This window comes from Paenibacillus sp. MMO-58 (genome assembly GCF_037146255.1).
Lineage (GTDB): Bacteria > Bacillota > Bacilli > Paenibacillales > Paenibacillaceae > Pristimantibacillus.
On sequence record NZ_JBBCVY010000001.1, the window covers coordinates 978,246 to 1,093,588 of the forward strand.

The window sequence follows — 115,343 nt, forward strand, 5'->3', positions numbered from 1 at the left end:
CAGCATGAAAATGGCTATTTAAACACGTATTTCACGATAAAAGATCCGGGCAAGCAGTGGACCAATCTGTATGAGGCCCATGAGCTGTATTGCGCGGGCCATATGATGGAAGCGGCGGTAGCCTATTATAACGCTACGGGAAAACGCAAGCTGCTGGACGTCATGAGCAAGTTCACCGATCATATCGATGAGGTCTTTGGCACGGAGGAAGGCAAGCTGAGAGGCTATGACGGCCATCAAGAGATTGAACTTGCGCTGGTAAAGCTGCACCAGGCGACAGGGGAAGAGCGTTATTTGAAGCTGGCCCAGTTCTTTATTGACGAACGCGGGGCGGAGCCGAATTTCCTGGTGGAAGAAGGGAAGCAGCGTGACGGCTATAGTTTATGGGCTGGAGGCAAACGTCCGATTCCAACCGTGCCGCAATTAGCGTACAATCAGGCGCATAAGCCGGTACGCGAGCAGGAAGCGGCGGTTGGTCACTCGGTTCGTGCCGTGTACATGTACACCGCGATGGCGGATTTGGCCAGATTGACCGGGGATAAGCAGCTTCTCGAAGCATGCGAGCGGTTATGGAACAACATGACCGGAAAACAAATGTATATTACCGGCGGCATCGGCTCCACGCATCATGGCGAGGCATTCTCCTTTGACTATGATCTGCCGAACGATACGGTATACGCGGAGACCTGCGCTTCTATCGGCCTGATCTTCTTTGCGCAGCGGATGCTGAAGCTGGAAGCAAAAAGCGAATACGCCGATGTTCTGGAGAGGGCATTGTATAACAACGTGGTAGGCAGCATGTCGCAGGACGGCAAGCATTACTTCTACGTCAATCCGCTTGAAGTATGGCCGCAAGCCTCCGAGAAAAATCCGGGCCGCCATCATGTGAAAGCCGAGCGTCAGAAATGGTTTGGCTGCTCCTGCTGTCCTCCCAATGTGGCGCGTCTGCTAAGCTCCCTGAATGACTATATCTATACGGTGTCTGCCGCAAGCAATTCAATCTATACCCACTTGTTTATCGGCAGCGAAGCGCGCTTTGAACTCGCTGCAGGCTCCGTTGCCTTAAAGCAGCAATCGCAGCTTCCGTGGAAAGGGTATACCCGATTCGAGTTTGCCGAAGTTCCGGGAACACCGTTTACGTTTGCCCTTCGGATTCCATCCTGGAGCAGAGGGAAGGCCGTACTGCATATTAATGGCCAGGCAGCTGAATATGCCGTAGAGAATGGCTACGCACTCGTTAATCGCAATTGGCAGCAAGGAGATGTTGCGGAGTGGGAGCCGGCACTAGAAGCTCAATTGACGGCTGCCCACCCGCAAATTCGCGCAAATGCCGGCAAGGTAGCCATTGAGCGCGGGCCGCTTGTTTATTGCTTGGAAGAAACGGATAACGGAAGCCCGCTTGCGGCGATGTCGCTTGTTACAGCCGGAGAGCTTCATTCCCGCTTTGATGATGAATTGATGGGCGGAGCGGTCGTCATAGAAGCCGAGGGGCAGCTGGATGAACAGGATTCCTGGCAGGAGGATACGCCGTATCGTCCGTATACGCAGCAACAAGCTTCGAAGCAAGTTCGGCTGACGGCCGTCCCGTATTATCTCTGGGGCAACCGCGAGAAAGGCGAGATGACGGTCTGGGTGCGGGCTTTGAAATAGGAAGAGGGAGCATACGATCGTCGTATGCTTTCTTTTTTTGTATGGGAAATAACTGGATGTTAATGTTATGATAGGAGGGAGCTTTATTATCGTTCAGGAGGGATTAGGTTGAAGAGCAACCACGAAATCGATTATTACATTCATGGCGATGATATGCAATTTGTAGAAATTGAGCTGGACCCTTCCGAGACGGTTATCGCCGAAGCGGGAAGCCTTATGATGATGGATGACGGCATACACATGGAAGCGATTTTTGGCGATGGAAGCGCACAGTCCTCCGGCGGTCTTATGGGGAAGCTGATGAGCGCGGGCAAACGGATTTTGACGGGCGAGAGCTTGTTTATGACAGCTTTTACGAATGAAGGCATGGGCAAGAAGAAAGCCAGCTTTGCCGCTCCTTATCCGGGCAAAATCATCCCGATTGACCTGCATGCCGCAGGCGGAAAAATGATTTGCCAGAAGGACGCCTTCCTTGCAGCCGCAAAAGGCGTATCCGTGGGCATCGAGTTCCAGCGCAAAATCGGAACGGGCTTTTTTGGCGGAGAGGGCTTTATTATGCAAAAGCTGGAAGGCGACGGTCTTGCTTTTATGCATGCCGGCGGCACGATTATCCGCAAGGACCTGAATTCTGGAGAGAAGCTTCGTGTCGATACGGGCTGTCTCGTAGCATTTACGCCAAGCGTGCATTACAGCATTGAAATGGTAAAAGGGGTGAAAACCTTCCTGTTTGGCGGAGAGGGTCTATTCTTCGCAACGCTGGAAGGACCGGGCACCGTCTATATTCAATCGCTGCCGTTCAGCAGGCTGGCGAGCCGCGTATTCGCAGCAGCGCCTCGCGGATTCGGCACGGGAGGCAAGGACGAAGGAAGCGCGGCAGGCTCTATCTTCAATATGCTGAAGGGCGACTAGCAGCCTATTCAACTACACTCCGTCCCGGTGGGATGGAGTTTTTTTGGCGGAGGTAATCGATAATGAACGATGATTTTAATCGAGTGTGGTTGACCAGGAAGTTCGAAGAGATACAGAAGCGAATTCTGAAAGCGCTTAATCAACTGGATGACGGGCAGGTCAATTGGAGTCCGGGACCTAACAGCCACTCTATTTCGACGTTAATCAGGCATATGGAAGGCAATATTCTGGAACGGGTTAATAAAGGGATTCTTCACCAGAATATGATCAGAGACAGGGAGGCGGAGTTAAAACCGGCTTTCGTTACAAAGGAAGAGCTGACAAGAAGCATACAGGAACGCCTCCAGTTTGTGATAGATACCATTTCCTCCTTATCGGATGGGCAGCTGGAACAGACGCAAACGGTCCGCGGGAAGGAACGCAGCAATCTGGATATGCTGCACCAATGCGCGGCGCATTTTTCAGAGCATATGGGCCAAATATTTTATATCGCCAAGCAATTACTGAAGGAAGATTATCAATCGACTTCGATTTAAAAAACTCTCTATAGCCGCATAGACAATTCCTTTAAGATTTGCTAAACTTTCAAACGGCGTATGTTTAGGGTAATTAACTTTTAAGGAAGAAGGGGACTGTAGATGAACAAAACAGAGCTTGCAAGAGAAATTATGCAAACGTCAAGACTGACGGGAGAATTCAAGCTTCGCTCAGGTAAAACCTCGAATCATTACTTCGATAAGTACTTGTTCGAATCCAATCCCGTGCTTCTAGCTGCGATCGCAGAACAGCTTGCACCCCTTGTTCCGGAAGGAACGGAAGTTTTAGCCGGACTTGAAATGGGCGGTATTCCGATTGCCACCGCGCTTTCCCTCAAAACGGGCATTCCGGTCGTCTTCGTCCGCAAGAGAGCGAAGGAATACGGAACAAGCAAATTGGCCGAAGGGATCGATATTACGGGCAAGAAGGTCTGCATTATCGAGGATGTCATTACAACGGGCGGACAGGTGCTCTTAAGCGCAGCGGATCTTCTGAACCACGATGCGGAGCTGAAAGAGGTACTTTGCGTCATCGAGAATGAAAAGGCTGGCAGAGCCAACCTGGAAGAAGCGGAATTCGAAGTTCGCTCCTTGTTCAAGATGGAAGAATTACTGGCCGCAGTTGAAGAGAGCGTGTAAGGAAACCCGGCATTTATTATTTCTATAGTGGTAAATAAAAAGCTGGTCAATCTCGCAACAAACGAGTTGACCAGCTTTTTCGCATTATTTGCGGCCGTTCAGCATTTCCCAGCGGTATACGTATTCGAACAGGAACTCAAACGCTTCGATATGGCGCTTCGCTTCAAAGGCGTTCGCACCCCACGCGTAAATGCCGTGCTTGCGGAGAATAATGCCCGGAATCCGCTTGTCGAGTCGTTCCGTTACTTCCGGCACAATGCGCGGAATCTCGGCGAAGTTGGAGACGATCGGAATGTCGATATGCGCTTCCTCTTCCCAGATGTTGAGGCCCTTGATCAACTCAACGCCATCCACAGGCACAGCTCTGCGTTCCCAGAACCATTCGGACATAACGGCGCTGTACACGGAGTGAACGTGGAAAATAGCGCCTGCACCCGTTAAACGGTAGATTTCGTTGTGAATAAGCGTTTCTGCGGAAGGCTTCAGATTAGTCGCTTCGCAAGCCTTGCCGTCCTTGTCGACGAACAGGTAATCCTCCGGCGTATGTACCGTTTTGTCCTTGCCGCTTGCCGTAATGGCGAAGTAGAATTCGTCTGGGTTGAAATCTCCTACGCGAACCGAGAGATTGCCGCTTGTTCCGGCAAACCAGCCGCGGGAGGCGAACAGTTCTTTGACGCTGCGCAGCTCGGCGAGTGCATGCTGCTTGTGTTCCAGCTTAATATCGGTAAAAGCCATATTAAACGATCCTTTCTTTCTTCAGCTCATGCACAATGTCATGGAAGGTAGTAAATTCGGTATGCGGGAGGCCAAGCTCCTTGCATTTATCCGTCAGATGATGGCGGGAAAAGACCGTGTCGGCGAGCTTGGCGCCTTCAAAGTCGGTTACGCTGTCGCCGATAATAATCCGCTCGTATTCGCTTGCCGGGAAACGGCGCATGATCGTTGTTTTGCACATGCCGCAGTCATTGGTGCAATGCTCGTCGCATGGATGCGGCCATGTAATTTCGATCTGCTCGCCGCTGAAGTCGCTGCCGTTGCAGTAGATGTGATCCTCTGGAATACCGAAACGTGCAAGCACCGGATACACGAAAAAGTCGATGCCGCCGCTTGTCACGTAGAACTCGATCTGCTCGTCCTTGCAAAATTGGAGCAGATCGGCAAAGCCGTCACGGATTTGCACGTTGTTGATGCCATACTCCACAACTTCCTTCTGAATGGAAGTCGGGAGGAGGCGGAACATTTGACCAACGCCGTCGCGGATCGAAATTTTTTGGGATAGAACCGCATTAGCAATGTCTTCCCATCCCGGCGGGTTGAAATGCCTGATGATAGCTACAATGTTATCGTTGACGGTGATTGTTCCGTCAAAGTCGCAGAAGATGATGCGCTTCTTGGCTGTTGTCATTCCTTAATCCCCCATGCGTCTATAGCCGCCTGAAGCGGTTCGTTACCCGGCTGCGCCGCTGCTTCGCGAAGCGGTACGCCGTTCATTGCTGCCGTAATCGCGCTGCGGAAAGCTTTGCCGCCGGCCGCCGTGCCCATTGGATGGCCGTGGATACCGCCGCCGGCATTCACGACCACGTCCGTTCCAAAGTCGCGCAAAATAAGCGGAACAAGTCCGGGATGGATACCTGCGGAAGGTACCGGGAAGCTAGTCCGGAGCGTATCCGAAGGCGCTAGAAGCGCATCTTTTACCGCCAGGTTCTCTGCCTTCGGCATAACGACGGAACCGTAAGGGGAAGGGAATAGCACAAGATCCGCGCCTGCCAGACGCATCAGCTTGCCAAGCAGGACGGAAGCGCTGATCCCGTAATGCGGCGAAGGATAAAAGGCACCGGCCATTGCCGGATGCGCCGCGATTGGCACATTAATCTCCGGATCCTTGCTCAGCTCGTGCAGCACGTCGTAGCCGTAAGACAATACGTTAAACAGCAGAGCATTCGCGCCTGCCGCGATAGCTTTGCGCGCCTGGCTTGCCAGCTGCGAGGTTGGACCTGTCAGGTTAACCGCGTACAGCAGCTTTTGACCGGTTTCCTGTTGGGCTTTGCGGGCCGCCTCCATGCACACTTCAACGCGCTTCTCCAGCGGAGTAAGCGGGTTCTCGAACAGGATCTCGTCATCCTTGATAAGGTCGACGCCGCCAAGCGCCTGCTTATAGAATTGTTCCTGCAGGTTCGGAAGATCATGGCCAACAACCGACTTGAAAATACTCATCAGGAGCGGGCGGTCGTGAACGCCTAGAAGCTGACGCACGCCTTCAAGGCCGTATTTAGGACCAGGGAAGGCGGATTGGAATTGCTCCGAGACATCCAGATCAATCAGCTTGATTTTACCGTCCATGGACAGCTTGCCGAAAATCGTCACGAGCAAGGCAGGAATATCGCGGCTGAAGTTGATATCGGGGTATGCGATCCGGATATCGGCATAACGCTCGCTGCCAGCTTCTTCATGTACGTCAACGGACAATACCTTGCCAAGATGCTTCTCCATCTCGGCTTTGCGTGCTTCAGGGAGCTCCGTCCAGCTGCCAACCGTTAAGCCCACAGCGATGGACAGCGCTTTTTTATCGAAATCCGCTTTCTCGTCAAAGCAGCGGTAAGTTGCAATACACATTTGATTCATTAGGACAATGTGCTCCTTTCAATATCGGCTCCGATTTCTCCGGCGCGCTCAGCCGAACGGAGCATGCCGCGAACGACAGCTTCCGTTAAACCGCTGCCTGCCATCGATTCGATTGCAGCTTGAGTAGTACCGTTAGGCGAAGTCACCTTCCGGCGCAGCTCAGCAGGCTCCTCGCCGGTTGTTTTAACCATCTCGGCAGCGCCAAGCACGGTCTGGACGATCAGCTCTTTCGCTTGGTCAGCAGGGAGGCCAAGCTTCTCCGCGGCTTCCATCATCGCTTCCATGAAGAAATAGACATAAGCCGGGCCGCTGCCCGACACGCCAACGATCGAATCCTGCAGCGATTCCTCGACAACCGCATTAATGCCGATCGAAGCGAACATCGTTTCCGCAAGCTTGCGCTGCTCTTCCGTTACGCTGCCCGAATAGCTGATTCCCGTTACTCCAAGACCGATTGTACTCGAAGTATTGGGCATCGTCCGCACGATAGCGGCAGATCTGCCAAGCACGCGTTCAATAGAAGAGATCGACAGACCGGCAATAACCGAGACGATCAGCTGCTTCTCCGAGAGGAGATGCTTAATGGAAGAAATCGCGCTGACGGCGTCCTTGGGCTTCATCGCCAGAAAAACAATATCCGCATCCTGAATAAACTGCTCGTTCGTAGATCCGTTCAATACCGTTTGTACGCCGTATTTCTCGCTCAGCTCATTCAGACGGTCCGCGTTCTGACGGTTCAGCATCGAGATTTGCTCCGGCTTTGTCAGCTTTTGGTTAATAAGTCCGCGTACGATAGCTTCCGCCATCGAGCCTGCGCCGTAGAAGCTGATTTTCAAAGCCTCGATATTGACTCCGGCATTGGTTTGTTCCATTGATAACATATCGTTCACCCTCCAACCTTGTTTTCCTCTATCTTAACCGCGGATTTGGCCGTTGCCGTAAACCCGGAATTTTGTTGATGTAAGAGCCGGCAGACCCATTGGTCCGCGCGCATGCAGCTTTTGCGTGCTGATGCCGATTTCCGCTCCAAAGCCGAATTCGAAACCGTCCGTGAAGCGGGTAGATGCGTTATGATAGACCGCCGCCGCGTCAACTTCGTTCAGGAAACGCTCGGCGTGTCCGGCATTCTCCGTTACGATGCATTCCGAATGCTTCGTACTGTATTTGCGAATGTGCTCAAGCGCCTCATCTAAGTTTGCTACAATACGAATATTTAAAACATAATCGTTATATTCCGTAGCAAAATCCTGCTCCGTGGCAAGCTTAGCTTGCGTTATGCTTTCCGTTGCTTGTTTATCGCCGCGCAGCTCGACATTTGCCGCAAGGAAGCGGTCAGCGATTTGCTGTAGGTGCTTCTGCGCAAATGCTTCGTGAAGAATCAGGGTTTCCATCGAATTGCAGACGGAAGGTCGTTGAACCTTCGCGTTGAAGGCAATTTGTTCCGCCATGTCGTAATCCGCGCTCTCATCCACAAAGGTATGGCAGATGCCGGCTCCTGTCTCGATGACAGGCACGGTCGCGTTTTCGACTACATTGCGGATCAGCGCTGCGCCGCCGCGCGGGATAACAACATCGAGCAGTCCGTTTAATTTAAGCATTTCATTAACGGATGCGCGGTCCGAATCCTCGATCAGCTGAATCGCATCCTGAGGCAAAGCGGTTGACGCCAGAGCTTCCCTCAGCACTTCAACGATCTTGCGGTTCGAGTCCAGGGCAGCGGAGCCGCCGCGAAGCACAACGCAGTTGCCGGTTTTAAGGCAGAGGCCTACAGCGTCAACGGTAACGTTAGGACGCGCTTCGTAAATCATGCCGATAACGCCAAGCGGCACGCGCGTTTTCTCTACGCGAAGACCGTTAGGGCGGTCGAATTGCTCAAGCAGCTCTCCCACGGGATCCGGAAGCTCCACAACTTGACGAAGACCTTCGGCAATGTCCGAAACGCGGCTTTCGTTCAAGGCGAGACGATCCAGAAGGGAAGGGCTTGTGCCGTTTTCCCGGCCTCGTTCCAGATCTTTTTTATTGGCTTCGATAATAGAGGTCTGATTCTCGATAAGGGCATCGGCCATCGCCGTAAGGGCGGTATTTTTCTGCTCGGTCGTCATTTTGTTCATGATGCTGGCAGCGGCCTGAGCAAGCGTTGCTTTTTGTCTAACTTCACTAACCATTTCGATTCCTCCTAAAATGAATTGCGAAGCAATTCATGCTTCGAAAGCATAAACTTAATGAATTGGGCATGAGAGAAAATACATCCTAGCGCAGGGAAACCCACTCGTCGCGGTGAATGACCTCGATTCTGTTCACATCCACCCGGCGCTTCACTTCTTCCGTGCTGAGCCCGGCTACGGCTTGAACCTGCCAAGCTTCGTAGTTTACTACCCCGCGGCCGATCGTCTCTCCCGTCAGGTTTGTTACTTCTACGACATCTCCCGAATGAAAATCGCCTTGAATCTCGCGGATGCCGGCAGGAAGCAGGCTTTTACCGCGCACAAGGAGAGCATGCTCTGCGCCGTCGTCAACGATAATGCGGCCATGGGGGTTGGAGTGGAAGCCCAGCCATTGCTTCTTCATCGGCAGGCTATGTAACTGGGTATCGAAATAAGTGCCCTTGCCGGTTCCGTCAACGGCTAATTGCAGATCGCCAGTCTGTTGAACTTTCCCGATAAAAGCTCTGACGCCGCCGCGCATGGAGATGCGCGCCGCCTCGATCTTGGAACGCATGCCGCCGGTGCCGACCGCAGAGCCTGCTCCGCCAGCCAGCTGCATAATCTCCTCCGAGATTTGATCCACCCGTTCGATCTTGACGGCTTCCGGATTTTTTCGCGGATCCTCCGTATACAAGCCGTCCATATCGGTAATCATGACCAGGCTGCTTGCTTTCGTCATCGCCGCAACCAGTGCCGATAACTTGTCGTTATCGCCAAACTTCAGCTCAAGCTCATCGGTAGCTACCGTGTCGTTTTCATTAATGATAGGCAAGATGCGGAGGCGAAGCAATTCCTCAATTGTCTTGAGCGCATTCTGAATCCGTTGGCGGTTGGAGAAGTCTGCCCGGGTCAGCAGGATTTGGGCAACCCCGATACCGAACTCTCCGAACGCTTCCTGGTAAGCCTGCATGAGCAGTGCCTGGCCAACCGCGGCTGCTGCTTGCTTCTCGTGGACCGCCTTTGGCCGAGCCGCGTAACCGATCTGGCGGAAGCCCGCAGCCACCGCGCCGGAGGTTACCAGAATAAGAGGGCAGCCTTGCCTGTGCAAAGCGGCGAGTTCAGAAGCAAAATAGGTGATACGTTCACGGTTTAAGCCGCCTTCTTCCGAGGTTAAGGAGCTGCTACCGATTTTGACAACAATTCTCTCCGACATTCTTCTCATCCCATTTCCTGACAAAATAAAAAGACCTTCGTCCATAAAGGACGAAAGTCTATAGCTTCCGCGGTACCACCTTTGTTGACCGAATGGCATATACGCGCAATCAGGTCCATCTCAAGCCTCATAACAGGAGGCGCTGTCCGGCTCTCGCCGGCCGCTCGGGGGTTGGATTCAGCAAGGAACCGAGGCAAATCTTGCAGCCTGACGAATTTGCTCTCTGGGCACGGCCATCTCACTTACTAGTCCCGTCATCACGTTACATGTTTAGTTAATGCTAGCATATCATGATCATTCCTTACTGTAAAGCAAGGCAACCGCCATTAAAACAGCCGTCAGACCGGGATTTGCCGGTCTGACGGACAGGTTAAAAGATGCCTAGCTTGCCAATCCTCTCGATGGCTTCAACGAGCCGTTCCTCGCTGGTCAAAAGACCAAGGCGCACATAGCCTTCGCCATGCGTGCCGAAACCGTTGCCCGGCGCAACGACAACGTCAGCTTGCTCAAGGACAAGGTCAGCGAAGGATTCCGACGTATAACCCTCGGGTACCGGAAGCCAGCAGAAGAAAGAACCGCCGGGGCGGTCAGCTTTCCAGCCGATTTTCGCAAGAGCGCCGAATACCGCTTCGCGGCGGCTCTCATAGCGGGCCGTAAGCTCGGCTACGCAATCCTGCGGACCCGTAAGGGCAAGCGCTGCGGCTTCTTGAATACCGCCAAACAGGCTGCAATAGTAATGATCCTGGATCAGATTGATCAGGGAGACAATTTGGGCATTGCCAATAGCAAAGCCAACCCGCCAGCCAGCCATGTTGTACGTTTTGGATAGCGTATAGAACTCTACGCCGACTTCCTTTGCGCCGGGCGTTTGAAGGAAGCTGACCGGTTTTTTGCCGTCAAAGCCGATGGCGCCGTAAGCAAAATCGCTTGCAACAACGACTCCCGTACGGCGGGCAAAGGCAACCGTCTCCTCATAAAAGGCGGAATCCGCAACGGCGCCTGTCGGATTGTTCGGGTAATTGATGAACATCAGCTTGGCGCGCTTCAAAGCTTCCTGATCAATAGCGTCATAGTCAGGCAGGAAGCGGTTATCCGCCGTCAGCGGCATAAAGCTCATCTCCGCGCCGGAAAGCGCAACGCCCGACCAATAGTCAGGGTAACCGGGATCCGGAACAAGACATACGTCGCCGGGATTAAGCAGACACTGGCTGATTTCAACGAGACCTGTTTTGCCTCCGAACAAAATGGCAACCTCGGTAGCAGGATCAACCTCAACGCCATAATCTTCTTTATAGCGCGTTGCTACTGCTTCCTTCAGAAACGAATATCCGCTGAAAGGCGGGTAACGGTGGTACATCGGATTCGCCGATGCTTCCTGCATCTTTGCTACGATATGGGGAGGGGTAGGCTGGTCCGGATTGCCTTGCCCCAGATTGATAACATCCCGGCCTTTGGCGGCTTGGGCATTCGCTTTGCCGACAAGCTTGGCGAAAAACTGCGTTGGCAGCACCGTCATGCGGTCTGCCGGTTTTATTACATGCTCACTCACTCGAGTTTCCATTTGCTCACACTCCACCATAAATGCTCTCTAATCGCTTAACGACATTAGCTTTAATGTAGCATGTAAAAACCGTTTATGTCGAGTAAATTAGTCGGCATGGAGCGGGCATTTTAGCTTTATTATTCTGCAGGAATCCCGATCTTCTTAATAAACGGTTTAATGTCCTCTTTGAAGAGCAGCAGGTAAGGTCTGCGTTGTTCATCAAACACGAGAAGAAGCGGAGGCTTGCCATCGCAATAAAATAAAAACACATCGTCTGCCAGCAGCTTGGTGCCGTTGACGGAAATCGTAACGGGCTTCTCGAGCGGCACGCGGTAAACGTAATTGCAACTGTCGTCATTCGTAAGCTGCGGGGCAAGTCCGGTAATGGATGAGATCCATTTGTTCGCAAATTCCTGGTACTCCTTGTCGTTTGGCGTAGTAAGCACGACTTTACCGGCTTTTACGTCAAATACCTGAACAGGTTTAAAAGGCTGATCCTCCGGCGCTGCCGCAAATGCGGAGGCAGAAGCGAACGTCAGCATGATGCATAAGGCGAGCAGCAGGGCTGCTAATCGTTTTTGGCGCATTTTATATCTCTCCTTGTCCGGGAATGAATAACTCTTCTCCATTAATCTGTCCATCTTGACACAGAACCATGAGGAGGTATCATTAGGGAAAAGTAATTGATGAAGGGAACAAGACCTATGACACAGCCATTGCGTATTGCGCTTTTGCAAATGAATATAGAGGTAGGACAGCCCGAAGCGAATTTCGCCAAGCTGTCCGGCATGCTCGAGGAGGCTGCTTCCCAGCCTAACAAACCGGATGTCATCGTGTTTCCGGAGATGTGGAATACAGGTTATGCCTTAACCGAAATTACGAAGCTCGCGGACCCGGATGGGGAACGCACAAAAGCTTACCTGTCGGAATTCAGCCGCAATCACGGCATTCATATCATTGCCGGATCGATCGCTGAAGGGCGCGAAGACGGCGTATACAATACGATCTACGCTTTTGACCGGGAAGGGAAACAGATTGGGGATTATTCGAAAATTCATTTGTTCCGCCTGATGGACGAGGAGAAATACCTGGCAGCGGGGGATAAGCTTGGCAAGCTTGAGATTGAAGGCGCGGGAGCAGGCATGATGATCTGCTATGACATCCGGTTCCCGGAGCTGGCCAGAAAGCTTGCGCTGGATGGGGCGAAGCTGCTCTTTGTGCCGGCTGAATGGCCGCATCCGAGGCTTCATCACTGGCGCACGCTTCTGACGGCCCGAGCAATCGAAAACCAAATGTTCGTGATCGCCTGCAACCGCGTAGGCATTAGCGGAGATACGCATTTCTTCGGCCATTCGATGATTCTCGATCCTTGGGGCGAGACGATCGCCGAAGCCGGAGAAGAAGAGACTATTGTTTATGCCGAAATCGATTTATCTCTCGTCGATACCGTACGCGGTAAAATTCCTGTATTCGAGGACCGCAGACCTTCCTTATATTAAGGAGCTATTTGTACGGACTGATCGTTTTGTTCATCGTTTCAATAAACGCCACGGCCGCTTTGGACAAATACCGTCCTTTGCGGCTGGCGATAATCAAGGTGCGCGAAGGACGGCCCTTGAGCGATAAATAAACGGGGACGAAATCGCCGCCCGCGGCCCTGGTCAGCATTTTCGGGACAAACGTGATGCCCATGCCGCCCGCAATCAGCGATTGCACCGTCTCAATGTTGCTGCTCTCAAACACGATGTTAGGAGTAAACCCAGCCTGCTGGCATAGATGCACCAAAATCTGACGGAAGCCTTGGCCTTTCTTCAATCCGATAAAATGCTCGTCCCGCAGCTCCTCGATCGAAATCTCGTCGGTGCGTCCGGCAAGGCGATGGCTCGGTGGAACGGCAAGACAGATTTCTTCCTCCATCAGAGGTTCCCATTCCAGCGTCTGATCGACGAGCGGGAGAGTAAGTAGGCTTATATCCGTTCCCCCGTTAGCCGTAAGCTGCTCAAGCTTGACGGTTGTGTCTTCTACTAGTATGACCTCGATCTGCGGATACAGCTCTCCGAACACCGGCAGAACAAGCGGCAGTATATGTGATCCCGTAATTGGCAGCGTCCCTACGACAAGACGACCTCGCTTCATTTGCGCCATATCGTCCATCTCTTGCTTTAATTGCTCGATGGCATCCAGAATCGACTGGGATTTATCTACGAATACCTGGCCGGCCTGCGTCAGCTCAACCGAATTCGTCGTGCGGCGGAACAGCAGGACGCCTAGCTCTTGTTCCAGCTTGGACAGCTGCTGGCTGAGCGAAGGCTGCGCAATGTGCAGCTTCTCGGCAGCGCGTGAAAAATTTTTTTCGATTGCGATCTGAATGACATATTGAAGTTGTCTAAGTTCCATTCCAGCTTTCCCCTTATAGTCCAAATGAGAATAGTTATCGACCTTTTATAGTTATTGCCTATAATCATTATAGATATTATATCTTTGTTGAATCAAGAAGGAGATGCTATGCTAGTAACATCTAATAGAGCAAAGCGATTATTCGCTTGAACGATGGGGTGAACATAATGACGAAAAGAACACTGTTTGAGAAAATCTGGGATAAGCACGTCATTTATCAAGAAGAGGGCAAACCAAGCATCATTTACATCGACCTTCATCTGGTGCACGAGGTAACTTCGCCGCAAGCATTCGAAGGACTCCGTTTGTCGAACCGCAAAGTTCGCCGTCCTGACCTGACTTTCGCGACAATGGACCACAACGTTCCTACCAAGGACCGCTTTAATATTAAAGACCCGATCTCCAAACAACAGATCGATACGCTGACACAAAACTGCGCGGACTTCGGCGTAAAACTGTTCGACCTGAATAACCTCGACCAAGGCGTCGTGCACGTTATGGGTCCTGAGATCGGCCTGACTTACCCGGGCAAAACGATCGTCTGCGGCGACAGCCACACTTCGACGCACGGCGCGTTTGGCGCTCTTGCGTTCGGTATCGGTACTTCCGAGGTTGAACACGTTATGGCGACGCAATGTTTGCAGCAAGCAAAACCTAAAACAATGGAAGTACGCTTCAACGGTTCCCGTAAACCCGGCGTTACCGCGAAGGACTTGATCCTCGGCGTTATCGCGAAATACGGTACTGACTTCGCTACCGGTTACGTTATCGAATACACAGGCGAAGCTATCCGTTCCCTGACTATGGAAGAGCGCATGACAGTCTGCAACATGTCCATCGAAGGCGGCGCGCGCGCCGGTCTGATCGCACCGGACCAAACAACGTTCGACTACCTGAAAGGTCGCGAATACGCTCCTGCCAACTACGACGAAGCCGTAGAGGACTGGAAGCAGCTCACTACTGACGAAGGCGCAGCTTATGACGTTGTTGTTGAATTCGACGTTGATTCGCTGATCCCGCAAGTAACTTGGGGCACTAGCCCGGGCATGGGTACAGACATCACTTCTTCTGTTCCGTTCCCGAAAGACCTGCCAACGGAAAACGAGCGCAAAGCAGCGGAAAAAGCGCTTGAATATATGGACCTGAAACCTGGTACTCCAATGTCCGAAATCGAGATCGACTATGTCTTTATCGGTTCCTGCACAAACGGCCGTATCGAAGACCTTCGCGCTGCTGCCGAAATCGCACGCGGCTACAAAGTAAGCGAGAAAGTAACAGCTATCGTAGTTCCGGGCTCCGGACGCGTTAAGCTGCAAGCCGAAAAAGAAGGTCTCGACAAAGTATTTACGGAAGCCGGTTTTGAATGGCGCGAAGCAGGCTGCTCGATGTGCCTTGCGATGAACCCTGACGTATTGCAGCCTGGACAACGCTGCGCATCGACATCCAACCGTAACTTCGAAGGCCGTCAAGGCCGCGGCGGTCGTACGCATCTCGTATCGCCTGCAATGGCTGTAGCTGCTGCAATCAATGGCCGCTTTACAGACGTGCGCGACTGGAAAATCAAATCCGAAGTGTTGAACTAATTGAACGTGTGAGAGAGGGGTATTACCGACATGGAAGCTTTTAAACAACTTACGGGCATCGTTGCCCCGGTCGACCGCGTGAATGTCGACACGGACGCTATCATTCCTAAACAATTCCTGAAACGCATCGAGCGCAGCGGCTTTGGCCAATTCCTGTTCTTCGAATGGCGCTTCCACGAAAACGGCGAAGTAAACGCTGATTTCGAACCAAACAAACCGCGCTATCAAGGCGCTTCCGTTCTGATCTCCCGCGCGAACTTTGGCTGCGGCTCCTCCCGTGAGCATGCTCCTTGGGCGATTCTGGACTATGGCTTCAAAGTTGTTATCGCACCATCGTATGCGGACATCTTCTACAACAACTGCTTCAAGAACGGCATTCTGCCAATCAAGCTGAGCGAAGAGCAAGTCGAAGACCTGTTCCAACGCACGGCGAAGCATGAGGGCTACAAGCTGTCGGTTGACCTCGAGAACAAAAAGCTGACTGACGAGTACGGTCTTGATCTTTCCTTCGATCTTGACGAGCACCGCCGCCAGTTCCTGCTTCTTGGTCTGGACGATATCGGCCTGACATTGCAGCATGAAGACGAAATTACGGCTTACGAACAAAAGCGTCCTGCCTATTTGGGTTAATAGATAGACTAAGAAAAGGGGGCAGCTCTTCGAATTAAGAAGAGTTGTCCTCTTTTTTCCTCTGCACGCAACTTTTTCTGACAAATTGCGTCTATTTAATCGTCTAGCAAAGTCGAATGATCTCACATTCGATGCAGGCAATTTCAGTCATCGAGGTGGAAAATGAAGAAGAAGTTTGTACCTATTTTGTTGTTTATGGCGGTTCTGTTTACTTTGTTCACTGGAGTGGGACAAGCTGCAACAACGCCAGTCGTCCCGAAGCTTTATCTGAACGACCAATTGCTGAAGCCTTATGACGATCCACAGATCGTCAACGATTTTACCCTCGTCCCGATCAGGGTCGTGTCCGAGAACATGGGCTATGAGGTAATTTGGGCATCAGCTACAAAGACAGTCACCATACATAACGATCAGAACGTAATTGTACTTACCATTGACAACAATATCGCTCTCGTTAACAACAACAAAGTGAAAATGGACATGTCTGCCAAGCTGCAGAAGGGCAGAACAACCATGATTCCAATCCGTTTCGTAAGTGAACAGCTTGGATTAACGGTGAAATGGGATCAAGCGTCGCAGTCCGTCTATTTGTACAAAGCAGCGGACCCTGAAGAACCATCGACTACGCCGGATCCCGGCCAGACAGGTTCGATCACTTCGGTTCAATACGACAGCAGCTTCGGCATTATCATCAACTATGACGGTAAAGTAACGGCAAATAAACCGTTTAAGCTCGATAGTCCCAAGCGCATCGTAATCGATTTCCCGAACACGACTTATTCGGACAATTTGGCGTCGCAATTCATGGGAGCGGAAACACGCATTCCCGTAGCGGACAGCCCGTACATGTCCATGTTCCGTTACTCGGTATTTTCTACGAATCCGGCTACTGCTAGACTAGTGCTCGATTTGAATACGGACAAAGATGCGGATGCAGTGGTTCAAGATAACGGAGCAGGGGTAATAACCATTGGTCTTACGGATCCGGTGTCAACCCCTCCGGTTGATCCGACACCTCCTCCTGTTACTACCGATCCGGGTACGAAAGTGTACAACGTTGTTATTGATGCCGGTCACGGCGGAACCGATCCGGGCGCGCAAAGCATCAACGGCCGCTGGGAGAAGGAAGCCAATCTTATTTTGTCGCTTAAGGTAAAAGCTTTGCTGGACAAAGAAAAAAATATTAAGCCGCTGCTCAGCAGACCAGAGGATAAATTCGTAACGCTTGCAGACCGCGTAACGTTCGCCAAGAACAATAAAGCGGATATTTTTATTTCCTTCCATGCAAACAGTAACCCTAATTCCAGTGTGTCGGGTACGGAAACCTACTACACGCGTGATAACAGCAAGGCTCTTGCCAATGTGATTCACAAGCATCTTGTTAAAGGTACCGGTCTTAAGGACCGTGGCGTAAAATACGGAAACCTGCATGTGACGAGAGAAACAACGATGCCCGCTATTTTGCTCGAGACCGGATTTTTATCCAATAAAGGTGACTCCGACATCCTGTACAGCGATGCAGCGCAAAATAAAATGGCAGCGGAAATCGTAGCTGGAATTAAGGAATACCTGAAACTTTCCTAGATTCTAAGAATTTAATCTTTTGTCAGATAAGGCTTAGAATTCACCGGAATGAAATATGCTTGCCGTCTCAGTACGGCGAATGCAGTTTCACCTTGAGAAAGCGAGGAATTCGATCGTGCGCAAACCGGCATTCATCCTATTATTATTTGTAGTCATTCTTACTGCAGCAGCATGCGGAAATACAAACAAACCACTCGGGCAGTCCGGAAATGAGGTAAGCGGCAACGCACCTTCTCCAAGCCCAACGATAGAAGCGCCTGCAACAACGGAGCCTACGGCGACTCCAGATCCGTCGGTAGAACCGACCGTACAGGCAGAACAAGAAACTCCCGTTAAGATCTATTATTCGGATACGGAACTAGAGAAGATGGTATCCAAGGATATTCAAGTGAAGTCGAGCTCCAATGAAGACCTGATCAAGCAGGCATTGGCGGCTTTGCAGCAGGACGGTCCCGAAGGCACGGTGAATTTGTGGAAGCCTATTCCAATCAAATCCGTGACGCTTAAGGACAATGCGGTAACGATCGACATTGAGCTGCCGGATACCGCGCGTCTTGGCGCACCGGGAGAGCAAATGCTGCTGGATTCCCTGGGACAGACCTTGTTCCAGTTTGATTTTGTGCAATCTTATGATCTATTGGTTGACGGCAAAGCGCTGGAGAGCCTGATGGGTCACTTTGATCTGGATCATCCAACGGTTCGTCATTCCTAGAATCAAACAAATGAAATGAGGAGGATTATTCAACCATGCCAATGCAATCATCCCGTTCCAAACTTATTGCCGGCGCCTTAGCTTTCTCCTTGCTTGCCGGTGGCACCTCTATTGCCGTTCCGGCTCCATCTGCGTTCGCGGCCGTATCGAATAGCATGTTTGTTGACACGATCCCCGCATGGGCGCAGAAGCATGTTTCCAAGTTGGCACTTCAAGGCATTATTAACGGTTATAAAACATCCAGCGGCACGACGGAATTCCGCCCGCTGAAAAGCGTCTCCCAAGAAGAAGCGGTCGTTATGGCTCTTCGTTTCGCCGGACTTGAGGGGGAAATAGATCCTGACGGTATTGTCGCTTATCCGGATTCCTTCAAGGTAAGCAACTATGCCAAGCCTTATATTATCGTAGCTTTCAAGAATGGTCTTCTTGACCAGAATGATGAGTACGCTAACGCGTCTGCTAACCCGAAAGCAGCATGGGGCACCACGCCGGCGACTCGCGAATGGGTAACAAAGCTGCTGGTGAAAGCCATTGACAAGAAACAATTAGCGGATAATCTGAGCAAGACGCCTTCCACGTTCGCCGACGGCAATCAAATTACGGCTAAATATTTGGGCTACGTTAATGCGGCCGTATCGCTTGACCTGGTAAAAGGCGTGTCCGCAACGAAGTTTGATCCGAAAGCTCCGGTTAACCGGGCAAGCCTTGCAACCTTGTTCAGCCGGGCAGAGAATCAATACAAGGTGCCTTATGCCGGACAAGTAAGCGGTATTGTAACCGCGCAAACCGCTACATCGATTACTCTGTACAGCGAAGGGAAAGAAACAACCTACACGCTTGATTCCAATACTTTGTACTATGCGGCAGACAGCGATAACGCCATTGCGGCGGGGGATATCAAGCTGTATACGGACGTTACATTGATTGGCAACTCCGGCAAAGCGCTGTATGTGGAATCGCAAGGCACGGAGCAGCATGTCAAAACGACAATCGCCAAGCTGGACCGGATTAATACAACGGACCGTTACTTCTACGCTTGGGTGAACGATGAGCCTGTGAAGTTCACTTATAGCAGCGCGGTTACCGTAAAAGACAGCACTGGCAAAACTTTGCAAATTTCCGACCTGAAGCGCGATACAAACCTGACTATCGTACAGGATACTTTCCGTACGGCTCCTCAGGTTGTATCGATCACGGCCGAAGTACAGACTGGCGCAAATACCGTAACCGGACAATTCTATTCCGCAGGTAGCGGCCTCATCAATTATCTGGTAGACGGTACTCTGCAATCCAAGTTCCTGGCCGATAACGTGGCCGTCGTGATCAACGGTATCGATGCCCCTACGGTTAGCGACTTGCTCAAAGACGTTGATAATATCAAGCTTACTTTGAATGACGATCAGCAGGTGACTCGAATTGAAGTCGTAAACCGGAACGTCTCGACGATTGATTCTGCCACGGTTGTAAATTACAGCGGCGATAACAAGCTGCTTACGTTATACGATCCTGCCACATCAAACGCGAATGCCTTGTTCCTGACGGATTCCACCAAGATTGATTACAATGGCTCGTCCATTACGGTCAGCCAGGCAAGATCTTACTTGGTTGCGAACCGTAAAGTGAAAATTACGTATTCCGGCAAAAACATTATCTCGCTCAGCTTTATTTACAAACAGACTGGCAGCTTGGTGTCGGTAAATACAACGGATAAATTATTGTCCGTTAAACTCGATTCGGGCGAAAAGGTATCCATCCCTTATGTGTCGCCGCTTCTCCAAATTCCTGGCGTTTCCGTGCCTACAATCGGAAGCCTGCAGGCAGGGGATACCGTAACCGTGTTACTGGATGCAAACCAGGAGAAAGCGGCTACGATTCAGGTCCATAAAACATTGCAGTACACGGTTGTGTCCGCAAACGCGTCGACAAAGCTTGTTACGGTGAAAGCGGCGGATAATTCGCAAAAAGACATTTCTCTGGTCAATGTTCCAATAACGGACGAGAATGGAAATGCCTTGACGGTGGGCGCTTTGACAAGCGGCACAATCATTAATGTCCCTTACATCGGCAGCAACATCCAGTCGGTGAAGACGATTACGATGAAATACGGCACCGTTTCCTCCGTTTCGGCAAGCAGCTTGACCGTTACCGAACCTAACGGCACATCGTCAACGGTAACGTTCTCGAAAGGCATTAAAGTCATCAAAGGCAGTCAGACAACCTATTCTTCTTCCGCGATAGCCTCGGGAGATATCATTCAAGTCTACAAGGATGAGAACGAGCAGACGATTGTTACGGTAGCAGTCGGCGACAAGCGTACTTACTGGAAGTACGATGCTCCTAACGCGACCCTGTGGACCTACAAAAATACGTCGGAGGATAACGGCAACTTTGCCTATATCACTTCGAACACAAAAATCCTGTATAACAATGCGTCCATCCAAGTGAGCGCGTTAAAAGACGGGGATACGATCACGGTTTATGCCTTCAATAATACGGCTCTCAAAATCGTAAAATCGTAGGCTTCTGTTAAATATTAACGGGATTTAAAGTAGATCTCGGCCTAAATTCTTATATTTTGTGAAAATACCGTCCAAAAGGGCGGTTTTTTCTTTATTTACGGCCGAATAAGGTTGCTTCTCGTGACAAATTTCGCTACACTTTGAACGATAGTGTTTGGGATTAGGAGAGAGACGATGAATGCGAAGCAGAAGATGCGACATATATTGGATACGTTGGCGGAGATGTTCCCGGATGCACATTGTGAATTGCATCACAGCAACCCGTTCGAACTGACCATAGCCGTCCTGCTGTCGGCGCAATGTACGGATGAGACGGTGAACAAAGTCACTGTCAATCTGTTTCAGAAATACAAACGGCCGGAGGATTATTTGGCTGTGCCGCTGGAAGAGCTGGAGCAGGATATTCGCCGTATCGGACTATTCCGCAGTAAGGCATCTAATATTCAAAAGCTATGCCGCATCCTAATCGATAAATACGAAGGGGAAGTTCCCGAGAGGCATGAGCAGCTGACAGAGCTGCCCGGCGTTGGGCGAAAGACAGCCAACGTTGTTGTCTCGAACGCGTTTGGCGTTCCTGCAATCGCCGTAGATACGCATGTGGAGCGGGTATCGAAACGGCTTGGCGTGGCTAAGCTGGATGATACCGTGCTGGAAGTCGAAAAGAAGCTGATGAAGCTTGTGCCCCGCGAGGAATGGACGCTCACCCATCACCGGCTAATTTTTTTCGGCCGCTATCATTGCAAAGCACAAAATCCGCAATGTCCGATATGCCCGCTGCTGGATATGTGCAAGGAAGGCAAACAGCGTATGAAGCCGGGTGGACAAACGAAAACTAAAATTAAGGCAACTAAACCGAAAAAAGCCAGTGAAGGATGATGACAATGAAATGCATTTCCGTGTATACAAACAATTTTGAGCTGTTCTCCGATATTTATGAGCAGGTTCTGGAAGCACCTCCGCAAGAAAACGAGGATATTCTGGTAGAAGGCGTTACCGTAAGCGGCTCCGGCGATGTTCCGGATCAATACATCGAGCGTATGCGCCAAAAGCCTGAAGTCGTTGTTATGAAGGAAAAAGAGCGCAACATTATGATTTTGCAGCACGGCAACGTATTTGAAATCTGCCTGCCTGCGGAAGAGGAAGCTGTATAGAACATGATGGAAACGACAGTACGAAGCATGACAGAGGCACTGTCCCATGCCGCTGCGGAAATGCAGTCGGCCGGCGACAGTCTACACGCAAAGCAAGTACTGGAGTTGAACAGTAAGCTGGCCGAAGGCCGGCTTACTGTTGCATTTTGCGGACATTTTTCAGCCGGCAAATCAACTCTGGTCAACCGATTATGCGGAGCACAGCTGCTTCCGTCCAGCCCGATCCCTACAAGCGCAAACGTTGTAGCCATTCGCGGCGGCGAGACGGCAAAGGCAAGCGTCGTTAGCGTGAAGAACGGAGAGCGCGTCAGCGTGGATATTCCGCTCGAGCAGCTGGACGCGTATTGCAAAGACGGAGAGAACATTGAATCCGTATCGATCTATTATCCTACCGATCGCCTTGGCGATCATACGGTTCTTCTTGATACTCCCGGTATTGATTCCACGGATGACGCTCACAGAATGTCGACCGAATCCGCTCTTCATTTGGCGGATGTCGTCTTTTATGTAATGGATTATAACCATGTCCAATCCGAGATTAACTTTGCGTTTGCGAAGCAATTGAAGGACTGGGGCAAGCCCTTATACTTTATCGTAAATCAGATTGATAAGCACCGTGACCGTGAATTGTCGTTCGAGCAGTACCGGAAAAGTGTGGAAGAAGCGTTTCAAGCTTGGCATCTGGAGCCGGCGGGAATCGTTTATTTGTCGTTGCGGCAGCCGGATCACCCTCATCAGGAATGGGAGCAGCTCGAGCTTTTGCTGTCCCAGCTGGCAGCGGAGAGAGTACCTCTTGCGTCATACAGCGTAGATGCGTCGCTGCATCATCTGGTGGCCGAACACAAGAAATGGTGGGATCTGCGGGATGAGACGGAGCGCGAACGCCTAATTGCGGAAGCGGGCGGCGAGGAAGCGGCAGCCATGGTGAAGGCGGAGATGGCTCAGCTTGAGGCGGAGAAGAGCAGGCTTGCGGAAGAACCGGAGCGCCTGCGCGTTGAGCTCCGCCGCAGCGTTCAGTCGCTTCTGGATAACGCGATTATTACCCCGGCGCCATTGCGTGACAAAGCGCATGTCTTCCTGGAAAGCCGGAAGCCAGGCTTCAAGACGGGCCTTCTGTTTGCCGGGGCGAAAACGGCAGCCGAGCAGGAACGCAGACTGGAGACGTTCCGGACGGAATTTGCTTCCCAGGTGAATGCGGCCATTGATTGGCATGTGAAGGACTTGCTTCGCCGTGCGGCGGAGAAGGCCGGTTATCCGGCTGAGCGGATGGAGCAGGAGCTGATCTCCGGCTTGTATTGGCAGCCGGAGCCGAACTGGCTTATCGAGAAAGTAAATACCGGAGCTACCTTCGGCAATGAATATACGATGGTCTACAGCCGCGAGCTGGCCGCGGAAGTGAAGCTCATCTACCGCAAGCACGCATTCGATATTATCGACGTGCTTGCGCAGCATGTTGCCGCCGCGAGCTCAGCCGCAGCGGATGAGGTTGCCGCGCAGCTAGCGGCGCTTGGCGAGCAGGCCCGCGCACTTGCGCAGCTTGCGGCGCTGGCGCAGCGCGCTGCCGCGCATGCGGCGCAGCTCGCCGCAGCGCTGCCGCCGCGCGTGCCGCGCCCGGCGCTGCCGGCGCCTAGCGCCGCCCACGCGGCTGCGCCAGCGGCAAGCGCCGCGGTCGCGCCAAGCGGCAGCGCCGCGAGCGCCGGCGCGCCAGCGCAGCCGCGCATGGCCGCGCGCGCAGCGGCGCAGCAGGCAGGCGCCGCGCTGGCCGGCGGCGCAGCGCTCGCGCAGCAGCATAGCGCCGCAGCGCGCCTCGAGCGCGCGGCTGCGCTGCTCGCGCCTTACGCGCCGCTGACCGCCAGCGCGGACGCTATGCGCGACAAAGCCAATCGGCTGCGGGACAGCCGGTTCACCATCGCGCTGTTCGGAGCCTTCAGCGCGGGTAAATCCTCGCTCGCGAACGCGCTGCTTGGCGAGCCCGTGCTACCGGTGTCGCCGAACCCGACAACCGCAGCGATCAACCGTCTCGTGCCGCCTACGGCCGAGCACGAGCATGGCACTGCTCTTGTCGTCATGAAATCCCATGACGCCATTATCGAAGATCTGCGCTACTCGTTGGCGCTGCTTGGCGAGGACGCATCCGAATCCGCCTTGCCGAATGCATCGGCTATTATGCTTGCCATTGATATGCTGACGCCGGATGTCATCCATGCGGGAGGACGTCCGCATTACAGCTTCCTTCGGGCAGCCCGCAAAGGCTGGGAAGCGCATGAAGCGCTGCTTGGCACCCAAATCTCGGTCTCGCAGGACGAATACGAGAAGTTTGTTGCCGAGGAGTCCCGTTCCTGCTTCGTCAGCGAAATCGAGCTTCATTACGACTGCCCGCTGACACGCCAAGGGATCGTGCTTGTGGATACGCCGGGGGCAGACTCCGTGAATGCCCGGCATACGGGCGTAGCCTTTAATTACATCAAGAATGCGGACGCCGTACTGTTCGTCACTTACTATAACCATGCCTTCTCGCAAGCGGACCGTCAGTTCCTGATGCAGCTTGGACGCGTGAAGGATCAATTCGAGCTTGATAAAATGTTCTTCCTTGTCAACGCAGCCGATCTCGCAGCGGACGATGAAGAGCTTGAAGGCGTGCTTAGCCACGTCGAGACCAACCTGCTTCAGCATGGCATCCGGAATCCGCGCTTGTTCCCGGTATCCAGTCTGCAAGGCTTGGATGCGAAGATGGACGGCAATATGGAGCTGCTCTCTAAATCGGGTATCGGTGCCTTTGAACAGTCGTTCCTTGGCTTCGTGCAGAACGACCTCGGCAAGCTTGCTATTGATGCGGCAGAGCAGGAGATTGCAAGAGCCGCTTCCACGGTGGCTGGCTGGCTGAAGAGCGCCGCGGGCGATGCCGCATCCCGCCAAGCGGAAAGCGAACGTCTGGGCAAGCTGCAGCTTGAAGCGAATGCCTCGATCCGGAACTTCCAGGAGAACGATCCTCCGGCGCAAATGCTCCAAGAGCTGAACGAGCTGCTCTATTACGTGGTGCAGCGGATTCAGCTTCGCTTCGGAGAGTTTTACAACTATGCGTTTAACCCTTCAACGCTGCAGGATGACGGCCGCGATCTGCGCAAAATGATCTGGACCGCATGGCTGGAGCTTCAGCGTCAGGTGCAGACCGAGCTGTCCCAGGAGCTTCAGGCGACAACGCTGCGGATGGACCGCAAAGTGAACAGCCTGCTCAAGAAGCTGTACGCTAATCTGACCGAGCAGTTGGGATCGCTGATTGCCGGTTACAGCAGCGCAGCTTATGCGGCTAAGGATCTCCCTACCCCAGATGCCGTAGCGGAATGGAAAATGTCCGGCGTGGATGCCAAATGGCTGTGGAGCCGGTTCAAATCTCCTCGTCAATTTTTCGAGGGAGATGGCAAAGGCCAGCTTCGCAAAGAGCTGGAAGAGGCCGCTTCTCCTGCCTTGCAAGCATGGATGAATGAACATATTGACAGCTGGTCCGGCTTGTATACCGGCCTGTGGAGACAATGTGCGGAAGAGACTGGCGCTGCGCTTGCTGACGATTTATCCCGTTATGTGCAGGGCATGCAGACTTCCTTGTCCGACGAAGCGGATACCGAGCAGCTTGGCAGACTGCATCAGCAGATTGCGGAGCTTCAATCCTCGGCGGACGCTTAACCGTTTATTGCAATTATTGAGATTATGCCCGCAATGGCTTATTAAGCCGTTGCGGGCTTTTTTTGCGTCTAAGGGAGGCGCAGCGCTATGTATCTTACGGACTATATCATCGGAATGCAATCCTCCGGATGCAGGATACGGTTCTGGTCGTTGCTAGGCCAGTAAAGGAAAGCGGCTCATAAAGTCGGTTTTTTGGTAGAAATACACTGTTTTTTAGATGGGAAATGTTCGTCCCGCAACTATAATGAAGGGGTGAATTTCCAGTTTTTATCTGTTATAGGAAGAAAGGAGGGTAATCGTAGCAACTGCTTTTGTAAGCGCATTCAATTTATTTTTCTTCGGGAGGAACTAGTAAATGGCAAAGCGTGCAACTAGCGGGAAAACAATTCGTACAATGATGGCTGGCGTTCTCGCCTTATCCCTTACGATGACGGGTTCTGCATGGGCAGCTCCTGCGGAGCAAGGTACTGTCAGCCAGCAAGGGGGCAAAGGACGCGTGCAATTAGAATATTTGGACCGGGGACTTGAGGCAGCTACAACCTCTGAAGGCGTGTTCATCAGCTGGAGGCTCTTATCCTACGAGGTAACGGGCAGCACGGAAAAAGGTTTAACGGGACCGGCATTTAACGTCTACCGGGACGGGGTTAAGATCGCTACCGTTACGGACAGCACCAATTATCTGGATCCGTCCGGAACATCTTCTTCCAAGTATTACGTGTCGGCGGTAACCGGCGGAAAAGAAACCGATCAAAGCGCTGCCGTTCAGCCATGGGCACAGGCTTATTACGACCTGAAGCTGAACAAGCCTGCGGATGGGGTCACGCCAAAAGGCGAGGCTTACACGTACTCCGCTAACGATATGAGCGTAGGAGACGTAGACGGCGACGGGCGGTATGAGTTTTTCGTCAAATGGGAGCCTTCCAATTCCAAGGATGTCTCGCAGCGGGGCTATACGGGCAAAACCTATATCGATTGCTACACGTTCGAAGGCAAGCTGCTGTACCGGGTTGACCTTGGCGTTAACATTCGTTCCGGAGCGCATTATACGCAGTTTTTGGTTTATGATTTTGACGGGGACGGCAAGTCGGAGATGATGTTCAAGACCGCCCCGGGCACTAAAGTGCTGAAATACGGAGCAGACGGCAAGGTCGAATCCGAAAAATATATTACCATGCCAAAAGCGGATCTGGATGCCGGATACAGCAATGAGGACGATTACCGTCTCAGCGCGCAAGGCTATTACGATCATGTGGTGAACATGTTTATGGGCTGGAGCGACCGGGAAGAGGTAAAGAACGGCAGCTGGCCCAAAACGCTGGAGGAAGCTTTCGGCATTGCACCGAAATACAGCTATCCGCTGTCTCTTGAAGATGCGCGCAGCCTGACGGATTATTTCATGGATGTCTACGCGCCAAGCCGGAGCGTAAACAACAAGCTGCGCGAATTCGAAGGCTTTATTGTGGACGGCCCGGAATACTTGACCGTATTCGAAGGGGAGACCGGCAAAGAGCTGGAGACCATTCCGTTCAAGACGCCTCGGGAGGATGACGGACTGTTATGGGGCGATTATGCGATGGGCCGGATCGAGCCGGCTAACCGGGTAGATCGTTTCCTTGCCGGAGTTGCTTATCTGGACGGTCATAATCCGTATGCCGTTTTTGCCAGAGGTTATTATACAAGATCAACTCTCGTCTCTTACGGTTGGGACGGCCATCATCTGAAAGAGAACTGGTACGTAGACAGCGGCTGGACACCGATGACGAATCCGTTTAATGACGGACCGCATGGCCGGGACGGTACGGATCCGGAGTTTGGTACGCTTACTACCCAAGGCGCGCACTCGCTAAGCGCGGCGGACGTAGACGGCGACGGCAAGCAGGAGATTGTTTACGGCTCCGCAACGATTGACCATGACGGCAGTCTGCTCTATAGCTCGATGGATGTGATGCCTCATCAAAGCGCAACACCTGGCGCGGTAGCAAGACTAGGTCACGGTGACGCCTTGCATGTGACGGACATTGATCCGAACCGCCTGGGTCTTGAAATCTTTATGGTTCATGAAGGCGGAGCTTATGCCCCTTACGGCTATTCGCTGCGCGATGCAAAGACTGGGGAAGTGTTGTACGGCGGTTATACCGGTAAGGACACGGGACGCGGTATGGTTGGAGATGTGGATCCAACCAAGCCTGGACTGGAAACGTGGGCAGTTGGTCTCTGGAGCGCTGACGGTCAGAAGCTGGGTAATACAGCGCCGGGAACGAATATGAGCATCAAATGGGCAGGGGATATGACGACGCAAATCGTTAATGGCGCTATCGACGTAACGCCGACCATCGATGACTGGCAGCGGGGAAAGCTGCTGACGGCAACCGGTACCTTGACCAACAACTATACGAAGGGCAATCCTTCACTTGTGGCTGATATTTTTGGCGACTGGCGAGAGGAGCTGCTTGTACGTACAACGGACAGCAGTGCCATCCGAATTTATATGAGTACCGAGCTGACCGACCGGAAGCTGTATACCTTGATGCATGATCCGCAGTACAGAGCCGAGGTTGCCCGTCAAAATACGGCGTACAACCAGCCATCGTATACAAGCTTCTATTTTGCATCGGATACGAATTTTAACAATGTTCCGGTTCCTAACGCATCCCTTCCGGGTGTCTTAAGCAACCTGCAAAATAAGCTGGACGGTTATATCGCGGACGGCAGCGTAAAAGGGGCCATTGTCAGCCAGTTGACCAATACTCTAGACCAAGCACAACATCAATACGAGAAGGGATCCAAGGACAAAGCCGTTGAGTTTGTAGACAAATTCCTGTCTCAACTGGAGAAGCGTTCGGGTAAGGATCAAATCTCGGATGCGGCCGTCAAAAATCTGACCTCGCAAGCCCAGCTGCTGCTTTCGCAATGGTCTAAAAAATCGGAATAGAAAATTTGCGGGGTCACGGTGATAGGATTTCGCCTAGGCTGACCGCCAAATAAAAGGGGCTGTCCCATTTGTCATGTTGATGACTTATGGGACGCCCCGTTTAATCATATCCGCCTTCAGCAGCGGGCAAAGCTTTATAAGCGTATTTTCCCTCTAGAATCTTCTGGATATAACTCCTCAGGTCGAGTAAATCCTTGGCATCCTTCGTCATGTCGCAGTACTCGTTTGTCCATGACAAGGTCTTCATCTCCCCGTTACCGGTAATTTTCCAGCTGTCGGTACTGCTTGGCGTCTGTGAACAGTTACCCTTCTGCGGGAACTGTTTCTCTTCCAGGATGGCGATGTCTTTCATTTTGCCATAAATGGATTGAAGCTCATCGGTGCTAAAAGCCAAAGCTGCCGAGGCCGTCCCTTTCGTGACGAGATCTTTTGTGACGGTGCCGTTGTACGTATTGATTTCGTTTTTATAGTCTTCCCCGTATCCGAAGCTGACAGAGAATCGGAAGTCCTCCGGCATATCCTCGGGCATTTGAAGCTTATGCGTCTCCTTGCCGCAACCCGCGATAAACGCAAAGGCAACGCTTAAGATGACAAGAATGCGGATCATATTCTCCCCCCTTGCAAGGTAACCGAGAAAAGAGGGTGAATGGTTGCGCTTGTTTATACCGTTTGCGTTTGCGTAGTCTTTGCTTGATTTCTGACCAGCGGAGGCAGCACGACAAAGTAATAAATGCTTACGCCAAGCATGCAGATTGCTAGGATGTAATGCAGCCAGGTGATGGAGATCCAGGTAGGAAACGCCAAGGCAACAAAGCCAAGAGCCAAGGAATGGCCCAGCATCATAACAGGATCCGTCAAAGCATTGACTTTCCCCATGAATTGCGGCGCAACAAGCTCGGGCATCCATCCTCCGATGACGATATTGGCAGGTGCAAGAATAACCCCGGTTAGAAGAATAAGGCCAAGGTAAACGTAGATTGACGTTATCGAGCCGATTGTAAACGCAAGAAGGCCGGCAAGGAAAAAACCGGAAATCATCACATTGGTCTTTGAAAATTTATTTATGAGGACAGGTGCAATCATGCTTCCGATCAAGAATCCGATGCCGAGAAAAATCATAATGAGGGAGGAATAGAGTAAATAATTTTCCGGACTTAATTTGTATTTCATGACGAAAATCGGAAGAACGGCAAACACGCCATTCACGATCCCGAAAAAGAAGAAGCCGTGTATCAGGTTCAACAACAGTTTGTTGCGATAGATATATTGAATTCCTTGCGCGAAATCTTTCCATATAAGCGAAGCGCTGATGTCGCGAACCCGGTTTTTTCCGTTTGGAATTCGGGCAGCTTCCGGATATTGTCCCCAAGCTATAAGCAAGCCGGAGATAATAAAGCTGATCGCATCGATTAGAATGGCACCTTCAATCCCGAGCCAGTGATAGGCTGCCGCGCCAAGGCTTAAACCAAACAGCATGAACAAAGCGCTTACGGTCTGATTTAGTCCCGCTGCTTGAACATATTGTTCCTGCGCGAGACATCCCTGCACGAGTCCCATCTCGGCAGGACCGAAAAATCGGGCTACCGCACTGCGCAGGAACAATACCAAGAAACAAAGAAAGAGCCAATCGGAATGAACGCAAACAAGCAGGAAGATTGTAAGTATGGTACGGATCCAATCACTGTAAGCAGTAATGAGCTTTCGGTCGAAGCGGTCGGCGGCAACTCCAACAATCCAGAATACGGCGAGAGTCGGGATCGAATACATAAGTTCCGCGGTTGAGGCAAGCGAGGGGCGGGAAGCAAATCTGTCTACCAGGTAATAAGCGAACGCCATATTGCCGATGACAGTTCCAAGCTGCGAAGCGATTGAAGCCATAAATAGCTTGTTAAACGAGGGATTGCGAAACAAAGTGATCACAGCTCATCCTCCTGTTCGTCCTCTCCGTCAAGGGACGGGTTTAATAAACGATAAAAGTATTGGCTCATCTCTTCAAGCTGCACGGCTGTGCGGGCCATTTCAGCCCCAACGGCAACGGTCAAGGTTATGATGCCTTCCTGATAGGAAGAGATCATTCTGGCGATATCCGCTATCGGCTTTTCCGGATTAAATTCACCCTTATCCATGCCAATCTGAAGAAGGCCTGATAAACGGTTTATTCCGTTCTCGTAACGTTGAAGCAGCAATGCTTTTATTTCCTTGTCCCTCCAGCCGGTAAGGAAATATTCATAGAAGGCGGGAAGCAAGCTTTCGTTTCCGGGTAAACACAGCTCTTCTTTCAACTGATTAATCTGATTGTGGATGATTGGCCAGATGCGGGGGTTCATGGCTAGAGCATCCACTAGCTGCTTGTCGTATTCCACGTCTTGATGGTCCATTAATGCTTCGAAAATTTCTTCTTTGGTTTGAAAATATAAGTAGATCCACCCTCGACTCATGCCCGTCTCGATGACAATGTCCTTTAATGTTGTTGCGCCGTAGCCTTTTACCGTAAACACTTGTTTTGCGGCTTCGAGAATTTGAAGCTTGCGTTGTTCCTTTTGATCGTTTGAAATTTTAGGCGACATTTCCTTCGTACCAACCTTCCAATAAAAATGAACCGCGTGTCATTTTTTATTATAATGACACGCGGTTCATTTTTCAATCGCGATGATTCAACATATCCGAATTTTTCTCTCTTTTGCCTGTTACTGCGGGTACCTGTATAACCGCCAACTGGCTGCCTCCCTTTGTTTTTCTCATAATGGGATAGAACTTACAAGAACAAGGAGGCGCTTAATATGCGTGCAATGATGATTCCACAGTTTGGTGATGCTGAAGTATTGACCCTGACCCATTTGGAGGCCCCTGCACCGGGATCTTTAGAAGTTACGATAGATGTTGCTTTTGCCGGGGTTAACTACGCGGAGGTATTGTTTCGAAAAGGAGGCGTCCCGAATTTGCCTCTTCCTTTCGTACCTGGCATCGAGGTTTCCGGCACGATTCGAGAGATAGGCGAGAAGGTGACGTGCCTGCGTCCCGGTCAGCGGGTTGCAGCCTTAACGATAGTTGGCGGCGGCGGATACGCGGAGGTTGTCAAAGTACCGGCGGAGCTTGTATTCCCGCTTGATGAAGCGGGTGGCCACGTCAGCCTTGAGAGCGCGGCTGCTTTTCCGTCGAATGTAACGACTGCGTACATGATTATTTCGCAGGTGTCCCGCATGCAGCAAGGAGAGACGGTGCTGGTCCACGCGGCTGCGGGAGGCGTAGGCAGCGCAATCGGGCAGGTAGCGAAGGCGCTTGGGGCCGGACTTGTTATCGGAACGGTCGGAAGTGCGGATAAGGTGGATTATGCGAAAAGCCTGGGCTATGACGAGGTCTATCTGCGGGAGGATTTCGAAGAGCAAGTAACAGAAAGGACGGGGGGACAGGGAGTAGACGTTGCGGTTGATCCGGTTGGCGGGTTGATGAGGGAAGCGTCGCTGCGGCTGCTTAAGCCTCTCGGGAGATTAATTGCAATGGGGAATGCCGGCGACGCGGATGACGTGAAGCAATCCCTCAATGAATTATGGTTTACAAGCAAAACGGTATCCGGCTTTAATCTGCAGCTGTTGAGTATGACGGCACCGCAGCTGGTGGCTGAATCCGCCAGAAAAGCATTGGCTCTGGTAGCGAGCGGGGAGGTAAAAGTTGATGTTACCGGCCTTTTGCCGCTGCACAAGGCCGAAGAGGCCCATAGACAAATCGAGGAAAGAAGATCCACGGGCAAAATCGTATTAAAAGTGGGCTCCTGACAAGAGGACCGCTAGCTGCCAAGCAGCAGCTGCATTTTCTCTTGCGTACCGGTTCCATCCACAGGAACGTAGACGCAGCAATGCGCGCTCCCGTTCCCGTTAATTTGGGAGAAAGTATTGATATTAAAGCTGAGCAGCCCGGCCTCGGGATGAAGAAGACGAATGGTTTTGATGGTCTTATCCATAATGTCATGCGTCGACCATAACGCGAGAAATTCCGGGCTTGCGCCCATAAGGCGGTCGATCAGCTTGCGGAAGGCCAGATCGTTTAAATTTTTCTCGTATCGTCCGCGAAGTACTCCGGCCGTATATTGGGCGTATTCTTCCCAATCCGGTACCGAACGGCGTAAATTCTCGTTCATGAAAGTCAGCCAGGCCATGCAGCGGTCTTCCGCGGGAACCGAAGGGAAATCGAAAATGATCCGGCAGGCGGCATCATTCCAGCTCAAAACCTCCGTGCGGTCCGTCGCAACGAAAGCAGGGTACGGAAGCTGATCGATAAGCTTTTCGATATCCGGAGACAGCTGGTTTACGGCCGGAGAAGGATTTGGCAGCTCCAGGTTTGCCAGGTGAAGCAGATGCAGATGCTCGTTCTTGCTTAGCTTCAGTGCCTGGGCGACGCTGTCCAGCACTTGTCTCGATGGGGTAGCTGCCCGCCCTTGCTCGAGCCAGGTATACCAGGTTGTACTGACATGGGCAAGCTGGGCGACCTCTTCGCGGCGGAGACCGGGCGTTCTTCGTTTGCCGTAACCCGAAGGGAGACCGGCTTCGGAGGGATTCATTTTCTCCCTGCGCGATTTCAGAAATTGTCCGAGCAGGACGGCTTTTTGCTTATCCATTTGACATGCTCCTCCTCGTTTCTTTATACCCCATTATACTCGGGGACTACGATGGAACAAGAGCAAGTCATCTGCTTGTTGTACCCCATGCTAAGAAGCGTCCTTTCCTCGCGTAAGGGCGCTTTTTTATTTTTTAAAAAATCTTTTCTTTGGCCCTTTTACATAACTCTGTGTGTTTCTGTGCAAAAATGGAGGAATTGCCACACTTCTGGGATGATTATGGATTATTTAGGAGGATACCCCGTTTATCTTTCCCGATTCGCCATAATCGGCTGTTTCAGCTAAATATACGTGATTATCTACTGTTTGCGCGGGTCTCGCCGTTACTGCTAATATTCATTGCATAATTATACAAATAAAGAACGGGGAGATGGATTTACTTGGACGTCTTTAGGCAATTGAAGCGGTTTTATTGGGTTGAGCGAAGGTATCTGCTGTCATCCATTATTTGTTTGATGTTTGCGACTGCGCTTGGCCTGGTGTATCCGAATTTGCTGCGTTACTTGATTGACAATGTTATCAAGCCAAAAGACTTTGACAAAGTGCCGATGTTAGCTCTTACCGTCGTAGGGGTCGTTACCCTGAAAGGATTCATGCAATTCCTGCACGGATTTTTTGGCGGCAGGCTCGGCAACCGGGTAGTCTTCCGCATGCGCAACGCCTGTTACGACAAACTTCAAACGCTTTCATTTCAATATTACGATAAAGCGAAAACCGGCGATTTGATGTCTAGGCTAACGGCCGATCTTGAAGCGATCCGCCAATTTATCGGCTTTGGCTTTGCCCAAATTCTGAACGTAGCGCTGATGATTCTGTTCGGCGGAGCGATGATGATGTCGATCGACTGGAGGCTGACGCTGATTACGCTGGTTACGATCCCGTTCCTTGCTTTTACGGCAATCCGCTTTGAGAAACGGATTCATCCGGCCTTCCGCGAAATGCGCAAAGCGATGAGTAATCTGACAACGGCGGTTCAGGAAAATATTACGGGCGTGCGGACGGTCAAATCCTTTGCCCGCGAACCGCATGAGGTAGATAAATTCTCAAAGCGCAACGAGCAATACAAGGCGAACCAGATTGGCGCCTCCTCGATTTGGGCGAAGTTTTTCCCGTCGATGGAGCTTCTCGCCAACGTAAGCGTCGTCATCCTGCTGGTGGCAGGCGGTACGATGGTTATCCGCGGCTCTTTAACGCTTGGCGAATTGGTAGCCTTCTTCAGTTTAATCTGGTACATCATTGGTCCGATGTGGGGGATTGGCTTCCATATCAATAACTATACCCAGTCCAAAGCCTCCGGCGAGCGGATTATGGAGCTGCTTAATACTCATGTCCATGTCCAAAGCATCGAAAACGCCGTTGAAGTGGATAAAGAAGTGGTTAGAGGCCATGTCCGCTTTGAGAACGTGACGTTTAATTATCCGGACAAAACGCCTGCGGTCTCGAACATTAACATTGACGCTCCGCCGGGCAAAGTTGTTGGTCTGCTTGGTGCAACGGGCTCGGGCAAATCCACCATTATTCAACTTATGATGAGGGCTTATAACGTAAAAACGGGCCGGGTTACTCTTGACGGCATCGATATTCAGAATCTGGATGTTCAAAGCCTGCGCAGCCAAATTGCGCCGGTATTTCAGGAGACCTTCCTGTTCTCGGCTTCGATCCGTACCAACATTGCCTATGGGGAAAAAAATGTAACGGACGAACAGATAATCCGCGCAGCCAAGCTTGCCAAAGCGCATGATTTCATTATGGAGCTGCCGCTTGGCTATGAGACGATCGTAGGGGAGAGAGGGATGGGCTTATCAGGCGGTCAGAAGCAGCGTATTGCCATCGCACGCGCATTGCTCCGCAATCCGCGCATTCTTATTCTGGACGATGCGACCAGCGCCGTCGATATGGAGACGGAACACGAGATTCAGGCCGGCTTTAAAGAGCTGATGGCCGGTCGGACGACATTTATTATTGCCCACCGGATTTCTTCTCTCCGCCATGCGGACGAAATTATCGTATTGGACAATGGACATATCGTGCAGCGCGGCACGCATGACGAGCTGGTTGCCCAGCACGGTCCATACCGCGAAACCTATAACATTCAATATGCCGATCGGCCGCTTGCGAACCTCGATTCTTCGGTACCGGAGCGGAAAAGGAGCGTTGTTCAATGAGCAGTTCGAATAAGGAACTGAAGGATAGAATCAAGAATGCAAGCGAGAATGGCAAGAAGGAACGGTTTATTTACCAGGATGACGACGCGATCGAAAAACCGTTCAACTGGGCGCAGATGCGGCGCTTGTTCATTTATATGAAGCCGTATACGCGCCAACTGGTTCCGGTAATTGTCGCCATGATTATCGGCACGATCACCAGGCTGACCATTCCGGCCTTAACCATTGTGGCGATTGACCAGGCTATTCAGCCGGAGAATGGCGAAACGAGCTACGGCAAGCTCTATTTGGTTGCAGGCATTATGGTGGCTCTTTTCATTATCCAGTGGGCTTCCAACCAATATCGGATCAAATATACGAACATTATCGGCCAGAAGGTTATTTACGACCTCCGCCATCACCTATTCCAGCATATTCAGAAGCTGTCGTTCCGTTTCTACGACAAGCGTCCCGCGGGCTCCGTGCTTGTGCGGGTAACCAATGACGTTAACGCCCTGCAGGATTTGTTCACGAACGGCGTTGTCAACTCGCTTATGGACTGCGTGCAGCTTGCAGGTATCGTGATCATCCTTCTAATCTGGAACTTCAAGCTTGGTCTTGCCGTGATGATTACGGTTCCGATTATGTTCCTTGTCTCGTCCACGCTCCGCAAGCGGATCCGCTTCGCCTGGCAGGATGTGCGCAAGAAGCAGTCGCGAATCAACTCCCACTTGAACGAAAGCATTCAAGGGATGAAAATTACGCAGGCCTATGTACAGGAAAAAGAAAACATGCGTTTCTTCGATAACATGAATGCGGTCAACGTAAAAGCATGGAATAAGGCTTCCGCGCTTAACCAGACGTTTGGGCCGGTTATCGAGGTTACTTCGGCAATCGGTACGTTTATTTTGTTCTGGTACGGATCTTATCTGATTGAGCATCAGGAGATTACCGTTGGTCTGCTCGTCGGCTTTGCCAACTATGTCGGCAACTTCTGGGATCCGATCAACCGCCTTGGCCAGGTGTATAACCAGCTGCTAGTCGCGATGGCTTCGTCGGAGCGTATCTTCGAGTTTATCGACGAAGAGCCTACGGTAGGCGAACTGGAATACGCGAAGCCGCTTGCCAGCATCCGCGGCGACGTGCACTTCGATAATATCGTGTTCGAGTACGAGAAAGGGCGACCTGCGCTGCATGGCATCAGCATAAATGTAAAAGCCGGCCAGTCCATCGCGCTTGTTGGCCATACCGGCTCCGGCAAAAGCACGATTATTAACTTGCTCTGCCGCTTCTATGACCCGGTTTCCGGCGTTGTCCGGATTGACGGTCAAGACATTCGCAACATTACGCTTGACAGTCTTCGTTCGCAAGTAGGTCTGGTTATGCAGGATACCTTTATTTTCTCGGGCACAATCCGCGACAATATCCGTTATGGCTGCTTGGACGCAACGGACAACGAGATTGTAGAGGCTGCCAAAGCCGTTAACGCGCATGATTTCATCATGTCTCTGCCTGACGGTTACGATACGGAAGTCGAGGAGCGGGGGAATGTTCTGTCAATGGGGCAGCGCCAGCTGCTTTCTTTCGCCCGCGCTTTGCTGGCTGATCCGCGCGTGCTTATCCTGGATGAAGCGACGGCAAGCATCGATACGGAGACGGAACTGAAGATCCAGGAGGCGCTTAAGACGCTGCTGAAGGGACGCACGTCCTTTATGATCGCTCACCGTCTGTCAACAATCCGCAATGCGGACGAAATTATCGTTCTGGATCATGGCCGTATCGTAGAGCAGGGCAATCATGAAGCTCTGATCAAGAAAAACGGCGTCTATAACGGACTTATCGAGGCCCAATATCGATTCTTGTCGGCCTAGTATTGATTTTTAGTTAAAGAACCTCCACAATGGAAGAAAATAAACCAGACTTCGAGGAATACAAGGATATTCCGTTCGCTCGTCGCTGGGTTCTTCCGGGAGGTTCTTTTTTATTATGTATGGATCACCATTGACAACGAATGCACGCAAGCTTCTTCTGCTCGGCTCGGGCGAGCTTGGCAAGGAGGTTGCGCTTGAGGCACAGCGCCTTGGCGTAGAGACTATCGCGGTTGACCGCTATGCGAATGCGCCGGCTATGCAGGTTGCCCATCGTTGCCATGTTACGGATATGCTTGACGGTGCCGCAATCAGACGGATTATCGAAGACGAGAAGCCGGACTTTATCGTTCCGGAGATTGAAGCGATTGCTACCGAAACGCTGCTGGAGCTTGAGCAGGAAGGCTTTAACGTCATCCCTACCGCTCGCGCGGCTCGTCTGACGATGGATCGCGAAGGCATCCGACGTCTGGCGGCCGAGGCGCTTGATCTTCCAACGGCTCCTTATCGGTTCGCGGATTCGCTTGACGAGCTTAAGGCCGCAGTCAAAGAGATCGGTCTGCCTTGCGTAATCAAGCCGATTATGAGCTCGTCCGGCAAAGGGCAAAGTGTCTGCAAGACGGAAGCGGACATCGAAAGCTGCTGGAATTATGCCATGGAAGGCGGCCGTGCGAAAAAAGCGCGGATTATCGTGGAAGGCTTTGTTACGTTCGAATCCGAAATTACGCTTCTTACGATCCGTTCGGTATCCGGGACAAGCTTCTGTGCGCCAATCGGCCATGTTCAGAAGGATGGGGATTACATCGAGTCTTGGCAGCCTCATCATATGACTACGGAGCAAATCAAGCAAGCGGAAGATATTGCACTCCGCATTACGGACGAGCTTGGCGGATACGGCCTGTACGGCGTAGAGCTGTTTATTACCCGTGACGGCGTTCTGTTCAGCGAAGTATCTCCTCGTCCTCACGATACGGGCATGGTTACAATGGCGACGCAGGATCTGTCGGAGTTCGCGCTGCATGTACGCGCTATTCTCGGCTTCCCGATCCCTACGATCCGACTGCTTACGCCTGGGGCAACCCATACGCTGAAGGCGGACCGCGAATCGGCTTCGTTCCGTATCGGAGGCGTTGAACAAGCGCTCGCTCTGCCGAATACGCAGGTACGCGTTTTCGGCAAGCCGGAGACTAAAGTTGGCCGCCGGATGGCCGTAGCCTTGAGCTCGGCTGGCAGCGTTGAGGAGGCCCGCGATCTGGCCCGCCAAGCGGCCGAATCACTCCATATCCAGTACGATTAATCAGACATCTTAGCGGCGGCTTCCCTTGTGCGAGAACAAGGAGGAGCCGCTCCTTTTTTGACGAGTCATGAATGGAACTTGGCGATAACGAGCATGAATAATTTAGCGTGGGACGCGAATTTATGTTATTCTGTTAATCCATCGAGCGCATTCGACCGATATTGATAAGGGCGCAAACTTCATAACAGTCGTTATACTCGTATCTTTACTAATCGTGATAAGTTGAATTAAAATAGCTTGAAGATATGGAAACGTGAAAGCTTCGCAAAATTTAGGAGGCATACCCATGGCAGAGCAAGTAGATCTTTTCGCAAAAACAGCGGCCCCGGAACGGAATTACGAGGCCGATGACATACAAGTGCTCGAAGGCTTGACCGCTGTCAGAAAGCGGCCGGGCATGTACATTGGCAGCACGAGCAGCTCCGGCCTGCATCATTTGGTCTGGGAAATCGTCGATAACGCCGTGGACGAGCATTTGGCGAAATTTTGTACGGCGATCGACGTCACGCTGCACAAGAATGGCGCGGTTACCGTCCAGGATAACGGGCGCGGCATTCCGACAGGGATGCATAAGACAGGAATTCCAACGCCGCAGGTTGTTTACACCATCCTGCACGCGGGCGGCAAGTTCGGCGGCGGAGGCTACAAAAAATCCGGCGGTCTGCACGGCGTAGGCGCTTCGGTAACAAATGCATTGTCCGAGTGGCTTGAAGTGGAAATTTTCCGTGACGGGAAAATACATAAGATGCGCTTCGAATACTGGGTAGACGATAAAGGCAAGGAGCATGTCGGCGAGCCGGTAACGGGGCTCGAGATTACGGGAAATACGAACCGGACGGGTACAAAGGTAACGTTCAAGCCTGACGGCCGCGTCTTCCAGGGCGGCACCTCGCTGAACTACGATACGCTGGCCGAGCGTCTGCAGGAAATTGCGTTCCTGAACTCGGGCCTTAAGGTTACGATCAAGGATGACCGCAGCGGCAAAGAGGATATTTTCCACTACGAAGGCGGCGCACGCCAGTTCGTGCAATATTTGAACGACGACAAGACCGTCCTGCACGATGTCGTTCATTTCACGGGGGAGAAGGACGAGATTGAAGTGGAAGTTGCCCTTCAGTACAACGACGGATATACCGAGACGATCGCATCCTTCGTGAACTCGATCCCGACACGCGGCGGCGGTACGCATGAGACCGGTTTCAAAACCGCTTATACGCGGGTTATGAACGAATATGCCCGCAAGGCAGGTCTCCTGAAGGAGAAGGAAAAGAATCTCGAGGGCAATGACCTGCGCGAAGGCATGATGTCGGTCATTAACATCAAGATGTCCGAGGTTGAATTCGTCGGCCAGACGAAGGACCAGCTGGGCAGCGCATCGGCGCGCAGCGCCGTAGACGCCGTAGTCTCCGACAAAATGCAGGTATTCCTGGAAGAGAATCCGCAAGTCGCGCAAATGCTGCTGAAGAAAGCGGTACAAGCCTCCAAGGCAAGAGAAGCGGCTCGTAAAGCGCGCGAAGAGATCCGCAGCGGCAAGAAGAAGAGCGAAAGCTCAAATCTGAACGGCAAGCTTACGCCGGCGCAGTCGAAGGATTTTTCGCGCAACGAGCTGTTTATCGTCGAAGGGGATTCCGCGGGCGGTTCGGCGAAGCAGGGCCGGGATTCGAAGCATCAGGCTATACTGCCGCTGAAGGGCAAGCCGATGAACCCGGAAAAAGCGAAATTGCTGGACATTCTGAAGAACGAGGAATACAAAGCGATTATAAGCGCGATTGGAGCGGGCGTTGGTCCGGAATTCGACGCTGAAGAATGCAATTACAACAAAATTATTATTATGACCGACGCGGATACGGACGGCGCGCATATTCAGGTGCTGCTGCTGACGTTCTTCTACCGGTACATGAAGCCGCTGATCGACACCGGGCGCGTTTATATCGCTCAGCCGCCGTTGTACAAGATTACCCGCAAATCAGGCAAACTGGAAACAGTTCGCTACGCCTGGACGGATGAGCAGCTGCAAAATTATTTGAAGGAATTCGGCAAGAATTTTGAGCTTCAGCGCTACAAAGGACTTGGCGAGATGAACCCTGACCAGCTGTGGGAGACCACGATGGATCCGGAGACGCGGACGCTGCTGCAGGTGCAGATCGAGGATGCGGCCAAAGCAGAACGCCGCGTGTCGGCGCTGATGGGCGATAAGGTTGACCCGCGTAAGCGTTGGATTATCGAGAACGTGGACTTCACAGAATATGTAGAATAGGAGGTAACGGCATGGGCATGCTGGAACAGTTTTTACCGGCGTATTTGGAAGAGGTCGTTGGAGACCGATTCGGCCGTTATTCGAAATATATTATTCAGGACCGCGCTATTCCTGATGTAAGGGACGGGCTTAAGCCCGTCCAGCGCCGCATTTTGTATGCGATGTACGATTCTAACAATACCCCCGACAAGCCATACCGCAAATCGGCGAAAACCGTCGGGGACGTTATGGGTAACTACCACCCGCACGGCGACTCTTCGATCTATGAAGGCATGGTGCGGATGGCGCAGCCTTGGAAGATGGGCCATGTTCTGATCGACGGACACGGCAACTGGGGCTCGATGGATGACGACCCGGCAGCGGCAATGCGTTATACCGAAGCGCGTTTGTCGCCAATCGCCATGGAAATTTTGCGCGATATCGACAAACGGACCGTCCAATTCAAGGACAATTTCGATAACACGACGAAAGAGCCGGTTGTATTGCCGTCCCGCTATCCGAACCTGCTGGTGAATGGCACAAGCGGGATTTCGGCCGGTTTTGCGACGGAAATTCCGCCGCATAGCCTGCGCGAGACTATCGACGCCTGCATTGCGGTCATGGCTCGTCCCGAGATTACCGTTGAAGAGCTGATGGGCATCGTGAAAGGCCCGGATTTCCCGACCGGCGGCATTATCATGGGCGAGGAAGGAATCCGCGAGGCTTATACGACGGGCAAAGGCCGAATCTATATTCGTTCGAAGGTCGAGATTGAGGATGTCCGCGGCGGACGACAGCAGATTACGATTACGGAAATTCCGTACCAGGTCGTGAAATCCCGCCTTGTCAGTGCGATGGAAAATATCCGTCTCGAGAAGAAGGTAGAGGGGATCTCCGAAGTTCGCGACGAAAGCGGACGCAACGGACTTCGAATCGTAGTTGAACTGAAGAAGGAAGCGGATGCGAACGGTATTTTGGCTTATTTGCTGAAGAAAACCGATCTTCAAGTCACTTACAACTTCAACATGGTTGCGATTGTGAACAAAGCGCCGCAACAGCTTGGCATCAAGCAGATTCTGAGCGCTTATATCGACCATCAGAAGGAAGTCGTGACTCACCGGACCCAATATGAGCTTGAGAAAGCCGAAGAGCGTGCGCATGTCGTGGAAGGCCTCGTAAAGGCGCTAAATATCCTCGACGAAGTGATTGCGACCATCAAGGCTTCCAAAAACCGCGCTGACGCGCAAAACAATCTCGTAGCGAAATACGGCTTCAGCGAACGACAAGCGGATGCCATTCTGACACTCCAATTATACCGTTTGACGAACCTGGAGATTACATCGCTTGAGAAGGAATTGAAAGAAACGCAGAAGAAGATCGCGTACCTGCGTTCGATTCTCGAGAGCGAGAAGAAGCTGCTTGGCGTAATCAAGGACGAGCTGACGGAGATCCGCGAGAAATACGGCATCGACCGCCGTTCGTCGATCCGCGGGGAAGTGGAAGAGCTGAAGGTGAACCTGGAGGTTATGGTTCAATCCGAAGACGTCATTGTTACGCTTAGCGAAGAAGGCTACATGAAACGGACAAGCATGCTGTCGTTCACCCGTTCAGGCGGCGATCTGCAGACGGCAGGAGTGAAGGATGGCGACGCCATCAGCAGCGTTTACGAAGTAAATACGATCGATAACCTGCTGCTGTTCACCCGCAAAGGCCAGTATTACATGCTGCCCGTGCATCAGATTCCGGAGTTCAAATGGAAGGATACGGGTACGGCGGTTGTTAATATCGTACCGATCCCGAAAGACGATTCCATCATAGCCATTATTCCGGTGAAAGATTTCAATCTTCCGGGAGCTTCGCTTGTATTTGTCACGAAACGTGCCCAGGTGAAGCGGACCGAGCTTAAAGAATACATGACGACCCGTTCAACCGCCATAGCAGCCGCCAAGGTTGCAGACGGAGACGAGGTTATCCGTGTCATGCTAAGCGACGGAACGAAACAGCTGCTGCTCGTCAGCAAGCTTGGCATGAGCATTCGATTCAGCGAACAGGAAGTAAACGCAATGGGGCGTGTCGCAGCAGGCGTACGCGGCATGCAGCTAAGAGAAGACGATGAGCTGATCGCGGCGGAATGGGTTGCGGATGACGAAGGCGAAGTGCTCGTCGTGACGGATTTGGGTTACGCCAAACGCACGCTGTTGCTTGACTATCCGCTTCAAGGAAGAGGCGGCAAAGGCGTTCAAACCTTCGAATTCAAGGAGGGTAAGCGCGTCAAGCCGAACGGTTCCGCACTCGTCGCAGCATTATATTGCAAGGAAGAGTTAGGCATTATAGCGCTTACATCGCAAGGCGCCCAGCTAGCGGCGTCTTCGGAAAAAGCGCCGATTGAAGACCGGAAATCCATTGGTCGCATCCTGCTTCCGATAGAGAAAAACGATGTTATTACGACGATCTTTGTTAGACCTGAAATATCGCCTCAGTCATAAGGCCGGTTAGGCGGATCAAACCGTTCAATCAACCGAATGATCGCATCAAACATGACCCACATTGGCACCAGCTCATCCGGGCGGTCAAGCCATTGTGGGTCTTTTATGATGCCGTAGGCTTTTATCTTGCGAATGATTTCTGCTTTTTGGTCATCCATAGGGATCACTCCTTCATGCATTAATTCGACGAATTGGTCAGATGCCTATGCCCATTGTATGTCTACTGTTGTCAGAATGTTCGACTTTATCGCGATTAATGACTCAAATTATTAATCGGGTTAACCTTTTATTCGACATTAGCGAATGTTATAATTGGTATAAATGAGAAATTTGGACAGGAAGCGGGTGCTGATATGGTTTCAGAAGAATTTACTCGTCTATGGATGAAGATGACAAGAGATTGGAAGGATAGTTTGGAAGATGGGCTTGCGCCTCTGACGGAAGGCCAATTGAATGTACTTGATATTTTGCTCCGACATGAGCCGATGAAGCCTTCTGAACTGCTGCAGTATCTTGCAACAACTCCTGCTGCCATTACAACTTTGCTCGACAGAATGGAGCGCAACGAGTTAATTGTACGTACAAGAGATAATCAAGACCGCAGAATTGTGTGGGTTTCCGTATCGGAGAAAGGAAAAAGCGAGGCCCAGCGCGGAGCGGAAGTCCGCTCCAAACTTATCGGAGATTCGCTGGACCGTATTTCTTCCCATAACCAGCAGCTTCTAGTGTATCTGCTCGGCAAGGTTGCAAATGCTTGATTAGCTTTACTGTGAATTCGGGTTTAACATAGCGCGCAGACGATTGCGAAGAACCTTAAGCGTTTGCTTCATGGAGCTGTAGTCGTTCTCCGTAAGCAAGCTGTCGCTGGCGGCTGTAATCGTCTGCTCAACCGGTAGGATGCGGTATTTATAATAGCTGCCAGACAAGTAACGGTGTACCCATGTAGGAATTGCTTCGATATCCGATAGCTCGATTGAGCCGTCGGATTTGTTTTTTCGTACGGTTACTTTATAAATTACGCCATAATCCTTAGTGTCGCCGCGCTGTGCGGAGATGAAATTGCCCATAGAATAAATAATAAGTCCGTGTCTTTCATGTCCGCTCGCGTCGGTCGTATCAAGTACCTCGTACGGCTGTATCACATGGGGATGGGAGCCGGCAATTATATCAGCTCCTTCGGCAACCAGCTTGCGGGCCAGCTGCTTCTGCTCATCGTTAGGCGTTGTCTGATATTCGATGCCGAAGTGCAAAGCTATCGTTACGAAATCCGCGCCAAGCTCTTTCAAGTGATGAATATCGCTTATCATCTTCTGCTCATCGATTAAGGAGACGGCGTACGGTTTGCCCTTCGGAAGCGGGATTCCGTTTGTTCCGTAGGTGTAAGCGAGCAGCCCCATCTTGATGCCGTTATGCTCGACAATGACGGGCATATCCGCTTCTTCCTGGGATTCCGCCGTACCTTTGATAACAAAAGGATATTCTTTAAGATGCTGCAAGGTGAGCATTAGTGCTTTATCGCCTTTATCAAGCGAATGATTATTGGCATTGGTCAAGATGTTGAATCCGGCATACTGCAGCGCGTCGAGCAGCTCCACCGGAGCATTAAAGCTTGGATAACCCGTATAACCGTATGCGGGGCCGGCAACCGGTGTCTCCAGATTCGCCATTACCCAGTCGCCTTGTTTGAGAATCGGCTTGACTTCGTCGAAGAAATAATTGAAGTTGTATTTCTTTGTTTTGCTGTCATACGCGCCAGGAAGCTCCGGTTTATGCATCATTATGTCGCCTACGGCCATCCATGTAGCTTCCGCGTATTCCGGGGTTGGCACCGGCGTTGGCGTCGGCACCGGCGTCGCGGTTGGTACAACCGTAGGGTCCGGAGTGGCTGTGGGCTCTGCGGAAGGTTCAGGACTGTTTGAGACGATAGTCGGTTTGACGGAGTCCTGCTTTAGAGTTGCGGTAACGATAATCAAGATTCCTGCTGCCGAGAGCAGCAGGAGAAAGAAATGAATGGTCAAGCGCTTCTTGCTTCGCATTCTGCGCATGAAGGGCGGATCCCTCCTTAAAGATACATGCTGGATGCTTCCTCGAGCTGATCGCTTGTCCACCAGGACCAGGCGGGAGAACCGTACGGAACGGATCGGAAGCATTGAAGCTCTTTCGTAACCGGATGAGGCGCTTCAACCGAAGTAGACCATAGGGCGATATCGGTTACGGACGCCGTGACCGGAGCGCCGTATTTACGATCTGCGACAAGCGGACAGCCGATATAAGCCATTTGCGCCCGAATTTGATGCGATCTGCCGGTATGCAGCTTTACGGCGATCAGGGAGTAACCTCCGGTCTGTGCGCATACCTTGTATTCCAGAATGGCTTCCTTTGCTTCGGCTGCCGGTTCTTTGAATACGGTTACTTGATTGCGTTTGGCGTCTTTGCGTATGTAATGGCGAAGACGGTCCTGCTGCTTAGCCGGTTTGCCGTGAACAACGCAGACATACGTTTTGCCGAATGTGCGGCTTCTGACGGCTTCGGACAAGCGGGATGCCGCTTTGGAGGTTTTTGCAAACAGCATCGCTCCGCCAACCGGCCGGTCCAGTCTGTGAATAAGGCCGAGGAATACATTCCCCGGCTTGTTATGACGGATTTTCAGATCCTGTTTAATTAGCGTCAGCATGTCAGGGTCCCCGGTCTCGTCCTCTTGGGACGGGATACCGGGGAGCTTGACTACAGCAATGATATGGTTGTCTTCATACAATACCGGTATTTGAGGTGCGTTGTTTCCTGCAGCCATTATTCCGACTCCCAGCGTCCAAGAATGCCGCAAGGCAAATGCAGGCCGGACTGCGTGATCGGCAAGCCGATTTCGCCACAGTTGATCATGCCGCCGAATTTGCCCTTCATCGTCGTATGCAGCAAATTGTGAAGCACGGTCGGAGACAAGCCGGTCGTATAAGAGTTGATCAGCAGGAACAGCGGGTTATCCGAAAGGATGGTCGTGCAGAATTCCAAGAACGGATAGAGGTTCTCTTCCAGCTTCCAGGTTTCGCCGTTAGGTCCGCGTCCATAAGACGGTGGATCCATGATGATCGCATCGTATTGGCGGCCGCGGCGCTGCTCGCGCTGCACGAATTTGAATACATCATCCGTAATATACCGGATTGGGGCGTTTTCAAGGCCTGACAGCTGGGCATTTTCTTTAGCCCATTGCACCATGCCTTTGGAAGCGTCCACGTGCACGACTTCCGCGCCGGCTGCCGCTGCAGCAACCGTAGCTCCGCCTGAATATGCGAACAGGTTCAGCACGCGGATTGGACGGTCTGCGGAACGGATTTTGTCCATCATCCAGCTCCAGTTGACCGCTTGCTCGGGGAACAGGCCGGTATGCTTGAAGTTGGTTGGCTTAATGTGGAACTTGAGCTCGCCGTAAGCGATGGTCCAGCGCTCGGGCAGGCTGGATTTGAACTGCCATTGACCGCCTCCGGAGGAGCTGCGGTGATAATGTCCGTCCGCCTTTTTCCAGGCGCCGGATTCATCTGCGATTGGCCAAATGATCTGAGGATCCGGACGGCGGAGAATGTATTGGCCCCAGCGTTCAAGCTTGTCTCCTGCCCCAGTATCAATTACCTCGTAATCAACCCATTTATCTGCTACGTACATGTTATTGTGATCCTTCCTTGGTGTATAATTTTCGTTGTATTATAATGAAGTCTTCGACTATTATAACGAAGCGCACCAGATGAAGCAATTAGGTTGATGCTTACGAAGCAAGAATCGCTGCAATAGGCGTGTGACAATTCTTTTCAGGCTGATGCTTACGAAGCAAGAATCGCCACAAAAAACGCGTGACAATTCTTTAGGTTAACGCTTACGAAGCAAGAATTGCCACAAAAAGCGCGTGACAATTCTTTTTAGGAGGGACTTATTATTCGAAAAAAAGGGTGGTTAATCGGTTTAACGGTTAGCTTAATTATCTTTATCGCAGATGCGATGCTGGCTTCGCGCCGTAATGTCTCGCGGCTGGATGAATCGGTTGCGGATTGGTTTGCAAGCATACATAACGTTACCTTAACCGATTTGTTCAAGGCAATGACGGGTTTGGGGTCAACGGTAGGCATTATCGCAATTACGCTTTTGCTTGCGGTATGGTTTGCCTGGAAGCAGGGGTGGAAAAGCGCGGTTCTGCTCATTGCGGGGGTAGCGGGAGCCTATGTGGTGAACACGCTCGTGAAATCAGGCTTTGACCGGGCTAGACCGGCAATGGCGTGGGGAATCGATGCTGACGGATCGAGCTTTCCGAGCGGCAATGCCATGCTGGCTATCGTGATGTACAGTCTGGCAGCGGCCTGGGTTATAACGGATAGCGGTATAAACCGTAAGGTGAAGTGGATGACGGCTATAATCGCTATTTTATTGATTATATTAATGGGGGCATCGCGTTTATATTTCAGCGTGCATTATGCAACGGACATCATTGGCGGTTACGCAGCCGGATTCGCAATCGTATGCCTCGTAATGGTGCTTGTTAGGGGGAAGAGGCTTAGTAGCCGCTAGTCAAAGTGGACAGCGGCTAATTAAGACTCTCGAATAGCATCCAACATTTTGTCGATGGATTCCTTGCGTTTGTCTTCGTCCATGTTATTGAGCAGACGGATGATCTCAGCCGCATCTGCTGCAACTTGAGGCTCTGTACCGCGTGTATCACCATCGATAATAAAATCCGTAGTGACTTCGAAAAAGGACGCTAGCTTAATTAGAGTCTCGTACACGGGCTGCCGGTTGTTGATCTCGTAGTGGCTGTAAGCGGATCGCGTAATTCCGATGGATTGTGCAACTATTTCTTGCGATAAGCTTCGCTCTCGGCGCAGCTCCTTTAGGCGATCTCCCATCGTCAAGGTCATTCGCTCCTCACATTGGTAATCAATCAAGCCATATGTTACACTCACTAATAGTAATTTATGATACAAATCGTATCATTGTCAAGCTTTATATGAGAAAGTTACTAATATAATAGAAAAGTTTAGGAAAGGGGAATGGAAAGTATGGTTCTGACCTTTGAATGCGAATGCGGCAATAAAACAGGGCTGTTTGCAACGGGAGACCGCGACGAAACAGGGAGAGAATTTATCGAGCTGGAAGACGATGACCGCATGACTTATATCGTCGGGGAAGACGGAGTAGTATTTAAATGTAAGTTTTGCGGGTACACTTACCGTATGGACAAGTTATAAACGCAAAAAAATTATCAAAATGCATATTGAAATCCGGCCATGTTCGGAGTAGTATAGAGGATAAGTTGTACGTACAACTCATCCTCTGTTTTTATTTTGTTCCCAGATCATGTACGTACAAATTCATTCTCAGCTAGGAGGAATTATGGTGTTATCCATTAAACCTTATCAATTTTGGTTTGTAACAGGCAGTCAGCATTTGTACGGTCCAGAGACTTTGGAAGAGGTTGCCGTGCATTCGCAAAGCATTACTGCGGGATTAAACGAATCTTCTAACCTTCCATTTGAGATTGTATACAAACCGGTAGTGACTACTCCGGAGGAAATTTACAAAGTTTGCATTGAAGCGAAAGCGGATCCAAATTGCGCGGGCGTTGTTGCCTGGATGCATACCTTCTCGCCGGCGAAAATGTGGATCAGAGGACTTTCCGAGCTCCGCAAGCCGCTCCTTCATCTGCATACGCAATATAACCGCGATATTCCTTGGGATTCCATTGACATGGACTTTATGAATACGAACCAGTCGGCTCACGGCGACCGCGAGTTTGGTCATATTTTTGCCCGTCTTGGTCTTGACCGCAAAGTGGTTACCGGACATTGGCAGGATGGCGTGGTTCAATCCCGCATCGGCGCATGGATGAATTCTGCTGCAGCGTCCATGGAGAGCAAGAACCTGAAGATCGCAAGATTCGGCGATAATATGCGTCAAGTAGCCGTTACCGAAGGCGATAAAGTCGAAGCGCAAATCCAGCTTGGATGGCAGATTGACGGATACGGCATCGGCGATCTGGTTGCCAGCATGAACGAAGTGAGCGATGCAGAGGTACAAGCGCTGCTGAACGAGTACACCGAGCGTTATGAGATTGCAAGCAGCGTCCGCGACAATGCCGCTTCTTGGGCAGCTATCGAAGAGCAGGCAAAAATCGAACTTGGCATGAAGCGTTTCCTGCAAGCTGGCGGTTATACGGCATTCACAACAACCTTCGAAGATCTGCATGGCATGAAGCAGCTTCCGGGTCTGGCTGTACAACGCCTGATGGAGCAAGGTTATGGCTTCGGCGGCGAAGGCGACTGGAAGACTGCAGCGCTTACCCGCATTATGAAGCTGATGGCCGGCAATGTTGGCACATCGTTCATGGAGGACTATACTTACCATCTGGAAAATGGCAACGAGATGATTCTTGGCGCTCATATGCTTGAGGTATGTCCAACTATTGCGGAGAGCAAGCCTCGCATTGAAGTTCATCCGCTCGGAATCGGCGGCAAAGCCGATCCGGCGCGTATCATCTTTGACGGTAAAGCAGGCGAAGCCGTTAACGCATCTCTGGTCGACCTTGGCAACCGTTTCCGCCTTATCATCAACGAAGTAGACGCGGTGAAGGTAGAGGAAGAAATGCCTAAGCTTCCGGTTGCCCGCGTGTTGTGGAAGCCGCGTCCATCCCTTCGCGATTCGGCTGAAGCATGGATCTATGCAGGCGGCGCGCATCATACGGTGCTGTCGTATGTAGTAACGACGGATCAGCTTGTTGACTGGGCAGACATGCTCGGCATCGAGGTTGTCGTTATCGACAACAACACAACAATCCGCCAGTTCCGCCAAGAGCTGCGCTGGAACGAACAAAGCTACGGCCGCCGTTAATCCGAGGCAGGCAAAAAGGGCCATTCCCCTTGTCATTGACAAGGGGATGGCCCTTTTATTTATTTTATAAAACGGATTTCATGATCAACACCCGGTGCAGCGAACTCCAACAGCTTTTGGCCCTCTTGAATGAGATCTAGCTGTTCCTCTTTCGTGAGAGGGCGGAATGGATCGATATGGAGTACGGCTAGCCCGGAGTCGCGCTTAATGGACCATAACCCTTCAATATAACCATTCAAAAGAATCGTAGAGCGGAGGATCCCGTTAGCAGTGAAGATTCGTTTGCTATACATGCGATCCATGACGCGAGAGCGGTCGGCAATACCAAACAGCATGGGGTCAAATTCTCCGAGGAAGCGTACCGGAGGAATGACGCCGGAGGCGGGCCGAGGAGCATCGGGCAGATCAAATAACTCATTTCGTAGTTCATCTCGGAAAATAACAAGACCCGGTCTAAGCTTCTCGAAATAATCCTTAAGTCGAGTAAGCCCGGACCAAGCTTGCATATCCTTTACGGATGCAGGGCCGTAAGCACTCAGATATCGCCGTACAAGCTGTTCGACGTCCGGCTGTTCAAGCATAGGCTGCTCCATCCAAGCTTCAGCAGAAGTATGAATGGCCTGACCGCTTTCTCCCCACAATCCGCGTGGCGGAACTTGAACGAGAGGGACATATGTACGTACAGCTGCTGCAAGTGCCTCCGGATCGGCGTCCGGCCAATACGGGGCTAGCAGCTTGCCGATCTCGCTGAAGGTGAGAGGCTTCTCCTCTACAAGTTTTCTTCCTTCCGCTGCAAGCACGTTCAAATCAACTGTGACAAGCCGTTTGCCAAAGCTGCCCTTGAGCGCGCGCTCTTGAGCTGGCTGGATCCAAGGTCTGAGAAGCAAACAGTCGTTAGCAGATACCAGATGAAGAGTGGAGCGCATCAAAGCAATCCTTACCGCCTGACGGTCCAATATGATTGAGGACAACTCGGTTGGTTCAAACGCCTCAAGCCTTGTCCAAAGCGAGTAATAAGGTGCTTGTGGAGCTTGAGCCTGCAAGCCGATAAACCACTCTAAGGCATGGAGAACCGGCGTGTTCGAACGTGTGAGCAGCATTTGTCTTGCTAAAGTAGCCCTGTTTAGTTCCAGTGAACTTATTGGCCTTGCTTCGCGAGTCATCGTTACCAGCGCCTTTTTATTCAGAATCGGTTACCAATTTAGTATCAATTTCCAATTAGAGTAGCTCTATTTGGCGAAAGTTACAAGTCTAGTAAGGGATAAAAAGAACAAAAGGAGATACATCCAAACATATAGAATTATTTTAAATTAGAAAAAAATGTATGATAGGAGGCGTGAGGTGTCATCGATTCTTGAGTTAAAGAGGGCGAACCAGTATTCGAATTGGCTGAGGAATTTCAAAGTTTTCTTAAATGGCATCGAGTATGAAAAAATCGCTAACGATGAAACCATTCGGTATGAACTGGAACCAGGGGAGTATGAATTGTACGTGAAGATTGATTGGTGCGGGAGCAATCGTTATTCGTTCACCATACAGGAGAATGAGACCATTAAATTGGGATGCGGATGTCCGATCAAGGGTTGGAGGTTTCTGTTAAATCCGTTTATAATGCCTTACTATATCTTCTTTAATCTAGACAAATATTTATATATCAAATAGAAATCAGATTAAAAAACAAGCCGGCAACGGAAGCGGGGCATCAGCCAAAGGGCATACCCGGACTTCTTTGCCGGCTTTTATTGTTATCTCGAAGTTACTGCCGTTTTCTCGCGAGCGGCTGCGGGTACCGCACTCCGGCTCTTTCTATCAATCACCAGGCTGACCAGGTAAACAAGCATAAAGATGACCATGGCTACCGCGGCCCAGCGGTACATCACGGAATAGCTGGAAGCCGAAGCGACGATACCCAGCAGCATGGAACCAACGGCTACGCCAAAATCAATCGTATTGTAATACAAGCTGTTCGCGAAGCTGACTTGATGCGGAGCTGCCTCGCGCAGCATCCATGCTTGCGTTGTCGGCTGGATGGCGCCAAAACCAAAGCCGTACAGCAATGCGGATACGATAATCAACGGAAGCGATTCTGCATAGGACAAGATGATCAAGCTGGCAATGACAACAAGCGCGCCAGGAATAACGATGGGCATCGGTCCGCGGCGGTCGAACAGCTTGCCGGAAATCGGACGGATAATAAAGACGGTAAATACAATAAATAAGAAGAACAAGCCAATCTGTTCAATATGTTTTTGTGCGCCATAGAGGGCAATAAATCCAAGGATACCGCCGTAAGTAACGGACATTAACACATTAAGAATGGCAGGCACCATCATGCGGCCGGTTGAAGAGCCGGAAGCCGATTCCCCTGATTCGGTCTTGTTTGCCGATGGAGCTGCTTTGGCCGGCTGCTTTGGAATGCTGCGCATAACAAGAAGTAATGGAATAATAAGAACTAGAGCAATCGTACCAATCATCGCAAGGGTCGTAAATCCAAATTGCTTAATGACCGATAGACCAATCATTGGACCAAGGGACATAGCGATACTAGTCGACAATCCGAAGTAACCGATGCCTTCACCGGTTCTTTTCTTCGGAATAATCTGCGACACCAGTGTCGGAATAATGGTACTCGTCATCCCGAAGCCGATACCGAACAATGCGCGAAGGATAAGAAGCGATGTCATCGAGTTGGCGAACGGGTAGAGGACAGTTGCTATTGCTGCCAATACAAGACCCACAAACAAAATAACGTTGCGGTGGACCTTGCGAAGCAAGGCTGCGGTGGCAAACCGCGTAACGATTGCGGCTAAGGCGAATAGGCTTGTTACAAGACTAAGCGCGAAGTTATTCGGATGAAATTGCTCTTTCGCGTAAGTAGGAAATGGAGACAGCAGCATCTGCAGGCTCAAGAACAGCAGCAAATAGCTGACCGTTAAGGTTACGAATGACCGGCTCCATAGTTTATCTGGTTGTATGTTCATGTTGCTCATTACTCCTTTTCTTGATCGATTAAGCCTTTTGCATGCTCATTTAATTTTTTCAGCAGGCTCGTCATTTGCTGATATTCTTCCGTAGACAAGACTTGCGCGATTTCGACCATCGTGCTGTATTCAATCGGCTCAATCGCATCCGCCGTCGCTCGTCCTTGCTCGGTAATATAGACCTGAAAGGAACGTCTGTCATGCTCGCTGGCACGCTTCGTAACGAATCCTTTTGCTTCCAGGGAATCGAGGATTCGGGTTGTTGTAGGCTTGTCTTTGCCCGCACGGTCGGCAATTTCCTTCTGAATCAAGCCGTCTTCCTCGCGGACACGGTAGAGAACCGCCCATTGTTCGGGCGTCAGGCCAAATTCCTTAATGCGTGAGCTAAAAAAATTCGTCAGCTTCCGGTAGGTCGCTCCGAGCAGAAAGCCAATCGAATGATCCAATCCTTTCTGATGCATTGCTAATCACGCTCCAAATTAGTTGTTAAAACAACTATATGCCTGACAACTAATTTTGTCAATTCGAAAATAGTGGATTGGAAACGGAGAATACGGGGAAAATAAAAGGACTACACTTAGAGGAGCAGAAAGAGGAATGAGAAAAACATCAGCATGGATCCATACCTTATGGATTGCAGCCGTTTTATCCTTGCTGGTTGCGCAGCATCCGGCTGAAGCACAGCAGGGGCCGTTTCATTTTGGATTCAAGAAAAGCGTAGGCGGACAGCTGCCGTCCATTAATGAAGAGGGCTTCAAGGACATTGTCATGAAGCATGGGGCGATTTTTCTCGGAGATACAACCAAGAAGGAGCTGTACATGACCTTCGATAACGGGTATGAGAACGGGTATACCTCGAAGGTGCTGGACGTGCTCAAGGAGAAACAAGTGCCTGCGATCTTTTTCGTAACGGGGCATTACGTGAAAGACCAGCCGGAGCTGGTAAAACGAATGGTCAATGAGGGACATCTGGTTGGCAATCATTCCTGGACGCATCCGGATATGACGCAAATCTCGTCGAACCAGATCCGTACGGAGCTCGAAAAGGTAAGGGAGCAGGTTCAATCGCTGACCGGTCAGCAAGCCATGTCCTACTTGCGGCCGCCAAGAGGAATCTTTAGCGATAATGTTCTCGCGGTAAGCAAGGATTCCGGATACACGAACGTATTCTGGTCCGTCGCTTACAAGGATTGGGACGTCAATCAGCAAAAAGGAGCGGGCTTCGCCTTTAATCAAGTCGTCGCACAGCTTCATCCCGGGGCGGTAATCCTGCTTCATACCGTATCCAAAGACAATGCCGCTGCGCTCGGCTCGATTATTGACGAAGCCCGCAAGCAAGGCTATGAATTTAAAAGTCTTGATGAAATGGCTGTCAAGACGTATGGCAATTAATTCGAAATAAGATGCTCGGAAGGTTCAAGAACAATGGACCAGCCGAACGGATCTTCTACCGTACCCTTTTGAATACCGGTCAGCGTGTCGTACAGCTTTTGCGACAGCTCGCCGGTATTTCCTTCGTTAATGACGTAACGCGTACCTTCCCAAGACAATTCTCCGATTGGAGAAATAACAGCAGCAGTACCCGTACCAAACGCTTCGACAAGACGGCCTTCCTGATGAGCCGTAATCACTTCGTCAACCGACAGCTGTCTTTCTTCAACCGGCACGTTCATATGTTTGAGGAGACGGATAATCGAGTCGCGTGTAATACCGTCCAGAATACTTCCGTTCAGGGCAGGGGTTACAATCGTGCCGTCGATGTTGAAGAAGACGTTCATGCTGCCGACTTCCTCGATATATTTGCGGTGAACCCCGTCCAGCCACAGAACCTGGGATGCGCCTTGCGCATACGCTTCTTCTTGCGCTTTCAAGCTTGCCGCGTAGTTGCCGGCAGTCTTCGCGTTGCCCACGCCGCCGCGTACCGCGCGAACGTACTTCGATTCCACGTGAATTTTAACCGGATGAATGCCTTCCGCGTAGTAAGAGCCTACCGGGGACATGATGATCATGAACATGTATTGCGTCGATGCGTTAACGCCAAGTTGTGCTTCGGTTGCGATAACGAATGGACGTACGTACAGGGAAGTTTCCGCGTCGGAAGGGATCCAGTCGCGGTCTGTCAAAATAAGCTGCTTCAATGCTTCAAGTGCCAGTTCCTCGTCAACGGCAGGGATGCTGAGACGCGCGTTGGAACGATTCAGGCGCGCCATGTTCTGCTCCGGACGGAACATACGGATTTTGCCATCGCCGGTCAGGTAAGCTTTAAGGCCTTCAAAGATCGTTTGGCCATAATGGAACACTTTTGCTGCCGGATCAAGCGAAATCGGCTGATAAGGGACGATACGCGGGTTATACCAGCCGCCCTTGGCTGCATCATAGTCCAAAATGAACATATGGTCCGTGTAATACTTACCGAATCCAAGCTCGGATGCTTTAGGTTTTTGCTTTTTGTTAGTAGAAAGTTCTATGGTTATGGCCTTGTTCATCGTCTTTGATCTCTCCTTGTTGCTAGTTATAGTTGAATCGTACCATGCCAGCCGATATATTTAAAGTATCTGTTTTATCGCGAACGCATACCGAAAAGGTATATTGGGGGCTGGCTATGGATATACGACAGTTAAGGTACTTTTTGGCGATTGCCAAAGAAGGACAAATTACCCGGGCAGCGAAAGCGCTTAATATGGAGCAGCCTCCGCTTAGCCGTCAACTGAAGCTGATGGAGGATGAATTAGGCGTAACGTTGTTCGACCGGAGCGGGAAGGGGCTTAGTCTGACGCATGCGGGCGAGCTTCTGCGGGACAAAGCAGAGAAGCTGCTGCAGGAATTTAACGAAACCATGCATGAAGTTAGGGAACTCGACGCCGGCTTGCACGGTATGCTGGCTATCGGTTCCGTTGTGTCCTGCGTTTCTCTTTTGCCCCAGCCAATTGAGCAATTCCGCAGATTGTATCCGAATGTCACGTTCAAAATCTGGGAAGGCGATCACTTCATTCTCGGCAATCTGCTGGAGAAGCGGGACATCGAGCTGATTGTGGCGAGGCTTCCCTTTGAATCGACGCTGCATACGCAGCCCTATTCGGTTCTGCCGCTACCGTCCGACCCTTACGTAGCCGTTCTTCCTGCCAGCTGGGTGAAGGGTCCGGATAAAAATACGATGCTGATGAGCGAGCTTGCGGACATGCCGTTTCTGACCCTCAAGACGGACAAAACAATCGGGATGCATCATCGCGTAATGATTGAAGCGAGGGCGCATGGCTTTGAACCTAAGGTCATCTGCGAATGCTCCAGCGTTGCCATCATTGTAGCCCTTGTGGCAGCCGGTATTGGCGCAACGGTATTTCCCAAATCGGTTATGGCCTCGTTTCCGCTTCCTACAATTAAAATGCTCACCATCTCGGATGCGGATTTTCAATCGGAGGTCGGCATTATCTGGCTGAAGGACCGGTACCTGTCGAAGAGTGCCCGGAACTTCATCCGTTTGTTCGAGGAGTGAAAAAAAGGATGCAGCATCGTATGCTGCATCCTATTCTTTATCCGTTCGCTTTGATCTCGAGAAGCTCATATTTGATGACGCCGATTGGCGCATCCACGCTGATCGTATCTCCAACGGATTTGCCCATAAGCGCTTGGCCCATCGGGCTCTCGTACGAGATTTTGTTTTCGAATACGTCCGCTTCAGCAGGTCCGACGAGGCGGTATTCGATTTTCTCGGCGACTTCAATGTCGTTCAGAACGACAATGGCGCCTACGCCAACTTTCGTTGTGTCTTTCGAATTGGATACCCGGGCCGTCTTAAGCATTTTCTCCAGCTGCGCAATGCGGGTCTCCATGAAGGCTTGGTCGTCTTTCGCCGAATGGTATTCGCTGTTTTCCTTCAGGTCTCCATAGCTTATGGCTACTTTCAGACGATGCGCCAGCTCGGAGCGTTTGACCGTCTTCAGCTCCTCCAGCTCATCCTCCAATTTTTTAAGTCCTTCAGGGGTTAAAATGATTTCGTTTTGTGCCAAGCTCGACAACTCCTACCATTGATTTTCGTTGATTCGCTTCCTACATCTTACACTATCCATTAGGGAAAAGAAACTTGGGTGAAGCTCCAAGCAGGAACATAAAACTAACATATTTCTAACTAAAAAGAAATCGAAAACTCAAAGTTATAGTGTAGGATATGTCGTGCTGGCAATACGAGAATATTATTCCGAACGGACCCCGATCAACATGAACAACTACCTCAGACAGGGGTCTTTTTGGCATGCCGCGGCCGACATTACAGTGAGGGAGTAAATGAGAAATGCTGAAGAAGAGGTTCAAACTACCCAGGTTATTTCAAACGCGGAAAATTGCCCACCGCATGTTGATCACGACGCTGATAATTGCGATAGCGATTGTAGTGTCCATGTCGACAGCTTTATTTCTTGCGAACTCCTCGTTGTTCAAAAGCCAGATCAAGAGGGAGCTTGCCCAGCAGGCCGATGTCATTACCGCAAGGCTCGACGAAGAGCTGCAGTCCAAGGTATCCAAGATCAATGCCCTGGCGGGGGTGGGGCAATACTATGGCCAGGATGCCGGGAAGCACCGGGAATTGATTGAGCATTTTATTAAAGAAAATCCGGAATTGATGTCCCCGGGCTATTCGCTTGACATGTCAGGCAAAAATTTTGTTTCCACGCAAACCGGTGACAAGATTGATTTATCGGAACGGCCGTATTTCAAATCTTTGTCGGAAGGCAATTTGACGGTCAGCGATCCGTTGGTGAATAAAATCGATCCTTCCAAGGTATCCATCGTAATCGCATCACCTCTTAAACAGGATGGAAAAGCTTATGGCTTCTACGCATTCGGTTATGAAATAAACAAAGCCGACGCGATTGTAAGCGAAACGAAAGTCGGAAAAACCGGCTACGCGATTCTGTTGGACAGCAACGGACTTGTTGTCAGTCATCCGAAAGCAGACTTGGTCATGAAAAAAACCGTTTACGACATGAACATGCCGGAAACGGTGAAGGCATTCGAAATGGCCAAGCAGGGCAAGGATACGAGCTATTCCTATACCTTTAACGGGGAGAAAAAGATCGGCTATGCCGAAGCGACGCGCAACGGCTACGTCATCCAATTATCGGTTTCGGAGAAAGAAGCGATGCAGCCCGTTACGAACATGCTCTGGAAAACGATTGGAGTTGCACTCGCGGTTACCCTGCTGGCTCTAATCGCTACCTATATATCTGCCAATCAGATGGCGAAGCCGATTGTTTACATATCAAATGTCATTAAAATCCTCGCTAGCGGAGATTTAAGGCCAAGACTGGAAGTCAAAGCAAAAAACGAGCTTGGTCAGCTAGCGGATAATATGAACGAGATGCTAGATTCGTTCTCCGATACGATAGGCAAAGTGAGCTTTGCGGCGGAGCAGCTGGCCGCTTCCTCCGAAGAGCTGACTGCTTCATCCATAGATTCCGTCGATATTTCGAGCCGTATCGGAGAAGCGATACATAATGTGGCATCAGCCGGGGAGAATCAAATGATCTCTGCCGAACAAACCTCCACTGCTATGGGAGAGATGGCTTCCGGCGTGCAGCGGATTGCCGAATCCTCCTCGTTCGTTGCGGAAGCTTCGCAGACCTCGCTCGAAGAAGTGCAGCTTGGCCAGGTTGCCGTTACCCATGCCGTTGAACAGATGAAGCTTATTCACGCATCCGCAATCAAGTCGGCCGATGAGGTTCGGGAGCTGGAGCTTAAGTCGAACCAGATCGGCAGCATTGTATCGGTTATTCAGGAAATCACGAATCAGACGCAGCTGCTGTCGCTTAATGCGTCCATTGAAGCTGCACGGGCAGGGGAGCATGGCAGAGGTTTTGCCGTAGTTGCCAATGAAGTGAAAAAGCTGGCGGAGCAGTCGGCGCAATCCGCGTCCGAAATTACGGCGTTGATCCAGGAAGTGCAAGGAACAACGATACGTGCCGCGCATGCAATGAATCAAGGTGTGAACGATGTGGAGATTGGATCGGAGCTTATTAATGAAGCGGGCGAAGTATTTGGCCGCATGACCGCAACGTTCCAGGAGATCTCCAGTCAAATCCAAGAAGTGTCTGCCGCATCGGAGCAAATGTCCGCGGGTACGGAAGAGGTTACGGCCTCAATGACCGAGATTGTATCGATGACGCAAACCACGCATAACCACTCACAGGATATTACGCAAGGTGCCCAGAAGCAGCTGTCTTCCATGAAGGATATTTCCTCGTCTGCCGAGGATTTGAGCCATATGGCTCAGCATTTGCAGGAAGTGCTGTCGAAATTCAAAACGAAATAACAGCTTTTGATTATTTGTATCGAAAATGGTACAGTATGGAAGGGTAGCCATCCAACGATTTTATAATCGTCTTACAAGGAGAGATCGAGATGTCAGTTGATGCTTATTTGAACTTTGACGGAAATTGCCGCGAAGCGGCGGAGTTTTATGCCGAAGTATTTGGGTTGGACAAGCCTAAACTGATGACGTTTGGCGAAGTTCCTCCCAACCCGGAATATCCTTTGCCGGAAGAAGCGAAAAACTTGATTATGCACACGCGCCTGAACATTGGCGGCAGCAACGTGATGTTCTCCGACGTATTCCCGGGCATGCCGTTTACGGTAGGCAACAATATTACGCTGGCCTACGTGGAGGAAGACGAAGCCAAACTCCGTTCGGCCTTCGATCGTCTGAAGGTTGGCGGCAACATCGCGATGGAGCTGCAGGAGACGTTCTGGAGCAAGCTGTACGGTCAGATTACCGATAAATTCGGTATTCATTGGCAATTCAATCTCGGAATTGGCGAATACTAACTCATAGTTATCTAACAAAAATAGAAGGAACCAGTAGTCTGTTTGGGCAGGTACTGGTTCTTTTTTTGTCCTGGAAGGAGAATGGGATCGAGGCATGATTATAAAAATGACACCTTCAAATAAAGGCGATTATCACAAGTCGAACGAAAGCTTCCTTGTAACCGGACGAATAATCCCCAAGTTTGAAATGGATTGCTGGACCTATACGGAAGAAAGCTTTTCTGAACCGTACTTGAAGCAATATGAAAACGATGAAATAGACGACTCGTATATGAAGGATCCAGATAAAGCTGTTTTTTTCTATTATGCGGATCATCAATGCATCGGGCGGATTAAGCTTCGTTCCAACTGGAACGGCTTTGCTCTTGTCGAAGATATCGGGGTATCCGCCAGCAAGCGTACTCAAGGCATCGGAACCCGATTGCTCGAGAAAGCCGTCGAGTGGGCGAAACAACGTAATCAAATTGGGCTTATGCTCGAGACGCAAGACGTTAATTTATCGGCTTGCCGCTTTTATGCGAGAAACAACTTTACTATCGGAGGAGTGGATACGATGCTATATTCCAAATTTTCCGCAGCTCACGAGAAGGCAGTATTTTGGTATCGCAAATTTTAAATAAGGTTTAGAAGGGAGTATATGTACGTATCGTGCGCCTTTCCGTATTGAACCATATAGTCTCTTAAAACGCCTTCTTGTTGAAAGCCGAGCTTCGTAAGCAGTTGATTCGAGGCCTCGTTATCGGTAAACACCACGGCGCCTATTCGGTTGAGCTTTAGTTCCTGAAATCCGTACCGCAGGACTGCGGAAATCGCTTCCGAGGCATAACCGTTCCTCCAGGATTCGGGAAGAAGTTCATATCCGACCTCAGCCCTTCTATGCTTGGGAGACCATAAATTAAATCCGATCGTTCCAATGAGTTTCTTTGTTTCCTTAAGCTCAATCCCCCAGCGTATGCCGCGCTTTTCCGCATAGCCCGTTGCGAAATATACGATAAGTGCCTGCGCCTGGTCCATGTGCTCAAACGACTCTTGTCCGTAATACCGGGTAACCTGTTTGTTCGAAAAGCAAGCAAAGATATCCGCTTTATCCTCGATCGTAATTTCTCTTAAAAGCAAACGGTCCGTTTCTAAAATAGGAAACATGCGGTTCCTCCTTTACGTTACTTTGCAAAACAAGAACAAATGTTCTATAATGGGCGTATGACTACGACAAAGAGATTATCGAAGAGAGGTACTCCATTGGCTGAGCCATTAAAAGATATGTATGACGAAGCTTTCCTGCGGCAATTCGCGGATAAAGTGCTGGCCGCTTATCCAGCGTTTGCGAAAGAGGCTTTTGTGACTGAAGTTATGAACGAAGAGTGGAACGAGCTGGCGTTGAAAGGGAGGATCAGGCAAATCTCAACGGTACTGGGCAGGCATTTGCCGGCAAATTACGGCGACGCGCTGGCAGTCTTATATGCGATCTGCGAGGAGTGCAGCGGCTTCCCGTATCTGTTCTTCCCGGATTTCGTTGAGGTGTACGGTGGAGCAGAAGAGCATTGGGAGCTGTCCATGCAAGCTCTGGAGAGATTTACTTCGAAATCGTCGGCGGAATTCGCCGTCCGCGTGTTTTTGCTCCGTGATCCCGAGCGAATGATGAAGCAAATGCTAACTTGGGCCAGCGACCCGAATGAACATGTGCGAAGACTGGCAAGCGAAGGCTGCAGGCCTCGTCTTCCTTGGGGCCAAGCCCTTCCCGTCTTTAAGAGGGACCCCTCGCCGCTGCTTCCGGTACTGGAATTACTGAAGGCGGATCCTTCGCTTTACGTTCGCAAGAGCGTCGCCAATAACCTGAACGATATTGCGAAGGATCATCCGGATGTTGTATTGGACATAGCCCGGCGCTGGCAGGGGCAGGATCCTTACACGGATTGGATTATCCGTCATGCTTGCCGGAATCTTGTTCGCCAAGCACATCCGGAGGCTCTGGCCATTTTCGGTTACGCGATGTCGGAGGACTCCGCGCCTATCGTTATTTCCGCAGATATTCAAGCACGGCCATCAATCCTTAAGATCGGTGACAGCTGCAGATTGGAATACGATTTGCAAGTTCAAGAGGGAGAGCCTCTGCATCTTAGGATTGAATACGGAATAGATTTTGTGAAATCAGGCGGCAAAACTTCCCGTAAATTGTTCCTATTATCAGACAAGACGGTTCCGGGCGGTTCAAAGCTGTCAGGAAGCAGGGTTCACCGCTTCGCGGATTTATCCACCCGGCGGCATTATGCGGGAGAGCATCGTATCGTGCTGATGGTAAATGGCGTTGAAACGGCGTATACGGCCATTGATCTGCGACCGCAAGCTGAATAGAGGGAGAAGAGCTATGCCTTGGCATAGCTCTTTATTTCGAATTGGTAAAAAGCAGCCGGGTACATCTCCATTGCAAGTCTCTCGCCAACCAGCTCGAAACCATGTTGTTCGTAAAATTGCCGCAGAGCAGCGCGGTCGGCGGCACAGTCCAGCTTCAGGAATCTTTTGCGAGAGACTTCGGCAAGCTTTTTCGCATACCCGATCATGCTGTCAGATAACCCGGTCTTCGCATATTTTCGCCTAATACACAGCTTGTGGAGGTATAAAGCTTCCCCCTCTGGGTCTTCCGGCCAGAAAAAGCTGTCCTCATCCTGCAAAATCATAACCCCGGCAATCTCACCTTCAATAAAGGCCGCAAAAAAGTTGTTTATCGTTAATCCATCCATGAGACTATGCGCATGAAGATCGGATTCATCCCACATCCGGTTTTTGTTAGCAGCTATCCATTGTGCACCTTCCAATAAAACCTCGATAAACAGGTCAATCTCAGATTCTTGAATGCTTCGGATTTCCACGATTAAACAACCTCTTCCTCAATGAAGTTAATACGAAATCATTGCGCCCCGCTTGTCAAATACGGCAGAGGGATTCCAGGCTACTTCCCACAGGTTGTTCTCCGGATCGGCGAAGTACGCCGTCCGGCCTCCCCAGAACGCATCGCTAGGCTCTCTTAAAATCGTTCCGCCAATCTCTCGGATTTGTTCCATAACCGAGTCAACTTGCGAAGGCTCGTCCAAATTAATGGCAAAAGAGACCGCACGGTAGCTATTTTTGTCTTGGGTAAAGGTTACTCCCGCATCTTTGGCTAGTTCTTGAACTGGGAATAGGGTCAAAATGACGCCTGCAGTCGTAAACGCAGCATAGTTATCCGAACTGTGCTCGGTTTCCTCCCAGCCAAGCTTCTGGTAGAAAGCACGAAGCGCAGGCAAATCGTAAGCGCCAATCGTAATCAAGCTGACACGCTGAGGGATCATATCGGTTGTCCTCCTAAAAAATATGAATGAATGGAATATGGTTCCAATTATAACGTTTTGCAAAATGGAGTGGCAATAGAGAAATGCGAACAGCTAGTTATGCCAAAAACCTTTTGTACGTAAATATATAGGTTGTAGCAGTAGTTGTAATTGCGCGTGGAGCCTTTGGAGAAGCATGGGGAGGTGGAACGGTTGAAACGCCGGAAACCGATGAAAGGTGCTTCGGGAAATCAGAAAAGACATAAATCCAAAATAAAAGGATTTGGGCAAGAAACGGGCACGGTGCTTCATCTTCTGCAAGAGCTGAGAGACGGGCGAGACGGGCGAGACAGGAGTGACAGGGGCAACAGGAGCAACGGGAACGACGGGAACGACGGGAGCCACGGGAGCCACCGGCCCGAACATATTGACGGAAGGTTTTTCGGGGTTTATTAGTACGCTCAACTTGTCGGCAAGCCAGCAGTTGACCAACTGGTCGACGGCTTCGCCGTATTTTACAAGCGCCAGCTTTAATGCGACGACAGGCAATTATACGGTTCCGGTTACCGGCAGATATGAGATTCTGGCAACGATCAACTATTCAACAACAGCCGCAATAACCTTAACTCTAGGACCGGGTATAAATCCCTCCTTTGCCGTGCAACGAACTTCGCCAACGGCTACGACGCTTATTAGCGGATTATTCCCGCTTCTCAATGTTAACGTCACGCTTCTCAATCTCAGAGCCATTTTGGGAAATGGCACGGTTACCTTATCCAGTGACGTAACTTTGAATGCAGGTGACGTAGTCGGGTTGTTTTACAATGCGGATGGATTAACTATTGCATTAATATTAGGCGGGGCCAACTCTGGAGGGATTATAAGGAGCATGCACCGTTTGACTTAAGAAGTGAAAGCAGCACAATGGTTTCTCCGGCCAACGTGCTGTTTTTTTTGCCCTTCAAAAGGCGTGTCGTAATACTTTTGCCATGTTCCTTGAATGGAAGATATGTGAAAATTCGATTAGAAGTTGTGAAGGAAGAAGGGAATGAACCTTATGGCCATCGTACAGTTGAAATCTACGAATCCGAAATTTTCTTATCTCTTAAAAAAGAATCCGGGCTCCGGCATGCAAATCCGATCCGTCCGGAAAGGCATGGCCTATGGCTGGTATACCGATGACTCGGCTTACAATGTCTATTTTAAGGATGCGGACAATGAGGTGTCCTATAAAGAAAGCGAAGAGGAACAATTCGAATATTTGAATGTTTCCAGGTACAATACGCCGTTGTTTCCGCTTAATGCCATCAACGAATATTTCTCGGCGCCTTACAAAAACCGGCATGAAGAGGATGTAGACGGCTTCGTGCATGCTTTCTATATCAATATGGTTCACGTGGAATGGGTCCGCTATGTAGAGATGTTCGAGAAGCACATGCGGGATTGCAGCTTTGAATATCAATCGTTATCCGGCAAGAGCTATACGTTAACGATCACAACCGAGAAGAGCTTGTATCATCTCCTTCATGTGGTTAGTGTCCTCTGTTTGTTCCTGGCAATGTCAGGCAAGGAGTATATCGATATTAACGACGAAGTTCTGGACAAATATATTCATAGCATCCAAGTCATTGATGCTCCCTTTTATATTCGCAGCCTGTTCGCAAGAAACTTCCTGCAGTCCAAGTCGAGCTTCCGGAAGTATAAACAAGCATTGGAGCGCACGGAACGTTACGCGATTGACTTTGATTTCGGCGGAACGGCGTTTCAGAGAAGGAATTATATCGGCAGCTCTCTTAAATTCGATAAATCGATATTGGATGTCGGCTGCGGGGAAGGGTTTTATGCGATACCTTTCGCCAAAAAGACAGAGGGGAGTTATTATGCGATCGATATTAACGAGGATTTGCTTGCTACCGTGGAACGAAAAGCAAGCTCGAAAGAAATCGACAATATTGCGCTTTACCGGTCGATTGAGCATTTCCTGGAGGACTACAACGGGGAACAGGTCGATATTATCCTGACCGAAGTTATTGAGCATATGAGCAAGGATGAAGCCAAGCAGCTTATTCAAACGATTTGTGCCCGTATCGATTTCGATCAATTTATTTTGACAACGCCTAATGCTGACTTTAATCCCTATTACGAGCTTCAGAATATGAGGCACGAAGATCATAAATGGGAGATGACGCAAAAAGAATTCCGGCAATGGTTCGAGGATGTCATTCATGAAATCAAATGGGATGTTGAATTTATCGCAATCGGCGATGGCGTGAACAGCGTCCGGACGACGCAAGGCGTTATTTTGAAGAAAAGAGGAGCATAACCATGGAGATCTCAACGAAAGTTCATACCATCTTTCTTATGGTCGGATCAACGGAATGCGGGAAATCTACCTTCGCGAACGAAATATTGATTCCGAGCCTGAAGTTCCGGGATGAAGAGAAAGGCATTACCTCCAACATTCAATATTTGTCCTCGGATTCCATCCGGCAGGAGGTATTAGGCTTTGATTACGACAAATATGACCGGGTCATGATGGAAGCAAGCGATCAAGCTTTTCAATTGTTGTTTACGAAGCTCAGGCTTGTCACCTCGTTTCCGGTCAATGCAGAATTCGTTATCGTAGATACAACGGGGCTGGCAGAGGATTTCCGCGCAAAAGTAAGGGATATCGCCCATGAGAACAACTACAATGTGGAAGTTATCCTGTTCGATTATCGCTCCCGTGCCGATTATTACGCTTCCGAGCGTTCCAAAAAGCTGATCACCGCACATATTAACCGTCTCAAAACCGAAGTGTTGCGTTCTTTATCCAGGGAAGGCTATTCAGCCGTTCACAAAATTAGGGCCAAAGATTTCTACTCCGTCACAGAGAAAAAAGCAAATCCCGAATACCGGGTTCGTATCGAGAATCTGGATGAGTACCTGGCAACCGCGCTGCCAAGCCGCTATAAATATATCGTGGTAGGGGATATTCATGAATGCCTGGATACGTTCCAAGCTCTACTGCGCGGTTACGGTTATCTAGTTGAAGGAAATACCTTAACGCCTGTCGACCGTGTCAAAGATACGAAAATCGTGCTTGTGGGAGACTGGATTGACAAAGGGAAACAGACCAGGGAAACGATACGGTTTCTTTATGAGAATCGGGAGCATTTCTATTTTGTGCTGGGCAATCACGAAAACTTTGTCTACAAGTATTCAAAAGGGGATATTCACGGAGTCGACCAGGAGCTGATGCATACGTATTTTGACTCCACGCAGGTACTTGCAGGCAATCTGGAGCTCCTTGATCAATTTCATCAGCTTGTTGCGGCTTCGAAGCCTTTTTACCGCCTTGTTAGCGGCAACGGTTCCTCATTTTATGTCACTCATGCGCCATGCCGGAACAAATATATCGGCAAGCTGGATACGCATTCGGTTCGCCATCAGCGAAATTTCCGGATTGACCGCGAAGCAGACTTGGAATCGCAGCTGAAATTTCTGGAGGAAGAAGCGGTGAGCAATTATCCGTTTCATGTATTCGGCCATGTCGCCGCGAAGAATGCGTTCCGGATCAAAAATAAAGTACATGTGGATTCCGGCTGCGTGCATGGTAACGCACTAACCGCTGTGAGCCTGTCTTTTAAGCCATTTTTCAAATCCCAACCATCCAATCAGGCTTATATGTCGGAGGAGCTCAAGTCATTATTTGTAACGGAACGAAAAGTAGCGGTACAGGATTTAGGGGAAGAGGAGCTGCGCCGCCTTCGCTACTCCACTAATCACAAGATCAATTATATTTCCGGTACGATGGCGCCGGCGGATAAGGATGATTCGGCTGGCCAATTGGAATCCATCCGCAAAGGTTTGCAGTATTACGCGGAGCGCGGCGTGAGGAAAGTTGTGCTGCAGCCGAAGTATATGGGCTCGAGATGCAATATTTATCTCCATGCCGATACGGAGCAATGCTTTGCGATTAGCCGTAACGGATACAAAATTAAGAAAGTGGATATGAACGCTATCTATTCCGGGCTGCTTAACAAATTCAGCGGTTATATGAAAGACCATGCTATAGAAATGCTTATCCTCGACGGCGAGCTGCTTCCATGGCAGGCAATGGGAGAAGGATTAATCCAGCGGCAATTCAAGCCCATTGAGAAGGCGTTAGAGTCAGAGATCGCTTTTCTGCAGCGGAACGGATTTGAAGCGGCTCTTCAACAGTTAACCGAGGGATACCGCGAAAGCGGCTTCGAGAAGGATCAACATCATACGCCAAAGGCGGAGTTAACCAAGAAATACGGATCGATAACTTATCAAAACTATAAGCATCTGCCCGCTGTTCTTGATTCAATTATGCCATTAGATGTGCATCAGACTGCGTACGAAACCTATAAGCAACAAATGGAGCTGTATGCCGAAGACGGCGAGCTTGCGTATAAACCTTTTGCTTTGCTTAAAATCATTTATGAATCCGGTCAAGAGGAGCTTCCGGCAAACTGGAAAACCTCGGAGATGTATCGTTTTCTCTCGGACGACGATTTCCTGCTCCTTGATCTGACGGGTGAGGATGCTGTTGAGCAAGCGGAGCAATTCTTCTCGAAGCTGACCGTTGAACAGAAGATGGAAGGAGTCGTCATTAAGCCGGAAACGACCGATGGCCAGATTGTTCCGTTCATCAAAGTTCGAAATGCGGAGTATTTATCCATTGTGTACGGGTATGACTATCGATTCCCGCATAAATACAACAAGCTAATGAAGCAAAAGAATGTCAGTCAGAAGCTTCGTACCTCGGCTGCGGAATACCGGATCGGTCAACGGATGCTGGCTATTCCTCACGCAGAGATCTCGCCGGATAATGAGCAATACAAACATATCGCAGCAAATCTGCTGTTCGAGGTGGCCAAAGAGAAGGAAATCGACCCAAGGCTGTGAGAACGTAAAATAAGGGATGTTGTAAATTCCCCGCCTGTGCTATTCTCTCTTTATCCTATAAATGAGGGTGAAACGGATGACGGTGCCTGATCAAGCACAGGCGATCTTGGATCAATATTTTGCCAGGTTGAACAAGGATCTGCCGGGCCTATTGGAAGCCTTCTACCTGTTCGGATCTATCTCGCTAGCCTCTTTTCAGGAAGGGGTTAGCGATTTGGATTTTGCAGCGGTTACTCATCGGCCCCTTACGGAGCAGGATGCGAAAGCCTTGGAACAGATCCATTTCGATCTGGAGAAAAGCCTTCCGAAGATCAGCTTGGACGGCAGGTACATATGGAAGGCAGATCTGGAGAGTCTCGAAGACCAGGATTGCCCTTACTATTATTTTAATAACGGCAGACTTGTAGGATTAGAGCGGCTGCACAAAAATTCGGTTGATGCGTTCCAGCTTAAGCATTACGGGATTGCGATAATTGGACCGGATCCCCGCACTTACGGCTATACGATTGATTGGGATGTTTTAACCCGTAACATGAAGCTGAATCTAGAGCATTATTGGCTGAACTGGAAACGAAAGGTGGAGAGATTTCCTTCCTTGCCTTACTTCGGCATGTTTTTTAAAGGCGGGATGATTGAGTGGGGAGTGCTTGGCGTTTCCCGCATTTATTACTCGATTAAGGAAAGGGATCTGATCTCAAAATCCGGGGCAGGTCAATATGCCATGCGGCATGTACCGGCAAGATGGCACCCTATTTTACGGGAATCCATTCGTTTACGGGAGGGCAACTCCAAATCCTTGTACCGTTCCGTCTTCAAACGCAGACAAGATGCCTTAGCCTATATGGACTATATGATTAAGGAGTGCTTGAATGAATAATATCGCCGCCGTTATTTTCGATCTCGATCAAACCTTGCTGGATAAACATCAATCCTTGATCGGATTCGCTAATCATCAATATGTTGCATATGCTTTGGAAGCCTATCGCATAGACAAAGGGGAGTATGTTCGGAAGTTTACGGAGATGAACTATGTCGTTCGTCCGAAAGGTGAGGTCTATAGGGATATAATCGATTTTTTTGCCATTGACAGCTCCTTGCTTCCCGTAATGCTGGAGGATCTGAACCAGAATTTTTCGAAGTATGCTATAGGTTATCCTGGGTTAATCGAAATGCTTATCGGTCTGAAGAAGGCCGCATTCAAATTAGGCATGATTACGAACGGAAGAGCGTTTTATCAGAGGGACAAAATACGGGCATTAGGCATCGAGGGTTATTTTGACGACATTGTTATCTCGGAAGCGGTTGGATTGCGAAAGCCGGATCCTGCTATTTTTCAATTATCCCTATCCAACCTGAACGTCTCTGCAGCGGAGGCCGTCTTTGTCGGCGATAACATAAAGAAAGATATGATACCGGCGAAGGAGCTGGGGATGAGGACCATATGGAAGCAAAGGGCCGATCCTAACGAGTATACAGACTTCGCTTGCGATGATTTATCGGAGATACCGAATCTTGTCTATAGCTTCGTTCAAACAAAAACCGGGTAACACCTTCGTGTTCCCGGTTTTTCCATTATTTTTTATTAGCGGCCAAAAACTTTTCCATCTCGTCCCGGTTCGCATTGTCGCCGGAGGGAGCGGTGTTCGTCACTCCCCAGTAATCGCGCTGGACGGTATCTTTATTAGGGAACGCGTATAAGTCCAAATCATGCAAAACACGGTGCATGAAACGCAAAGCATCCGGATCATGCTTCTTGCGGGCAATATCGGCAAGCTCGATCAGGTTGTTCATATCAATCTGCAGACCTTCGACGCTAGACAAATTTTTGCCAATGTCTTCGTAATTTTTCGCGTTGAAGACTTCCGACGCGAGAAACTCTTCCCAGGCGGTATCGTTGTCAGGCTTGAAATTATCCAGCCCGCCGCCTGTTACCTTGAGATCAAAGGTCGAATGATACTCCTTAATCTTCGCGATCGCTTTTCCTTCCGTCGAATTCGCCGCAAAGTTAACTTGCGGAACATGCAGCGGTTGTACTGTATCCGTTGTTTCCGTTTTATCGGTTGTTTCAGTCTTATCCCCATTATCCATGGCTTTAAGAACGTAATTCGCGCCGATGGCTCCCGCACCGCAGATGAGTACAAAAGCGATTGCAGCGCCAATCAGATTCTCTTTTACTCGCAATGTATAAATCCTCCCTTAGCTGACTGTGACAATCGTAACGTTTAGTGTACCAAAATATGAACCCGTATGGAAATGTTCGAAAGTACCAAAGTGCTCGCTTCAATCCTTCTAAAGTCTTTATTTCAAATATACATTTTCGTAAAGGAGGATCAGGATAAGACGGCAGCCCTTATGGTATTAATATTGCCATCTTCCTGAATTATACAATTGTACGTCATTATGGTTGGTAAGTTGCGGTGTGAAGGGGAAAAAGAGAACCTCAGCTGTCCGCTGAGGTCCCTATGCCTGTTGATTAATTACTCCGGGAGAAACTGAAACGATTTAAAGTTGAATTGGCTGCCCGGCAGGAAAATGAAGGTGACCGTCTGAAGGCCGGTTATCCGCTCGAGAGCGTATTCTTTCTCGCAATAATCTTCCGTATAGGCAAACTCCACCAGCTGCTTGGTTTCGCCTTCGGCACCGCTGAAAAGGATATGGATCGTATTATTGTCGATAGGCGATTGACCGCAGATGGCAAGCTTCCTTGTGCCTGTATCCCCAAAATCCATGTCCCGGAACACAAGCGAGACGTTGTTGCCGATGTTCTCGATTGCCTGATTCGTCAGCGTATACGTATCTCCGTAAATCTGGTTATTCTCCAGCGCTTCCAGTCGTTCAAATGCTTTAATTGCCTTCTTGAAGCGGAAGCCCTTCAGATGAATCTTGCGCTGCAGAACAAAGCTGAGGGATATAATGCCTGTAAGCCGGCGAGGCAGACGATACGTCTCTTCCTGGTACACATTCCATTTGGTCGGCTTCTGGTACGTCAGTTGGGCTAGCAGGGAAGCCGAGGGATCGCCAGGGATGCCTTCCCATAGATCAATCGTGAACCGTTCGCTATCCAGCGAAAAGATTGGCAGCGTAATCTCGTCCGCGCCATAGCTTCCGAAGTCAATGTTGTCAAAGCAGATCAAGCTTTCGCCGTCCCGGCTTGTCGCTACGCCGCGTTCATTCCCGTTTGTCAGATTGCGGCTCGATTCGCTATGGTAGCCTGCGGATACGAATTCATACGGATTAATAAAAGCTTGTCCGACACCCTCAGTCCGGAACTCCATTAAAGAATAAAGACGGATATTGTCTGCTCCGTTTTTTGTTGCGCAGCGGATGTAAAACTCGCCGTCGCTAATAGCGTGAACGGCTGCATGATGCTCGTCTGCCTCCAGGGTCGCAATATTGGCATCAACGCCGGCTGCGTTCGTAACCCGCCATTCCACGTCCCGATACGTTGCTTGGCTTGGATGGATAACGACTTGTACCGGCAGAGCCCGGTTCTTCGCCGTGAGCGCATTGCCTTCAGGACAAATAATTTCCAGCTTGCGTACGGGAATCTCATCGTCGGAAGCGGCTGATTCGCTTGATGTCCCAACAGCCTGTTCAGGTGCATAGGCATACAGACTATATTCATTACCCGGTGTTGCTGGCTTGGGAGCAGCAACGGCCAACTTCACTTCACCGGCAGTTAAACCTTTGGATTCTGCACGAACCGTAATCGTTCCACTTTCCAACGTAGGAGCAATGACAGCCAGAAGCTTGCCGCTGAACATGCGACGGCTTGCTCCTTTGTACGAATCGTAATCGGTGCTGTCCCCGTTATCGAGCCCAACGAGCCGGCCGGGACCTTCAACGCTTACATGAATGCGGTTATTGGCATTGGCTACCGGCAAGCCATCCCGGTCAAGAGTTGAGATCTCGATAAAGACCAGATCCGCGCCGTTTGCGGCTAACATTGTTTTGTCCGGTGTCAGAAGGACGGTCTCCGCATCCCCGAAGGAGGACTGAATGTCGGTTGCAATCACATTGCCCGCCTCGTCATAAGCAACAGCCCGAAGGATGCCTTTCGTATAGGGAATCTGCCATTCTCCCAGCAGCTGCTTACCATGGACATGATCGATGTCGTACGTTCCTAGCGAGTTATCGTTGAAGAAGAGTTCGATCTTTGGCGCATTCGAAGAGACGCGTACATCGATAAGCTGTCCTTCCGAGAAATCCCAGTAGGGGAAAATATGAACCATTGGCTTCACGCGATAATCGGTCCATTCCGCCTGATAAATATAGAAGGCATCCTTCTTGAAGCCAGCTGTATCAATCTGGCCGAAGTAAGAGTTCTTCGTATGGTAAGGGGTTGGCTCTCCGATGTAATCAAAGCCGGTCCACAGAAACTGCCCGAGTGAGAAGGCGGCATCACGGTCAGCGATAATACAGGCTTCCGTACTTTTTGCCCCCCAGCTGGTCGAGCTGTTGCCGAGCGAGGAGCATTGCTCGTCGTCGTCCGCCAGAACGGATTGGGCGAGCGGGAAATGATAGATGCCCCGGCTTTGCACCGTCGAGCAGGTCTCGCTGCCGTAAATGTACCAGTCCGGATGCTCCTCATGATGCTGCTTATAATATTTGTCGCCGTAATTATAGCCGGCGAATTGAACCAGATCGGCGCATTTCTGGGCATTCTCCCAAGGCATATAGTTCGAACCGATTGTGACCACCGCATTACCCTTCGGATCATGGAAATGCACTTTATCCCGCAGTTCTATCGTAAGCGTCTGCCCGCGTTCATCGGCATGGGTATCGTAGATTTCATTGCCGATACTCCACATCAGCATGCTTGGATGGTTCCGGTCTCTGCGGACCCAGCTCGCGATATCTTTTTCCCACCAGTCCTTGTAAAACCTCGCAAAGTCATACGTCGTCTTCGCCCGTTCCCACATGTCGTACGCTTCGGAGACGATAAGCACACCCATCTCATCGGCCAATTCCATCAGCTCAACCGCCGGCATATTGTGGGCTGTCCGGATCGCGTTAACGCCCATTTCCTGGAGGAGTGCGATTTGTCTTCTCAGAGCCGTCTTGTTGACGGCAGCACCAAGAGAACCGAGGTCATGATGCTGACAAACTCCTTGGAGCTTGACATGACGGCCATTGAGGAAAAAGCCTTTCTCGGTATCGAAATCGAACATGCGGAATCCGAAGGTCTGCTCTTCCGAATCCAACACGTTATTTTCAACGATTAATTCCGTTTGGAGCTTATAGAGGTTCGGCTCTTCTAAGTCCCAAAGCATCGGTTGATGAACCGCAAGTACCCGGTTGAAGGTTACGGTCGAGCCAGCCTCCGGTTGAATAAGGGTTTCGGAATGACTGATTACTGCCCCTGCGGCACTCAGAATCGTATGTCGAAGCTTAAATTCGGAAGAAGCGGTGAGATTCGCAAAAACAACCTCGGTATCGATATCAACAGACCAGGCGTCGCTAGTACTCTTTTTAGCGGAAATATAAATGCCGTCGGAGGCAATATGTGTATCCGGTGAGGTAATGAGCCAGACCGGCCTGTAAATTCCTGCCCCGGAATACCAGCGGGAGTTCGGGGATTCATGAATAACCTGGACGAGAATTTCATTATCGCCTGTTGTAAGCATGGAGGTGATATCGAACTCAAAGGTCGAGTAGCCATTCTTCCATGTACCGGCAATACGACCGTTTACATACACCGTCGAATTCATGTAAACGCCTTCAAATCGAAGCGCAAGCCTCTTATTTGCGGGGAGGTCTGAGAAGTTGAACATTTTGCGGTACCAGCCCACGCTATTCTCATACAGGTTGTGAGAGTCATAGATTAACCAGTCATGAGGGAGGGTAATGGGGGACCAGTCGATACCGCCTTGCAGGATGATATCTAGCTCTGTACCAAGCGGGTGCTTGGAGAAAAACCAGTCATTATTCAGCTTTTGTTTCTGGCTCATGGGAGAACTCCTTTCGTTCTGACGATTCTAATTCGATAGTGGCATCAGGTGTGCGGGAGTGCAATGAAATTAGAGAAGAAGTAATATTATTCGAGTATATTATTTAATTTTCTAAGTGAGCAATTAGACAATTGTGCAAATACGTCCAATCCTTTAATATTAAGAAATAAGTCCCAGTTATGTAAGGATCGGAGGACCTCCGGTAACAGAAGGGGAGTTGATAACAATCTCAACTATTCGATTGCACTTATTGCATGCGCAGATCGCACAGCAGTCTGTGGCCGTAAGAACCAGCAAGGGAAAAGTATGGTGCGGGAAAATAGAAAAGGTAGAGGAGCAGTTCGTGCAGCTGCGTTACCAGTCCAACGTGCTTGTGCATGTTCCTATTTCTGTTATCGAGGAAGTAAGTCAATCTTAGGCAAGGAAGAGGCGAGCCTGCATAGGTTTGCCTTTTTTTAATTCTAAGAGCTCATAAGCTGCCTGCCGTTAATCTTGTGCAAGAAAAGTCGGATAGGAAGAATTCCCTTTTGTTAATCTATTGGTGAGGAAAGGAGGGGAAACAGATGAATACGCTGGAACAAATGAATCAGGCTGTGAAATATATCGAGGATCATTTGGCCGAGCAGATTGATCTCAAGGAAGCGGCCAGAAGGGCACACTGCTCGGAATACCATTTTTCGCGCATGTTCTCGTTTCTTGCCGGGGTTTCCTTGTCTGAATATATCCGAAGGAGAAGACTGACGTTGGCGGCTTTTGATCTGATGAACTCTTCATCCAGAGTGATCGACGTGGCGGTCACATACGGTTATACCTCCGCGGATTCGTTCAGCAAGGCATTCCAGGCCATTCACGGGCTTACACCGTCCGAGGCAAGGCAACTTGGGCAACCTTTGAAAGCTTTTCCCCGCATGTCCTTTCAATTAACCATAACAGGGGGAGACGAAATGAATTACCGGATTGAAGACAAGGAAGCGTTCCGCATTGTCGGGCTGATGAAGCGGGTACCGATTGTATTTGAAGGCGTGAACCCGGAAATTGCCGCGATGTGGCAGAGCTTGACCGAGGAGCGGATCCGCGAGCTTAAAGCATTGTCCAACGTGACGCCAACAGGCTTAATTAGCGCCTCCGTTAATTTCTCCGAGGGCCGCATGGAGGAAAAAGGAGGGCTGGACCATTATATCGGTGCAGCAACGACTTCCGCATGTCCGGAGCATTACAGCGAGCTGATGGTTGAAGCCGGAACATGGGCCGTATTCGAAGCGGTAGGGCCATTCCCGGCAACGCTGCAGAATGTATGGGGACGAATCTATTCGGAATGGTTCCCGTCCTCCAATTATGAAGCGGCGCATGGTCCTGAGATTTTGTGGAATGAGCATAAGGATACCAGCTCGCCGACGTTCCGGAGCGAGGTCTGGATACCGGTCATTCAGAGAGAATAGATCAAGCGAGAAGAAGAGGGAGACCCTCTTCTTTTTTTGCTTTACATAGGAACATATGTTTGGTAATATTTTGTTTGTGAGTATAATTTCCAGTAACTGGGGAGTTGAATAGTGATGAAGAAGGCGAAAGTCGAGAATTCTCTTACGGTCTTAGTGGTATCCAATCTGTCTGATTCACAGAAATATTATGCGGAAGCTTTAGGGTGCGAAGTGAATGAATATTGGGTTATTCGGGATAACTTTGGCCTAGCCTTCAAGCTTATCCAAGCGGAGGACAGCAAGGATGTGCGTCCAAACAAAGGGATATGGAATACGTATGCTTACGTACAGACCCATCAAGAGCTGGATCTTCTCTATGCGGAATTGAAAGTAAATGGGGCAATCATTGAAACTGAGCCTGTCCTATCCGAGCATGATTGGGGAGTGTGGAAGGAATTCTCGGTAAAGGATCCGGACGGTTATGTCATCGGATTTGGTTCAGGGAATAAGAATGAGGAATCTTAATATGGCGTTAGCTGTTAAGTAAAGCTGAATATAGGTGTCAAAAGCTGTACAGGAACTATTCCTGTACAGCTTTTTTGTTAGAAGCGAGTTGAAATTGCAGCTTGATCCGAACTTCGTTGCATTTTCTATCTAAGATCAGTCATAACTCCTACGTGGCTTCTTTAAGCTTTCATATAACATAAGTTACAGGAGTGCGTACCACGCTGGTTTGGATATGATTTAAACCGAAAAATTAACCATTCTTTATAGGCGTCTTGGTGTCAATGCGACCGTGAATCCTGGTTTCCGTTCTACAAAGAATTGATTTATTTAAACGAAATTTGGAATAAGACTAATTTAGTTAGGAGTGGAACCTACGGGATGAACATCTCATTTGAACCGGCATTATCATACACGGTTGCTGCTTATGACCGCTATGAAATCGTTATTCATGTCGATCAACCGGAATTTCGCAATCCATTTACGGAAGTCCAGGTAATGGGGCAATTTGGACGCGATGAGGACTTATTTACCTTTAAACACGGCCTGCCTGACGCCCAGCATGGAACGGCGGAAAATCGCGACAGCTTAATTCCGGTAGACGGATTTTGCGATGCGGAAGACGGAAGCTTGTTTCGGATTCGTTTCATGCCGCGTTCGGCGGGCCGATACGTGTATACGGTTTCTTTGCAATATCAAGGAAAGGTATGGTCCCACGAAGGGCAATTCGATGCCATAGCGAGCGATCACCGCGGACTGATCCGGGTAGACAAGGAACATCCTTTTCATTTTGTATGGGAGGGAACGGGCGAGCATTTCTTCTATAACGGGATGACGGCTTACCATTTGCCCGGCATCCGCAAGGAAGAAGAGATTAAGCGTACGCTGGACCGCTTCCATCACCATAAAGTCAACCGGGTACGGTTCGGGCTAAGCTCCAGCCGGGTGCGAAATGCGCTGGCCTGGTTCGAACCGGTATACGAGTCGGAGGATTTCACATTCTGCTATGGCCCTTGGAAGGCTGAACGTCCGGACGATGCGGAGAATCCAGGATGGGACTTAACCCGATTCGACCTAGCTTATTGGCATAAGCTGGAGCGAATATTGGAATACGCCAGCCAGAAAGATATCGTAATATCTCTCATCATGTATGTAGATGCATACCGCCAAGGAGCGGATCCCTACGGCAAGCTTCTGATGGGCGGGCAAGACGAGCAGAGGTATTTTCGATATGCGGCGTCCCGGCTTGCAGCATACCCGAATATAACCTGGGATTTAACGAATGAATACCGGTTGATTCGTCCTCATGCGTGGGTGGAACGGATGGGACATTATCTCAAAGCCTGCGATCCGTATCATCATCTAATGACCTGCCATGGGCACGGAACCTTTGAATTCCGGACTTCGGGCTGGGCGGATTTTGCCGTTTACCAAAGCTGGGATGAGGGTGGCGGCTATTCGTATATGCGGCAGAATAGGGACGTTCAGCTTGGCACGGGCAGAATTATGCCTCAGGTAAATGAAGAGTTCGGCTATGAGGATCATTACCCAACGGCGTGGGGCGAAGGCAAAGTATATCCGATGAGAAGCCGCGATACGCTGAGGCGCAGAGCGTGGGAAATCTATATGGCGGGATGTTATCAGACAAGCGGGGAATACGCGGGACATGGCCTCGGCGGATGGGTTAACGGGCGCGGTGATGATTCGATGAGGCTGCTTGAAGGTTTTGCCCATATTGCGACGTTCTTCGAAGGTTGTAAATGGTGGACGGCAAATCCGAACGATGCTCTGCTCTCGCAGAAGGATGCGCTATGTTTGGCGGATGAGGGTGAACTGTATATTGTGTATACCCCGGTTCCCCGGAATATCGAGCTTCAGCTTCAAGCCGGAAGCTACGAGATGAATTGGTACAACCCGCGGACAGGCAGATTCTTCGAGCCGCAAAGGGTACAATCTGCGGGACAAGCTGTTTTGTTCCGGTGCCCCAATGAATCCAATGCCTTAAACGATGATTATGTGCTCCGTTTAAGACGAAGCGAAGCCTAATAACGTTATACCCGGCAGGCTGTGGAGTACCTTGAAGGTGGAACTCGTCACGGCCTGCTTTTTTTGCCGGCATAATCACCCGATCTTCCTACCTGCTGCAATCTATTGTCCCACTCTACTTTAGGAAGCCGCCTCTATAATGAGGAGGATATACGAAAAATATAAACTTTATAACGTCACGTACTAGGAGAGGATCCTTTGTGAATTATAAAAATCTCTATCTGCATAATGTCGCGCAGCTCAAACCGGTGCAAGGCGGCGATGCGGTGCAGCTGTGCCGTATTCCGGATGACCTGCGGCTGCAGCTGCACGAGATTGCGCATGATTCCGCGCTCAAAACAGGCTCCGTCGAAATCCGTTTTCATATGAAATCGGATCGCGTAAAGCTAAAGTTTGCCGTGCTGAACGCGGATCAGCTGACAGGAGGACACACCGTTGCCGAAGTCTATCACGGAACCTTCCAAGAGAATGCTCCCCGGATTCTAGGTGCCCACGTGACGGAAATCGAGGTTGAACGGCCGAAGGAAATGGAGCTTATGCGGATGATCGCGGGCAAGGAACATCTCCGTTTTCCGCCGGATCTTGTACGCGTCATACTTCCCTATGAGAGCCATATCGCTTTAGTTGGCGTGGAGGGGGAGACGGAGCTGCCAAGAGAGGGAAGCATGCCGGAGAGCAAAATGCTACTGTACGGTTCGTCCATCTCCAGCGGCGCGTCTGCCGTTCGTCCAACCGGTGCTTACAGCATGCGTACGGCCGAGAAGCTTGGCGTGGATCTTTGGAGCTTGTCCATGGCCGGAGCGGCTATGGTTGACGCGGAGATGGCGGATTATATCGCACAGCTGCCCGGTTGGGAATTTGCTTTTATCGAGCTTGGCATCAACATGATCTGGGATGTGAAGAACGGGGTCCCGGGTTCGCCGGAAGAGTTCCGGAAGCGCGTCGATTATTTTATTTCAACTATCGCGGATGCTCATCCGGATAAGTGGATATTCGTAACCGATCTGTTCACCTACATGGGCGACGTCAGAAACGGTGAGCTCGGAGAGCAATTCCGCAGCATCGTGGCTGATAAAGTCAAACAAATGAACAGACCGAAGCTGATTCATATTCCCGGCAAAGAGCTGCTTACCAGGACATCTCTGTTAACTAACGATATCATTCATCCCTCCGAAGAAGGGCTCCTCGAGATTTCGAATCATTTAGCGGAGCAGATCAGCCGCTATTTGCCGGTGACGGTATGATACGGCTCTTGCTTCGGGGCGATGATTTCGGAGGCAGCCTGTCGGCGAATCAAGCGATTGCGGAAGCATGCGAGCACGGCTTGCTGAAAAACGTAAGCGTGATGGCTCCGGGGCCTTACCTGGAGCAGGGTGCCTTGCTGCTTGCCGATTGCAAAGAGATTTGCTTCGGCATGCATATTACGATGAACGCCGAATGGGACCGCGTGAAATGGAAGCCTGTGCTTCCTGCAAATCAGGTGCCGAGCCTTATAGATGAACAAGGATACTTCCTGGCTCATCCATCCCTAATGGGGAAGGTGAATTTAGAAGAAGCCATTGCGGAGACGCTTGCGCAATATAATCGGCTCCGAGAAGTCGGATTCCGAATCTCGTATGTCGACGAGCATATGTTTTTTAGTTATTCCGTAAAGGGCTATGCAGAATGGCTGGACGCCTGGTGCAGACGTGAAGGACTCATCAACTTTCACCGTTACTTTCGGCCGCTTCCAAGAGCGGCCGAAGCCGCGGCAGGAAGTCCGGCAGAAACCGTTGATCTGGCGCAGATCTACTTATCCGATCATAGGCAAGATATTCAATCAGCCCCGGAAGGACTTTATACGGTCATTTTGCATCCAGGCCTGGATAGTGAAGAGATGCGTCAATTCGGCAATGCCGAGATAAGCGGAGAGCAGATTGCCGCAGAGCGGGATGCCGAACGAAGAATGCTGCTGGTACCCGATCTTGCCACATTTTACAGCCAATATGACGTGACCTCCGTTCGTTACGACGAATTGGAAGAAAGGAATTAAGCTATGAATATTCATCATCATTACCCAAAATCTTATCCCCGCGCTCATGAGGTGACGGTTAAAGTAAACGGCCGAGAGGTGGACGTGTTTCGCACAAACGTTGCTTATTTCGCTCCGGCTTCCTATTCCGGTCCGGCCGTAGTCGAGATCGAGGCAGCTTCGCCGATCCGCTCCGTGGCGATAAGCCCTCTAAAGCTGAATATTCCGGTGGAAATCTCGGGCAATTCCGCGCGTTTTACCTTGACGGGTAACCGGTACCTTCATCTAAAGATTGAAGGTATCTCGCTGCCTTTGTTCTTCTATGGAAATGAGGAGCAGGCGTATGACGGCAAAGCGACGTTTTACTTCAAGGGCGGACAGGTTTATGAGGTTGGCGAGCTTGTCCTCCGCGACAATGAATCCATCTACATTGAAGACGGTGCCGTAGTCAAAGGCAGCGTCCGCGCAAACGGCGCGTCGAATATAAAAATCTACGGCAATGGCGTGCTTGATGGCTCGTATTTCCACGGTACAAGAGATTACAGGACGATCCTGCTGTACGACTGCTCTAATGTAGAGATCCGGGATATTATTATGGTCGAGCCGCCATGCTGGATGATCATGCTGGCGAACTGCCGTCACGTGCATATCGACCGCATCAAGCAGATCGGCGAGGTTGTCAGCTCCGACGGCATTGATATTGTGGGCTGCCAGCATGTATTAATCGAGAATTGCATTCTCCGCAACAATGATGACTGCGTGGTTATTAAAGCGTTTGACTGGTCGGAGAGTCCGGACAGCCCTATGCTGTATGCGGCTAAAGACGTGCATGGCATTGAAGTACGCTCCTGCGTCTTCGTCAACGGACCATCCGGCAACGCGATTGAAATTGGACATGAGTTAACGATTGATGAAGTAAGAGATGTCAAATTCCACAATATCGATATCGTGTCCGTTAACGGTTACGGCGCAGCGCTCAGCATTCATGTAGGCGATCGCGCAACCGTTCGGGATATCGTATTCGAGAATATCCGCATCGAGCATTATTACGATAAGCTGATCGACTTCCGGGTGATGCGCTCCATGTATAACACCGATAAAGAAAGAGGCCGCATCCAAGACATTCTGCTTAAGGATATTGAAGTGATATCGTCGCCGTACAATCCCGGCTATTCCATTTCCGTGATTGGCGGATACGACGACAAGCATCTTGTTGAGCGCGTAACCTTCGACAACTTCAAGCTTGGCGGCCGTAAAATCATGAATGGCAACGAGCTTGACCTCTTCGTAAAAGAAGCAAAAGATATCAGGTTTAAATAACAGCCGATTATCTACCTTTTTCGAACGATTTTCCTACTATCTCGCGGAACCGTCTTTTTATACTTTAAATCAGGGGAGGCATCTCGAGTATGCGGGTAGATGTATCCAAAATACCTTTTAGTTACCCCGGCTCTTATTTCGCCATTAATCGAATGGGGATCTACGAGGATGAGCCGGAAGGAATTTATATAAGATCGCTTCATAAAGACGTTTATCAGCAGCGGGTGGCAAGGCTTACGCTGCTTCATGAGGGGAAGCCCGTTCCGTTCGCAGAAGAAGCGTCCGCCGCAAGCATCACGTTGAGGTCGGAATTTGGCAGCGCGGTTATTTGCTTCGAGGATCCGACAACCTTCCAGGTTCGTGCCGAGCAGGCAGCCATCCGGATTGAATTTATGAAAGCCTCCCATGTCGTTCCTTACGGGGAAAAGCAATGCGAAGTGAATTCGGACGGCTCGCGCGAGCATATCCGTCTGACCTCCGTTTCGGGAGATATGATCGTCAATACGAGCTGGAACGGCGATAATGCGGATTACGTCTATGTTGATTTTGCACCAGCTGCAGGCTCCGCAACGGCCGAAGGCGTTCTTGAGCTATACCGGGACAGTATTACGTGGAAGGAACGAACGTATTCCTCCTTCTCGGACAGCCTGCAGGCTGCAGCAGACAAGTTTGGGGCCTATGAAAAAGCATCTCTTCAGCTCCCCGACCGTTATTCGGAAGCGAGGCAGCTGGCCGTCTATTTGAACTGGATGGTACAGGTTCGCCCTTACGAGAATATTACGCGGCCAACGATGTATGCCTCCAAAAGCGGCATGTGCGGCATCTGGAGCTGGGACCATTGCTTCCACGCAATGGCGGTTGCGGAGCAGGATCCGGAGCTGGCTTGGCATCAATGGATGCTTGTTTTTGATCACCAGGATCGGTTTGGAGCCTTGCCGGATACAATCACGGACAACTATCTCGTAAGAGGTTACGTGAAGCCGCCAATCCATGGATTGGCGCTGCGATGGATGATGGAGCAAACGGAATGGGTGACGAATGACCATCTGCTTGAGGCTTATCCTTCGCTGGCGAAATGGACGCAATGGTGGTTCAATCACAGAGATAGCGATAAGGACGGCATGCCGGAATATCATAACGGCAATGACTGCGGATGGGACAACAGCACCATCTTCGCGGATGGCATGCCGCTTGAAAGTCCTGATCTCGCAACTTATTTGATTCTTCAAATGGACACGCTTGAGATCATCGCGAGAAAGCTTGGTATGCTAGCCGAAGCAAGCAGCTGGAAAGCCAGGTCGCAGCAGCTGCTGGACAACATGCTCGAGCATTTTGTCCATGAGGGCAGGCTTAAGGCTAGACGCGCCGGCAATCATGAGTTTGTCGAGAGCAAATCGTTAATTTTGTATCTCCCTTTATTGCTCGGCGAGAAATTGCCCAAGGAGCTCAGGGACCGTATGATAGAAGAGCTAAAAGTCGAAGGAGCTTTCCTTACCGAGTATGGACTCGCAAGCGAGCATCTGGACAGCAGCTCGTTCGAAGAGGACGGATACTGGAGAGGACCGATTTGGGCACCTCCCATGTTCCTATTGTCTCATGCTTTGCGAGAACTAGGCGAAGAGGCATTTTCAAAGGATCTTGCGGAAAGGTTCTGCAATCTGGTCGCGAAGAGCGGGATGGCGGAGAACTTCCATGCCAAGACCGGACGGGCTTTGCGAGATCCGGGAATTACTTGGACGTCGAGCATTTTCTTGATGCTTGGCAGCAAATATGTATAACTTATAGAGGTAACGCGAATTTAGGATGTCTCCCGCCAGCGGGGGCGTCCTTTTCCTATACAGAGCAGCGGGGGATCAGCATGGTAAAAGGATTAGCGAGAATTGTACGGACCAATACATTGATGTTTAAATTAGGCAGCGTTATGACGCTTAATCTTCTTATCCCGATACTTCTGATAGGAAGCATTTCCTATTATTCGATTTATTCCATTCTTCAAAATAACATCGAGAAAGGCGTGCAGAGCCGAATGAAGGAGATTGAGCATTCGATGCAATCTTCCCTTGATAATCTCGGCTACGCATCCAGACAGCTAACTTTGGACGGGGATATCGGAAAGCGTCTGGAGCAATATATGAATCCGACCATCCCGAACAACCTGAAATCTGAAATCCAGAGCGATATTGAGTCGCGGCTTACGTTAATCAGCTATGCGAACCAAGGCCTTGGCCCGATGTATTATTTTATCCCAGAGCAGCAGATGAATCTGTTCCAGACGATGCTGCTGAAGAAAAACGTAGATCCCATGGAGTATCCAACCCTGTTTACGGATCCGCTAACCTTGTACCAAGGGCCTCATCCGAGTATTTATTTGTACAGCGATAACATTGTGTTCTCGATTGTTCAGGAAATGACGGGCAACAAGAACCTGCCCAAAACCTATGTCTATATCGAAACCAACTTCAAAGTTTTTCAGGATCTATTCCCGAAAGACGCCTTTGGCTTTAACGTGAATTACCTTATTCTCGATTCATCGAATAAAATTTTATACAGCGATTTGAACGATTCGTATCCGATTAACTCCGAAATGTCATTATCCGGCTCGCAAAGCCAGGTAATTAACGATAAAGGGAAAAAACTGTTTGTCGAGCGCGGCGAAGGTAACTGGTCCATCGTTGCGGTCGTGAACAAGAGAGATTTGTCTGACGAGATTATATCCTGGTCCATCCGCTATGGGGCCATTGCAATCGGATCATTAATCATTTCCCTGCTGCTTGCCTGGATGACCTGGAGGTTCATTAACCAGAAGCTGAGTCTGCTCAAGGAAGAGATTAAACAGACGACCGATCTTCAGTTCGATCGTCCTTATGTTCCGATGAATATTATCGAATTCGACGAAGTCGTGGACAGGTTCTATCTGATGAGGACGCGGATCCGGGATCTTATCGTCGAGGTTGAAGAGAAGGAGAAGAATAAACGAAAGTTGGAAGTACAGAAGCTGAAGTATCAAATCAATCCGCATTTCATTCATAACACGCTGAACACCATACAATGGATCGCAAGAATGCATAAGCAGGAGGAAATCGTCAATCTGGTCTCTATATTCTCCAGGATTTTGCACTATAACCTGGGGAAAGAAGGGGAGATCGTCCATCTGCGCGAGGAAATATCCGCTCTGAAGGATTACGTAGCGTTGCAAAAGATTCGTTACAATCACCACTTCCATGTGCTCTTCGAGATTGAACCGGATACGGAGGAGCTGCCGATTATACGGTTCCTGATTCAGCCCTTGGTTGAAAATGCGATGTATCATGCTTTTACCGATGATAACGGGCAAATAACGGTGCGCGTGTTCAGAGAAAACGAAGCGTACTTCATTATTGAAGTGGAAGATAACGGGCAGGGAATGGATGCCGAAACGATCCAAAGACTGCTCTACTCGGATAACGAGAAGCGGAAGAGCGGCATGGGAATTGGCCTGAAATTCGTCAATCATATGATTCGGGAATATTTCGGCGAGGAGCATCGGTTCGAAATATCCAGTGAGCTTGGCAAAGGGACCATGATAAAAATCCGTCTTCCCATTCTGGACAAGGAGGCTGTGCAATGAAGACATTAATCGTGGACGACGAGCATTTTGTGAGAAAAGGACTGATCCTGACGGTCCCGTGGAAGGAATACGGATTTGACATTGTCGGAGAAGCGGAGAACGGGCAAAAAGCGCTGGAACAGCTGTCCGCGCAGCCCATTGATGTACTTATTACGGATTTGACCATGCCCAAAATGTCGGGCTTTGAACTAATGAGGGAGGTCCAACAGCAGTATCCCCATATCTGGATTGTCGTGCTTACCTGCCATCAGGAATTCGGCTATGTGGTGGATGCCATGCATGCCGGAGCCATCGATTACCTAGTTAAGACGCAAATTGAAGAAGGCAAGATGGAAGAAGCGCTCGCCAGAATCGAGAAGCGGATCAGCGATGGAACGAGGCACCGGCAGCAGGCGGTTGTTCAGAAAGCTTCATGCCCCGAGCTTATTCTTGTGCCTACGAGAGCAAACGGGAGGCCGGACGCCATTCCTTGGCCGGTCTCGCCAACGATTATTCCGATTGAACAAGGCTGCTTCCGGATTGCCGACTACGGTTTTTACGACGTGAAGCCGTTTCATAAGTTTTGGGAGGAAGAACAATTGTACGAAAGCTGGATTCCGGTTGTTTGCGAATCGGCTCCGGAGAAGGATTTTATGACGACCAAGGAGTGGGTTGCGCAGGTGAAGGAAAGCGTCTTCTACCGTTTTCGTAGAGATCTTCCTTCCCCGGTGCGATTCCAATCCGCGGTTAACCGGTCTGCGAAAGGAACCGAGCAGGTTGAGAAGATTAATCGGTTATTCCAATCCCTTCATTGGATATTTGATACGGGATTATTTCAGACCTGGATTCAGCTTGTGGAAGAAGCAGAGCCCAGTTCAGTTTATATTGCTGATAAAGCAGGCAAGTTCCTGAAAGCGTTGTCGGCTATTAAAGGCGCACCAGCGGTGTTTGAGAAGATTTCATCAGTGCCCGCACAATGGAATTGGCATGAGCTGCTGCAAAGTTTAACCGATCTTAGACTTTACCTGCAGCAGCGAAATTTCCCGGAAGAGACGGCGATCGGAATCTATAAAGCGATCCTGCTCATCCATGACGAATTGTCGGAGAACCTGAATCAGGAAAATGTCGCGCAAAGGGTAGCCTTAAGCCGAAGCTATTTCGGCCAATGCTTCCGTCCGATTGCAGGCATGTCGTTCCACGAGCTGTTAACGGAAATGCGAATCCGCAAAGCCGAAGAGCTTCTTGTCGCAACCAATGATTATATTTATTCCGTCGCCGAGCAGTCCGGCTTCCAGGACGAGAAATATTTCAGCAAGGTATTCAAGCAGCATCGCCATTTGCTGCCGAAGGAATACCGGGAGAAATACCGCAAATAAACGGATAGACAAATGAGTGAACGAAGTAGGAAAAATGAACGAAGAGTTCACGGGCAAGTTTATTTTTACAACAAAACTGCAATCTGTTATCTACCGGACCCCGACCATAACTACGAGTAGAATTTCGGGCTTGCTTGTTAAAATAAGAGAGCAAGAACGAAAGGACAGCATCGAAAGGGGCAAGACGAAAGTGAAACGCAGCAAGAAAATACTCTCCGTGGTTGTTGCATGCAGCATGATGATGGCTATAGCGGCATGTTCGAGCTCAGACAAGAACAATTCGAGTGAAGACGGGAACACGAATAACCCAGTCGTTGATGAGAACGCGGATCCGATGTCTCCTTATAAGGAGACGGTTAACTACACCGTTGTCCGCAGCGTCAATCAGGACCCTAAGTTTCCGGAGGGCGAAAGCTACGAGAAAAACAGCTTCCAGGATTATGTGGAGAAGACGCTTAACGTGAAAGGGAAGCTGCTTTGGACGGCGCCTTCCGACGGTGATCAATATCCGAAGAAATTATCTCTCGATATCGCTAGCAATCGCATTCCCGACATCTTTGCCATTGAAGGCCAGAATATCGTCAGCATGTTGAACACGCTGGTAGAGGGGGATATGATCGAGGACTTAACGCCGTATTACGAGAAATATGCTTCGCAAACCGTTAAGGATCGTTACGCTCAGAATCCGTATGCTTTCAATACCGTGAATTTCGGGGGCAAAATGATGGCCATTCCTTACGGGATGGAAAAGGAACAGCCCATGCTTGTCTGGGTGAGGGAAGACTGGCGCAAAAAGCTGAATTTGCCCGAGCCAAAGACGATTGACGATATTCGGACCATTTCAAAAGCTTTCGCAACCCAAGATCCGGACGGCAACGGCAAGCAGGATACGTTAGGCCTTGTTGCGCAAAGCAACAGCATGTACAGTTCGGCATTTGATCTTCATACGCTCGACTCTATTTATTGGGCAATGAACGCTTTCCCAGCGACTTGGATTCAAGACAAAGACGGCAAGGTCAAATACGGCGGCATTCAGCCGGAAGCCAAAGCCGCGTTGTCCATCCTGCGCGATATGTACAAGGAAGGCTCGCTAGATAAAGAATACGGACTGAAGGACGGCGGAAAAACAACGGAGGATGTGAGCTCCGGCCGTGCAGGCATGGTATTCGAAGCTTGGTACGCTCCTTATTATCCGCTTGGCAATACGCTGCAAAACAATCCGAACGCAGATTGGAAAGCGTATCCTCTGTTGAGTTCCGATGGCAAACTGAATGTAGGCGCAAACCCTAGTCCGGCTGGTTATCTGGTCGTGAAGAAAGGCTTCAAGCATCCGGAATTGCTTATGAAGCTAATTAATCTCTCTACGGAATTCAAGGACAAGACGATTCCGGAGCTTCAGGATGCATACGAGAAGTATGAACAGGCGGGAACGGTATCCGTAGCCCAGCATCCGCAATACGTGGACCTGGCTGTTATTGAGCCAGCCATGATCTATAACCAGCAGAAGAAATACAATGACATTCTGGCCGGAAAAGCAGACAAATTGATCCTGCTTCCGACTGAAATTTCGAGCTTTGAGCAAATCGAAGCGGAAATGAAAAATCCGCTTGAAAATGTTCTGAAAAGCAATCCGACGAAGGAAGCTTTGAATACGGCAATCGCAAACCGGATCGGGTTCCTGGCTTATAACAATGCCATGAAAACCGTGACGGATAATGAGAGCAATATTGTGGTCACGCCAAATGCTTTTGCCGGTCAGACGGCTACCATGGTCAAATCCTGGGCAGATCTGCAATCGCTACAGAAACAGGCATACCTCAAGATTATTATCGGATCGCAGCCAATCGATTCCTTCGATTCCTTTGTGAAGCAGTGGGGCGAGCAGGGCGGCGACCAGATAACGCAAGAAGTACAAGCCGAGCTGGACAAACGCAAATAAGACGATGAAATGGGCGCTGGCGGCAGTTAGCGCCTATTTCTAAAAATAACAGGGAAATGAGGGGGACCCATGCAATTATCCAAAAACAGTTATCACTATTTGCTCATGCTGATTCCCGGACTAGCGTTACTTGCTTTGTTCAGTATTGCGCCGATGTTCGGCATAATTATGGCGTTTCAACATTTTAATCCGGGTAAAGGGATGTGGCATTCTCCTTTAGTCGGGTTCGAGAACTTCAGCTATATGTTTCATAACCAGGCAAGCTGGCAGGCGATTCGCAACACCTTGATTATATCCATTTCCAAGATGGTAACGGGCCTTATCGTTCCTGTCGTTTTCGCTCTCTTCCTGAACGAAGTGAGACAAATGTTCTTCAAGCGAGTGGTGCAGACGATCGTTTATCTCCCGCATTTTTTATCCTGGGTTATTATCGCGGGGATCATTAAAGATATTTTGGGTTCCAACGGTTTAATTAATGTGATTCTCGCTCATCTTGGCGTGCACGATCCCATTCTGTTCCTTGGCAGCAATACGTGGTTCCGTCCGATCCTCGTCGTGACCGACGTGTGGAAAGAATTCGGCTTCTCGGCGATCGTCTATCTGGCTGCGCTAACGAATATTAATCCGTCCCTCTACGAAGCGGCGGATATCGATGGGGCTACCCGCATGCAGAAAATCAGGTATATCAGTCTTCCGGGCATAACGACAACCGTCATTCTGCTCGCGACATTAAGCCTTCAAGGCGTTCTGAATGCCGGATTTGACCAAGTATTTAATTTGTATAACCCGGTTGTAGAGCCTACGGGCGATATCATCGATACTTACGTCTACCGCATCGGCTTTGAACAGGTTAATTACGAATTAGGCACGGCGGTCGGTTTGTTCAAGTCGGTCATCAGCTTGCTCTTAATTGCTACGGCGTACAAACTGGCATCGAAATTTGCGGGCTATCGCATCTTTTAGAGGGAGGGACAATCAATGATCGCCTCAATTCGGAAGAAGAAATCGGCCTTTGATTACATGGTCTATTTGCTTATGCTTCTCATTATGTTGTTATCCATAGCGCCGATGCTTCATACGTTATCGGTATCGCTTAGCGCCCAGGCAAAAGCGGAAGCGGGACTCGTATCCATCTTTCCAAGGGATATCACGTTTCAATCCTATGTGAGCATCTTCAAGGATGCCGCCTTCTTCAAGGCAGCCTGGGTATCCATTGAACGGGTTGTCTATACAACGGCCGGGAGTTTCCTTGTAACGCTGCTGCTCGCTTTTCCGTTATCGCGAGATCCGAGACAGTTTCCGCTCCGAACCCCATTCATGTGGCTTCTAATTTTCTGCATGTTGTTCAGCGGAGGTCTCGTTCCGTTCTATATGATCGTCAATGATCTGGGATTGTTCGACAAGATGGCTGCGCTCGTATTGCCGGGGATTGTTAATGTCTACAATACGATTCTTGTCATCAACTTCTTCAGGAGCATCCCTAAAGAACTGGAAGAATCAGCCGGTATTGACGGGGCGAACCCTTGGCAAATGCTGTTCCGGATTTTTCTGCCCTTATCGATGCCGGTGCTTGCAACCGTTTCCTTGTTTACCATCGTGGGGACTTGGAATGAATATTTGAACGGTTTGCTTTTCATCCGCGATCCCGGAATGATGCCGCTGCAAACGTACCTGCAGTCGATCTTCATTCAGATTGACCCGTCCCGCATGACGAGCCAGGAAATTATCGAAGCCAGCCTTGTATCCAACAAGACGCTGAACGCGGCAAAAATCATTTTGTCTCTCGTTCCGATCATTGCGATTTATCCGTTCCTGCAGCGTTATTTCATTCACGGCATTATGATGGGTTCCGTCAAAGAGTAGATAAACGATAGAGGAGAGTTTAGGGTGAATCAAACATTAAGAGTCGGCATTATCGGAGCCGGCACAATCGGCAAAGTACATGCCTCTTACTTTCAGCAGCAGCTAGATACCGAGGTTGCGGCTATTGCCGACGTGCAGCTTGAGGCAGCCCGTCAGGTCGCAGTGCACTTCCATATTCCAACCGTGCACGAGAGTATCGACGCGGTGCTGCAAGATAATCAGATTGATGCGGTTATTATTGCGGTGCCCAATCTATTTCATGAAGCATTGGTCATTCAGGCTCTGGAAGAAGGAAAGCATGTCCTGATCGAGAAGCCGCTGGCCATTGATTTGAAAAGCGCGAGAAACATCGTAAGAGCACAAAAGGAATCCGGCAAAGTGGTTATGATCCCGCATCAGTTACGCTGGGATGCTGCTTCCTTGGCGATTAAAGAGCAAGCTGCAACAGGAGCGCTTGGTCAAATCTATTATGCAAAAACCGGATGGTTCCGCAGAAAAAACATACCGGGCTGGGGCTCCTGGTTCACCCAGCAGAAGCTGTCGGGCGGCGGTCCGTTAATCGATGTTGGCGTTCATATGCTGGACCTCGCCATCTACTTGATGGGCAGCCCGAAGCCGGTATCCGTCTTCGCGGCCGCTTATTCCGAATTCGGCGGGAAGAAGAAGGGAATCGGAACCTGGGGAACGCCGAATTGGAAGGGCAGCTTTGATGTGGAAGATTTGGCATCGGCCATGATCCGATTCGATAACGGCGCTACCTTGCAGCTCGAAGTGAGCTGGGCAGCCCATACCATCGCTGAGAATAACGGTTCGTTCCTGCACCTGATGGGCTCAGAGGGAGGTGCTGCGCTTCAAGGCGACACCGGAAGATTTCTTCTCGAACAATTCAATCGTACTGGTGACATTGACATTATGCCTTCGTCGGCCTCTGAAGATCCGCGTTCGCTTATGATCCGCCATTTTACCGATTGCATTCAGCAGAAGGCAGAGCCTATCACAAATGCTTACAGCGGCTTCGTGAACATGGCGATTATTGAAGCTATATACGAGTCCGCCCGCGAAGGCAAGCTTGTCGAAGTGGACCTGGGAGGAGTAGAAGAATGAAGCTGGCATTCATGACGGCCAACTATGTGGCTGAAGCTCTTCAATATCGTCCCGGCCTTGAATGGGGAGCTTACCAGGAGGAGACCTTCCGTAAGTTCCATAGCGCATCATTCGGCTATGAATTCGAACAATTGGTGGATCGAATCAAGCGATTAGGATTTGATGCGCTGGAACTATGGGTAGCTCATCTTGATCCCGTTCAAGCCACGCCTGAAATGATTCGTACGGCTGCGAACCTGCTGGAGCGCTATGAGCTTCAAGTGGTTTCCTATACGCCGTCCTTCCGCACGCCGCATGCCGGCAAGGATGACATGAAGAAGGTTTACGAGACGGCCAATGCGATTGGCGCTCCCGTGCTTGCCAATGGTTTTCATCCATCGAATGCCTCTGCAATCCATGAACTAGGCAGGCAATTTGGCATCAAGTACGGTATTGAGAATCATCCGGAGAAAAATGCTAAGGAAGTGCTGGATCAGATTGACGGCTTCGCGCCTTGGATCGGCTCCACGCTCGATACGGGTTGGTTCGCAACGCAAGGTTACGACCCCGTTCGAGCCGTACAAGAGCTGAAGGAGCATCTTGTCCACGTTCATCTCAAGGATGTCGCAGCAGCGGGATCACATGATTCCTGTTCGTTTGGACAAGGCATTGTTCCAATCGCGGATGTGATAAACGAGCTTAAAGCGATAAACTATCAAGGCGCGCTTACCATCGAGCACGAGCCGATGGATCATGATCCGTCGGATGAAGTAAAGGAAAGCTTAGCTTATGTAAGGCAGCTGCTTAACGATGGCCTCTGATCATTCAGAGGTCATTTTTTTGTTGACGGCTGTCGTTTTTAGTCGATAATCTTAGTAAGACAAGATACATTGGAATTTTGAGCGATTGGGGTGGAAGAATGGATGGAAATGCTTACATTGACATAAAAACAACCACCTTTTCTCTACCAAGCTGCGTCCAGTATTCTGACGGCTATTTCCCTATGGATTGGTACAATGAACTTGTTTGAAAGACATTTAATAAGGGGGAAGTAAGAAATGAAGCGCAGCAAAAAAGCATTATCCGTTGTTTTTGCATCTTGCTTGATGTTCTCCATGGTAGCCTGCTCCAACAGTTCAAATGAAAGCGCTGCAAAAAATTCAAACAATGCGGGTGCAACGGCAAGCGCAAACGCAGATGCAAGCGCAAGTCCAAGCCCGGATGCAGCCGTAGATCCGATGGCACCTTACAAAGACGTCGTGAATTACACGGCTGTCAAAAGCATTAACCAGGATCCCAAGTTCCCGGCAGGACAAAGCTATGAGAAAAACGCCTTCCAGGATTATGTAGAGAAAACCTTAAACGTCAAAGGAAAGCTGCTGTGGACGGCCCCTTCCGATGGCGACCAATATGCGAAGAAGCTGTCGCTGGATATTGCGAGCAACCGTATTCCGGATATCTTCCCGCTTGAAGGACAGACAACTGTCAGCATGTTAAATACGCTTGTTCAGGGCGATATGATTGAAGACATGACGCCATACTTCGAGAAATACGCATCACAGAAAGTAAAAGACCGTTACGCTGCCAATAAATACGCATTTGATACCGTTAACTTTGGCGGCAAAATGATGGCCATTCCTTACGGCATGGAAAAAGAACAGCCGATGCTTGTATGGGTGCGCGAAGACTGGCGCAAGAAGCTGAACCTGCCGGAGCCGAAGACCATCGATGATCTCCGCACCATCTCGAAAGCGTTCACAACCCAGGATCCGGATGGCAACGGCAAGAATGATACGTTAGGTCTCGTGGCGCAAAGCAACAGCATGTACAGCTCTCAATTCGACCTTCATACGCTTGACGCGATTTACTGGGAGATGAACGCTTTCCCGGCAACCTGGATGCAAGGGGAAGACGGTACGGTGAAATACGGCGGTATCCAGCCTGAGGCAAAAGCTGCTCTTGCCGTATTACGTGATATGTACAAAGAAGGCTCGCTGGACAAAGAGTACGGTCTGAAAGACGGGGGCAAAACAACGGAAGACGTAAGCTCCGGCCGTGCAGGCATGGTATTTGAAGCTTGGTATGCTCCATATTATCCGCTCGGCAATACGATCCACAACAATCCGAATGCGGATTGGAAAGCCTATGCGCTGTTGACATCTGACGGCAAGCTGAACGTGGGTTCCAACCCAAGTCCAGGCGGTTATATGGTGGTGAAAAAAGGCTTTGCGCATCCAGAGCTTCTCATTCAGTTGATCAATTTGTCGACCGAATTCCAGGACAAAACGATTCCTGAGCTCGTTCCGGTAAGTGAAGAGTATCAAAAAGCAGGAACGGTATCGGTTGCAGCGCATGCACAATACGTGGACTTGAGCGTTAACGATCCGGCACTGATCTATAACCAACAGAAGAAATACAATGATATTCTGGCAGGCAAAGCCGATGAGAGTATTCTTCTGCCTACGGAAGTTGACGGTTTGAAGCAGCTTCAGGCGGAGATTAGCAACCCGCTTGAGAACATCTTGAAGGGCAAGCCTACGGAAGAGGAACTGAACACGGCGATTGCCAACCGGATTGGTTACCTCGCTTACAATAACGCGATGAAGGTTGTAACCGACAATGAGAACAACATCGTTGTGACTCCAAACGTGTATGGCGGCCAAACCGAAACGATGACGAAATCATGGGCAGACTTGCAATCCCTGCAGAAACAAACGTATTTGAAAATTATTCTGGGCTCACAGCCGCTTGATTCGTTTGATACCTTCGTATCGCAGTGGAAAGCACAAGGTGGCGACAAGATTACGACGGAAATTCAAGCCGAAGTGGATAAGAGAAAATAAGAGGTGTGGCAACAAGACGCAAGCCGGCTTACAACCGGTTTGCGTCTTTTTTTGCTACCTTGCGCAATCAGTTGTCCCTCTCTTCCGAAATCCGTACCTACTTATAATAGGTATTACTATTGTACGAAGGTGGAGTAACGATGAAATCTAACCATGAATCGATCTTCTTTAATGCGCAGCATTCGCCGATCGGGGCCTTTGCCAGCTTTACGTTAGGATATCCGGGCGCAAACGGCGGGCTTGGCCTGGAGCTTGGCAAGCCGGCCGACCAGAATATTTATATTGGCTGCTCCGGCCCGGACGGAAGCTATGAGCTGCTGCCTTTTTATGCGGGAAGCGATAATGAAAGACAACGCTATGTGCAAGCGGAAGGAGAGTCCGAAGCGGAGTCGCCTGCCCTTAGGTCTTTCCCTCTGGATGCCGTTACGCGAGATTATAAAGCTGCAACCGATGAGTGGCGCGCAGGCGATCTGTCGTTCCGCATTCTGACGCAAATTCAGGCTGTCCCGGATCCCCATCTGGCAACTGAGGAGGAGGTTAAGGCAGCATTGGTGCCCGCGGTATGGGCAGAACTCACATTGGACAACACGAGTGGGGTTGAAGCCAGAACCTTGTTTTTCGGCTATCAAGGCAATGATCCTTACTCCAATATGAGAAGGCTTGACGACACGATGCCATCCGGGTATTGCGGAATAGGCCAAGGTCTCCGGACAGCGGTCGTGACCGAGCATGCTGGAACGTATTCTTCCCTTGGATTCGATATGGAGAGCATCCTGAGACCGCGGTCGAAAGCCCATCATACATTTGGTCTGGGATCATGCGGAGCATTATTGACCGAGGTTCCTGCAGGAGAGAAAGTAACGGTTCGTTATGCGATTTGCTTCTACCAGGCAGGGATTGTTACCTCGGGACTACCGGGCTCTTATTATTACACGAGGTTGTTTCAATCCATTGAATCGGTTGCCCGTTACGCGCTTGAGCGTTTTGATGCGGTAGATGCCGTTTCAGGCCAATTGGAAGAGGAGATGGAAGAGGTTGGCCTCTCGGAGGACCAGAAGTTCTTGATTCGCCATTCCGTTCACAGTTATTACGGCAGCACGGAATTGCTGGATGTCGAGGGAAAGCCGGTATGGATCGTCAATGAAGGCGAGTATCGCATGATCAATACTCTTGATTTGACCGTGGATCAATTATTTTTCGAGATGAAAATGAATCCTTGGACCGTTCGTAACGTACTGGATTTATTCGCCGAACGCTATAGTTACAAAGACGAGGTACAAGAATACGGCAACCCCGAGAAATACGAAGGCGGTATCAGCTTTACGCATGATATGGGTGTTGCCAACGTCTTCTCCAGACCGCAATATTCGGCCTACGAGATTTCGGAGATTGAGGATTGCTTCTCGTATATGACGCAGGAGCAGCTTACGAACTGGCTGTTATGCGCGCTTGTCTATGCGGAGAAGACACAAGACCGCTCATGGCTGGCGGATAAAATGGGGATCATCAAGAGTTGCTTCTCCAGCATGCTGAACCGGGATCATCATAACGCCGGCCTAAGAGACGGGATGATGGATTTGGAGAGCAGCAGGACAAACGGCGGCGCGGAAATTACGACCTATGACAGCTTGGATGTCTCGCTTGGACAATCCCGTCGTAATATCTATATCGCAAGCAAGTGCTGGGCAGTGTATGTGATGCTTGCGGATTTGTTTGTGCGCGAAAGGGAGACAGAGCTTGCTATCGAAGCGGCAGAGCAGGCGGCCCGTTGTGCGTCTACCGTGATGTCCGGAGTGGAGGCGGATGGTACGATTCCCGCTATATTGGACGGGGAGAGCGTATCCCGCATCATTCCTGCCATTGAAGGGCTTGTATACCCGTACGCAGCAGGTTTGTTTGATGTTTATACCAAAGAAAGCCCGTATGCGGGTTATTTAAGCGCCTTGAAGAAGCATTTGGAAAACATCCTTGTACCCGGCGTATGCCTTTTCGCGGATGGCGGATGGCAGTTATCGTCGACAAGCATCAACTCCTGGTCCAGCAAAATCTATTTGAATCAGTTTGTTGCAAGACAGGTGCTGGGAGTTATTCAACCAGAGCAGCAAATGGCAGCGGATCACGCTCATGTATCCTGGCTCAAGGACCCGCAAAATGCTTATTGGGCATGGAGCGATCAGACTCATGAAGGGTTCGTAAAAGGAAGCCGTTATTATCCGCGCGGAGTAACCTCTATTCTATGGCTGGAAGAACGACGCGGTTAACAAGAAAAAAATAGTTGGACGAGAGAAGACACCTTCCTTTTATCAAGCGGGGTGTCTTTTCTGTTTGCAGCCTGCGGCGAGGTAAGAGGATGGGATTCATGTAGTGAGAAAGAACGCTGATTCGAATGCATCCTAACCATGCGTTCAGGCCAAGTTCCGGCTTTCCCCGGCATTCCTTCCTACCTTGATCATTCTCTTCTCTCACTCCTTTTTTCAGCCGTATCATATACACTTTTACACGAAAGGAAAATATCCAATAAAAGGAGTGGGAAAGGAATAATCGCATCATTTTGCAACCGCTTACAATGAAAGTTGAATGTTGATGACCAGGAAGGGGGAGTAACGCGTGGCAAGACGCAAGAAGAGAAAACTATTCATCATGCTTATCGTAACAGCGGCACTATTCGTTCAATGTTTAGGAAGCGTTTCCAACAAAGCAATGGCGCAAGGAAACGGGGAAATCGTGCATAACGGTGAATTCTCGCAGGGACTTTCGGATTGGTGGCTGGATACGGGGAAAACGTCGTTCGAGACGGCAGACGGATGGGCTACCTTTACGCCATTGATAAATGACGATATGTGGGCGCAATCGTTAGGACAAACCACAGGCGCTCTTTCCAAGGACGTAGAATATACGTTTTCCTTTGACGCTAAAGCTCCGGAAGAACGGGGAATTGAAGTATGGCTCAGAGCAGCAGGAAGCGATGGCAATACGGTTGTTCTATCGCAGCAGACACTGACGCTTGGACAGGAGAAGCACTACTCCGTAACCTTTACGCCTGCTGAGGATTTAGAGGGCGCTACGCTGCAAATTCCGTTCGGCGGCGATATGACGGCGTTTTCCTTAAAGCAAATTTCCATCCGTCCAACCACCGTTGGGGCGCCTGGAGGAGAAGATCCGGGAGATGGGAATGGCGGCGGTACTACTCCATTGCCACCGGTTAATACCATGCTGCTTAATCCTGGCCTCGAGGACGGCATAAATAATTGGCAGGCATGGGGGGAAGGCTTCACGGCTGCAAGCGATATCTCGCATACGGGCAGCGCCAGCCTTAAAGTGCTGTTGAACAATGGAGGCCGTCAAGTGGTTGCCCTACAGCCAGGAAAGTTCTACAAGCTTGGCGTATGGGGAAAAACAGCGGGAACGGGTACAGGCACGCAAACCGCAACGGTCACGATCAATTACAAGAAGCCGGGGGATGATTCTTCCCAGACTTACGGTTCCTTTCAGTTTGGTCCGGAGGACACGGAGTTCACCTACAAGGAGATAACGTTTGAGACACCGGATGACATGGCCCGAGAATCGGGTACGCAGTTCGTTTCCGTGTGGAGCGAAGGCGCCGACCAGGTCTATCTGGATGATTTCACCTTGAGCGAGGTTTCGAATGGCGATTCGGGAGAACAACCTCATACACCCGGTAGTCCGCAATCCTTAACCGGGCTTCAAGTGGATGATACGGCTATTCCTGATTTTGATCCCGGTACTCACACTTACTATTACGATCTTCCAGTCGGAACCACTACCGTACCGACAATCACGGCAACGGCGCAGGAAGGCAATGAGGTAACGATCGAACAAGCGCAAGGATTGCCTGGACAAGCGGATATTACTGTATCCAATAGCGAAGGAACGAACCGCTTTATCGTACATTTCCGGCTCGTACAGCCAGCAGCGATTGACGAGAGCTTTGAGACAACGGAGATCGGGGGACTTCCCGCAGGCTGGAGCAAGAACGGCAGCAATCCCGATGAAGGCACCTACGAGGTCGTTTCGCAGGATGGAGGCAAGCAGCTGAAGGTGAAGCATGACTTGCAGAACTCCCCTAACGGTCTTACGAAATCGTTTGATCCGCAGACGGGAAACTTCACTTTTGAATACCGCATGAAAAATACGGATCAAGGAGCCGTATCGATCGTCCGTCTGTGGGACAGCGCATCCGGCCAGGATGCCTTGTCGCTTGTTGAGGCTTGGGGCCTGCGCTTTAACATGGTCGGCGAAAACTTTGACAGTACGGAAGCTCCGGGGCACCGGATCGTGGATGGCGATTTCAATACGAACGAATGGCGCGATTATAAACTGATCGTTCACGTTCCTACGCATACCTATGATATTTACTTGAACGGCGAACGGAAGCAGCAGAACATTCCGTTCCTCGGAGACGTGGACAAAATCGACCGTTTGTCTATCGGACATATTTTCTGGTCCACGGCAACAACGACCTTAATCGATGACGTAAAATTACAGCCGCTTCCGTTCGTGAACAATCATGTCCGGAATGGCGATTTCAACAGCGGTTTAGAACATTGGTCCGTATCGGGAAGCGGCGCTAAATTGTCTAATGATCACGGGCGCGGAAGAATCGACATCGTAGCGGACAAAGGACCGGCTGTCGTGAAGCTGGATGGCGCGGATGTGGCTCTTGGACAGAGCTATACGCTGCGGTTTTCCATGAGAGGGAATAAGCCGGCCGATGTAAACGTGAAGATCTCCGGGAACGAAGGCGAGGATTTGATCAAGTCGGCTGCGATCGAGACTACCGAAGTTCCCGGTCAATACGAAGTGACCTTTACGCCGGGGGCTGACGCAGCTGCTCCGCAGATGACGTCGATAACTTGGACCATTAACGGAGATTCGTTAGCGGGCTGGATCGGTTATCTCGATCATGTCCAGCTTCTCACCTCCGATGCCGTTGTCCCGCTGCCGGAATCGTCGGAATCCGTTGCGGTTGATTGGATTAAGGTAACCGATGGAGTGGCGGAGCTTCCATACTCGGGAGTCAACTTTAAAGACGCGTCTGTTCAATTCGTCAACGAATCGTTTACGAGCATTGAAACGACCTATGTCATTGAACTGCGCGACGCTTCAGGCGAGGTTGTGGACCGGTCAACGGTTCAGTCGGAAGCTTCTGCATCCGAATCCTCCGTTATTCATGCCGGATTCATCGTTCCGGGCAATGCCGCCGGATACCGCATTTGTGCTTACGCAATAAATCCCGAGCAATTATCTGCTTATTCGCCGGTTATTGCGGCTGACGTGTCTTAAGGGGAAAGGATGGAGGGATCTACCATGAGAAGGAACAGGAAATGGCTCTGCACCGTGTTTGCGATTGTCTTGCTCATCCAGGGTTTTAGTGCTATAGCAACGCCAAGCGTTCAAGCTTCGCCGGCCGAACAGACGGAGCAGCCTTGGGAATGGGACAGCGTTAATCTTCAGGGAATGGGCTGGGTTACCGGTCTTGTCGCGCAGAAGACGGCTCCTTATCTGATGTATGCAAAGACGGACGTTGGCGGCGTATACCGTTACGTGCGCGAAGAAGACCGCTGGGAGCCTTTATCGGACTGGCTCAGCCTTGATAATCGCCATGGCTACGCCGTGGAGAGCATAGCGATTGATCCGGGTGCCGCCGATGATGTTTATATGGCCGTTAACGGTTCGCATAGCGAAGGCGGAGAAATCTATGCCTCCCATAATCGCGGCGAGACATGGTCAGCTACGGGCATGGGAGCGAACGATATTTACATGGGAGGAAACGATGCGCTTCGCTCCGAGACGGGAGAGAGGCTGGCGGTTGATCCGAACCGTTCCGGGAGTCTGTACTTCGCCTCGCGCGGAGACGGATTATGGACGAAGAAGGGCAATGCTGCTTGGTCCAAGCTGACCGGCGGTCTGCCGAATACGCCAACCTGCCAGGACAAAGCGGGCTGCGGGGGATTTTCGTTTGTTGCCTTCGATAAGAATTCGGGTACGACGGCATCAGGGGATACGAAAATATTTTATGTCGGCGTCTATGAGGACGGCGTCTACAAAACGACTGACGGCGGCGCAAGCTTCGCGAAGCTCGGCGGGCCAACGGGCAGCGAGTCCAATCATTTCTTCCGCGCGGCGGTGAATGAGAACGGTACCTTGTTTGTAACAAGCGGACAAACGATTCTGCGAGCGGAGCGCACGGATTCGGCGCTTGCAAAGGTGTTTGATTCCCATGATCACGGCGAAATCGTGCAGAAGACGGTTGTAGGGATCGATATGGATCCGTCCAATGCTTCGCTGATCTACGCGCAGGCCGGTGATTCCGATGCAGGCAATGCCTGGATGTATGTAAGCTCGGATGAGGGCTTGACCTGGAGCCTCAAGCAGGAGCACAAGGGAATCGAGCCGGAGTATTATCCGGAATGGTGGTCGAACCATGAGCGCGCGCCGCTTGTAGTTGATCCGATCGACCCTGCGACGGCATGGACCTCAACAGGCTTTGGCATCTTGAAAATCCGGGGAATCAACACCGATACGCCAATTGCCGATGCCAATATGCACGGCAACGAGGAGTTGGTAGGCTATATCGCCAAAGTCCCGCCGCTTGCGGGTGGCTTCGACGTGCATGTCGGGTCGGCCGACTCCGCGGGCTTCTCGGTGCGGGATCGCAATACGGTGCCTGATACGAGGTTAATGGGCCAGAAATACGACGGACCGCCGATGTGGGGCATTAATTTGACCCAAATGTCGGGGCTTGATTACAGCTATCAGAATCCGAACGAAATGGCCTATATGGGCTATCATCAGTTCGCGCTATGGAACGGTGCGCCGTTCAATTTCTACGGGACAACGCATGACGGCGGACGTCATTGGGAGGAATCCGCCATTCCGTCAACCATGGAGACTACGGGCGGAATGATTGCCATGTCTTCCACGACGCCGAGTCGTCTGATCTGGTCTCCTTATAACGGCTATATGAAGTATAGCGAGGATGGCGGGAGGACGTGGAAGGATGCGAGCGGGATTGAAAGCCAGGTATTTGGCCATCTGTATGAGCGTAACAGCTACTGGTGGAGCTCCACGCAGAATCTGGCATCCGACAAAGTAAATGGCAGCAAATTCTATATGTTCACGGAAAAGGATTCAAAGATTGCGCAATTCTATATGAGCGAGGACAGCGGCAAGACGTGGAAGAAGACGTATACCGGGTACGAGGCGCAAGGCGACGAGGATTACACCGCATCCAATCCGGAGCATAAGGTAAACTTTGCTGCCCTTCCATTCGTGAAGGTCAAAGTTAACCCAGCCAAGGAAGGGGATGTATTCTTGGCCTCCAAGCAAGGAGATTTCGGCGATGACCACGCAGGCAAATATTCGAAGCTGTACCGCTCCACGGATGCTTCGATGTCAGACTTTATGGAAATACCTAACGTTCAAGCAGCAGTAGACGTTGCTTTCGGCAAAGGCGACAGTCCGGACCAGCCTTATATTTACCTGTACGGCATCGCGAACGGCGATAGCGCTTCCGGCGTGTATGTGTCCAAAGACAATGCGAAGAGCTGGCAGAAAATTACGGATGAACGCCATTCCTTTGGCGTGACGAACAGCATCGAAGCGGACATGCGCTATAAGGACCGCGTATATTTGTCGCTTGAAGGCCGCGGATTCGTGTACGGCCAGCCTGCCGGACTACCGGAAGTAAGCATTTCCGGCATTAAGTCCGATGATGAGCTGCCAAATGCGGTTCAAGCCGGACGAGTCTACAAGGCAGGGGCTAGCGTTGCCATTCAGGCAGATGCAGCCGCAGCAACCGAAAGCTCAATCTCTAAGGTTGAATTTTTTGAAGGCGCTAAGAAGCTGGGCGAAGATACAACGGCTCCATATTCGTTGCAAATAGATAACGTTACGCCGGGAGACTATTACATGGTTGCTAAAGCAACGGATAGTCAGGGCAGAGTGCAATACTCGTCACCGCAGGATTTCAGTATCCGTGATCTGACCGAGGTGACCGATATCCGTTACAAGAACGGTTCCGGACAGCCTCTAACCGCTCTTGCGGGCGGTCAGACCATTAAGGTAGAGACGTCCGTTCAGAACAATACCAGAATTGTGCAGCAAGTGAATCTGGTTGCTGCGCTCGAGGACGGTCAAGCGAATCCCGTCAAGCTGGTCAAGACAACGGCAAGCTTGAAAGCAGACGGCAAGGCTGTTCTTGGAGCCGAATTAAAACTGCCGGAAGCCATAGACGGCCATATCGTAAAGGTATACGTCTGGGATAACGGTCAATCGGCGGGCAAGCCCGCGATTTCGACGATCCCGGATACAACGGCGCCTTCTTGGCCCAAGACCGCGAAGCTCTATTATACGGAACGCGAAGCAAAAAGCGTGAAATTGTATTGGGCGAACGCGGCTGACGGCTTCGGCGTATCGCAGTATGAGGTTTATCAAGACGGCGTAGCGGCTCCAATCGCAACCGTTGGCGGTAATGACGTGCGTCAGTTCACGGTTAAGGGTCTTGATCCGAACACGGAATATACGTATCGCATTGTTGCAGTGGATGGGGAAGGTACAGCTTCCGAACCGCTTGGACCTGTTCAATTACGAACGTTAGCAGCGGATGCGGAAGCGCCATCCGGGACAGGAACAACGACCTCTTCAAGCGCGTCCGATCCAACCGTGAACGGCGGGACAATTCAAGCAGTTCCGAGCATAAACGGAACGTATGCCGCCTTGCATCTTAAGGCGCAAACCATAAGTGATGCTATCCAAGGCGCTTTGAAAGACAAGAAGGATGCTATCTCCATAGAGATAGCTGCCTCAACGGGCAAGTTCGATTCGCTAGATCTCGATATTCCGGCTGCATCCGTATTGGAAGCCAAGAAGCAGGGGATTAACCGGATTCTAATTGTAACGCCATTCTTTACGTTGACGTTGTCGACAGACGCAATTGCCGGACTTCATGCCGATGCTCAGACGATTAAGCTGCAAGTCAGCAAGCTTGCCGCTTCGGACAGCGCAGGCAAGCTTGTCTATGACTTCAACCTGTTGGTAGACGGAACAGCCGTTCATGCGTTTAACGGCTATCATCCCGTGAAAGTAGAAATTCCTTACAGCCTGCAGTCCGGTCAAAAACCGGGTACGGTTATTGCTTCTTATGTAGGCGAAGGCGGCAAACTGGAGCCGGTGAAAAACTCGCGTTATGACGGCCTGTCCGGCATGCTGGTCTTTTATCCGCCGCATTTCAGCCAATATGCCATCACGTCAACATCGCCATCCTTTACGGATGTAGGCTCGGTGAAATGGGCGCAAGAGGCGATCGACGGATTGGCCGCACGACAGATTGTCAATGGCCCGCAAAAGGGGCATTTCGCCCCTCAGAACAAGGTCACCAGAGCTGAATTTATCACGATGCTGATCCGTACTTTCGATTTGCAGCAGCCGAGTGCTGTGTCGTCCTTTAAAGACGTGAAGCAAGGGGCTTGGTATGAGCATGAAGTGGCTTCTGCCGAGAAGCTAGGAATTGTGAAAGGTTATATGGACGGCAGTTTTGGCGTGAACCTTACGATTACCCGGGAAGAGATGGCGGCTATGATCTGGAATGCGGCTAATGCTTTTGGATTGAAGCCAAGTACCGGCATTCCGGCAGCCGGGTATGCCGATGAGGCTTCCATCTCCTCTTATGCCAAGGAAGCCGTTCATCAATTAAGCGAAGCGGGATTATTAAAAGGCTACGGAAACGGAAGCTTTATGCCAGGAGGAAGCGCAACGCGCGCTGAAGCGGCCGTGCTTATTTATCGTATTTTGCAAGCAGCTAACTAATCTGTTTTTTCTGAAGGAGAAGGTGGAACGAATAGGCATGCGATAAGCTTATTCGTTCCGTTTCTACACGGCGGCAAACAACTAGAGGTGATCATGAATTGATTTGAAAACGCTTGAAAGATGCAGGTCTAACCGAGTCTTAAAATAACCGTCTTGTCGGCCTAATCCCGGGAAGATCGATAAGCGGATGACATAGATTCGTTTTTGCATAGGAGCAATAATCTTTCAAATACAAGGAGGAACAAGTTATGTTCAAGAAAGGCACCGCCATTATCGCGGTGGTAGCGCTGCTTGCGCAAATATCTATTTTATCATTCAAGCCTGCAACCGCCGAGGCGGCAACAAGCGATATTTCCGCATCCTATGATTGGCAGCAATTAAAAACGGGCGGAGGCGGTTTCGTAACCGGAATCGATATTCACCCTAACGGGAATGTGATTTACGCACGTACGGATGTAGGCGGGGCCTATCGTTTAAATGATGCGAAGACAGGCTGGATCCAATTAGTAACCGCGGGTAGCATGCCGGATGAATCGCCTGGGGGACATAAAGGAGTCGTTAGCATTGTTTCGGCACCAAGCAATGCGAATGCCGCTTACATGGCGTTTGGGGACAGCGTCTACAGAAGCAGCAACAAAGGAGATACCTGGAGCAAGACAAATGTATCGGGACTAGATAATAATGCGAATGGTGACGCCCGTACGACAGGCGAGAGGCTTGCGGTTGACCCGGCAAACGAGAATGTTGTTTACTACGGCACCATTGGAAACGGCCTATATGTAACACGCAACGGAGGCAGCAACTGGTCGGGCGATTCGGGGATTCCAAGCACAGGGGAAAGCGTGCATGGCGTGCAGGACGTGGCCATCGACCCTGGCAGCGGCACAGTGAGCGACGGCGGGATTACCCGTACCAAAACGGTATATGCGTCCGTATACGGCAAAGGCATTTACCGGACGGATAACGGCGGCAACAGCTGGTATAAAATTACGGGCTCATGGCCAGCGGACAATGGGAACTACACCGATATGGAGATCGTGTCCGGCGTATTGTACGTGTCTGGAGGCGGTGTATGGAAGTATACCGGGGGAAACTGGACGCAAATCAATAACAATACGGATATTTGGAGCATTGCGGTATCGCCATCCAACCCAAGTAAAATTTTAGCTTTCAACGGCGGCGGTACACCTTATCGTACGACGGACGGCGGGGGCCAATGGACGCAACTCGATAAGAACCGGACAGCCGGTTCCGGCGACGTTCCATGGCTGTCCTGGACGGACGAAGGCTGGATGTCGGTCGGCAACGTCGCTTTTGACCCCGTAGTGCCCGATAAGCTTTGGTTTGCGCAAGGCATTGGCGTATGGACCTCTACGGATATCAACGATAGTCAATTAACTTGGACATCGCTAAGTGCTGGCATTGAGGAGATGGTATCCAACGATATTGTGGTGCCTCAAGGCGGTAAGCCGGTGACGGCGTTCTGGGACCGTCCATTATTCTATCATGCGAGCAATGACCAATATCCATCCCAGCATCAGCCAAGCTCCAGATTCAACTCCGCATGGGATTTGGACTATTCGTACAACAATCCGAATTTCATGGTTGCCAGCATCTCGGATCACCGCTTCTGCTGCGAGAGCGACGGACAAGCCTACCCTAGCGGTTACTCGACCGATGGAGGCCAGACTTGGACGCCGTTCGCATCGGTTCCTTCGGACATGCATTTCGGAGATATTGCCGTAGCAGCCTCGGATACGAACAATATCGTCTACTTGCCGACCAGCAACCGGACGCCGTATTACACGACAAACCGCGGCCAGTCATGGAATTCGATCATTTTGCCGGGAACGGAGAGTTCGTATGACAACGGGCAATATGTGGGCGGATCGCATTTTGCCTACTATTTGAACCGTCATGCGCTTGCGGCTGATACCGTTAACGATCATACTTTCTATCTGTATCACAACGATAACGGCTTGTACCGTACGACAAACGGCGGTCAATCGTGGAGCCTGGTCAATACAACTCTTCCGAAGGGCTGGGCAGTCGGCTGGTTTAACCTGACCCTGAAATCGGTACCTGGCAAAGCGGGTCATCTTTTCCTTACCTTCGGTCAACTCGACGGAGCATCGTATTCGTTATACCATTCCATTGACGGCGGTACGACATGGTCGGAGATCAGTGCGGTAAAAGATGCAACGTCTATCGGATTTGGCAAAGCGGAATCAAGCGGCGGATATCCCGCGATCTATCTTGCAGGCAAGGTGGAAGGAGACTACGGCGTATGGCGTTCCACGGACGAAGGAGCAAACTGGAGCAAGATAGCAACCTATCCGAAAGGCATCTACGATAATGTCTCTGCCATTGACGGAGATAAGGATGTTTTCGGTAAAGTGTATGTAGGCTTTAAAGGAAACAGCTTTGTATACGGAGCGCCTAGCGGAAGCAATCCGCCGACGGGTGATTCCGGTGTAGGCAGCGGAACGGGATTAAGCGGTACCTACTGGAACGGACTTAACTTCGAGCAATGGGTAGCGAATCGGACAGAAAATATTGATTTCGACTGGGGCTTAGGAGCCCCCGTGCCCGGAATGAACACCGATAACTTCCTGGCCCGCTGGACAGGCTACGTCCAGCCGAGATATAGCGAGACCTATACATTCTACGCCGCTTCGGACGACGGTGTCCGCGTCTGGGTGAACGATCAGCTTATTATCGACAAGTGGATTGATCAGGCGGCGACGGAGTGGAGCGGTACCATCTCTCTTCAGTCCGGACAGAAATATAGCATTCGCGTGGATTACTACGAGAAAACCGGCGGCGCCTCAGCGAAGCTGAGCTGGTCGAGCGCAACGCAAGGCAAGCAGATTATTCCGGCGTCGCAGCTGTATACGCAGTAAGCAGGAAGCAAGAAGAAGACCAAGTCAGTCTGAAGCTGCCTTGGTCTTCTTGTCATTTCTACTCCGAATCCAGAAGAGAGAACAAGAGCATATCCGCAATCCATTGGACTTTGTGTTCCAAATCGCCTTCGGCTTCATTCGCTTTATAATGCATGAAGTCATTATTCGGTATATAAAATGATAAAAATGTTCGATGGAAAATATTATTTTTATAATCAATTAGTTATATAAATAATGTTTTACCTATATTATAATCCAAAATATAAAGCGCTTTCATTAATTAGCGAAGTCTGCAGCTTCCTAAAAAGGTGCTTACCCTCAGCCACGCAACTTCATGCAGCGCCTGCCATCCTGTCTAATCGCCTCATCCAACATGGTTAAACGGCCGTCTCATTTTACTCAATCCCTGAACGCTCCAAATCTTAACGCAGAATCGAATACCTGACGGAAGTCCGGATTTCTGCTGCTTGAACCTGCCCGTTCCCGGATTCCGATCTTCTATCGAAAAGAGGCAAGATAATGGGAAAAAAGTTAAAAAGGATGCGGGTAAAAACAATAGGCTTGGCTCTAATAGCCTGTTTGATGATCATTGGGGAAGCGAATGCTTTTGGCCCTTCAACGATGTATACTTCGCCTTCCACGGATCCAGGTCCGGGTACTCTGTACCCAAGAGCCATCCGGTTGCAGTACAACGGAACCTCAAACGGCACCATGCTGGCGACCTTTGAGCATTATGTCAACGGTACGCCAACTTTCCCGATTTATCGCAGTACGGACGGCGGCGTATCCTGGACTAAGATTTCGGAAGTGTCCGATACCGTGAACGGATGGGGACTTCGGTACCAGCCTTTCTTGTACGAGCTTCCTCAAGCCCTCGGCAATTTGCCTGCGGGCACGCTTCTTTGCGCCGGCAATTCGATTCCATCCGATTTGTCGCAAACGAAGCTTGATCTCTACAAAAGTACGGATAAAGGCTTGACCTGGACTTTCGTGAGCTCGATTGCTACCGGTGGCCGCGCGGATCCTAACGGCTCATACGATCCGGTATGGGAGCCGTTCCTTCTGGTAGCCAATAATAAACTCATTATGTACTACTCGGATGAGCGTGATGCCGCCCATAACCAAAAGTTGGTTCACGTTACTTCGACGAACGGCACGACCTGGAGCTCGCCTGTTGAAGATATTGCTCTAGCCGATTCGACGAAACGTCCTGGCATGACTACAGTTGCGAAGCTTGGGAACGGCAATTATATAATGACCTATGAGTATGGCGGATCGCCAAACGGCAATTTTGCCGTCTATTACAAAATCTCTTCCAACCCCGAGAACTTTGGCGCGGCTACCGATCCGGGTACTCTGCTGAAAACGAGAGACGGAGTTGTTCCTACCAGCTCCCCATATGTCGTATGGGTGCCGGGTACAGGGCCTAACGGAACAATCGCCGTAACCACCAATTCCAGCACGGAGCTATTTCTGAACTCGGAGAATGGGGCATCCGATACTTGGACGCGCGTAAGCACGGTCGTTCCGCAAGGCTACAGCCGAGCTATTCTGCCTCTTGCCGACAATCACAGCGTATTGGTTCTGTCGGGCGGACCGCTTGGCAGCGGACACAACTCGGTGACTTACGGCAGCAAGGACCTGGGAGATGCGGCACAGCTTCACCAAATCGAATCGAGCCGTTATGCCGGATATTATATCCGCCACTACAATTTCCTGGCCCGAATCGATGCGAATCCGTCTCCGGTTAACGATTCCAAATTCAGAATGGTACCGGGACTTGCGGATTCGGGCGGTGTTTCCTTCGAGTCCGTCAACTTCCCTGGCTATTACCTGAGACATTACAATTATGTCATGCAATTAAGCCGCAACGACGGAACAACAACTTTCCAGCAGGATGCTACGTTCTATCAAACGGCGGGTCTTGCGAACTCTTCGCAGGTATCGTTCCGGTCTTACAACTTCCCGACCTATTATCTCAGACAATCCAATTACACCGCTATGCGGATAGATCCGCTAAGTTCGTCCAGCTCCACGACCGATAAACAGGATGCCACGTTTATCATCCATTAATAAGAAAAGCTGCATGGAACTGCAATTGCCGTTCCCATGCAGCTTTTTTGCATAAAGCAGCCGACGAGGCTACTGATACGTATGCTTGATAGCACTGCGATACAAATGGGGTGTTACCCCTTTATGTTTTTTAAACAGCTGGGAGAAATACGGCGCGCTAAAGCCGCCAATCATTCGTCCGATTTCGTTAATGGAATAATCCGTATTCTCAAGCAGCGCACAAGCTTCGCGAATCCGGCGTCCGGCCACGTAATCGGAGATGGTCATTCCGGTCTGCTGCTTGAACAAATGAGATATATGGTAAGAGGATAAATGAAGCTCCCGGGACAGGGATTCCAGGGAAATCGTCTGACGGTAGTGCGTTTCAATCCAGTCTAGTATTTTCTCGACATGGCCGGAGTTTTTATCCATGGAAGCGTGCGTATCTTCTGATTCAAATACATGCAGTTGAAGATGCTTAAACAGGGATAGAAGAAAAAGTACCCGATCCTCTACGCTTGGCTCGCCTCCGGTAAGCGTTCGCATTTTATCATAGTCCGACAGCAAATTCGCTAAAGTCTTGTCATTGCAAAACGTAAATACCTGGCGCCTGAGCATACCGTACATTAATCTTCGCAGAAAGGCTTGCATTTTGGGATACGGCTGCAGATAGGGGTCCAATATACGGGCATCAAAGGTCAGGTTGGTTCTTATATAGGTAGCGCCGTCCTTTAATGGCACATCTACTTTATGAAGCTGGTAGGGCTGAAAACAAAATAACATGTTATCCTCGAGCTTATAGTGCTGGCTTTCAAGCGTTACCGTGCCGGATCCTTCGTGGATGTACAGCAGCTCAATCCCTTGATGCGCATGCAGCATGAGCCAATTCTCGTTGCGGGTTTCATATCTATGAGTAAAGGAAAAAGCGTTAGCACCAAGATTCATAGGCTGAACATTTGTTGGCATAACGCACCTCCGGCAAGGCGAAAATCGCAATTTAGCTACATTATAGCACAACTTGCCTTAAGCCTAAGAGTTTTATAATGAGGCTATAAACCTTATCGGGAGGGCATCGAAATGTGGAAAAAAGCCATTGAAGATACGCTGCAGATATCCAGAGCCAATATCGAGCGGTTTGGAAGCAAGTTCCCGCATGTTAGCGAAAACAGCAGCGGTCAATACGTACTTATTGAAAATGAAGGATGGACGGAAGGCTTCTGGCCCGGAATTTTGTGGCTGAGTTACGAGTATTCCGGAGACCAGGCTTACCGGGAAGCTGCCGTACAGACGGTTCATAGTCTTGGGAAGCGGCTCGAGAACAACCTGAGTCTGGATCATCATGACATCGGCTTCTTGTATTCCTTATCCGCAAAGGCGCAATGGATCTTGGAAAAGGACGAAGCTGCTAAGCAAATCACGATAGATGCTGCGAAAGTACTGATGAAGCGCTGGCGCGAAAATATGAATATTTTGCAGGCTTGGGGACCAAAGGATGATCCGGTTAACGGCGGCCGTATTATAATTGACTGTATGATGAACCTGCCGCTGCTGCACTGGGCTTATCTGCAGACCGGAGACAAGTCGTTCAGAGAGGCCGCTGAGCAGCATACGGATATGAGCCGCCGCTTCCTTGTACGCGGAGATGATTCTTCTTACCATACTTTCTGGTTTAATCCCGAGACCGGCGATTCCAACCGGGGAGGAACCCATCAAGGCTTTAAAGACGGCTCGACCTGGACGCGCAGGCAAGCGTGGGGGATTTACGGCTTTGCGTTAGCTTATCGTTATCTGCGCAAGCCGGAGTATCTGGAAACGGCCAAGCGGCTTGCCAACTATTTTGCAGACCGAATTCCGGAGGATGGCGCAGTGTATTGGGACTTTGACGCGCCGCAAGTGCCGGAGACCAAAAGAGACAGCTCCGCTTCTGCCATTGCGGCATCCGGAATGCTGGAGATTTGCGGCTTCCTGCCGGACAATGATCCCGTGTACAAAAAGCTGATGCAAGCGGTGAACCGCTCCATGGAAGGACTCGTCAGCCATTACTCGACGAATGGAGTGATAGGAGCGGAAGGCTTCTTAAACCGCGGTTCATATTCCGTACGCACAAATACATCGCCGGACGATTATACGATTTGGGGCGATTACTTCTACCTCGAAGCGCTGATGCGCCTTGAAAAAGGCATCCCGGGTTACTGGTACGAACGTTAGACGTAATTATAACGGCAATGAAGACAAGACAGCAGGGGGCAATAACGATGGCTGAAGTTAAGCAGGATCGCGAGCAGTGGATTAAGTGGATGCTTCGAATCGGAAGGCCGGTACTGGAGACTTTAGCAGAACGAAAGCTGAAGGAACGGATGCCGGTTCAAGCGGTAACGGATAACCGCAGCGAATACACATACCTGGAAGCCATGGGGCGCTTGCTTGCCGGAATGGCTCCCTGGCTTGAGCTGACTGGCTTATCCGGTGAAGAGGAGAAGCAGCGAAGCGGGATGGCGCAATTGGCAAGAGAAGCTATTGATGCGGCAACGGATCCAGCTTCGCCGGACTATATGAACTTCGCCGGCGGCTATCAGCCGATTGTAGATACCGCCTTTTTGTCCCATGCCCTAGTCCGGGCACCGCAAGAACTGCTGGGCAAGCTTGATGACCGGATTAAGAAAAACGTAGTCGGCTGCTTGAAGGCGACCCGCTCAAGAAAACCGGGTTATAACAACTGGTTGTTATTCGCAGCCATGACTGAGACGGCCTTATACCTGCTTGGCGAGGATTGGGACCCGATGCGGATCGATTATGCCCTGAAGAAGCATCAGGAATGGTATCTGGGCGATGGGGTATACGGGGACGGACCGGAATTTCATTGGGATTATTACAACGGATTTGTCATTCAACCGATGCTGGTCGATATTCTCCGGACAATAGGCCCGGAGTTGCCGGAATGGGAGCAATTAACGACTGTTGTTATCCATCGGGCCGCCCGCCATGCGGCGCAGCAAGAGCGCTTGATTTCTCCGGAAGGCACTTTCCCGCCGATCGGGCGTTCGCTTGCTTACCGGTTTGGCGCATTTCAGCTGCTGTCGCAGGCCGTGCTTCAAGGCTGGCTTCCGGAAGACATCGCTCCTAATCAAGTAAGGTGCGCACTGACGGCGGTTATCCGCCGTATGATCGAGCAGCCCGGAACATTCGACGAGGAGGGCTGGCTTCGAATTGGATTCTGCGGCGACCAAGAGAATATTGGCGAGGGATACATCTCGACAGGCAGCTTGTATCTGTGCGCCGCCGTGTTCCTGCCCCTTGGCCTGCAACCTGAGCACCCTTTCTGGAAGGGTGAAGCGGACTGGACTGCCAAGAAGGCTTGGTCAGGCCAGCCGTTTCCGATAGACAAGGCCCAAAAGTAAAAATAAATAACCCCCGGTTCTCGCTAGGCAGCGAGGACCGGGGGTTTTGTTTACCCTTGCTTCAAACGAAGCATCATCGTCCAGAGATCAGGTGTCTCATAGCCGAGGCGCCAGGCGGCAACGCCGGCGAGGTCGTATTTTATCGCGAGGTTGATCCGTGCCTGCACGCTGCTCGCAGTTTCCGCCCAAAATACATAGGTGAAGCCGTCCTTCACGTATTTGTATTTGGTCTGACCGGGCGTGGCAGGATCGGTGACGCCAACGGCATTCGTGTCCGCGACCAGCTTCGGAATGTCGCTCATCAGAACCGCGCGGTTACTGACGAGATTGCCGGAGCCGTCAAGCTTCCATTCCCGCACATAGAACGGAATGCCCAGCATCAGCTTGCTGCGGGGAACACCGTACGCTAGGAACTGCTGAACGCCTTTTTCCACCCAAGGAAGGCTGGCTACGGAACCCGCGGATGAGCTTCCGCTCCAATGCTCGTCATACGCCATAATGATGATCGTGTCCACCACTTGGGCAAGTGCGGCATGATCGTAGGCGGTCAGATGATCCCAGCTGACATCGCCGCGCGGCAGGTCGATGGAAACCTTCAGCCCCTTGGCATGCGCGGCTTTCGTCAAAGCAGTAACGAATGCGGTGTATCCAGCCCGGTCCGTGCCGGCAACTTCTTCGAAGTCGATGTTTACTCCGTATACGCCCAAGGTATCCAGCTTTGTTACCAGATTCGAGATGAATTGCTGCTGAGCATTCGAGTTCGCAAGGAAAGCCGTAGTCATCTGCTTATCGAAGTCGTTCGACACAAGCGGCATCACCTGAATGCCCTGCGCCTTCAGCGTCGTTACAACCGACGGATCCGATAGATCCGTTAATGCGCCGCTGCTATCCTTCAGCTCGAACCAGGAAGGGGAGTCGATGGACAGACCTTGCGTCTTAGACGTTTGATTCAGAATCGTCTGGCTGTTGGATGGACCATTCCATGCCAGAAAGACAAGGTTTTTCGTATTGCTCCACAATTTGCGGCCGTCTGCATTGATGACATAGCTGTTGGAATAACCTTTCGCGTAAGCGACAGCCGATGCGCGGGTAAAGAACGTTTTTAATTTGTTGTCGCCCTGATAGACCGAGAGATAAGGCACGCTAGTCCACCAGGTTGTTCCGTTATGTTTGACTTCGGAGTTTCCGAAGTATTTGGCATATTGCAAAGCAGGCTGCAGAGCGACAAAGGATTTGATCGTTTTACCGCTTTGCTGAACATCGTAAGTCGGCACATTGGAATGCACGACTAGTCCGGACACCTCATTTACAACGGTGCTGTTTGGAATAGCTGCAGCTGCTTTTATCGCATCGTACAGAAAAGCATACGTTTTTGTCCCATCCACCGGTACCTGATCTACCTTAATGGAGTAGACCGGGCTGCCGCTCCGTATTTTTTTCTCCGTAGCATCCGTCATATTGTCCCAGATCCAGCTGTTTGAGCTGAGTTCCATAATATGAGCGTTAGTCCAGCGTTTAGCTTCCTGCTTGGCTGCGTCGAGGGTTGTATAACCCCAATTCGCATTTGTTTTGTCGCCTTGATAGAGCTGATATTTCGGATAGGATTGATAAATCCAGCCCGGGCTTTCCAGATCCCGGATATGTACGTCTTTCATCTTCTTGGCTGCGGCCATTGCCTCGTTGTACGTGCGGTATTCCCATTTGGTACTGGAAGTGCCGCCTTGATAGATTTTGTACCTGGGCAGGTTGTCCCACACCCACTCACGGCCCGTAATCGCTTCCACATGACTGTACTCGAAACCTGACGCGTAAGCAATCGCCTGTTTATCGGTAGCAAATTCACGCAATGCACGATCGTTCTGATAGACGCGATACTTGGTCATTGTGCCGGAAACCGGGCTAGCTGCCATGCTGATCGCGGATGTCCCAATGGTTTGGGCAACGAACAGAAGCAGAACTGCCGCCGATAGTTTTTTGAGCATGCTTATCTACCACTCTCCTCTCAAAGTCTATTAATTAGACGCAACTAAGAGGGATAGGTTGCGATAATTTTCAGCCGGCGTTCAGGTGTAAATTATGGCAGAAGTTTTGCAAACCTCGGAAGGGATGGATAAAAGGGGTGGAAAAGAATAACAATAAGGACATGAAGGGAAAATCTGGATGAGGTGATGGAATGGCACAGCTGTTCGAACGGCTGGACCTGAAGGAATGGCTGGATGGGGATAGCGTAGAACCGGTGGAGCTAGAAAAAAGCCTTCGCGAAGTATGGGGCGTTAACCGGTATCTTGGCGGAAATCCGGCTTTGTTTGTTCATCTGGAGAAGCTGATGCGCAAGCTGGCGCCAAGCGAACCGGTACGGGTATTGGATGTGGCCACGGGTCTTGCGGACCTTCCGGTTGCATTTGTTGACTGGTGCAAAAAAAGAGGCAGGAACGTCTCGCTTGTCGCAGTGGACAACCATCCGCAAATTGTGCAGCTCGCTGCCCGACGGACGGATGCGTATCCATCCATTGAAGTTTTGCATGCGGACGGAACGGCCCTGCCTTTTGCAGACCGCAGCTTTGATCTAGCCTTTTGTAATCTTGCGCTGCACCATCTGGATGAGCAATCCGCTATTAAGCTGTTCGCCGAAATGGCCCGCGTAACCCGCGCAGGCTGGGTAGTGACGGATCTGGAACGGCATCGACTCGCTTATCTGGCAGCCAAGCTGCTGGCCAAATTCGTATGGAAAAGCCCGGTAACGAGACATGACGGACCGCTGTCGGTCATGCGTTCCTTCACTCCGCAGGAGACGCGGCGGCTCGTTGAGCTTGCTGGCGTAAACGCGGCGGTACATAAACATTTTCCGTTCCGGCTAGCCGTGGTTGGCCATGACTAGGTATGACGTCATTGTTGTAGGTGCCGGCCCGTCCGGGAGCGCATCCGCAAGATTGCTGGCTGCCAGCGGAGTTCGCGTGTTGATGCTGGATGCGGAAGCCTTTCCGCGGCGCAAGCCTTGCGGCGAGTCATTGAATCCGGGCGCGGTTGCCGCCCTTGGGAGAATAACGGGGTATTCGCATGTTCAGGAGGCCTTTGATTTCCCGTCCAGTCCGATTCAAGGCTGGAAAGTAAGCAGCGGACGAGCTTCGCTTGAAGCCATATATCCGGAAGGGCAGTATGGAGCGGGATGTCGCAGGGAACAGGTCGATCTATGGCTTGCTGAGCAAGCCAGCCGCTCTGGTGCGGTATTTGAACAGCGTACGAAGGTGGAG

Annotated in this window: 90 protein-coding genes (2 of these 90 cut by a window edge); 60 read left to right on the forward strand and 30 right to left on the reverse strand. The window is 50.5% G+C overall.

Annotated features, from left to right (window positions below; all coding sequences use genetic code 11):
- The 4 genes from WFJ73_RS04575 to pyrE form a co-directional block, all read left to right on the forward strand.
- Positions 1–1,650, forward strand: partial view of a glycoside hydrolase family 127 protein gene (locus WFJ73_RS04575; protein WP_336771894.1) — the 3' portion only. It extends 330 nt beyond the left edge of the window; 1,650 of the gene's 1,980 nt are visible here — the last part of the coding sequence; its start codon lies beyond the left edge, outside the window; its stop codon occupies positions 1,648–1,650.
- Positions 1,651–1,758: 108 nt separating this feature from the next.
- A complete protein-coding gene (locus WFJ73_RS04580; RefSeq protein ID WP_336771895.1) occupies positions 1,759–2,559 on the forward strand; it encodes a TIGR00266 family protein in 801 nt (266 codons plus the stop codon).
- Between the two features lie 62 nt (positions 2,560–2,621).
- Positions 2,622–3,095, forward strand: a complete 474-nt coding sequence (locus WFJ73_RS04585; RefSeq protein ID WP_336771896.1) for a DinB family protein — start codon at positions 2,622–2,624, stop codon at positions 3,093–3,095.
- Positions 3,096–3,197: 102 nt separating this feature from the next.
- Positions 3,198–3,734 (forward strand): orotate phosphoribosyltransferase, encoded by a 537-nt coding sequence (gene pyrE / locus WFJ73_RS04590; protein ID WP_336771897.1) that lies wholly within the window; start codon positions 3,198–3,200, stop codon positions 3,732–3,734.
- Between the two features lie 84 nt (positions 3,735–3,818).
- Here the strand turns inward: pyrE and mtnB are convergent, their stop codons facing one another.
- The 8 genes from mtnB to WFJ73_RS04630 form a co-directional block, all read right to left on the reverse strand.
- Positions 3,819–4,469, reverse strand: coding sequence for a methylthioribulose 1-phosphate dehydratase (mtnB, locus tag WFJ73_RS04595; RefSeq protein ID WP_336771898.1), 651 nt, complete (start codon positions 4,467–4,469; stop codon positions 3,819–3,821).
- A 1-nt stretch (position 4,470) separates the two neighbouring features.
- Positions 4,471–5,139, reverse strand: coding sequence for a 2-hydroxy-3-keto-5-methylthiopentenyl-1-phosphate phosphatase (locus WFJ73_RS04600; RefSeq protein ID WP_336771899.1), 669 nt, complete (start codon positions 5,137–5,139; stop codon positions 4,471–4,473).
- A complete protein-coding gene (locus WFJ73_RS04605) occupies positions 5,136–6,356 on the reverse strand; it encodes a 2,3-diketo-5-methylthiopentyl-1-phosphate enolase (RefSeq protein WP_336771900.1) in 1,221 nt (406 codons plus the stop codon). The genes WFJ73_RS04600 and WFJ73_RS04605 overlap by 4 nt, the downstream gene beginning before the upstream one ends.
- Entirely contained in the window at positions 6,356–7,237 is an 882-nt protein-coding gene (gene proC, locus WFJ73_RS04610; protein ID WP_336771901.1) for a pyrroline-5-carboxylate reductase, read from the reverse strand. The genes WFJ73_RS04605 and proC overlap by 1 nt, the downstream gene beginning before the upstream one ends.
- Positions 7,238–7,270: 33 nt before the next feature.
- Positions 7,271–8,521, reverse strand: coding sequence for a glutamate-5-semialdehyde dehydrogenase (locus WFJ73_RS04615; RefSeq protein WP_336771902.1), 1,251 nt, complete (start codon positions 8,519–8,521; stop codon positions 7,271–7,273).
- Between the two features lie 85 nt (positions 8,522–8,606).
- Entirely contained in the window at positions 8,607–9,713 is a 1,107-nt protein-coding gene (proB, locus tag WFJ73_RS04620) for a glutamate 5-kinase (RefSeq protein WP_336771903.1), read from the reverse strand.
- Between the two features lie 370 nt (positions 9,714–10,083).
- Complete coding sequence (locus WFJ73_RS04625; RefSeq protein ID WP_336771904.1) at positions 10,084–11,274, reverse strand: pyridoxal phosphate-dependent aminotransferase; 1,191 nt, start codon at positions 11,272–11,274, stop codon at positions 10,084–10,086.
- Between the two features lie 119 nt (positions 11,275–11,393).
- Positions 11,394–11,843 carry a hypothetical protein gene (locus WFJ73_RS04630; RefSeq protein WP_201003472.1) on the reverse strand — a complete coding sequence of 150 codons (450 nt, stop codon included), beginning with the start codon at positions 11,841–11,843 and terminating at the stop codon, positions 11,394–11,396.
- Positions 11,844–11,960: 117 nt separating this feature from the next.
- Here WFJ73_RS04630 and WFJ73_RS04635 point away from each other — a divergent pair, with 117 nt between their 5' ends.
- Positions 11,961–12,755 carry a carbon-nitrogen family hydrolase gene (locus tag WFJ73_RS04635; RefSeq protein WP_336771905.1) on the forward strand — a complete coding sequence of 265 codons (795 nt, stop codon included), beginning with the start codon at positions 11,961–11,963 and terminating at the stop codon, positions 12,753–12,755.
- 4 nt (positions 12,756–12,759) lie between these two features.
- Here WFJ73_RS04635 and WFJ73_RS04640 read toward each other — a convergent pair whose 3' ends face one another.
- Positions 12,760–13,653: a LysR family transcriptional regulator gene (locus WFJ73_RS04640; RefSeq protein WP_336771906.1), complete on the reverse strand. Its 894-nt coding sequence runs from the start codon at positions 13,651–13,653 to the stop codon at positions 12,760–12,762.
- Between the two features lie 167 nt (positions 13,654–13,820).
- Here WFJ73_RS04640 and leuC point away from each other — a divergent pair, with 167 nt between their 5' ends.
- The 9 genes from leuC (at position 13,821) to WFJ73_RS04685 (ending at position 28,445) form a co-directional block, all read left to right on the forward strand.
- Positions 13,821–15,236 carry a 3-isopropylmalate dehydratase large subunit gene (leuC, locus tag WFJ73_RS04645; protein ID WP_336771907.1) on the forward strand — a complete coding sequence of 472 codons (1,416 nt, stop codon included), beginning with the start codon at positions 13,821–13,823 and terminating at the stop codon, positions 15,234–15,236.
- A 30-nt stretch (positions 15,237–15,266) separates the two neighbouring features.
- Positions 15,267–15,866, forward strand: coding sequence for a 3-isopropylmalate dehydratase small subunit (gene leuD, locus WFJ73_RS04650; protein WP_127494022.1), 600 nt, complete (start codon positions 15,267–15,269; stop codon positions 15,864–15,866).
- Positions 15,867–16,028: 162 nt separating this feature from the next.
- Positions 16,029–17,450 (forward strand): N-acetylmuramoyl-L-alanine amidase family protein, encoded by a 1,422-nt coding sequence (locus WFJ73_RS04655; protein WP_336771908.1) that lies wholly within the window; start codon positions 16,029–16,031, stop codon positions 17,448–17,450.
- A 115-nt stretch (positions 17,451–17,565) separates the two neighbouring features.
- The gene (locus WFJ73_RS04660) at positions 17,566–18,162 is read left to right on the forward strand and encodes a GerMN domain-containing protein (RefSeq protein WP_336771909.1); all 597 of its coding nucleotides are present in this window, start codon (positions 17,566–17,568) and stop codon (positions 18,160–18,162) included.
- Positions 18,163–18,197: 35 nt separating this feature from the next.
- Positions 18,198–20,681: an S-layer homology domain-containing protein gene (locus tag WFJ73_RS04665; protein WP_336771910.1), complete on the forward strand. Its 2,484-nt coding sequence runs from the start codon at positions 18,198–18,200 to the stop codon at positions 20,679–20,681.
- A 174-nt stretch (positions 20,682–20,855) separates the two neighbouring features.
- Entirely contained in the window at positions 20,856–21,557 is a 702-nt protein-coding gene (gene nth, locus WFJ73_RS04670; protein WP_127494014.1) for an endonuclease III, read from the forward strand.
- 5 nt (positions 21,558–21,562) lie between these two features.
- A complete protein-coding gene (locus tag WFJ73_RS04675) occupies positions 21,563–21,832 on the forward strand; it encodes an NAD/NADP transhydrogenase alpha subunit (protein WP_336771911.1) in 270 nt (89 codons plus the stop codon).
- Positions 21,833–21,835: 3 nt separating this feature from the next.
- Positions 21,836–25,513 carry a dynamin family protein gene (locus WFJ73_RS04680; RefSeq protein ID WP_336771912.1) on the forward strand — a complete coding sequence of 1,226 codons (3,678 nt, stop codon included), beginning with the start codon at positions 21,836–21,838 and terminating at the stop codon, positions 25,511–25,513.
- A gap of 355 nt (positions 25,514–25,868) precedes the next feature.
- Positions 25,869–28,445, forward strand: coding sequence for a rhamnogalacturonan lyase (locus tag WFJ73_RS04685; protein WP_336771913.1), 2,577 nt, complete (start codon positions 25,869–25,871; stop codon positions 28,443–28,445).
- Between the two features lie 100 nt (positions 28,446–28,545).
- Here WFJ73_RS04685 and WFJ73_RS04690 read toward each other — a convergent pair whose 3' ends face one another.
- The 3 genes from WFJ73_RS04690 to WFJ73_RS04700 are packed head-to-tail and all read right to left on the reverse strand — an operon-like array spanning position 28,546 to position 31,012.
- Positions 28,546–29,052 (reverse strand): hypothetical protein, encoded by a 507-nt coding sequence (locus tag WFJ73_RS04690; protein WP_336771914.1) that lies wholly within the window; start codon positions 29,050–29,052, stop codon positions 28,546–28,548.
- A 53-nt stretch (positions 29,053–29,105) separates the two neighbouring features.
- On the reverse strand, positions 29,106–30,365 hold the full coding sequence (locus tag WFJ73_RS04695) for an MFS transporter (protein WP_336771915.1): 1,260 nt from the start codon (positions 30,363–30,365) through the stop codon (positions 29,106–29,108).
- A complete protein-coding gene (locus tag WFJ73_RS04700; RefSeq protein ID WP_336771916.1) occupies positions 30,362–31,012 on the reverse strand; it encodes a TetR family transcriptional regulator in 651 nt (216 codons plus the stop codon). The genes WFJ73_RS04695 and WFJ73_RS04700 overlap by 4 nt, the downstream gene beginning before the upstream one ends.
- A 213-nt stretch (positions 31,013–31,225) precedes the next feature.
- On the opposite strand from WFJ73_RS04700, the gene WFJ73_RS04705 reads away from it, so the two are divergent.
- Entirely contained in the window at positions 31,226–32,218 is a 993-nt protein-coding gene (locus WFJ73_RS04705; protein WP_336771917.1) for a quinone oxidoreductase family protein, read from the forward strand.
- An 11-nt stretch (positions 32,219–32,229) separates the two neighbouring features.
- On the opposite strand, the gene WFJ73_RS04710 is transcribed toward WFJ73_RS04705, so the two are convergent.
- Positions 32,230–33,057 carry a helix-turn-helix transcriptional regulator gene (locus WFJ73_RS04710; RefSeq protein WP_336771918.1) on the reverse strand — a complete coding sequence of 276 codons (828 nt, stop codon included), beginning with the start codon at positions 33,055–33,057 and terminating at the stop codon, positions 32,230–32,232.
- Between the two features lie 380 nt (positions 33,058–33,437).
- Between WFJ73_RS04710 and WFJ73_RS04715 the strand changes: the two genes are divergently transcribed.
- The 5 genes from WFJ73_RS04715 (at position 33,438) to parC (ending at position 43,088) form a co-directional block, all read left to right on the forward strand.
- Positions 33,438–35,222 carry an ABC transporter ATP-binding protein gene (locus WFJ73_RS04715; protein ID WP_336771919.1) on the forward strand — a complete coding sequence of 595 codons (1,785 nt, stop codon included), beginning with the start codon at positions 33,438–33,440 and terminating at the stop codon, positions 35,220–35,222.
- Positions 35,219–37,072, forward strand: coding sequence for an ABC transporter ATP-binding protein (locus WFJ73_RS04720; RefSeq protein ID WP_336771920.1), 1,854 nt, complete (start codon positions 35,219–35,221; stop codon positions 37,070–37,072). Before WFJ73_RS04715 ends, WFJ73_RS04720 begins: the two co-directional genes overlap by 4 nt.
- A gap of 115 nt (positions 37,073–37,187) precedes the next feature.
- The gene (gene purT, locus WFJ73_RS04725) at positions 37,188–38,366 is read left to right on the forward strand and encodes a formate-dependent phosphoribosylglycinamide formyltransferase (RefSeq protein WP_336771921.1); all 1,179 of its coding nucleotides are present in this window, start codon (positions 37,188–37,190) and stop codon (positions 38,364–38,366) included.
- 286 nt (positions 38,367–38,652) lie between these two features.
- Positions 38,653–40,623, forward strand: a complete 1,971-nt coding sequence (gene parE, locus WFJ73_RS04730; protein WP_336771922.1) for a DNA topoisomerase IV subunit B — start codon at positions 38,653–38,655, stop codon at positions 40,621–40,623.
- 11 nt (positions 40,624–40,634) lie between these two features.
- Positions 40,635–43,088 (forward strand): DNA topoisomerase IV subunit A, encoded by a 2,454-nt coding sequence (gene parC, locus WFJ73_RS04735; RefSeq protein ID WP_336771923.1) that lies wholly within the window; start codon positions 40,635–40,637, stop codon positions 43,086–43,088.
- On the opposite strand, the gene WFJ73_RS04740 is transcribed toward parC, so the two are convergent.
- Positions 43,079–43,246 (reverse strand): hypothetical protein, encoded by a 168-nt coding sequence (locus WFJ73_RS04740; RefSeq protein WP_164775626.1) that lies wholly within the window; start codon positions 43,244–43,246, stop codon positions 43,079–43,081. The genes parC and WFJ73_RS04740 overlap by 10 nt on opposite strands.
- 195 nt (positions 43,247–43,441) lie before the next feature.
- Between WFJ73_RS04740 and WFJ73_RS04745 the strand changes: the two genes are divergently transcribed.
- A complete protein-coding gene (locus WFJ73_RS04745; protein WP_336771924.1) occupies positions 43,442–43,846 on the forward strand; it encodes a MarR family transcriptional regulator in 405 nt (134 codons plus the stop codon).
- 6 nt (positions 43,847–43,852) lie between these two features.
- Here the strand turns inward: WFJ73_RS04745 and WFJ73_RS04750 are convergent, their stop codons facing one another.
- Genes WFJ73_RS04750 through WFJ73_RS04760 form a run of 3 tightly spaced genes read right to left on the reverse strand, consistent with a single transcriptional unit; the run spans position 43,853 to position 46,745 of the window.
- The gene (locus WFJ73_RS04750) at positions 43,853–45,133 is read right to left on the reverse strand and encodes a CapA family protein (RefSeq protein WP_336771925.1); all 1,281 of its coding nucleotides are present in this window, start codon (positions 45,131–45,133) and stop codon (positions 43,853–43,855) included.
- A 17-nt stretch (positions 45,134–45,150) separates the two neighbouring features.
- Complete coding sequence (locus tag WFJ73_RS04755) at positions 45,151–45,879, reverse strand: RluA family pseudouridine synthase (RefSeq protein WP_336771926.1); 729 nt, start codon at positions 45,877–45,879, stop codon at positions 45,151–45,153.
- The gene (locus tag WFJ73_RS04760; RefSeq protein ID WP_336771927.1) at positions 45,879–46,745 is read right to left on the reverse strand and encodes a class I SAM-dependent methyltransferase; all 867 of its coding nucleotides are present in this window, start codon (positions 46,743–46,745) and stop codon (positions 45,879–45,881) included. The genes WFJ73_RS04755 and WFJ73_RS04760 overlap by 1 nt, the downstream gene beginning before the upstream one ends.
- Positions 46,746–47,075: 330 nt before the next feature.
- Here WFJ73_RS04760 and WFJ73_RS04765 point away from each other — a divergent pair, with 330 nt between their 5' ends.
- Entirely contained in the window at positions 47,076–47,639 is a 564-nt protein-coding gene (locus WFJ73_RS04765) for a phosphatase PAP2 family protein (protein ID WP_336771928.1), read from the forward strand.
- 20 nt (positions 47,640–47,659) lie between these two features.
- Here the strand turns inward: WFJ73_RS04765 and WFJ73_RS04770 are convergent, their stop codons facing one another.
- Positions 47,660–47,986 carry a helix-turn-helix transcriptional regulator gene (locus WFJ73_RS04770; protein ID WP_127499213.1) on the reverse strand — a complete coding sequence of 109 codons (327 nt, stop codon included), beginning with the start codon at positions 47,984–47,986 and terminating at the stop codon, positions 47,660–47,662.
- A gap of 141 nt (positions 47,987–48,127) precedes the next feature.
- On the opposite strand from WFJ73_RS04770, the gene WFJ73_RS04775 reads away from it, so the two are divergent.
- Positions 48,128–48,316, forward strand: coding sequence for a hypothetical protein (locus tag WFJ73_RS04775; RefSeq protein WP_336771929.1), 189 nt, complete (start codon positions 48,128–48,130; stop codon positions 48,314–48,316).
- A gap of 148 nt (positions 48,317–48,464) precedes the next feature.
- Positions 48,465–49,955: an L-arabinose isomerase gene (araA, locus tag WFJ73_RS04780; protein WP_336772131.1), complete on the forward strand. Its 1,491-nt coding sequence runs from the start codon at positions 48,465–48,467 to the stop codon at positions 49,953–49,955.
- 59 nt (positions 49,956–50,014) lie between these two features.
- On the opposite strand, the gene WFJ73_RS04785 is transcribed toward araA, so the two are convergent.
- Positions 50,015–51,118 (reverse strand): winged helix DNA-binding domain-containing protein, encoded by a 1,104-nt coding sequence (locus WFJ73_RS04785; protein ID WP_336771930.1) that lies wholly within the window; start codon positions 51,116–51,118, stop codon positions 50,015–50,017.
- 178 nt (positions 51,119–51,296) lie between these two features.
- On the opposite strand from WFJ73_RS04785, the gene WFJ73_RS04790 reads away from it, so the two are divergent.
- Positions 51,297–51,617 (forward strand): hypothetical protein, encoded by a 321-nt coding sequence (locus tag WFJ73_RS04790; protein WP_336771931.1) that lies wholly within the window; start codon positions 51,297–51,299, stop codon positions 51,615–51,617.
- Between the two features lie 83 nt (positions 51,618–51,700).
- Here the strand turns inward: WFJ73_RS04790 and WFJ73_RS04795 are convergent, their stop codons facing one another.
- Both WFJ73_RS04795 and WFJ73_RS04800 read right to left on the reverse strand, forming a co-directional pair.
- Complete coding sequence (locus WFJ73_RS04795) at positions 51,701–52,936, reverse strand: MFS transporter (protein WP_336771932.1); 1,236 nt, start codon at positions 52,934–52,936, stop codon at positions 51,701–51,703.
- 8 nt (positions 52,937–52,944) lie between these two features.
- The gene (locus WFJ73_RS04800) at positions 52,945–53,397 is read right to left on the reverse strand and encodes a MarR family winged helix-turn-helix transcriptional regulator (protein WP_336771933.1); all 453 of its coding nucleotides are present in this window, start codon (positions 53,395–53,397) and stop codon (positions 52,945–52,947) included.
- Positions 53,398–53,533: 136 nt separating this feature from the next.
- Here WFJ73_RS04800 and pdaA point away from each other — a divergent pair, with 136 nt between their 5' ends.
- Positions 53,534–54,328: a delta-lactam-biosynthetic de-N-acetylase gene (pdaA, locus tag WFJ73_RS04805; protein WP_336771934.1), complete on the forward strand. Its 795-nt coding sequence runs from the start codon at positions 53,534–53,536 to the stop codon at positions 54,326–54,328.
- Here the strand turns inward: pdaA and WFJ73_RS04810 are convergent.
- Positions 54,325–55,422: a branched-chain amino acid aminotransferase gene (locus tag WFJ73_RS04810; RefSeq protein ID WP_336771935.1), complete on the reverse strand. Its 1,098-nt coding sequence runs from the start codon at positions 55,420–55,422 to the stop codon at positions 54,325–54,327. The two genes, pdaA and WFJ73_RS04810, sit on opposite strands and share 4 nt — an antisense overlap.
- A 116-nt stretch (positions 55,423–55,538) precedes the next feature.
- Between WFJ73_RS04810 and WFJ73_RS04815 the strand changes: the two genes are divergently transcribed.
- Entirely contained in the window at positions 55,539–56,429 is an 891-nt protein-coding gene (locus tag WFJ73_RS04815; RefSeq protein WP_336771936.1) for a LysR family transcriptional regulator, read from the forward strand.
- Positions 56,430–56,466: 37 nt separating this feature from the next.
- Here WFJ73_RS04815 and greA read toward each other — a convergent pair whose 3' ends face one another.
- Entirely contained in the window at positions 56,467–56,943 is a 477-nt protein-coding gene (gene greA / locus WFJ73_RS04820) for a transcription elongation factor GreA (RefSeq protein ID WP_336771937.1), read from the reverse strand.
- A 281-nt stretch (positions 56,944–57,224) separates the two neighbouring features.
- Here greA and WFJ73_RS04825 point away from each other — a divergent pair, with 281 nt between their 5' ends.
- From WFJ73_RS04825 to WFJ73_RS04835, 3 genes are all read left to right on the forward strand, one after another.
- Positions 57,225–59,240, forward strand: coding sequence for a methyl-accepting chemotaxis protein (locus tag WFJ73_RS04825; RefSeq protein ID WP_336771938.1), 2,016 nt, complete (start codon positions 57,225–57,227; stop codon positions 59,238–59,240).
- An 89-nt stretch (positions 59,241–59,329) separates the two neighbouring features.
- A complete protein-coding gene (locus WFJ73_RS04830; protein ID WP_336771939.1) occupies positions 59,330–59,752 on the forward strand; it encodes a VOC family protein in 423 nt (140 codons plus the stop codon).
- Positions 59,753–59,846: 94 nt separating this feature from the next.
- A complete protein-coding gene (locus WFJ73_RS04835; RefSeq protein WP_336771940.1) occupies positions 59,847–60,368 on the forward strand; it encodes a GNAT family N-acetyltransferase in 522 nt (173 codons plus the stop codon).
- Here the strand turns inward: WFJ73_RS04835 and WFJ73_RS04840 are convergent.
- Positions 60,365–60,895, reverse strand: coding sequence for a GNAT family N-acetyltransferase (locus WFJ73_RS04840; protein WP_336771941.1), 531 nt, complete (start codon positions 60,893–60,895; stop codon positions 60,365–60,367). The genes WFJ73_RS04835 and WFJ73_RS04840 overlap by 4 nt on opposite strands.
- Positions 60,896–60,991: 96 nt before the next feature.
- Here WFJ73_RS04840 and WFJ73_RS04845 point away from each other — a divergent pair, with 96 nt between their 5' ends.
- On the forward strand, positions 60,992–62,104 hold the full coding sequence (locus tag WFJ73_RS04845; RefSeq protein WP_336771942.1) for a DNA alkylation repair protein: 1,113 nt from the start codon (positions 60,992–60,994) through the stop codon (positions 62,102–62,104).
- A gap of 11 nt (positions 62,105–62,115) precedes the next feature.
- Here WFJ73_RS04845 and WFJ73_RS04850 read toward each other — a convergent pair whose 3' ends face one another.
- Both WFJ73_RS04850 and WFJ73_RS04855 read right to left on the reverse strand, forming a co-directional pair.
- Positions 62,116–62,619, reverse strand: a complete 504-nt coding sequence (locus WFJ73_RS04850; protein WP_336771943.1) for a GNAT family N-acetyltransferase — start codon at positions 62,617–62,619, stop codon at positions 62,116–62,118.
- 27 nt (positions 62,620–62,646) lie between these two features.
- Positions 62,647–63,078 carry a VOC family protein gene (locus WFJ73_RS04855; RefSeq protein WP_336771944.1) on the reverse strand — a complete coding sequence of 144 codons (432 nt, stop codon included), beginning with the start codon at positions 63,076–63,078 and terminating at the stop codon, positions 62,647–62,649.
- Between the two features lie 334 nt (positions 63,079–63,412).
- On the opposite strand from WFJ73_RS04855, the gene WFJ73_RS04860 reads away from it, so the two are divergent.
- The 5 genes from WFJ73_RS04860 to WFJ73_RS04880 all read left to right on the forward strand — a co-directional run bounded on the left by WFJ73_RS04860 (position 63,413) and on the right by WFJ73_RS04880 (position 69,518).
- Positions 63,413–63,964, forward strand: coding sequence for a hypothetical protein (locus WFJ73_RS04860; protein ID WP_336771945.1), 552 nt, complete (start codon positions 63,413–63,415; stop codon positions 63,962–63,964).
- A 150-nt stretch (positions 63,965–64,114) separates the two neighbouring features.
- On the forward strand, positions 64,115–65,380 hold the full coding sequence (locus WFJ73_RS04865) for a class I SAM-dependent methyltransferase (protein ID WP_336772132.1): 1,266 nt from the start codon (positions 64,115–64,117) through the stop codon (positions 65,378–65,380).
- Between the two features lie 2 nt (positions 65,381–65,382).
- Positions 65,383–67,971, forward strand: a complete 2,589-nt coding sequence (locus tag WFJ73_RS04870) for a metallophosphoesterase (protein WP_336771946.1) — start codon at positions 65,383–65,385, stop codon at positions 67,969–67,971.
- A gap of 76 nt (positions 67,972–68,047) precedes the next feature.
- The gene (locus WFJ73_RS04875; protein ID WP_336771947.1) at positions 68,048–68,848 is read left to right on the forward strand and encodes an aminoglycoside adenylyltransferase domain-containing protein; all 801 of its coding nucleotides are present in this window, start codon (positions 68,048–68,050) and stop codon (positions 68,846–68,848) included.
- Positions 68,841–69,518 (forward strand): HAD family hydrolase, encoded by a 678-nt coding sequence (locus tag WFJ73_RS04880; RefSeq protein ID WP_336771948.1) that lies wholly within the window; start codon positions 68,841–68,843, stop codon positions 69,516–69,518. Before WFJ73_RS04875 ends, WFJ73_RS04880 begins: the two co-directional genes overlap by 8 nt.
- A gap of 25 nt (positions 69,519–69,543) precedes the next feature.
- Here WFJ73_RS04880 and WFJ73_RS04885 read toward each other — a convergent pair whose 3' ends face one another.
- Positions 69,544–70,152, reverse strand: a complete 609-nt coding sequence (locus WFJ73_RS04885; RefSeq protein ID WP_336771949.1) for a hypothetical protein — start codon at positions 70,150–70,152, stop codon at positions 69,544–69,546.
- 296 nt (positions 70,153–70,448) lie between these two features.
- Positions 70,449–73,922, reverse strand: coding sequence for a glycoside hydrolase family 2 TIM barrel-domain containing protein (locus tag WFJ73_RS04890; RefSeq protein ID WP_336771950.1), 3,474 nt, complete (start codon positions 73,920–73,922; stop codon positions 70,449–70,451).
- Between the two features lie 563 nt (positions 73,923–74,485).
- Between WFJ73_RS04890 and WFJ73_RS04895 the strand changes: the two genes are divergently transcribed.
- From WFJ73_RS04895 to WFJ73_RS04990, 20 genes are all read left to right on the forward strand, one after another.
- A complete protein-coding gene (locus WFJ73_RS04895) occupies positions 74,486–75,361 on the forward strand; it encodes an AraC family transcriptional regulator (protein WP_336771951.1) in 876 nt (291 codons plus the stop codon).
- A 114-nt stretch (positions 75,362–75,475) separates the two neighbouring features.
- Positions 75,476–75,865 carry a VOC family protein gene (locus WFJ73_RS04900; RefSeq protein ID WP_336771952.1) on the forward strand — a complete coding sequence of 130 codons (390 nt, stop codon included), beginning with the start codon at positions 75,476–75,478 and terminating at the stop codon, positions 75,863–75,865.
- A 360-nt stretch (positions 75,866–76,225) separates the two neighbouring features.
- Entirely contained in the window at positions 76,226–77,890 is a 1,665-nt protein-coding gene (locus tag WFJ73_RS04905; RefSeq protein WP_336771953.1) for an apiosidase-like domain-containing protein, read from the forward strand.
- 200 nt (positions 77,891–78,090) lie between these two features.
- Positions 78,091–79,134: an SGNH/GDSL hydrolase family protein gene (locus tag WFJ73_RS04910; protein WP_336771954.1), complete on the forward strand. Its 1,044-nt coding sequence runs from the start codon at positions 78,091–78,093 to the stop codon at positions 79,132–79,134.
- Positions 79,131–79,922 carry a polysaccharide deacetylase family protein gene (locus WFJ73_RS04915; RefSeq protein WP_336771955.1) on the forward strand — a complete coding sequence of 264 codons (792 nt, stop codon included), beginning with the start codon at positions 79,131–79,133 and terminating at the stop codon, positions 79,920–79,922. Before WFJ73_RS04910 ends, WFJ73_RS04915 begins: the two co-directional genes overlap by 4 nt.
- A gap of 3 nt (positions 79,923–79,925) precedes the next feature.
- Complete coding sequence (locus WFJ73_RS04920; protein ID WP_336771956.1) at positions 79,926–81,221, forward strand: glycosyl hydrolase family 28 protein; 1,296 nt, start codon at positions 79,926–79,928, stop codon at positions 81,219–81,221.
- Positions 81,222–81,310: 89 nt separating this feature from the next.
- Positions 81,311–82,999, forward strand: coding sequence for an amylo-alpha-1,6-glucosidase (locus WFJ73_RS04925; RefSeq protein WP_336771957.1), 1,689 nt, complete (start codon positions 81,311–81,313; stop codon positions 82,997–82,999).
- Positions 83,000–83,079: 80 nt separating this feature from the next.
- Complete coding sequence (locus WFJ73_RS04930; RefSeq protein WP_336771958.1) at positions 83,080–84,828, forward strand: cache domain-containing sensor histidine kinase; 1,749 nt, start codon at positions 83,080–83,082, stop codon at positions 84,826–84,828.
- A complete protein-coding gene (locus WFJ73_RS04935) occupies positions 84,825–86,183 on the forward strand; it encodes a response regulator transcription factor (RefSeq protein WP_336771959.1) in 1,359 nt (452 codons plus the stop codon). Before WFJ73_RS04930 ends, WFJ73_RS04935 begins: the two co-directional genes overlap by 4 nt.
- A gap of 16 nt (positions 86,184–86,199) precedes the next feature.
- Positions 86,200–88,122 carry an ABC transporter substrate-binding protein gene (locus WFJ73_RS04940; RefSeq protein WP_336771960.1) on the forward strand — a complete coding sequence of 641 codons (1,923 nt, stop codon included), beginning with the start codon at positions 86,200–86,202 and terminating at the stop codon, positions 88,120–88,122.
- Positions 88,123–88,191: 69 nt separating this feature from the next.
- Entirely contained in the window at positions 88,192–89,085 is an 894-nt protein-coding gene (locus tag WFJ73_RS04945; RefSeq protein ID WP_336771961.1) for an ABC transporter permease, read from the forward strand.
- A 15-nt stretch (positions 89,086–89,100) separates the two neighbouring features.
- Positions 89,101–89,985, forward strand: coding sequence for a carbohydrate ABC transporter permease (locus WFJ73_RS04950; RefSeq protein WP_336771962.1), 885 nt, complete (start codon positions 89,101–89,103; stop codon positions 89,983–89,985).
- A gap of 24 nt (positions 89,986–90,009) precedes the next feature.
- The gene (locus WFJ73_RS04955; protein ID WP_336771963.1) at positions 90,010–91,089 is read left to right on the forward strand and encodes a Gfo/Idh/MocA family protein; all 1,080 of its coding nucleotides are present in this window, start codon (positions 90,010–90,012) and stop codon (positions 91,087–91,089) included.
- Entirely contained in the window at positions 91,086–91,889 is an 804-nt protein-coding gene (locus WFJ73_RS04960; RefSeq protein WP_336771964.1) for a sugar phosphate isomerase/epimerase family protein, read from the forward strand. The genes WFJ73_RS04955 and WFJ73_RS04960 overlap by 4 nt, the downstream gene beginning before the upstream one ends.
- Before the next feature lie 237 nt (positions 91,890–92,126).
- On the forward strand, positions 92,127–93,911 hold the full coding sequence (locus WFJ73_RS04965) for an ABC transporter substrate-binding protein (RefSeq protein ID WP_336771965.1): 1,785 nt from the start codon (positions 92,127–92,129) through the stop codon (positions 93,909–93,911).
- Between the two features lie 140 nt (positions 93,912–94,051).
- Entirely contained in the window at positions 94,052–96,172 is a 2,121-nt protein-coding gene (locus tag WFJ73_RS04970) for a glycoside hydrolase family 52 protein (protein ID WP_336771966.1), read from the forward strand.
- Between the two features lie 346 nt (positions 96,173–96,518).
- Entirely contained in the window at positions 96,519–99,215 is a 2,697-nt protein-coding gene (locus WFJ73_RS04975) for a carbohydrate binding domain-containing protein (protein ID WP_336771967.1), read from the forward strand.
- A gap of 24 nt (positions 99,216–99,239) precedes the next feature.
- Positions 99,240–103,739 carry an S-layer homology domain-containing protein gene (locus WFJ73_RS04980; protein ID WP_336771968.1) on the forward strand — a complete coding sequence of 1,500 codons (4,500 nt, stop codon included), beginning with the start codon at positions 99,240–99,242 and terminating at the stop codon, positions 103,737–103,739.
- Between the two features lie 248 nt (positions 103,740–103,987).
- Entirely contained in the window at positions 103,988–106,642 is a 2,655-nt protein-coding gene (locus WFJ73_RS04985; protein WP_336771969.1) for a PA14 domain-containing protein, read from the forward strand.
- Positions 106,643–107,161: 519 nt separating this feature from the next.
- Positions 107,162–108,715, forward strand: coding sequence for an AbfB domain-containing protein (locus WFJ73_RS04990; RefSeq protein ID WP_336771970.1), 1,554 nt, complete (start codon positions 107,162–107,164; stop codon positions 108,713–108,715).
- A gap of 69 nt (positions 108,716–108,784) precedes the next feature.
- Here the strand turns inward: WFJ73_RS04990 and WFJ73_RS04995 are convergent, their stop codons facing one another.
- Positions 108,785–109,660, reverse strand: coding sequence for an AraC family transcriptional regulator (locus WFJ73_RS04995; RefSeq protein ID WP_336771971.1), 876 nt, complete (start codon positions 109,658–109,660; stop codon positions 108,785–108,787).
- A gap of 111 nt (positions 109,661–109,771) precedes the next feature.
- On the opposite strand from WFJ73_RS04995, the gene WFJ73_RS05000 reads away from it, so the two are divergent.
- The gene (locus WFJ73_RS05000; RefSeq protein ID WP_336771972.1) at positions 109,772–110,902 is read left to right on the forward strand and encodes a glycoside hydrolase family 88 protein; all 1,131 of its coding nucleotides are present in this window, start codon (positions 109,772–109,774) and stop codon (positions 110,900–110,902) included.
- Between the two features lie 47 nt (positions 110,903–110,949).
- Positions 110,950–112,092, forward strand: coding sequence for a DUF2264 domain-containing protein (locus WFJ73_RS05005; RefSeq protein WP_336771973.1), 1,143 nt, complete (start codon positions 110,950–110,952; stop codon positions 112,090–112,092).
- A 50-nt stretch (positions 112,093–112,142) separates the two neighbouring features.
- Here WFJ73_RS05005 and WFJ73_RS05010 read toward each other — a convergent pair whose 3' ends face one another.
- Positions 112,143–114,074: a glycosyl hydrolase family 18 protein gene (locus WFJ73_RS05010; RefSeq protein ID WP_336771974.1), complete on the reverse strand. Its 1,932-nt coding sequence runs from the start codon at positions 114,072–114,074 to the stop codon at positions 112,143–112,145.
- Positions 114,075–114,265: 191 nt separating this feature from the next.
- On the opposite strand from WFJ73_RS05010, the gene WFJ73_RS05015 reads away from it, so the two are divergent.
- Both WFJ73_RS05015 and WFJ73_RS05020 read left to right on the forward strand, forming a co-directional pair.
- Complete coding sequence (locus WFJ73_RS05015; RefSeq protein WP_336771975.1) at positions 114,266–114,970, forward strand: methyltransferase domain-containing protein; 705 nt, start codon at positions 114,266–114,268, stop codon at positions 114,968–114,970.
- Positions 114,963–115,343, forward strand: the 5' end (the start) of a protein-coding gene (locus tag WFJ73_RS05020; protein ID WP_336771976.1) for an NAD(P)/FAD-dependent oxidoreductase. Its footprint extends 807 nt past the window's final position; only the first 381 of its 1,188 coding nucleotides appear in the window; the start codon lies at positions 114,963–114,965; the stop codon falls past the right edge of the window. Before WFJ73_RS05015 ends, WFJ73_RS05020 begins: the two co-directional genes overlap by 8 nt.

Coding starts and splice junctions, on each gene's coding strand:
- WFJ73_RS04585 (WP_336771896.1), top strand. CDS start 2,622: ATGAACGATGATTTTAATCGAGTGTGGTTGACCAGGAAGTTCGAAGAG.
- pyrE (WP_336771897.1), top strand. CDS start 3,198: ATGAACAAAACAGAGCTTGCAAGAGAAATTATGCAAACGTCAAGACTG.
- mtnB (WP_336771898.1), bottom strand. CDS start 4,469: ATGGCTTTTACCGATATTAAGCTGGAACACAAGCAGCATGCACTCGCC.
- WFJ73_RS04600 (WP_336771899.1), bottom strand. CDS start 5,139: ATGACAACAGCCAAGAAGCGCATCATCTTCTGCGACTTTGACGGAACA.
- WFJ73_RS04605 (WP_336771900.1), bottom strand. CDS start 6,356: ATGAATCAAATGTGTATTGCAACTTACCGCTGCTTTGACGAGAAAGCG.
- proC (WP_336771901.1), bottom strand. CDS start 7,237: ATGTTATCAATGGAACAAACCAATGCCGGAGTCAATATCGAGGCTTTG.
- WFJ73_RS04615 (WP_336771902.1), bottom strand. CDS start 8,521: ATGGTTAGTGAAGTTAGACAAAAAGCAACGCTTGCTCAGGCCGCTGCC.
- proB (WP_336771903.1), bottom strand. CDS start 9,713: ATGTCGGAGAGAATTGTTGTCAAAATCGGTAGCAGCTCCTTAACCTCG.
- WFJ73_RS04625 (WP_336771904.1), bottom strand. CDS start 11,274: ATGGAAACTCGAGTGAGTGAGCATGTAATAAAACCGGCAGACCGCATG.
- WFJ73_RS04630 (WP_201003472.1), bottom strand. CDS start 11,843: ATGCGCCAAAAACGATTAGCAGCCCTGCTGCTCGCCTTATGCATCATG.
- WFJ73_RS04635 (WP_336771905.1), top strand. CDS start 11,961: ATGACACAGCCATTGCGTATTGCGCTTTTGCAAATGAATATAGAGGTA.
- WFJ73_RS04640 (WP_336771906.1), bottom strand. CDS start 13,653: ATGGAACTTAGACAACTTCAATATGTCATTCAGATCGCAATCGAAAAA.
- leuC (WP_336771907.1), top strand. CDS start 13,821: ATGACGAAAAGAACACTGTTTGAGAAAATCTGGGATAAGCACGTCATT.
- leuD (WP_127494022.1), top strand. CDS start 15,267: ATGGAAGCTTTTAAACAACTTACGGGCATCGTTGCCCCGGTCGACCGC.
- WFJ73_RS04655 (WP_336771908.1), top strand. CDS start 16,029: ATGAAGAAGAAGTTTGTACCTATTTTGTTGTTTATGGCGGTTCTGTTT.
- WFJ73_RS04665 (WP_336771910.1), top strand. CDS start 18,198: ATGCCAATGCAATCATCCCGTTCCAAACTTATTGCCGGCGCCTTAGCT.
- nth (WP_127494014.1), top strand. CDS start 20,856: ATGAATGCGAAGCAGAAGATGCGACATATATTGGATACGTTGGCGGAG.
- WFJ73_RS04675 (WP_336771911.1), top strand. CDS start 21,563: ATGAAATGCATTTCCGTGTATACAAACAATTTTGAGCTGTTCTCCGAT.
- WFJ73_RS04680 (WP_336771912.1), top strand. CDS start 21,836: ATGATGGAAACGACAGTACGAAGCATGACAGAGGCACTGTCCCATGCC.
- WFJ73_RS04685 (WP_336771913.1), top strand. CDS start 25,869: ATGGCAAAGCGTGCAACTAGCGGGAAAACAATTCGTACAATGATGGCT.
- WFJ73_RS04690 (WP_336771914.1), bottom strand. CDS start 29,052: ATGATCCGCATTCTTGTCATCTTAAGCGTTGCCTTTGCGTTTATCGCG.
- WFJ73_RS04700 (WP_336771916.1), bottom strand. CDS start 31,012: ATGTCGCCTAAAATTTCAAACGATCAAAAGGAACAACGCAAGCTTCAA.
- WFJ73_RS04705 (WP_336771917.1), top strand. CDS start 31,226: ATGCGTGCAATGATGATTCCACAGTTTGGTGATGCTGAAGTATTGACC.
- WFJ73_RS04710 (WP_336771918.1), bottom strand. CDS start 33,057: ATGGATAAGCAAAAAGCCGTCCTGCTCGGACAATTTCTGAAATCGCGC.
- WFJ73_RS04720 (WP_336771920.1), top strand. CDS start 35,219: ATGAGCAGTTCGAATAAGGAACTGAAGGATAGAATCAAGAATGCAAGC.
- purT (WP_336771921.1), top strand. CDS start 37,188: ATGTATGGATCACCATTGACAACGAATGCACGCAAGCTTCTTCTGCTC.
- parE (WP_336771922.1), top strand. CDS start 38,653: ATGGCAGAGCAAGTAGATCTTTTCGCAAAAACAGCGGCCCCGGAACGG.
- parC (WP_336771923.1), top strand. CDS start 40,635: ATGGGCATGCTGGAACAGTTTTTACCGGCGTATTTGGAAGAGGTCGTT.
- WFJ73_RS04740 (WP_164775626.1), bottom strand. CDS start 43,246: ATGGATGACCAAAAAGCAGAAATCATTCGCAAGATAAAAGCCTACGGC.
- WFJ73_RS04745 (WP_336771924.1), top strand. CDS start 43,442: ATGGTTTCAGAAGAATTTACTCGTCTATGGATGAAGATGACAAGAGAT.
- WFJ73_RS04750 (WP_336771925.1), bottom strand. CDS start 45,133: ATGCGCAGAATGCGAAGCAAGAAGCGCTTGACCATTCATTTCTTTCTC.
- WFJ73_RS04755 (WP_336771926.1), bottom strand. CDS start 45,879: ATGGCTGCAGGAAACAACGCACCTCAAATACCGGTATTGTATGAAGAC.
- WFJ73_RS04760 (WP_336771927.1), bottom strand. CDS start 46,745: ATGTACGTAGCAGATAAATGGGTTGATTACGAGGTAATTGATACTGGG.
- WFJ73_RS04765 (WP_336771928.1), top strand. CDS start 47,076: ATGCTGGCTTCGCGCCGTAATGTCTCGCGGCTGGATGAATCGGTTGCG.
- WFJ73_RS04770 (WP_127499213.1), bottom strand. CDS start 47,986: ATGACCTTGACGATGGGAGATCGCCTAAAGGAGCTGCGCCGAGAGCGA.
- WFJ73_RS04775 (WP_336771929.1), top strand. CDS start 48,128: ATGGTTCTGACCTTTGAATGCGAATGCGGCAATAAAACAGGGCTGTTT.
- WFJ73_RS04785 (WP_336771930.1), bottom strand. CDS start 51,118: ATGACTCGCGAAGCAAGGCCAATAAGTTCACTGGAACTAAACAGGGCT.
- WFJ73_RS04795 (WP_336771932.1), bottom strand. CDS start 52,936: ATGAACATACAACCAGATAAACTATGGAGCCGGTCATTCGTAACCTTA.
- WFJ73_RS04800 (WP_336771933.1), bottom strand. CDS start 53,397: ATGCATCAGAAAGGATTGGATCATTCGATTGGCTTTCTGCTCGGAGCG.
- pdaA (WP_336771934.1), top strand. CDS start 53,534: ATGAGAAAAACATCAGCATGGATCCATACCTTATGGATTGCAGCCGTT.
- WFJ73_RS04810 (WP_336771935.1), bottom strand. CDS start 55,422: ATGAACAAGGCCATAACCATAGAACTTTCTACTAACAAAAAGCAAAAA.
- WFJ73_RS04815 (WP_336771936.1), top strand. CDS start 55,539: ATGGATATACGACAGTTAAGGTACTTTTTGGCGATTGCCAAAGAAGGA.
- WFJ73_RS04825 (WP_336771938.1), top strand. CDS start 57,225: ATGCTGAAGAAGAGGTTCAAACTACCCAGGTTATTTCAAACGCGGAAA.
- WFJ73_RS04830 (WP_336771939.1), top strand. CDS start 59,330: ATGTCAGTTGATGCTTATTTGAACTTTGACGGAAATTGCCGCGAAGCG.
- WFJ73_RS04835 (WP_336771940.1), top strand. CDS start 59,847: ATGATTATAAAAATGACACCTTCAAATAAAGGCGATTATCACAAGTCG.
- WFJ73_RS04840 (WP_336771941.1), bottom strand. CDS start 60,895: ATGTTTCCTATTTTAGAAACGGACCGTTTGCTTTTAAGAGAAATTACG.
- WFJ73_RS04855 (WP_336771944.1), bottom strand. CDS start 63,078: ATGATCCCTCAGCGTGTCAGCTTGATTACGATTGGCGCTTACGATTTG.
- WFJ73_RS04865 (WP_336772132.1), top strand. CDS start 64,115: ATGGCCATCGTACAGTTGAAATCTACGAATCCGAAATTTTCTTATCTC.
- WFJ73_RS04870 (WP_336771946.1), top strand. CDS start 65,383: ATGGAGATCTCAACGAAAGTTCATACCATCTTTCTTATGGTCGGATCA.
- WFJ73_RS04875 (WP_336771947.1), top strand. CDS start 68,048: ATGACGGTGCCTGATCAAGCACAGGCGATCTTGGATCAATATTTTGCC.
- WFJ73_RS04880 (WP_336771948.1), top strand. CDS start 68,841: ATGAATAATATCGCCGCCGTTATTTTCGATCTCGATCAAACCTTGCTG.
- WFJ73_RS04890 (WP_336771950.1), bottom strand. CDS start 73,922: ATGAGCCAGAAACAAAAGCTGAATAATGACTGGTTTTTCTCCAAGCAC.
- WFJ73_RS04895 (WP_336771951.1), top strand. CDS start 74,486: ATGAATACGCTGGAACAAATGAATCAGGCTGTGAAATATATCGAGGAT.
- WFJ73_RS04900 (WP_336771952.1), top strand. CDS start 75,476: ATGAAGAAGGCGAAAGTCGAGAATTCTCTTACGGTCTTAGTGGTATCC.
- WFJ73_RS04905 (WP_336771953.1), top strand. CDS start 76,226: ATGAACATCTCATTTGAACCGGCATTATCATACACGGTTGCTGCTTAT.
- WFJ73_RS04915 (WP_336771955.1), top strand. CDS start 79,131: ATGATACGGCTCTTGCTTCGGGGCGATGATTTCGGAGGCAGCCTGTCG.
- WFJ73_RS04920 (WP_336771956.1), top strand. CDS start 79,926: ATGAATATTCATCATCATTACCCAAAATCTTATCCCCGCGCTCATGAG.
- WFJ73_RS04925 (WP_336771957.1), top strand. CDS start 81,311: ATGCGGGTAGATGTATCCAAAATACCTTTTAGTTACCCCGGCTCTTAT.
- WFJ73_RS04930 (WP_336771958.1), top strand. CDS start 83,080: ATGGTAAAAGGATTAGCGAGAATTGTACGGACCAATACATTGATGTTT.
- WFJ73_RS04935 (WP_336771959.1), top strand. CDS start 84,825: ATGAAGACATTAATCGTGGACGACGAGCATTTTGTGAGAAAAGGACTG.
- WFJ73_RS04945 (WP_336771961.1), top strand. CDS start 88,192: ATGCAATTATCCAAAAACAGTTATCACTATTTGCTCATGCTGATTCCC.
- WFJ73_RS04950 (WP_336771962.1), top strand. CDS start 89,101: ATGATCGCCTCAATTCGGAAGAAGAAATCGGCCTTTGATTACATGGTC.
- WFJ73_RS04960 (WP_336771964.1), top strand. CDS start 91,086: ATGAAGCTGGCATTCATGACGGCCAACTATGTGGCTGAAGCTCTTCAA.
- WFJ73_RS04965 (WP_336771965.1), top strand. CDS start 92,127: ATGAAGCGCAGCAAAAAAGCATTATCCGTTGTTTTTGCATCTTGCTTG.
- WFJ73_RS04970 (WP_336771966.1), top strand. CDS start 94,052: ATGAAATCTAACCATGAATCGATCTTCTTTAATGCGCAGCATTCGCCG.
- WFJ73_RS04980 (WP_336771968.1), top strand. CDS start 99,240: ATGAGAAGGAACAGGAAATGGCTCTGCACCGTGTTTGCGATTGTCTTG.
- WFJ73_RS04985 (WP_336771969.1), top strand. CDS start 103,988: ATGTTCAAGAAAGGCACCGCCATTATCGCGGTGGTAGCGCTGCTTGCG.
- WFJ73_RS04990 (WP_336771970.1), top strand. CDS start 107,162: ATGGGAAAAAAGTTAAAAAGGATGCGGGTAAAAACAATAGGCTTGGCT.
- WFJ73_RS04995 (WP_336771971.1), bottom strand. CDS start 109,660: ATGCCAACAAATGTTCAGCCTATGAATCTTGGTGCTAACGCTTTTTCC.
- WFJ73_RS05000 (WP_336771972.1), top strand. CDS start 109,772: ATGTGGAAAAAAGCCATTGAAGATACGCTGCAGATATCCAGAGCCAAT.
- WFJ73_RS05005 (WP_336771973.1), top strand. CDS start 110,950: ATGGCTGAAGTTAAGCAGGATCGCGAGCAGTGGATTAAGTGGATGCTT.
- WFJ73_RS05010 (WP_336771974.1), bottom strand. CDS start 114,074: ATGCTCAAAAAACTATCGGCGGCAGTTCTGCTTCTGTTCGTTGCCCAA.
- WFJ73_RS05015 (WP_336771975.1), top strand. CDS start 114,266: ATGGCACAGCTGTTCGAACGGCTGGACCTGAAGGAATGGCTGGATGGG.